The following is a 115343-nucleotide window of genomic DNA, read 5'->3' on the forward strand; positions in this document are numbered from 1 at the left end:
TTGGATAGCCTCAATAATCGGCTGATGAAATTGATTATTTGAGCGAAAAGTAAGGTTGTTTAAGATTTTAGAAAGAGACTTCCGATAATGCCCTTGGTAAGAAGAATGCATTTTTGTATATATTTTTCCTTTGTACTCCCGGTTATTTTTTGTCATGTCCTTAATAATATCTCGAATCATATCAGAGCTAACGATAGGGAATATAGTATCTTGAATGACCCCTTCCGGGTGATCTACGGTTGCTTTTAATAAATTGACAATATGTTTATTTTTCCCTTGGACTTTTTCTAATTCTTCTATTGCTTCCTTTCGGGTTGTATTTTTGGCCTTATTTCCGAATTTAAGCGTAATTTCATCCAATAAATCTGCTAAATAATCAATGACTTCCTCATGACGATGCGAAAATAAAAGGGTAAGAAGGGTATAGCGAATGGGTGCAGGGTGTGCACGCAATTCCGTTACAGTTTCTGTACTTGCACGGAGTCGATATTTCTTTACTAATTTCGGTGTCAAATGATGAAATAATCTTGGTGGTATGTGTAGATGCCGAATTGCTAACAATTTTTTAACTTCCATTTCCATGGTGTTTACACTTGGTTTGCTAGGAGAAGATAAAAGTTGACGAAAGGTTAAAATATCTGATTCCTTTTCCTTATGAAACCCTTCTTCAAAACCTTCTGCTAATACCTCATCAGCAAAAGACTCCAGAAGCGCATCTAATCGTGAATAAGTCTTAGGAGACAGCTGCTGATAAGTCGATTCATATAAGTTCCTTTCAAAAGTATCAATGGCTGAATCAATCATTCGCTTTAAACTTCCATTTGAAGGAGGTTCGACTTTCCACTTGCGAAACAGACTGTATGCCTGACCTTTTAAATAGTCAGTCTCGTGTGTAAAATGAACTTGTTCGTTTAACCAATCTGTCAAAAGACCATTGTCCTTTGCCGTAAGTTCTCTAAAACTGAAGAATTCCCTAATTTGCTTTCGATGGTAAGTAAAATTTCTTTCCTCTGCTCCCCAACGATATTCCTCAAAAAGATCCGCAGACAATTCCAATTGATGCGCTATATATTCAACTACGATCTTAGGAATATCTTGTTTCTTGGATGGGAATCTAGCCTCTTGTTGAAAGTACTTTAATAATACTGCAAATCCTAAACGACTTGCTCCTGATTTATTTCCAATCAGTTTCTTTTCAATAGGTAGTACGGCAAAATGTTCTAGAAGCTCGTCTTCATTCCAATTTCGTTTCATAAATTCTCTTCCCCTAATCTAAAGTAATTACTAATTTGAGTGTAATCTATTGATTAGAGGATGAAAACAATACTTTGCGGTCTAGAGCAGCTACCCTGTCACTAAGCCTTAAAGGAGTAATCGAAAAATAGCGTGAATTTGATTTCATATATCTGTATAAAATATGGTATCCCATAAAAATCACGACTATTTCCTCATATTGAAAATAAAGGAAAGACACCTTTCAACACAGAAATTTATAGGTATCAAAATGGAAGGTGGTAATGGCTCATGAAACAGAAAATGAAAATAATTCTAAGCATTCTGTTGATCTTTGTTCTGGCTTTTGTCCCTTACATTCATGAAAATGGACCTCCTGTTCAAGCAACTGAAGAAGGGGGAACGCTCGTTCAGCAGCTGAACGAACTTTTAAATAATGATCCGAACTTGAAAGGTGCATTGGCAGGTGTCAGTGTACGCTCCGCTTCTACAGGCGACATAATCTACGAGCATATTGGCGATATCCGGTTAAGACCCGCCTCCAACATGAAGCTTTTTACAGCAGCCGCAGCCTTATCAACACTTGGACCCGACTATAAATTCACAACCGAATTGCTGACTGATGGAAAAATAAAAGGGAAAATCCTGCTCGGAAATCTTTATTTAAAGGGAAAGGGAGACCCAACCCTATTGAAATCGGACTTTGACAAAATGGCGAAGGAAATGCAACAATCCGGTGTTAAAATGATCCTTGGTGATTTGATTGGGGATGATACATGGTATGATGATGTCCGCTACTCGACAGATGTATCATGGAGCGATGAAACCGAATATTACGGCGCACAGGTATCCGCGTTAACGGCATCTCCCAATCAAGACTATGATGCCGGAACCGTGATTGTCGATGTAAATCCCGGTGTTCACGATGGCGACCAACCATTGGTTTCATTAACACCGCAAACCGATTATGTACAGATTGTAAACCTTGCAAAAACTGTTCCCGCTGACGGAAAAAAAGAGATCAAAATCGAACGGGAACACGGCTCCAATACGATTACCATTGAAGGAACAATCCCGCTTCAAGCAAGCAGATCGAGAGAATGGGTAGCGGTGTGGGAGCCGAGCGGTTACGCGTTGGACTTATTTAAACAGTCGCTATTAAACCATGGCATCCGAATTTCAGGAAAAGTAAAAATGGGAGCCGCCCCTGAATCGCCGCAGCTGCTGGCAACGCATCAATCAATGCCTCTATCTGAACTGCTTATTCCTTTTATGAAATTAAGCAACAATGGGCATGCTGAAACGCTTGTAAAGGAAATGGGGAAGATTGTAAAGGGTGAAGGCAGCTGGGACAAAGGGCTCGAAGTGATTGAAGCGGAGCTGCCGAAATACGGGGTCAATACCGAAACATTAGTCTTAAGGGACGGATCAGGAATATCGCACGTTAATTTGACTCCGGCTAATGAGCTTTCCAGCCTGCTGTATTCCGTGCAGGGACAAGAATGGTTTTCAGTTTTTCTGAACTCATTGCCCGTTGCCGGTGCGTCGGACAGAATGGCAGGCGGAACATTGCGAAGCCGCATGAAATCGCCACCCCTTCAAGGAAACGTAAAAGCAAAAACAGGCACGATTTCCACGGTTAGCTCTCTATCGGGGTATGTTAAGACGAAAAGCGGAGAAGCGTTAATTTTTTCGATTGTTTTAAATAATTTGCTCGACGATTCAAAAGGAAAAGAAATCGAAGATAAGATTGCTGCAATACTGGCCAATCAATAACTGTGTTCGATTGAAAAGAAAAGGCCAATAATATAAAGGGTCTGCCGGCAACTAAGTGCGACAGACCCAATCAGGTTAAGGTTTCACTAAAATCTTTACTTGATTTTTTTCTCTCATCAGGGCGTTAAAGCCTTTGTCAACAATTTCATCAAGTGTGATCCGTTCAGTAACAAGGTTTTCGGCTGCAAAATAGCCCTGTTTCATCAATTCCATAACTGCCGGGAAGATGTCACGATATGCAATGATAAATCCGATAGTGAAATGATTAACAATGCAACTGTGAAAGGAAGAAGATAATGAGGAATTACAGATATTTATTGGACAAACAATTTCAAGCTAAATCTGTGGCGGATGACTTGCGGATCCAATTAAGAATGAACCGGATGGACGACGATGCAAAGGTAACAGCTGTAGAAAACAGAAATGAAGTTCTCGTTCAGGTTCAGGAAGGCGATAACTCCCTGGAAGAAGTAGTCGGCAGCTTCATGGATAGCTACAATCCAGACGTGATTCTTGAATAATTGCAAGGGGAGGCTTATTTGTCTCCCTTATCTTAAATACAGTTCCAGTGGCCAATCTTATTAATTTATCTATCCTGCAACTTCAATTAAAATAGATAAGAGAATGAATACTGCGAGGAGAATACTTTTTTATGAAATTGGTTTCCTGGAATGTGAATGGCTTAAGAGCCTGTGCTGGAAAAGGATTTTTGGACTATTTTAAAGAGGTGAATGCGGATATATTCTGCGTTCAGGAAACGAAACTGCAGGAAGGTCAAATCAATCTGGATTTAGAAGGGTATCGTCAATATTGGAATTATGCCACGAAAAAAGGGTATTCAGGCACTGCAATATTTTCAAAGGTGGAGCCGCTATCTGTACAATATGGGATTGGCCATGTTCTGGATGACGAGGGCAGAGCCATCACATTGGAGTTTGAAGACTTCTATTTAGTGAATGTTTATACACCGAATTCCCAGCGCGATCTGGCCAGAATTGAGAGGAGACTCGATTGGGAAGACCATATTCGCCAATACTTGATCGAGTTGGATACAATCAAGCCGGTCGTACTCTGCGGCGACTTAAATGTGGCCCACAACGAGATTGATTTGAAAAATCCGAAGTCAAACAAAGGCAATTCCGGATTTACGGATGAAGAACGTGGTAAAATGACCGATTTGCTCAATAGCGGCTTTATCGACACATTCCGTTCCTTATACCCGGACAAGGAAGGTGCCTATACATGGTGGTCGTATATGAACAAAGTACGGGAACGCAATATCGGCTGGCGCATTGACTATTTCATCGTTTCTGAGAGATTGGCAGATTCGATTGAGGACTCAGAAATCCATTGTAATGTAATGGGCAGCGATCATTGTCCGGTAGTATTGAAGCTGGCTTAACGATAAAGAAAAGAGCAAACAAGGAGAACTTTCGATTTTCTCTTTTTGATATAATTAAATTATTGTTTTTTAATAATTTTATGTTTTCAGAAAGGGGAAACTAACAGTGGCATGTCGAAGCCTGGGATAAGGTGCTATTGAGCTTAAAAACAAATCTTGAATCAGGCGAAGGTCTTTTGTGCTGTAATGAATGAAAGAGAAATACTTATATAAAAAGCAAGGATAATTTTTTATAATTTTATCCTTGCTTCTTTTTATGAAACGTTTAAATCGCTACCTTAATCAATAATAGTAAGGTCTTGGGTAGTAGTAAGGGTACGGGATGATAAATGGAAAAATGAAGTACGGATACGGGAATCGGCGGCGGCGAAAACGGCGAAATCTTCTCCGGTAACCGCCATAACCGTAATCGTCATACCCGCCAAATTGTCTGTAATCGCCTGTACTTTCATCAACCTCTTCTGGAACTAACATCGTTACGCCTTCATTGTCGGTATCCTCAATAATCCCTTCAACTCTTGAACCGTCGTTTAAATGGCCAATTACATGATACCACTTATACCTTTCACATCTGCTCCTTACATCCCTAAGGTCTTGATCATTTCCATCCCACTCATTTAGTGGATTAGCATTTTCATTATTATTGTTCATTCTAATGCCTCCTCTCGAAAATAGACTATTCACCTATCATTTCAAACGTTACATCATTTCAACACATCAAAAATATAAAAATATGGAACAAGATTTAGTACTACCACTCGGGTAACTTTTCACAAAAAAATCGAGCAAATCTGAACTGGGAAGTTGCCTTATTATCATCTTTTTAAGCTTATGCTTAAATATGATAGCGCCCAAAAAAATAATTACGGTAATTATTTTTAACAAACAACGAGGTTACTGCTCCAACAGTAACAATCGTTATGACTGAAAAGACAAAGCTTCTGGCCCCTAACGCTTTAAAAGCGATTAGGGCAACAAATCCATCAATCAGAAAAATCACAAGTCCAATATTTATAGATGCTGCCTTCGAGATGATATGCGCCAATAAATCAGTACCGCCAGTGCTTGCCTCGAAGCGGAGCATGATCCCGATTCCGACTCCAATTATGATCCCGCCAAAAATTGAACTAATAAAAATGGGCAGGGGAAATTGGCTTTGTAATGGTGCCAGCCAATCAATAAAAAATGAAGAAACCATCAGGCCTTGAAAACTGCTCATAAAATAATTCCTCTCCTTGAACCACGCATACATACAGAGGGGAATGCTTAACAAAATCATCGAGATCCCGGTCTGGGTATTGAAATAATAATGGAGAATCAGGGCAATCCCTACAATCCCTCCATCCAGCAATTGGTGAGGTATTAAAAAACCATTAATTCCAATCCCTATTAACAGGCTGCCAATAAAAATGGCCGCAATTTTATGAATGATAATGATCACCTTGCTTTTCCATTGTTCACCTGGAACAATATATGCAGAATGTATTTTTCAGTGGGACAACCTTGCAGCCAGAAGGGGAAAAGCGTAAAGACTTGTCTACATATAAATATTTAAGTTGTTCCAAAAAAATACTTCCAATGAAAAAAAAGAGAAAAGTGATAGATGTTATTTTGAATAGAGGGGTGTTGACAAAATGGATTTCCTGCTTTAATATTATCTCGAATTCGAGATATTTGATTTTGAAATATATAGAAATCACTTTTGAAACTTTCCGGCGTATTTACGAGTTCCCAATCGTCCGAAGTAGGTAATTGGACAACATATAAATTAATTCCATTAATAAAAGTGAAGGAGAGAACTACGATGACTAAAAATACAGTGGGGATTCACCATATCACAGCAATCGTTGGCGACCCTCAAGAAAATGTTGATTTTTATGCAGGGGTGTTAGGCTTGCGATTGGTTAAAAAGACAATCAATTTTGACGATCCAGGCACCTATCATCTTTATTTTGGAGACGGGGCAGGAAAACCAGGAACAATTATTACGTTTTTTCCTTGGCCAAACGCTTACAAAGGAAAAACAGGAGATGGCCAGGTTGGTGTTACTTCATACTCTGTTCCAGAAGGCGCGACCGCTTTTTGGGAAAAACGGCTTGAAAAGTTCGAAATTCCTTTTAAGAAGTCAGAACGCTTTGGTGAGCATTATTTACAATTTAATGATCCTCATGGACTGCATTTGGAAATTGTTGAAAGAAAAGAAGGCCAGGCCAATGCGTGGAGTTTTGGCGGGATAAATTCTGACGTTGCGATTAAAGGATTTGCTGGAGCAACACTTTTATCTGCCCGGCCTGAGAAAACAGCTGAACTTCTGGAAAAACGGATGGGTCTTGAACAGGTTAAAAAAGAAGGTGACTTTGTCCGTTTTCGCTCCTTAGGCGAAATTGGCAACGTAATCGATCTGAAACTGTCCTCCACCGGCAACGGAGCAACGGGTGTCGGCACGGTTCATCATATTGCCTGGCGGGCACATGACGACGAGGATCAATTGGATTGGAAAAAACATATTGAAGCTGGCGGATACCAGGTAACACCGGTACAGCCACGAAATTATTTTAATGCAATTTATTTCAGGGAACATGGCGAAATCTTATTTGAAATTGCCACTGATCCACCGGGATTCGCCCTCGATGAGCCAAAAGAGAAAATGGGCGAAAAATTAATGCTTCCCGAATGGTATGAACCGCAAAGAGATAAGATTGAACGCGTTTTGCTACCAGTCAAAGTACGGGAATTAGACTGAATGGATATTGAAAAACCAGGCACCTAATGATAGGTGCCTTTTTGGTCTTATATCACATTCTCACTAATAAAAATCTAAAAGACTACCCTTTGAAAAAAATACGAATATTGAAAAAATATATTAAATGAAATATATTGGTTTTATGAAAAAATACAACCAGGCTGGGTTGAAGAAAAATTCGCCAAGCCTTGGTGAAGTATTAAAACACATACCTGAGGTGATACCTTGCGCCCGATCTTATTAGGAGTTTTTGCGGCATTCTTTTTTTCGGTTACATTTGTTCTCAACAGGTCAATGGAATTGGCTGGCGGAAGCTGGATATGGAGTGCAGCACTGCGGTTTATCTTTATGGTTCCACTTCTTTTATTAATCGTCCTGGCTAGACGAAACCTTTTACCGCTCTTAAAAGTAATGAAGGAACAGCCGCGAACGTGGCTGCTGTGGAGTTTTGTCGGATTCGGATTATTTTATGCACCAATATGCTTTGCTGCTGCCTATTCACCCGGCTGGCTAATCGCAGGGACCTGGCAAATCACGATCATATCAGGGTCATTATTGGCACCGTTATTTATTGAAACGATTCAAACGGAGAATGGTCCGATCAAGATCAGAGGGAAAGTTCCCTATAGAGGCCTTATCATGTCAGTGGTCATTCTGGTGGGAATCGCTCTTATGCAATTTGAACACACAAGCCATATCTCTTTGGGCGCATTATTGTTAGGGATCATCCCGGTTATGATTGCTTCATTTGCATATCCATTGGGGAACCGCAAAATGATGGAAATAAGCAAGGGGCGTTTAGACGCTTATCAACGGGCGTTAGGGATGACTTTAGCCAGCTTGCCTTTCTGGTTCTTGCTTTCTTTTTACGGTGTATTTACCGTCGGCCTCCCAGGAAGTGATCAAGTGCTGCAAGCCGTTTTGGTTGCTATTTGCTCCGGCGTCATCGCGACGGCTCTTTTCTTCAAAGCAACAGATTTGGTGAGGGGAGACATGCAAAAATTAGCTACGGTCGAAGCCACCCAGTCAATGGAGGTTCTCTTTGCATTAGCATTGGAGCTAATCTTTTTATCAATTAACTTTCCATCACTTTTATCATGGACAGGAATTTGTTTAGTCATCCTTGGAATGATTCTGCACAGTTATGTATCTCACAAAAGTACAGGAAACCGTAAGCAGGCAGTTAGCATTTAAATACTTTCAAAAAACTGATTCCAGTTACGGGACCAGTTTTTTTTTGCAAACGCAAAATAAGAAAATCTCATTTAAGTATGAAAAAACCGGTTAAATTTTAATCATATTTTTTAATCATATTATAGAAGGAATCGAATAAGATATGGGGATAGTTGTCCACAGGTGCAGCATAATCATCAGTCCAAATAGATGTCAGGAATGATTCAAATGAAAAAATTCATTCGAAAAAGTGGACTAGTACTTGCCGGGGGCGCAATTCAAGGATTGGGAATGGGAGTGTTCCTTTTTCCCCATGCTATCCCTTCCGGGGGAGCAGGGGGGATCGCCGTGTTGTTAAATTATTTGTTCACAATGAACATCGGGTTTTCTCTTTGGCTTACAAATTTCTCGGCACTGGTACTTGCGATCAAATATCTGGGTAATCGATGCGCCTTATGGACGATGGCCGGGATCAGCATCACATCCTTTTCCATTTACTTTTTTCAGCATAGTTTTCAAATCCCCAACCGGACCCTGGTAGTTGACCTCTTACTGGGATCGATTTTATTAGGGACCGGAGCAGGGCTTTTACTGCGTCAAGGTGTCTCCAACGGTGGAGTCGGCGTTATCGCCCTGATTATCTCGAATGCGCGGAATACCCTTCCCGGAAGACCTTTATTTCTGATGAATTGCAGTATTTTTATCCTTACAGCTGTGATTATTGATTGGAAAATTATTGTACTGGCCTTGGTTAGCCAATGGATTTCAACAAAAATGGTCGATTTGGTATGCGGGATTGATTTTTACCAAGCCTATACCTTCAGCTGGCGGAAAAAATAAGCGGGCCATTAAACGTACTTATAGCGAACAGGGGTATCCTTCTTTTTATGTCCGTCTTTTCCTTCGACATGTATCATCGTTAAGGCAAGCAGCCCCACGATAAATGTAAGGATAGCAATAGATAAAAACATTCCGGTTTTGGACCATTCCATCAAGCGGGTGAAAACAGGCGGGCCAATCGCCACACCGAGGAACCGGACAGATCCGTATAAGGAAGTGACAAAACCTCTGCGTTCCTTTCCGACTGCTCCCGTAATAATGCTGTTAACACACGGAAGGATCAAACCTGTACCAACGCTGCTTACCACTAACACTGCCAGAAACGGCACAAGTTTTTCAAAAAAAATGAGAGACGCATAAGATATCGTCATTAGCCCAAACCCTAACACCACCAGTTTTTTCATCTTCTCCAGATTTTTCCCGATTTTACTGCCAGTTATATATGACGTTGTAACCATAACCAGCAGTGGTATCGCCAGAATCATACCTTTCACAACACCATCTATTTTGTATTGGCTTTCCAATAAATCGGACAAGTAAAAGAGAATCCCGAACAGAGTAAACAGCACGGTTCCTCCAGCCAGATAGGTAGTGAATAGCCATCTTCCTTCAAACTTGAATACGGTTAAAAGACCTCTCACGTATTTTCCCAAAGGAGGGGGTGCTTGCCTGTTTCTTTTCTCTTTGATAAAAATCCATGTTAATAAAATAGAAAAAAAGCATATCGCCGGGAACGCAAAAAATACAGCGTACCAAACAATTAGCCCAAGCAGCGATCCAAGAATAGGAGATAATACCTTTCCCAATCCGTTGGACGCCTCAACGATCCCGAGCACACGGCTTTGTTCTCCTCCTTTAAATAAATCGCCGGTTAATGCCATCGCAAGTGGAGCAGTCCCGGCAGCACCGATTCCCTGCAAGATCCTGCCGAATAAGATCCAGATATATGGAGCCGGAAAAGAAGCAGCTGCAAAACCTGCGAGCAAACCGCCAAGCCCATACAAGATTAAGGCAGGAATAATGATAGCCTTGCGTGAAATCCGGTCAGATAGATAGCCGAGAATCGGAATGGAAATCGCTGCAGCAGAAGAAAAAACAGTTATTGTTAAACTTGTCTGCAATTGAGAAAGGTTCAAAGCGGATTTCATTGCGGGGAAAACCGGGATTAACATCGAGTTTCCCAATGTCATAATCAGCGGTATCGAACCGATTGCCGTAATGGTCATGCCGTTGTTTTTAGCCACTTCGATCTTCACGTCCTTCAGTGTTGTAGTACATTAATTGGAACATTATTTAATGTGCAAAGGAGGGGGAACAAGCCATCCTTTATCTTTTATTATTGTTAATAGTTTTGTCGCATACTCTGCTTTTTGTGTATGGAACTCGCCGTACATTTCGCCTATATCTTCGCGAATGGAGATTCCCATAATATAGCTGCATAGAATCTGCCCGGCCATGATTTCTTTTTGGACAAGAGCAGCGACCTCCGGATCGTTAAACCTTGCTCCAGCCGGGATGTCCTGCACTTCTACATTTGGTCGGTCCGGCGGTGCGGGAGGGAGGCGAATGCCCGTTTCTTTTAGAACAGCTTCAACCTGCTGCGCCTCTTGTGTAAGGCAATTTTCTTGCAAATCCTCTAAAAAGACCTTTAAATCATGATCTCCTGTGTGATTTATTAATACTTGCAATGTTACTAATGTTCCTTTTGTTCCATACAGATGTGACCAAAGATTAAAGACTTCACCAGAATGTAAAGGCTCCTCTTGCGGATTGCCACTTAATATGCCCATGTTATTTACCCCCTTTTATTTATCGTCCTTTAGTTTACCTACATAACAACAATTTATGTCCGTTGATTTTATTATTAGACAGGAACCTGCTTTTCATTTGCCTATAGGCCAAAAAAGACATAAAGGTATTTCCGAAAAGAGAAAGGAGTGGATCATTCGCATGAAAACAAAGAGCTTATTTCTATTTTTAAGCTTTTTTTAATGACGGGAATGCTTCTTTTCGGCTTCAGCAAAGACGAAGATGCAAATGAGGGGAAGGAAAAAGCTCAGATAGGGGATACAGAAAGATCGGTTATCAGAAAAACGGTCCACTCAAATCAATTGCCGATTTAAAGAACAAGACCGTTAGTTTGAACGGCTCCAGTTTACATTACTTACTTGTTAAGGCCTTAGAAAAAGCTGGACTGAGCCTTTTTTTCAGTTACCCTTTACGCCATACAGAATGCAGGCGACACCAATAAAAATCCATATAAATTTCCCAAAAGAAATATTATGAGCTATCCCGAAAAGACCGATTGTCGTTGTAACGATTAAGACGATTGGTCCGATCAAAGCAAGCGAACTGTTAATAATAAGTGCTTTTTCTATTTCATTAAATTTCAGCATTAAAAAAGCCGCAAATATTTCAATACTGCCTGAAAACAATCTTAAAAGAGCCATTCCCATGACGGCCTTTTCGAATAGATTAATCATTTGTGTCCTCCCGATGGTTTATTTCAACACATTATATGCAGGATATGAAAACGAAAGGACAGGTTATTTAAAAATTTGTTATCATAAAAAAGCTGCCGATGACAAATGACAAATCGGCAGCTTTTTTATTCGATTATGATTTTAAAACGACTTTGGTGCCCAAATGATCAATAAACAATTTGCAGACTCCGAAATTAAATGAATTTTCAGTTAAACAAATGATTATATATTCAAATGTTTATTTGAATATAGCTTTGACAATTCCGTAAACGTGTCATAAACTAAATATATATTCAAACATTCATTTGAATGAGGTGGGAATAAATGAGCGAAAAGACATTGGATCCAACCCTTAATGATACTTGCGAAACGTTTTGCTTTGACGAAGATAAAGTAAATCGTGTCAAGGAACGAGTGGACGAGGTAAGGGGTGTAGAATTACTTTTTAAAGCATTATCCGACTCAACGAGAATTAAAATTGCTTATGCTTTAACAATAGAAAAAGAATTATGCGTTTGTGATGTCGCGAATATTATCGGCTCGACAACAGCAACCGCTTCGCACCATTTACGGTTATTGCGAAAAATGGGCCTGGCGGGCTATCGGAAAGAAGGAAAGCTGGTTTTTTATTCGTTAGCCGATGAACATATACATCAGCTCGTTTCAATTGCTTTAATCCATTCAAAAGAAGGTGCAGCAGATGGAGAAATCGTTGGAGGATCATAAACACACTTATCGTTTACAAGGCCTTTCATGCACCAATTGTGCAGCGAAATTCGAGAAAAATATTCGTGATATCCAGTCTGTAAACGACGTTCAACTAAACTTTGGGGCTTCAAAAGTGACGGTCTACGGACATGTCACCGTGGACCAGCTCGAAGAAGCCGGCGCGTTTGACGGGATTAAAGTACTGCCTGAACGTCAGAGAGCCGAACAGGAAAAAGTACCTTTTTGGAAGAATGCTGAAAATAGAAATACATTCATTTCTCTCTTTTTCCTTATCTTTGGTAATGTTTCAATGTATTCAATAGGAGAAGCCCATCCTGCTACAATCTCCATTTTTCTTTTATCGATATTAATTGGAGGCTACAATTTATTTAAAGTCGGATTAAAAAATCTAGTAAAGCTCCAGTTTGATATGAAAACGTTAATGACAATTGCAATTATTGGAGCTGCCCTAATTGGGGAATGGGGTGAGGGAGCAGTTGTTGTTTTCCTGTTTGCCTTAAGTGAAGCATTGGAAAGTTACTCAATGAATAAAGCCCGCCAATCGATTCGCTCTTTAATGGATGTAGCCCCGAAAAAGGCGTTGGTCAAACGAGGAAATCAGGAAATGGAATTGAACGTAGAGGATATTCAAGTCAGTGATATTCTAATCGTCAAGCCGGGCCAAAAATTAGCTATGGACGGCGAAGTGGTTGACGGCCAATCTTCGATTAACCAGGCAGCCATAACAGGCGAATCTATTCCGGTCTTAAAAACAGCCGGAGATGAAGTATATGCGGGTACCTTGAATGAAGAAGGATCGTTACAGGTAAAAGTAACAAAAAGAGTCGACGATACGACCATTGCAAAGATCATTCACCTGGTCGAAGAAGCCCAGGCTGAACGTGCACCAACGCAGGCGTTTGTTGATAAATTCGCGAAATACTACACCCCGGCCATTATGGCCATCGCATTATTTATCGCCATGGTTCCTCCATTATTCATGGCAGGGGATTGGTCTGATTGGGTATACCGTGGTTTGGCCGTTCTCGTCGTCGGTTGTCCATGTGCTCTCGTCATTTCTACTCCAGTTGCGATCGTCACAGCGATCGGAAATGCCGCAAAAAAAGGCGTATTGATCAAAGGCGGCATTCACCTCGAAGAAGCAGGACGATTAAAAGTCATTGCTTTTGATAAAACCGGAACGTTGACAAAGGGAAGACCGGAAGTAACCGATATCGAAGTGTTAAATGACATGAATGAAAACGAAATATTAGGGATTTCCACGGCGATTGAAAAGTTCTCCCAGCATCCATTGGCATCTGCCATTCTTCGCAAAGCTGAAGAAGAAGGTGTTTTTCCGGATGGCTATCCAGCGGAAAATTTTCAATCCATTACTGGTAGAGGCGCAAAAGCGACCGTTAAGGAGTGCACGTATTATATAGGCAGCCCGAAATTATTTGAAGAGATGATGAACTTGACTGCTTCCGTTGAAGAGGAAATAATCAGGCTGCAAAAACAAGGGAAAACAGTGATGCTCATCGGTACAAAGGAAGAAGTAATCGCATTGATTGCTGTCGCTGATCAAGTAAGGAGCAGCAGCGCAAATGTGATTCGAAAATTACACGAAATAGGCATTCAAAAGACGGTCATGTTAACAGGGGATAACGAAGCCACCGGACAGGCAATCGGCAACCAGGCAGGCTTAACTGAAGTCAACGCTGAATTGTTGCCGCAGGACAAACTTGAAGTTGTTCAATCATTAAGAGAGAAATATGGTAAGGTTGCTATGGTTGGAGATGGAATAAATGATGCTCCCGCCTTAGCATCGGCAACTGTCGGAATCGCGATGGGCGGTGCCGGAACAGACACAGCTTTGGAAACGGCCGATATAGCGCTAATGGCAGATGATCTCACTAAATTGCCTTATACGATTCAACTCAGCCGAAAAGCGCTTGGGATTATTAAGCAAAATATAACATTCGCTTTAGGTTTAAAAGTGTTAGCCTTACTGTTCATCATACCAGGCTGGTTAACACTATGGATGGCAATCTTTGCCGACATGGGGGCCACTTTAATTGTGATTGCCAACTCATTGCGGCTTTTAAGAGTAAAATAAAACCCGGTAGGAGGACATTTGATTTCAGCCTGAATAAAGCCGTTTGATGATATCCTTCTAAATTTGAAATCGAATTTTTACATTGTTTATAAAAATTTTCTTAACAGAACGATAATTTTTTGGTATAATATTTAATGTTTTTTAACATAAGTAAGTTCGTTATATATTATACTAGTCGAGAAAAAACGTAAGGTGGTGTTTAAAATGGAAAATCACTCATATCGAGTTTTACTTTATTACAAATATGTTCCGATTGAAGCTCCGGAACAATTTACTATAGATCATTTGAAATTTTGTAAAGAGATTGGTTTAAAAGGACGTATTTTAGTTGCTAAAGAGGGTATTAACGGGACTGTTTCCGGAACGATTGAGCAGACCGAAACATATATGAAAGCGATGAAGCAGGATCCGCGTTTTGCAGATATGGTTTTCAAAATAGATGATGAAAGCGGTCATGCTTTTAAAAAGATGCATGTTCGCCATCGCGAGGAACTTGTGCACCTCGGGTTGGAAGATGACGTTAATCCTGCGGAATTAACAGGTACCTACCTCAGTCCAAAGGAATTTTATGAGCAAATGCAATCTGATGATACCGTTGTAATCGATGCCCGCAATGATTATGAATATGATCTGGGACATTTCAGAGGCGCAATCAGACCGGATATTAAAGCATTCCGGGAGCTGCCGGAGTGGATCCGCCAAAACAAAGAAGCCTTTGCAGGAAAAAAAATCTTAACTTATTGTACCGGCGGGATCCGCTGTGAAAAATTCTCCGGATGGTTATTGAAAGAAGGCTTTGAAGATGTTTCACAGCTTCACGGCGGCATTGTAACCTACGGAAAAGACCCTGAAGTGCGTGGACAACTCTGGGATGGGCAGTGTTATGTATTTGATGAAAGGATTAGTGTCCCGGTTAACCGCGTTGAGCATGTCGTTGTCGGAAGGGACTATTTTACAAACGAACCTTGCGAACGTTACGTCAATTGTGCTAATCCGGAATGCAATAAACAAATCATCTGTTCAGAAGAGAATGAACACTTTTATATGCGTGGCTGCAGCCATGAATGCCGGGTTCATCCGCGAAATCTTTATGTTAAAGAACATAATCTGACAGAAGAAGAAGTAAACTTGAGATTAGCTAAAATTAATGAAAAAAATAGCGTGACACTAGGATAAAAGAGTTTTCTTTTTTATCCTTTTTAACATTAAAAGGATATTTTGGCGATAATAGGGCTTCAATGAGAGATTGGGGAAGATATAAATGAATTGGGGACTGAAGTTAATTTTATTGGCGACGACATGTAAACTGACACAAAAAAACCGCAGATTTGCGGTTTTTTTGTGGAAACGGCTAAATTCTTTTCATAAGGAAAAATGCACGATTATTTAGATTGCAGAACATCATGGTCTACATATCTTTCTCCATTCAGTTCACTAATAATATTAATTGCCACCTTGGCGCCGTCACCAGCAGTAATAATGGTGTGTACGCTTACTCCGGCAGCTGTTCCGGCGGCCCACACTCCTTCAATATTTGTCTTTCCGTCCCGGTCAGCATCCAGAACTGTTTTAATTCTTGGCTCTGTTCCCGGTTTTGTATGAACGCCGATTTTCTCTGCAAGGTCGAGCGCGAGGCCAGTTGCGAGAATTACATGCCTGGCTGTATATGTAGCATTTTCAGTTTGCACTTCAAATCCTTCTTCAGTTTTCTGCAAATTTACTGCCGATCCATTCACGATTTCAGCACCAAATTTTTGCACTTGTTTTTTGCCAATCTCGATCAAGTCCGGACCGGATATTTCCTCTGCTCCATAGTGGTTTTCAAGCCATGCCCGTTTTGTCATCCCTTTATCGTTGTCAATCACCAACGTTTTCTTGCCTGCTTTCGCCGAAAAAATAGCTGCGCTCGCTCCAGCCGGTCCTGCTCCAATAATAGCGATGTCAAACATTTTCTCCACATCCTTTATAAACTGTTTTATTCAAAAACATCGTAAATAAAATGAAATTTTATGTCAATTAATTTGGACCAAGATAAAAATCATAGTTGACTGGATTGACATTCCACCAGCCTCATCCTTTGACTGGGAAAACTCTAAACTTTTGTTGGAATCACTTTACATTCATAGGTGTTTTTTGTTGCAGTTTTGGATAATTCCGCCTGCAATGAAAAATAATAACTCAGTAAGCACATATAAGGAGGGGCTTAAAAAATGGAAAATCAACAAGAACCAATGCATGAAAATATGCATATCGGGGATGTTCCCCAGCAGCTGAATCATGGGGGTCATGAAGTACTTGATGTACACGAAGTTTTATCAGGGACCGTTGACGCTCTTAACACCTATCTGCTGCTTCGCCAATTTGTAAAAGATCCGGAGCTGGTCGATATTATTGACCGCCAATATCGTTTTATGCAGGAAGAATACAACATCACACTGGATTGCTTTAAAACAGGAAGAAACCCTTTCAAACCGACACAAAGCTATAAAATGGAACCGGATAATGATTTTGTATATGGGCTAAAATCCACAGAACCAGTTAAACCGATACAAAACGTTTCGGAATTTAACGAACAAAGCGTTTCAAGCATTTTACTGGGAGCGGTAAAATCGCTGGCGACAGTAAAAACGATGGCCGCATTGGAGTCAACCAATCCGGTCGTTCGCAGAGTGCTCGCCGACTCAATTCCAAACTGTATCGAGATGGCTTATGAAATTTCAATTTACCAGAACAAGCGTCACTACTACCAGGTACCACAATTTGCGCCGCAAGACATGCAAGCAATGTTGAATGCGTACGAACCTGGGCAGGGACAGCCACCAACACAGAACAATAATGTTTCTCATTAGAAAAAAAGAGTGACAGATTATCCCCTGCAGGTAGAAGCAAAAAGAGGACATATTTCGGTATCCTCAAGACATCTATCTGGGAGGGGATTTTTTATATGACCATAAAGACCACTGCGGTAAACAAAAGGACCAAATCATTAAGCCTTTGTATACAGATATGCTATTTTAGACCTCTTGCAGGATTCACCGATTTAAAAGAGAAAAAATACTATTATCCTATTTTCGAAGAAAGGGAATTTCATGACAAAACAATTATGGAAACATGCACTGAAAAATAAATTACTTTCTCTTCCTTACCGTACGAAGCTTGTTCTCGTTTTTTCGCTATTAATCTTATTAACTGCCATTTTTCTGGGAAGTATAACGTACTACCATTTTGCCGGGTCGAGCCAGAAAGAGGCCAAGGAATATCAAATCCAATTGGCAGAGCAAATTAATCGAAATATCGATCGATATTTAAAAGAAATGCAGATTATTTCATTATCGCCTCTTTATGACCAGGAAGTATTAAACATTCTAAATAATCATCTCACGCCAAGTGTAAATACTTCTTTCCCTCCAGCGAATGAAAGGATTGAAATGTGGCGGTATATTTCCAGCCTGATTCATATGAGAAACGAAATCAAAGGGATACATATAATGGGCAATGATGGAACAATATTTAGCAATTTGGATTCAAATACCGTTATGTTGAAAGTATTTGATACAAGCAATGATTGGGTAAAGCAAATCAAGAAAGCAGACGGGGAAAGAGTGATTCTTCCTCTTCACCATCCAAACTATTATTTGGATAAAAACTTGGCGGTTTTTTCAGTAGCAAGGCTTATTAGAGAACCGTCTACAAATAAGCCGCTCGGAATGATTAAAATAGATTTAAAACAGGAATTAATCGAAGAGATTATCAGCAATACAAATACAAAAAGTAATATCTTAATATTAGACAATCATAACCAGCTTATTTATCCAAATAAGGAAGATAAAATGATTGCTCGACCCTTTCTCTCAAAAATCGAAGAGATTAAAATGGATAACTATTCAAAGATCCCAATAGACGGAATAGACTATATGATGGTTTACAATGATTCCGACTACTCGGGAATAAAAGTGATCATGCTTACACCCCGCACTGAAATTTTAAGTGAGGTTAATCAGCTGCGGATATTATTATGCCTGGCAGTTTTATGTGGTATTGCTATTTCCTTTATTTTAGGTTTTGTGTTATCCAAGCCTTTAGTGCGATCGATCCATACACTGCAAAAAGCAATGGCAGAAGTGGAAAAAGGAAATCTTTCAAAACGGGTAGAAAGTTTTTCAGACGATGAAATAGGCCAGCTTGGCAAAGGCTTCAACCATATGGTAGATGAAATTGACCGGCTTGTATCAGAAGTTTACAGGACTAGTCTGCGAGAGAAGGAAGCCGAAATCAGGGCACTTCAAAGCCAGATGAATCCACACTTCCTCTATAACACTTTGGAGTCTATTAATATGCTTGCCATTACAAACGGAAATTTAGATGTTTCCGATATGGTAACTTCTCTTGGAAAACTCTTACGATATACGATTGATAATTCGGCGAAAATCGTGACGTTGCAGGAAGAGTTGTCTTTTATTCATTCTTATATAACCATTCAACAAGTAAGAATGGGGGAGAGCCTCCGGTACAGAGAAGATGTCGATCCTATGTTACGTAATGTGTTAATCCCAAAACTAATGCTACAGCCTCTGATTGAGAATTCCATTGTCCATGGAATAGCAGGAGAAGAAGCCGGTTTGATTCATCTTAAAGCACGAGCCTGTAATGAAGAACTGCAAATTTGTGTTTCAGATAACGGAAAAGGTGTTAATGGCCACATACTTAAAAAGTTAAAGGAATCTTTGCAAAACACCATCGCAACAAAATGGGAAAAACATAATGGCATAGCTTTGCCGAACGTAAATGAACGGATTAAAATTTTATATGGAAAACAGTATGGAATTAATATTCACAGTGAACTGAAAAATGGTTTTAGTGTAAATATGACTTTGCCTATTCAACGAAAGGAGAATGATGGAGTTGAAAGAAGTGTTAATAGTCGAAGATGAGACAATTATTAGACAGGGACTGAAGGTTCTTCTCGAAAAAGTATTTGGTGGTTTTCAAGTAGCAGAAGCAAAGAGCGGGGAAGAAGGTTTATCTCTTATCCGCCAGCGGTTGCCCCATTTAATTATTACCGATATACGAATGGGAGGACTGGACGGGTTCTCATTTATTTCAAAGGTGAGACAAGTGACAGAAGACATTCCGATTATCATTTTAAGCGGTCACAGCGACTTTGAATATGCTAGAACAGCAATACGGTATGGGGTTACAGACTACTTGTTAAAGCCCGTGAATCGAACTGAACTGTCAGAAACCATTTCGAAGCTTTTCAATACGAGGGAAATTGAACATTATGATACATCTAAACAATTTCAAAAAGTCCTTCACTACATAGATGATCATTTGAGCAAGGAGATGACATTAAAGCATATTGCAGAGTATGTGGATCTCCATCCTCAGTATATCGGTCAGTTATTTAGAACCGAACTCAACCAAACCTTTACAGAATATGTGACTGAGGAAAGGTTAAAACGCGCAAAAAAACTATTAAAGGAAACCCAATTAAAGGTATATGAGGTTGCCCAATTATCCGGTTATAAAAGCCCGAAACACTTTATGACTATGTTTAAACAAGAAGTGGGCATGACTCCCGTACAGTACCGCAAATTTTCTTAATCGCTAAAAATCTATGATTAACGAACTTTTTCTTCCTTTCAGAGGATATTTTAGATGGCGATAATTCCTTAAAATGAAACCAAAGGGAGGTCATAAAAAGTGAAAAAATTGGGAATCTTTTTTTTAAGTATTTTTTTGATAGCGTTTACATCAGCCTGCAACAAAAGTGAAGAATCGAATGCAAAAAACGGTGTTCCGAAAGACGAAAATGTGGAATTAACATTTATGATGTGGGGAAATGAAGCGCATCAAGAAGTATATAACGGATTAATCAAAAAATTTAATGAAAAACACCCAAACATAAAAGTGAAAATGGAGAGTGTGCCATTTCCAGATTACCAGCAAAAAATTACAGTCTTAGCTGCCGGAAGAGAGCTGCCTGATGTTGGCTGGGTCGCAGAACGCATGGTACCACAATTTATGGATAATGATATTTTAGAAGACGTCTCATCCTTTAAAAAGGACCAGGAATACAACATAGATGATTTCTTCCCAACTACGTTGGAATTGTTTGAGAAAGATGATCATTTATATGGAATACCATTTTCAACTCCGCCAATGGTTCTTTTTTATAACAAAGATTTGTTTGTAAATGCAGGCGAAAAAACTCCTAATGAACATGTTGAAGCAGGAACGTGGACATGGGAACAGTTTGAGAAATCAGCGAAAGCAATCTCTTCTGATGGAGTATACGGTGCAAACCTGTTCCGCGACTGGAATACATGGATTGCCCTTTTATCGCATACATGGAGCTATGGTGGAGACTTGTTCAATAAAGACCAAACAAAATTTACATGGAATAGCCCTGAGGGAGTTGAGTCACTAAAAATGCTCGACCGGATGATGTTTACTGATAAATCTCATCCGAAAGCTGGTGAGCAGGTTAGCTTTGAATCAGGAAAAATAGGTATGTTCTTTGACGTATACAGCTATGTTTCCCGCGCCCGTGAAGTAAAAGACTTTACATTTGATATTGCACCGCTTCCGGAAGGACCGGAAGGCAGATTTCCGATGTTAGGCCAGGCGGGTTATTCAGTCTTCAAAGGATCAAAGCATCCAGAAGAAGCGAAAGAGCTTCTTAAATTCTTTACAAGTGAGGAAGGCATTAAAGCTACTTCGACCTTTTTTGTCCCGCCGCGTGAGTCCGTCCTTGCTTCTGATGAATTCATCAACCAACCAAATAATCCACCAAAGGAAAGCATTCAAAAAGCCGTTTTAGATGAAATGGATAACGCACGACTGCAAGCCGGCCACACGAATTGGCAAAAGATAGATAGTGCCATTCAATTTGGGTTTGATGAATTGTTTGGAGAGCTAAAAGAGCCGGAAGAGATACTCAAAGGGATGGAAGAAAAAATTAATCCTTTGATGGAGTAATAGATGGGTGCGGTTAAACCTTACAGGGCTTAACCGCTTCCCTTTTAATGAGGGGTGAACTTATGTATTCTTCTTTGCAAAATCTATTGTATGAGAAAAAAATCTCATTGATCGCAAGTCTTCCGGAGAATAATCCGATACTCGCCAGAGCAGCCATTCAAGCAGGGGCTGATGCGATAAAAATGCATGTAAATGTTCAGCATCAGGCTTCGGGAAACAGCTTTGATGCAACTGAAGTCTATCAAGATCAATTTCGCGAAATTAGAGGTGGTTTTTCCGGCCCGATTGGGATTGTTCCTGGTGGTGCCTGTGAAGCGATTACTGCAAGTGAAATGGAGCAGTTAACCGAATTAGGATTCAATTATTTTTCAATTTATGCGCATCACATGCCAACATGGATGCTGAATTTAAACAATTTCGAAAAAACGTTTGCTATATCGTGCGATTATTCTCCAGATGGCATAGGGGAAGTAACACATCTTGGAGTAACGGCACTTGAAGCTTCCATAATACCGGGCAGTGAATATGGAAGTCCACTGACCTTCCGGGATATTCTCGCTTATAATTCGCTGGTTCAACATACGGATATCCCTGTCCTTGTCCCTTCCCAACGAAAGCTTGCACCGTCAGATATCCTGTCATTATACAAAGCAGGGGTAAAGGCTGTTATGTTAGGAGCAATCGTGGTTGGGAAAACAGAAGAAAGTATAAAAAGTGCCGTTTCTTCTTTTAGGGATGCGATTGATTCGCTGTAAAGGAGGTGGGAGAGTTGGAAATGAATATAGAAATAAAAGAAAACTTGCCAGCAAAAAAAGAAATAAAAAAACGTCGGAAATTCGTCGGAAGTGAAGCGTTTTACGGTTATTTATTTGTCAGTCCGATGGTGTTTGGCTTCGTGTTGGTCATGTTATTTCCTTTAGTTTATTCGATATATATGAGTTTCACAGATTGGCAGCTGCTTGGAGATCCTAATTTTATAGGAACAGAAAATTACCGACGTTTGGCAAATGACCCGGATTTTTTAGTCGTTTTGAAGAATACCCTTATTTTTTCAGCAGGTCTTGTGCCCATCAACATTGTTCTTGCTCTTTGTTTAGCTATGTTGTTACAACGCAATTTACCGGGAATGGGTATATTCCGGACCGCGATTTTTATCCCTGTTATGACATCGATTGTCGTCTGGTCGATCATTTGGAAGTATATGTTTGGAACCGATGAAGGGTTCATCAACCAAATCCTTCGTGTATTCGGAGTGGAAGGGCCAGCATGGTTGTATGATCCCGACCTTGCCATGGGAGCTGTCATATTTGTCAGTGCAGTGAAAAATGTAGGTTTAAATATGGTTTTATTCCTGGCTGCATTGATGCAAGTAGACAAAAATCTATATGAAGCATCTTATTTGGATGGTGCCAATAAGTGGCGGCAATTTTGGCATGTAACACTCCCAATGATTACCCCAACTGTCTTTTTAACCTTGATATTAACGGTAATTGGATCAATGAAGGTATTCGGCCAAATCTATGTAATGACCAATGGGGGACCGGGTAATCACACAAAAGTACTTGTTTACTATATATGGGAAAACGCCTTTAAATTGTTTGACTTTGGGTACGCATCTGCAATAGCCATCGTGCTATTTGCGATTATTTTATTGTTTACTCTGATCCAATGGTGGGCCAGAAGAAGGTGGGTTTTTCATGAACAATAAAAAGACAAACGGAATTTTCGCGCGTATTTCATTTTATGGCGTATTAACGATCATCTCACTGATTATGATCGTACCATTTTTGTGGATGATTAATACATCATTTAAGGACTCCACTAAAATATTCTCGTTTCAGTTTATTCCGAATCCATTTCGTTGGGAAAACTATTTAGAAGTATTAAAATCAACACCATTTCACCTTTTTTATTTTAATAGTTTTTATATTGCAGTCTTAGTGACGATTGGAACAATATTTTTAGGTTCGCTTGCAGGGTATGCATTTGCAAAACTTAAATTTCGTGGAAGCTCTATTTTATTTCTTTGCTTGCTTAGTACGATGATGATTCCTGTTGAAGTTATCACTATTCCGCTTTTCTTATTCATGAGAGACTTGGGGCTTATAAACACACATGTTCCTTTAATTACAATTCCTATTTTAGGACCGGCGGGGGTTTTCGGGGTGTTTGTCATGAGACAATTCTTCCTGTTGGTGCCAAAAGAGCTTGAAGAAGCAGCAAAATTGGACGGCTGTTCTTATTTCCGGATTTATTGGAATATCATGCTTCCGTTAGCCAGGCCAGCGATTGCAACATTAACGATTTTTACATTCTTAACTAGCTGGAACGAATTCTATGAACCGCTTATTTATATTAACACAAAGGAACTGATGACTTTGCCACTGGCTCTGGCCTTATTTACCGATGAGGTTGGAACAAGGTGGGAATTATTAATGAGTGCATCTGTGATGGCAACCGTTCCGTTATTAATCATCTTCTTCTTTGCCCAGAAGCAGTTTATTGAAGGTGTAACGATGACTGGAGGGAAGTGATTGTTGGTAAAAGAGAGTTGAAAAAGTGTGCTTCAAATATATAAAAGGGTGTGTTTTTTTGAATAAAGTACTAGAATACGATGTCGTAGTAGCAGGCGGCGGTCCGGCAGGCATTAATGCGGCCATTGCTTCAGGAAGAGCAGGTGCATCGACGCTTCTGACAGAACGTTATGGGTTTTTAGGAGGCATGTCGACTATTGCACTTGTCTATCCATGGATGACCTTTCATACTCAGTCTGGTAAACAGGTCATTAAAGGGATTGCCCAGGAGATCGTTGATCGGTTAATGGCATGTGGAGGTTCCCCGGGCCATTTGCGCGATACAGTAGGGTTTACCCATACAGTTACTCCCTATCATCCTGAAAAATACAAGCTTTTAGCTCTAGAAATGCTGGAAGAAGCAGGAGTTGACGTACTCGTTCATAGTTTCGCAGATAAAGTAGAAGTGCAAGGCAGCAAGATCACATCTATTCATTTAACTACAAAGTCGGGGCCCATTCCCGTTTCTGCTAAACAATACGTTGATACTACAGGGGACGCGGATATTGCTTATTTGTCAGGCGCACCTTGTTTAAAAGGGAGAGAAAGCGATAACAAAACCCAACCGATGACGATGAAATTTCGGATGCGGGGTGTCGATCTCGCCAAAGTGAAGGAAGCAATGAAGGCCAATCCGGAAAACTTTTATAAGAAAACGCCCATTGCTGAATTAGATGTACTTCCGTTAACAGGGGTACAAGGCTTCTACAAAGAATGGAACGCATCCGGGGTACCGATCAACCGGGACCAAGTATTATTTTTTGCCGGGCCGGAAGAAGACGAGGTGTTAGTGAATTGTACCCGTGTTCAGGGGCTGGATGGAACAGATGTGTTTGATTTATCAAAGGGTGAAAAAGAAGGCAGAAAACAAGTATTAATGATGGCGGAGTTTTTACAAAATAAAATACCCGGTTTTGAAAAAGCATCAATTTCAGCAGTAGGATCGCAAATTGGCATCCGCGAGACCCGAAGAATTGAAGGGTTATACACTCTTACACTTGAGGATGCGATTACAGGAAAAAAATATAGAGATACGATTGCGCTTAGCGGTTATCCAATTGATATTCATGATCCGACCGGGAAGGGCGTCCAGGCAAATGACATAGAAGGGGATGGAAGCTATGGAATTCCATTCAGGTGTTTAGTACCGAAAATCATTGACAATTTATTAGTGGGAGGTAGATGCATTTCTACGACACATGAAGCTCTTGCAACGACAAGACTTTCTCCCAGCTGTATGGCAACCGGGCAAGCAGCTGGAACTGCAGCAGCTCTTTCGATTATTGACAATGTATCTCCACGGGATCTGGATATTACAAGGCTTCGGAATTATTTAATAGAGAACGGAGTGGTTCTATAATATGGTACAAATTTAACTCAGAGCAATATATGTTTTGCAGTTGTCAAAAGATTAAGGAAATATCGAGGAGGTAAATATATGAAATACTGCAAGGGGATTTTATCGATAGCATTAGCAGTTCTTTTAATATTTAGTTCTTTAGGGAAAATAGAGGCAACGCAAATAAAAAAACCATTAGCTACTGTTGTATTAGTTCCGTTAGATGATCGGCCAGCTAATACTTATTTTCCCCGGCAAGTTGGGAAATCTGCTGGAATAGAGGTTGTCATCCCGCCAAAAGAAATGATTGGATCTTTCACATCACCAGGCAATGGCCAACGGATCGGTCAGTGGTTGTTAGAACATGGAAAGGAAGCGGATGGATTTGTTATTTCCACCAGTATGCTAGCATATGGCGGATTAGTCGCTTCCCGGACCGGCACAAAATCACTCGAAGATGCGACAGCAGATATCCAGGTAATCAAAAAATTAAAGGAAATGTATCCTGAAAAGCCGGTCTATGTGTTCGATACCATTCAAAGACTAGCCGTTACGGCAATCAGTGAAGAGTACTTAAAGTATTATTCGCAAATTAGCGAGTGGGCTATATTATACGATAAAGTTGTTAATTTAGGAATGCCAGGCAAAGAAAGACTCGATGAATTGGAGTCGATTATTCCACCTTCAGTCCTGCAAGACTATAAAAAGGCCAGAGAAAGAAATCACTTTATTAACAAGTTGATGATCGACTGGGCAGACCAGGATTACATTGACTATTTAATATTGTCACAAGATGATGCGGCTCCGTATGGACTTCATCGAGCTGAAAGAGAAAGTCTCCTCGAAAAAGTAAAAGAAGTAAATGCACAAGAAAAAGTTGCTGTTTTTCCCGGTGCTGATGAAGTAGGAGTTGTTTTAGTCTCTCGCTTTGTTAATCAGTTATTCCACAATTCTCCTTCCTTCTATATCGAATATGGTGGTATTGACGGAAAAGATTGGATTGCACCATTTGAAGATACGACATTCGACTATAATGTAAGGAAACATATTACTGCTGCTGGAGCTACGATTACCCAAGATGAACAAAATGCTGATATCCATTTAATTCTGAATACTCCTTCACCAAATAATGCTTTTAGAGATCAGGACATTGACAAAATGGTTAGTAGAATCCAGACATTAATAACAAGCGGAAAACAAGTGGCGATTGGAGATGTACTCATTGTTAATAAGGCAGACGAAGCTTTCGTAAATAGGCTTGCGGAAAAAGTTGACCTTACAAAGCTGCTTTCCTATAGTGGATGGAATACTGCTGGAAATGCCCTTGGAATTACTGTAGGTCATGCTGCTGCACGTTACTCCTTTGTTGAACAAAAGTCCGGATTTGGAGTGCCTGTATACGACCGGGCAGCAACAGCACATTATGAATTCTTGCTGCACAGATTTGCAAAGGATCAAGGCTATAAAAACGTTGTTCATCCTGCGGCAAGAGAATTTATCAAGCAAATCGGTGCCAGTGAGTGGGATCTTGGAAACAAATATGAACCAGTGAACAACTTTGTGATTGAGCAGTTAACTGCTGAAACAGAAAAATGGTATCAACATTTTGATGGAAAAAGAGTATACATCGGTTCAAGGGGAAACAAAGATTTCTATAAAAAAATTACCTCATTGGCAGATGTACACGTAAAACTCCCTTGGCCAAGAATATTTGAAGCAGAGCTAGAACCTGAGATCGAATTAGATTAAGTACAGGGGCGCGTATTTCAAGCTTGTATTTAGTTTGAAATTTCTTCAGGTGTCAAGACAATGATAAGGAAGAGGTCAATTCCAGCCTCTTCTTTTTTTAATGCTTAGCGTCAGGTGATATTTGTGTCTTATCAATAAAAAACGGCCCATAAGTCAATAATGAAAATTACCAGGTTAAAAATAAAGCAGTTGACGCCCAAGTTTCCTTAGGTGTAAAATGTTTCCCATAGGAAACTTTCCTTTCCTTAAAGCATACATTTAATTCATAAGAAGCCGTCGCGCAACTCAAATGAGACTTCATATGAAAAAACCTTAAACAGCTTCAAAAAAAAATTTCAAGACATCAAAGTGAGGGAGAGAAGAGATGATGGCTGAAAATGTGTTATTGGCATTTGGTCTGACTTTAATGGCTGGGCTGGCAACAGGAATCGGAAGTGTTCTCGCCTTTTTCACATCGACTACAAATACGAAATTTTTATCATTGGCACTCGGTTTTTCTGCAGGGGTAATGATTTATGTATCGATGATTGAGATTTTTGTGAAAGCAAAGGACGCACTTGTCGGCTCTTTAGGAGTTGAGCTGGGAAATTGGACGACGGTTGCCGGTTTCTTTGGCGGAATTCTGTTAATTGCGATGATTGACAAGTTTATTCCCAAACAAGGAAACCCGCACGAGCTTAAGAAAGTCGAGGATATGAATAAACAAGAAAAGACTGTAAACGGCGATCCACAGTTATTAAAGATGGGAACATTTACAGCCCTTGCCATTGCGATCCATAACTTCCCGGAAGGAATTGCTACGTTTACTTCGGCCTTGCAAAATCCTGGACTTGGGATTGCGATTGCCATCGCGATCGCGATTCATAATATTCCTGAAGGAATTGCTGTATCTGTCCCGGTTTACTTTGCAACAGGAGATAAGAAAAAAGCATTTAAGCTTTCATTCTTGTCTGGATTGTCAGAGCCAGTCGGAGCGATTGTCGCTTACTTCATCTTAATGCCGTTTCTGAATGATATCATGTTCGGGGTTATCTTCGCCGCTGTTGCTGGAATAATGGTTTTTATATCCGTTGATGAACTATTGCCAGCCGCCAAAAAATACGATGAGGCACACTTATCCATCTATGGGATGGTCGGCGGGATGGCGGTCATGGCAATCAGCTTGCTGTTGTTTATTTAAAAATAAGGAAAAAGCGTACATCCAAATAGTGGAGTACGCTTTTTTTCTATTGCTCACTTCCAAAAACCGTTTCAAAATTATTCGCCAAAATTAGTAAGAACTGTCGAGAACTTTTTTTCGATATCATTTACTGTATTTTTCATTCATATCGAAGTTTGAAAGCTTTTTCATCTGCAATGTGGAAAGGGTTCACATAAAAGCATTTTCTGTTGTTTGTCTCTTAAAAGAAAAGAGCGTTTCAAATTAATTTTGACAAATTTTTCTGTTTACTTATGTTAAATTGGTTAAAGATTCAGAAAAATGTACAAGAAAGTTTATCCTGCATGTTGTGCCGTCCGCACCTTCTTCTTCGCCCAAAAGAAAATACACCAGCCTTTCAAACTCATTGAGTTATACATCTTACATATTGGTTAAACAAATGCTTGCATCATTTTACAGGTTGTATAATGAAATGCTTTATTACCATCTGTAAAATAAAAATAAGATGCAGAATTTTCTGATAAAATCCAAAACCAGGAAGGAGGAATTCAATTTTACCGTGTAATTCAAGCTTAGAGGTGATTTCAATGATTAGGGGGCGAAACGATGTCAGATAACGTTAAAATCGGATTGATTCAGGCATCTCACGAAGTAGATGGAAACGAACCGGTGGAGGTTCATAAGGAAAAGGCGATTGAAAAACATCTTAAGCTGGTTAAAGAAGCTGCCAGAAAAGGGGCCCAAATCATTTGCTTGCAGGAGATTTTTTATGGACCGTATTTCTGTTCCGAGCAAAATACGAAATGGTATGATTCAGCCGAAGAAATCCCGAATGGACCGACGACGAGCTTGTTCAGGGAACTGGCCAGGCAACTCGGTGTCGTGATTATCCTGCCGATCTATGAAAGGGAAGGGATTGCTACTTACTATAACGCAGCTGCCGTGATCGATGCTGATGGGTCTTACCTTGGGAAATATCGAAAACAGCATATTCCTCATGTAGGGGTTGGAAATGACGGATACGGGTTTTGGGAAAAGTTTTATTTTAAACCTGGAAACCTCGGCTATCCTGTATTCGATACTGCATTTGCCAAGGTTGGAGTATATATTTGCTATGATCGCCACTTCCCGGAGGGTGCAAGATTGCTAGGTTTAAATGGAGCCGAAATCGTCTTTAACCCTTCTGCTACGGTGGCCGGCCTGTCCGAATATTTATGGAAGCTGGAGCAGCCGGCACATGCGGTGGCAAACGGCTACTACCTGGGTGCAATCAACCGTGTTGGCTATGAATCACCATGGAAGATGGGCGAATTTTATGGACAGTCCTATTTAGTTGACCCAAGAGGGAATTTTGTCGCGATCGCAAGCCGGGACAAGGATGAAGTGATTATCGGTGAAATGAATAAGAAACTGATTCGTGAAGTTCGCGACACATGGCAGTTTTATCGGGATCGCCGCCCTGAGACATACGGAGAAATGACAGCTTTACTCCCTTGAGAAAAGGGAACTTGAAAACCGCTGGGGTCAGCTGACTGGCCCCTTTGGAATTTATTCGTGATTGGAAAGATTGAGAAAAGGAGGGCTTCTCATTGGCTACTGCAAAAAAGCAGCGTATATCCTGGACCGATCTTGAACAGAACTTCCAAGAAGTTGAACCAGGCCTGACCCATCAGGAAGCGATTGAAGAGTCGAATCGATGCCTGTATTGTTATGACGCTCCCTGCATAAAGGCTTGCCCGACCGGGATTGATATTCCTGCGTTTATTAAAAAAATCAGCTCCGGAAATTTACTGGGTTCCGCTAAAACGATCATGCTTTCTAATCCAATTGGCGCAAGCTGCGCCCGGGTTTGTCCCACCGAAGAGCTTTGTGAAGGGGCATGCGTTTTAAATGATTCAACAAAGCCGATCATGATCGGAAGCCTGCAACGATACGCAACAGATTGGGCGATTCAAAATGAACAAACCCTTTTTCAGCCAGGAAAAGCAAATGGCAGGACGGTCGCCGTGGTTGGAGGAGGTCCAGCAGGATTATCTGCTGCCAGGGAGCTTGCCAGATTGGGCTATGACGTAACGATCTTCGAAGCAGCAGAAAAAGCGGGAGGTTTAAATACGTTTGGAATCGTTTCGTTCCGTCTGCCACAGTCGATTTCCTTCTGGGAAGTTGAACAAGTTCAAAAACTAAATGTAAAAATTCGAACGAATACGATGGTCGGCAGGGATGTTTCAGCGGATTATTTAACTGAAAATTTCGACTTTATTATCCTCGCTGCCGGAATGGCGAATGTTCCAAACCTCAACATTGAAGGTGAAAACGCAGATGGAGTATTCGATGCAATCGAGTTCGTAAAGGCGACGAAAAGCGGCCAGTTATCAAAGGACTTTATCGGAAAGCGTGCAGTTGTGATCGGTGCCGGAAATACAGCAATCGATGCGGCCACATGCTCGGTCCGGCTCGGGGCTGAAAACGTAAAAATCCTCTATCGGAGAACCGAAGAGGAGATGTCGGCTTATGATTTTGAATATGAATTTGCCAAGCAGGATGGCGTCGAGTTTCGCTGGTTAACCGCACCAAAAAGAATCATCGCCGATGAGAATGGGAAGGTAACCGGAATCGAGTGCATCAAAATGAAGCTTGGTGAGCCTGAGCCAGACGGACGCCGGAGACCGGTTCCGGTCAGCGGCTCCGAATATATCATTCCGGCTGATGCGGTTATTAAAGCAATTGGCCAATCAAGACATTTGCAGTTGATCGAATCGTTCGGCCTTCGCCATGAAAACGGCGTCGTCCAAGTCAATCAAGAAACCTTTCAAACTTCAAATCCTAAAATATTTGCTTGCGGTGACATCGTTTTTGGCAAAGGAAAAGGAGAAGCAATGGTCGTAACGGCTGCCCAGCAAGGAAAAGAAACAGCCTACTCCATTCACATGCAGCTTATGGCTGTCGAAACGGCTTAGGTACATTCAGTTACGAACATTTCTCTAATCGATCCAAAATGCCTCATTTCTCAAAGTAAATCATCTGGAAACATAGTAAAAAGAATCTTTTATTCCACGAAAAAGGGAGAGAAAGAGATGGCAGATTTAAGTATTAATCTTGCTGGAATTCGGTCACCCAATCCATTCTGGCTTGCCTCAGCCCCTCCAACCAATTCCGGCTATCAGGTTCAAAGAGCCTTTGAAGCAGGCTGGGGCGGGGCAGTATGGAAAACATTGGGCGATCCGATATTAAATGTTACATCACGGTTCGCTGCTGTCAGTTTTAATGGGCAAAAGGTAGCCGGGTTTAACAACATTGAACTAATCACGGATCGGCCGTTGGATGTGAATTTAAAAGAAATTTATGAGACTAAAAAACGGTTTCCCAATCATGCAGTTGTGGCATCGTTAATGGTTGAGCCGAAGCAGGAAAAATGGCATGAAATTGTCAAGCGTGTCGAGGATGTCGGCGTTGATGGACTGGAATTAAACTTCGGCTGTCCACATGGGATGGCAGAGCGCGGGATGGGCTCTGCTTCCGGGCAGGTGCCGGAACTGGTTGAGAAGCAGACATATTGGGTTAAAGAAGCGGCTAAAACCCCGGTTATCGTGAAATTGACGCCGAATATTACGGACATCACCGTGACTGCAGAGGCAGCAGTCAACGGGGGAGCAGATGCAGTCAGTATGATCAACACGATCAATAGCCTGGCTGGTGTTGATCTTGACTCCTGGAATACGATACCGCATGTCGCCGGAAAAGGGGCCCATGGCGGATATTGCGGCCCTGCTGTTAAGCCAATTGCATTAAGCATGGTGGCCGAATGTGCCCGCAATCCAAGAATCAATGTCCCGATTTCAGGAATCGGCGGAATCTCGAACTGGCAAAATGCCGTTGAATTTATGCTCATGGGTGCAACAGGGGTGCAGATTTGTACGGCAGCAATGCACCACGGATTTCGGATTATTGAAGATATGGTCGAAGGACTGGATCACTACTTAAATGAGAAAGGAATTTCCTCTGTATCAGAGCTTGTTGGAAAAACTGTACCAAGATATTCGGACTGGGGAAATCTGGACCTTAATTACAATATTGTGGCGCGGATAAACACAGAGGTTTGCATCAATTGCAATAAGTGCCATATTGCCTGTGAAGATACATCCCATCAATGCATTGACATGTTAACGGATACGAGCGGTAAAAGCTATTTAAAAGTACGGGAAGAAGATTGTGTCGGGTGCAACTTATGCTCGATTGTCTGTCCGGTTGATGGCGCGATTGACATGATCGAGGTTCCTTATGAACAGCCGCCAATGACTTGGAATGAGCGTCAGGCAGCCCTTAGTCTGGCTCAAAGTGTGAAGCAATTGTAGAAAACTTGTCAGGGAGGAAATCGAAAATGAAAAAAATCATCAAAAACGGCAGCATCGTGACAGCATCAGATACATTTCAGGCGGAAATTTTAATCGAGGATGGAAAAATTTCGACGATCGGTTCAAGCATATCCTCTCCCGAAGCTGAAATCATTGATGCGAACGGTTGTTTTGTCATTCCAGGCGGAATCGATCCGCATACCCACCTTGATATGCCATTTGGCGGTACGGTGACAAAAGACGATTTTGAGACGGGGACAATCGCAGCTGCTTTTGGCGGAACGACTACCATAATTGATTTTTGCTTGACGAACAAAGGGGAACCGTTAAGAAATGCAATCCAAACGTGGCACGCGAAGTCAAAAGAGAAAGCTGTTATTGATTATGGTTTCCACCTAATGATCGGTGAAATCAATGAACATGTCCTGGGTGAGCTTCCGCAGGTGATAGAAGAAGAGGGAATTACATCATTTAAAGTATTTATGGCATACAAAAATGTGTTCCAGGCCGATGACGAAACACTGTTCCGAACTCTCCTTGCAGCTAAAGAACTCGGTGCACTCGTGATGGTTCATGCCGAGAATGGTGATGTCATCGATTATTTAACCAAAAAGGCAATCGCCGAAGGAAACACGGACCCAATCTATCATGCCTTAACACGCCCCCCTGAAGTGGAGGGAGAGGCAACAGGGCGCGCTGTGCAGCTCGCAGGACTCGCCAATTCGCAGTTATATGTCGTTCATGTTTCATGTGCGGAAGCGGTCGAAAAAATCGCCGAAGCCCGCAGTAAAGGCTTTGATATTTGGGGAGAAACCTGCCCGCAATATTTGGTCCTCGATCAAAGCTATTTAGAAAAGCCAAATTTTGAAGGGGCCAAATATGTATGGTCACCTCCGTTAAGGGAGAAATGGAACCAGGACGTCCTCTGGAATGCGCTAAAAAATGGACAGCTGCAAACGCTCGGATCGGATCAATGTTCATTCGACTTTAAAGGGCAAAAGGACCTGGGAAGAAATGATTTTACAAAAATACCGAATGGTGGCCCGATTATTGAAGACAGAATCTCAATTTTATTCTCTGAGGGCGTTAAGAAGGGGCGCATTACTTTAAATCAATTTGTTGATATTACATCGACTCGAATTGCCAAGCTATTCGGGTTATTCCCGAAAAAAGGGACGATTGCCGTTGGAACTGATGCTGATATTGTCATTTTCGATCCAAATGTGGAACGGACGATTTCTGCGGAAACCCACCATATGGCCGTGGACTATAATGCGTTTGAAGGCATGAAGGTTTACGGGGAACCAGTTTCGGTGCTATCAAAAGGCGAATTCGTCATCCGAAACAAACAATTTGTCGGCAAGCCCGGATCCGGCATCTATTTGAAAAGGGATAAATATTCGTTGAACAATGCACTCTATCGACCTGAAATGCAATCGATTTAACACACCAACCTTCATTGGAGTACTCCTGCATTCATTTGTTGAAGACAAACAAGCCACTTTTATCTCCTGGTCGATATCCATCAACGTTATTCGGTTTATGAAATATAGTCTGGATTCTCTGTTAATTTCAACCGAAAAAGGAGAGATGATATGAAAAAAAGCCACTTGAAATCACCGGATTTGTTTCCTATTCAGCAAAAAGACCGGAACATCACTTCATTAGGTTTTTCTTTTATGTGGGTGGGGATGGTTGTCGTGCTGGCGACGTTTGCGATTGGCGGTTCCGGCGTGATGACATTGCCTTTGCCGTTGGTGATCATTGCCACTGTTATTGGCTGCCTCGCAATCGGCTTATTTATTTCTTTAATCGCCGATATTGGGATTGAGCACGGATTGTCATTTCCGGTTTATATGAGAGCACCGTTTGGGACAATCGGCACCCATATCCCTTCCGTCACGCGCGGCATTACGGCTTCAATGTGGTTTGGGATAAACACTTACTTCGGTGCGACAGCGATGAATGGCATATTGGATATTTTAATTGGTTTTGACAACTGGTTTATTTGTTATCTCATTTTTGCGATTGTCCAATTGATCAATACGGCTCTCGGTATTAAGTCAATCGAGCGCTTTGCCGATTTAGCAGCACCGATGATCATCTTAATCTCGGTTTGGATGTACGTATCATTATCTGATACTGCTGCTTCCCAAGGACGGGACGTTTGGAGCTGGGCGGAAAATCCTGTTACCGGCAGTGATGCTTTTACAGCTTTTTTAGTCGTCATTTTCAGCAATATGGGCTTTTGGGCAACGCTGAGTGCCGATATTCCATCCATTTCCCGCTTTATCAAGGCACCAGTCAATGAAAAGAACTGGTTTAAAAGGAATAAAGGATCGTTAATCGGAAATCTCGTTGCGATGCCATTGACACAAACCTTTATGATCATTATTGGTGCGATTTCATATATCGCAGTATTAAACTACGATCCGGTTGCGGCTCTTCAAGAGGCAGCAGGCGGTTTTATCCTTGCTGTTTTGCTGTTAATGATCGTTCTGGCCCAATGGTCGACCAATACGGCAGCCAATGTCGTTCCCGCTGCTACCATTTTCTCAAACGTCGGCGGACCGAAGTTTCCATTCTGGGCTGGCGTTATCACGGCGGGAATTGTCGGCTCAATCGTACAGCCATGGAATTTATTTGCGATCATTATTCCCTTTCTTTTATTCGTCGGCGGGATATTGTCAGCCATTGTTGGTATTCTGTTTGCTGACTATTATTTGCTCCGCAAGCGGCGGGTAAATGTTCCAGAGTTATTTGAAAGCCAGGGCCAGTATAAATATATGGGCGGGATAAACTTGGCCGGATTCATTGCCTGGATCATTGGCGCTGTTGCTTCCTATTTCGTACCAAGCTATGGGTTTTTGGCCGGATTTTTAGTTGGTGGCGCCATCTACTATATACTCGCAAAATTCTGGTGGTTCAAAAAATATAAACAGGCCGAGATTGAAGATCCAAGCGATGAAAAATATCTGGGAATTTCAGTCGGACGGGATTGGATTATCGAAGAGGAAGAATTCGTGCCGGTGTTGCATGAGATTCCGACAAATGTCACGCTGGATTAGTCATTTTTTAAAAGCCAAACCACGGAGGGGGATTTATGTCTGAACATCAACAATTTCTCGATGAAAGAGACAAAATCGATTTTCTCATTCACAAGGGCTATCGGATCAACAGCGTACTTGAAAACCTGGATGGGGCTTTGGTTGATTTCATCCATCCAGAAGAACATAAGTGTGAGACCCTGCTTATTGGAACAGCAAATGCGCGAAAGTACTTTTCAAGCCTTCTCATTCAACAACAAAAAGCAGCCGATTAAGTAATCAAGTTGTTTACTAATATGTTTCAAAAAGGAGAGAGAAAATTGTGGAATTCTTTTTGAAAGCAAAGGACAATGCCTTCCCGTGCGAAGTGACAATCGATGAAGACAACGGACGCTATACAATAAGGAAATCAGACTCAAGCGGGGAAGTGTTCAATTCTGCAGAGGAATTAGCAGCATGGATTCTCAACAATTGGGGCTCAGACGATTTTACGGACAAAGAACAATTTGAGTCGATGTTAAAAGAAATCCAAAGATACCTCCCGCTCATTCATTAACCAATTATAAGAGAAGGATTGGATCAACCCTCCAATCCTTTTTATCGGTGATATTGAAAGAAATTCCGATAATGGGGGCGCTGTCCGATGAAAGAACATTTCCAACTGAAGGTTGAGGATATTTTAAGTCGAAAACACTTCGAAAAGGCGATTGTAATAGCCGGACAAGAGGGAATTCATCGAATTGTTAAATGGGTGCATGTTGTCGAAGTAACCAATATTCGCAATCTCTTAAATGGGCATGAACTTATTTTATCAACCGGAATAGCCTGGCAAGAGGACGAAAACCTGTTTATTTCCATGCTCAAGCAGCTATTGGAAAACAATGCCGCCGGTTTATGCGTCGAGATCGGAACCTATATCACAGAATTACCAAGGGAAGTCATCGATATTGCCAACCAGCATCAATTTCCTATTATTATTTTTCAACAAGAGGTTCCTTTTGTTGAAATCACCCATGACATCCATTCGGTTCTAATTAATCAACAATATCGGATGATATCCGATTTGGAGAACTATTCACAAAGCTTGAATAAACGGTTGCTTACGATGGAAACGTATGAAGATATTCTGCAAATTATATTTTCAGCTTTAGATGTCCAAATCATTTTTCGCCTGAAGGATCAGGAATATGAATTCGTTCCCAATATCAGCAGCCAGGAGCAAAGCTCGATCATTCGCTCACTTCATGAAGCGGATACACTGCCTTCTGATCATTTTGCATTTGCCCCGATTTATTTGTTTGGCCAGGAATATGCTGAATTATATATCTATTCAAGAGAGCTTCCGATCAGTGAATTCGATTTGTTAATTTTAGATCGAACATCAACCGCGTTAGCCCAACATTTATTAAGGGACCTCTATGTGGAAGAAAAGAAGCGGGCGGAAGAATTTGAATGGCTTAATGGATGGCTTGAAGGTGAACATCCAATCGAAAGCATTACTGAATACTTGATCGAACACGGTATTAAAGCAAAGACAAATGATGCAGTAGTTTTAATCACAAAGCTTATGAAAGTAAAGGAAACGAGTCAGGATATTACTTATTTAAAGCTTTTGTTCCGCTCTGTTTTTGAACAGTATGGCTGTGCTGTATTTTCAGTCGAAAAAAGAAATGAAGTCATCTTCATCCTATTGAATAACAGGACAAAAGGGAATTTGAAAGAACGCATTACAAACGCTATTAACTCGATTAAAGATTGTGAGTTTATGAGAAAACAAAATTCGGGAAAAATTTTTATTGCGGCCGGCAAGTTTATTAATAACTTATGCGATCTGCATAAGAGCTATTACACGGCTAAAGAAACGTTCAACATCCAGCACAGGATGACGATGGGCGAAATTCACCATTTTTACGAAGATTTACATCTGTATCGTCTCATTGCTTTGATGAGTAAACATATTGATTTACAAGAGCTTGTCATGGAATATTTGCAGCCGGTTATCGAATATGACGAAAAATATAATGGAAAACTTCTCGAAACCTTAAAAACCTATTTAGAATGCAATGGTTCAAAGCAAGAAACGTCGAAACAGCTCTTCATCGTGCGGCAAACCTTATACCATCGTCTCCAGAAGCTTGAAAACCTTCTCGGGGAAGATTTTATGGACCATGAAAAACGGGTAGCCATCGAGTTTATGCTTCTTGTAAAAGATTATTTAACCCCTTCAGAGCCAAACCAGGATCTCAAGTTGATTGATTCGTCATCTGTTCACACATAAGTTTTACTGTGCAAAATGTGGAAGAAATTCTGTCACAGTTCTTACAAAATGTCTAATGAATGCGTTTTACAGTTTCGCGATAATGGATATAAGGAGTATTTCTTTGCGCACAAGAAGAGGGACGTGCCGTTCATTAAAATAAAAAGGAGGTCAAAAGATGAGCATCACAACAAATGATACATCTGTGCTCAAAAACTATATTAATGGGGAGTGGATACATGCAACGAGCAAGCAAGCGCTCGAGGTGCCGAACCCGGCTACAAACGAGCTATTGACAAAAGTTCCGCTCTCCACAAAGGAAGATGTAAATCTTGCCGTTTCCGCAGCAAAGAACGCATTCACTTCATGGAAAAACGTACCTGTGCCGAAAAGAGCAAGAATTCTATTTAAATATCATTATCTATTAACCGAAAACCATGAAGAACTGGCCAGGTTGATTGTCGAGGAGAATGGCAAGGCATATAAGGAAGCACATGGAGAAGTGCAACGCGGGATCGAGTGTGTCGAATTTGCGGCAGGAGCACCTACACTAGTAATGGGAGAAACAATATCAGGTATTGCGGAAGACATGGATTCAGAAATGTTTCGTTATCCGCTGGGTGTAGTAGCAGGGATTACTCCGTTTAACTTTCCGATGATGGTGCCGCTCTGGATGTTTCCGTTAGCGATTGCCTGTGGGAATACGTTTGTGTTGAAGCCTTCTGAACGAACACCGATTCTCGCCAACAAGCTTGCAGAGTTGTTTACGGAAGCGGGAGCTCCTCCGGGTGTTTTAAATGTTGTTCATGGAGCCCATGATGTTGTCAATGGATTGCTCGATCATGAGGATGTTGCCGCTATCTCTTTCGTTGGCTCACAACCGGTTGCCAAATATGTATATGAACGGGCAGCCGCTGAAGGAAAGCGGGTCCAGGCTCTTTCAGGGGCGAAAAATCACCATATCGTCATGCCGGATGCGAATATGGATAAGGCAGTCCAGCATATCATCAGCTCGACGTTCGGAAGTGCCGGACAGCGGTGTATGGCGTGCAGCGCGGTGATCGTAGTCGGCGATAATGATCGTTTTATAGATGCCTTAAAAAAACAAGCCGACGAATTAATCGTCGGAAATGGCATGGATGATGAGGTTTTACTTACTCCGGTGATCCGGAAACAGCATCGGGATAAAGTGCTTGGCTATATTGAAAAGGGAATAGCTGAGGGCGCCGAGCTTATCCGCGATGGACGCAAGGAAATGAATGTTTTTGCTAAAGGAAATTTTTTAGGACCGACTATTTTCGATCATGTCCGGCCGGAAATGACAATCGCAAAGGATGAAATTTTCGCGCCAGTACTAAGTATTCTCCGCGCCGATGATTTGAATCAAGGTTTGGAATACATCAGAAAATCAAGATACGGCAACGGCGCAACCATTTATACAAACAATGCAAAAGCAATCCGAAAGTTTCGCGAACAAGCTGATGCTGGCATGCTCGGCATTAATGTTGGAGTTCCGGCAACGATGGCCTTTTTTCCATTCTCCGGCTGGAAAGATTCGTTCTATGGAGATCTCCATGTAAATGGAAAGGACGGTTTAAACTTCTATACGCGCAAAAAAATGATCACATCCCGATTTGATTTTTAAAGCAGAGAGAAAGGAGCATATGCATGGTTCAAACGAGTCAATCCCAGGATCAATTATTGGAGCACGACGAAAAATACGTTTGGCATTCGATGAAGCCTTACAATCCCAAGGCCACAATCGTCGCTGCTAAAGCTGAAGGGTCATGGATCACCGATGCAGAGGGAAAGCGCTATTTAGATGCAATGGCAGGCTTATGGTGTGTAAATGTTGGCTACGGAAGAACAGAGCTTGCTGACGCGGCTTATGAACAGCTGAAGGAAATGGCTTATTTTCCGCTTACAAACAGCCATGTTCCAGCTATTAAACTGGCAGAAAAGTTAAATGAAATTCTCGAAGATGAGTACGTTATTTTTTTCTCAAACAGCGGCTCTGAGGCAAACGAAACCGCTTTTAAAATCGCCCGTCAATATCATCAGCAGAACGGGGACCATAACCGCTATAAAATTATTTCCCGCTACCGCGGCTACCACGGCAACTCAATGGGAGCTCTAGCTGCAACAGGCCAGGCACAACGAAAATACAAATACGAGCCGCTCTCCCCAGGCTTTATCCATGTATCTCCACCGGATTCATACCGGGATAATTGCAACGTTTCTGATGCTCATGAACTGGCTTCTGTAAAGGAGATTGACCGGGTGATGACGTGGGAGCTGAGCGAAACAATTGCTGCGATGATTATGGAGCCGATTATTACTGGAGGGGGGGTCCTTGTTCCGCACGAAGGTTATATGCAGGCCGCGAAAGAGATTTGTGAAAAACATGGGGCACTTCTGATAGCAGATGAAGTCATTTGCGGTTTTGGCCGGACCGGAAAAGCATTTGGATTTATGAACTATGGGGTAAAACCCGACATCATTACAATGGCAAAAGGAATTACAAGTGCTTATTTACCGCTTTCGGCAACGGCTGTAAGAAAAGAAATCTACGAAGCTTTCAAGAGCGCCGATGAATATAATTTTTTCCGTCACGTCAGTACGTTCGGTGGAAATCCGGCTGCCTGTGCCTTGGCGATCAAAAATCTTGAGATTATGAAAGAGGAAAAATTGTTTGAGCGCTCCCGGGATCTGGGGGAAAAGGTTTTGAATGAATTAACCAATCTGCTGCAAAACCATCCTTATGTCGGCGATGTCCGCGGGAAGGGACTATTGATTGGAATTGAATTAGTGAAAGACAAAGACTCGAAGGAACCGCTGGACAATGCTCTTGTAAATGAAGTCATTGCCGACTGCAAAAATTCCGGTTTATTAATCGGCAAAAACGGCACCACAGTCGCAGGGTACAATAATGTATTAACATTATCACCGCCATTAAACATCGAACAGGAAGACTTGCAGTTTTTAATCAGGACGCTTACGGCCGCCCTTAACAAAATCAGCTAACTATTAAAAACGGGGCTGTCCCAAAAGTGGTATTTCAGCCGAAGCCTTAAAAAAGTAAAACCCAAGAATGCTGTTAAATCAACATTCTTGGGTTTTTAATTTGAGTGCATTTTACTTAATATGGACTTTTTAGACAGCCCCGTTTTTCTTGGCAGTGCAACCGTACTTTGGTCCTATGAAAATTATTTATTTGTTGTTTTCTAAATATAAGTGTTTTATTATATAAGTAAGTTCTTATATTCTTATGAAGGAGGACAGCCATGGGCGACAGATCTTTAGAAGAAAATGCCAGCATCCTCAAGCTTTTAGGTGACAAAACACGCCTATCGATGTTAGGCCTGCTTATGATTGATGAATGCTGTGTTTGTGAGTTTGTTGAGATCTATAAAATGTCACAGCCCGCCATCAGCCAGCATTTACGAAAATTGAAGGATGCCGGCTTAGTAAGAGAAAACAGAAAAGGACAATGGATTTTTTATTCCTTAAATCGTGAAAATGCTTTTTTCCCTTTGGTTCAGGATGTGTTAAAGCACATTCCGAATCAGGAAGAAAAATTCATTTGGTTAGACCAGCAAGGATTGAGAATTTCATGTGATTAATGGAGGATAGCAACCAATGTTACAGATTGTTTTAGCATCCGTCATTTTTTTAGTGACGCTTGTACTTGTCATCTGGCAGCCGAAAAATTTATCGATCGGGTGGTCTGCGTGTGGAGGAGCGATTCTAGCCCTTATCGTTGGAGTCGTTGATTTTCAGGATGTTCTCGATGTAACGAACATTGTTTGGAACGCAACACTTGCCTTTATTGCGATTATCATCATTTCCTTGATTCTTGATGAAATAGGATTTTTTGAATGGTCTGCACTTCATATGGCTAGAGTAGCTAAAGGTGATGGAGTCAAAATGTTTGTCTGTGTATCGATACTGGGAGCGATTGTAGCGGCATTTTTTGCGAACGATGGAGCAGCACTAATATTAACGCCGATCGTTTTAGCAATGGTAAGAGCATTAAATTTCGATGAGAAAATGGTTTTCCCATTTATCATTGCAAGTGGTTTTATAGCTGATACAACGTCTTTACCTTTAGTCGTCAGTAACCTGGTGAATATTGTTTCGGCAGACTTTTTCGGGATTGGTTTTAGTGAATATGCTTCCCGAATGATCGTTCCAAACTTGTTTTCACTAGTAGCCAGCATTGTAGTTTTATTTCTTTATTTTAGAAAAAGCATTCCAAGGCGATATGACTTGAATGATTTGAAAAGACCAGTCGACGCGATTCGCGATAAAAAAATGTTTCGCCTGTCATGGGGAGTATTAGCTGTATTATTGGTTGGCTATTTTGCCAGTGAGTTCTTCAATATACCTGCCTCAATCATTGCCGGCCTTATCGCGATTTTCTTTTTATTTATGGCAAGAAAGAGCCCGGCAGTCAATACGAAGCAAGTCTTAAAAGGCGCTCCATGGGCAATCGTCTTTTTCTCAATCGGAATGTATGTGGTTGTTTATGGTCTCCGTAACGCCGGGCTGACAACCATCCTTGCCGATGTCATTCAAATTGGGGTTGACGAAGGGTTATTTGCCGGTACGATGTTGATGGGCTTCATTGCGGCAATTCTTTCTTCGGTCATGAATAACATGCCTACCGTCATGATTGATGCCCTCGCTATCGCAGATACTACAGCTGCGGGGACAATGAAAGAAGCGCTTATTTATGCAAATGTTATTGGGTCAGATTTAGGTCCTAAGATTACACCTATTGGTTCTCTGGCAACCTTGCTGTGGTTGCATGTTCTATCGCAGAAGGGTGTCAAAATATCTTGGGGCACCTATTTTAAAACGGGAATCGTCTTAACCATTCCGGTATTATTTATCACATTATTAGGCTTGTACCTATGGTTACTCATAATTTAACCAGTTAATAAACTAAGGAAAAGGAGCAGTAAAAACATGTCAAATAAAAAAACCATCTATTTCTTATGTACAGGAAACTCATGCCGAAGCCAAATGGCAGAAGGATGGGCAAAAAAATATCTGGGTGATGAGTGGCGAGTTCTCAGTGCTGGAATCGAAGCACATGGGTTAAATCCAAATGCCGTTAAAGCAATGAAGGAAGTAGATATTGATATTTCCAATCAAACATCAGACATCATTGACAATGAAATTTTAAACAATGCCGACTTTGTTGTAACTTTGTGTGGTGACGCAGCAGATAAGTGCCCGATGACACCTCCACATGTAAAACGCGACCATTGGGGCTTCGACGATCCTGCAAAAGCTGAAGGAACTGATGAAGAGAAGTGGGCAGTTTTTCAGCGTGTACGTGATGAAATTGGAGAACGCATAAAACTATTTGCAGAAACAGGGAAATGATATTAATGCCGGGAGTAATCTCGGCCATTCTTTTCTAGGAGTGTATCTTATGAAAAAACTAGAGGTGTTTGATCCAGCGATGTGCTGCCCGACCGGGGTGTGTGGACCGAGTGTAGATCCTGAATTGACGCGTATTGCTTCTGCACTTTTCCTGATAGAAGGGAAAGGGTTTACTGTAAAAAGGTATAACTTAGCTAGTGAACCAGATGCTTTTATTGATAACGCTAAAGACGTGCTGAAATTTCTCCTAATTGGTGGATCATTAATCAAAGTTTTCATGCTACTGATACAACCGATCCAGTTTTAAGAGGGCGATCATTGGCAGAGAATTACTGGATTCAAACAGTAAAGAATGAATTAGCAAAAAAAGCCGCTGTTATTCCATGGTTAAAGGATAAAAATATAGGATATCAACAAATAAAAAAATCTTATTAATCATTGAGAGGTGGAACAAAATGAACATTACAGATCAGGCTCGTGATCTCTTGAACCAATTGTTTCAAGAACGGGATGCTTCAAATATTCGTATATATTTTGCAGGTTTTGGCTAAGGTAAACCACAGGTGGGGCTGGCTCTGGATGAGCCAGATAAAGATGATAAAGTGGTAACTATTAATGGGATACATGTCGCAATTGATCCTAATATTGAACCCTATACAGAAAGTCTTACTCTCGAAATTAATCAGGAGAAAAATGGACTTGTATTGTTAGGGAATGAAAGTGATTGTTGTTAACAAAACATGCTTAATTGGACATTAGAATACAATATCCAATGACTAACAACCAATAATGAACAAGCTGATGAATCCTGCCAAAAATATAGGCAGGATTTTTTATATAATGAAAATGTTCTAAAAACTACCAACAAACCAGTTTTTTATGAAATAATAATTTTAATAAAAACGATTTGTTTGATAAAGATAGGTGATAAAATGAATGTGCTCTATGTGATGATTGGTGGTTTTTTCGGTGCTATTTGCAGGTATGCATTGGGAGAGTGGTTAGCTGCAGACAGGTTCCCAATAGGCACTTTAACAATTAATCTGTTAGGATGTTTATTCCTTGGCTGGTTTTTAACGTCCGTAAGTGAAAGAAAAACTGTCAAACCCGAAACAGTTTTGTTTATCGGCACTGGATTCACTGGCTCCTTTACTACTTTTTCAGCGTTCTCACTCGAAACAATTAACTTATTGAAAAATGGCAATGAATTCTTCGCCATTTTATATATTCTTGCGAGTATGATCTTAGGTGTATTTCTTACTTTCATTGGCTACAAATTAGCAAATGTTAAAGGTGAAGCAGGATGATTTGGTTAATTGGATTGGGTGGCTCTTTTGGCGCTGCTGCCAGATACATATTAGGTACGATTATAAATAAACGGACACAAAGATTATTTCCTTTTCCAACGGGAACCTGGCTTATTAACATCACAGGTTCATTTCTGCTGGGTTTCATTGCTAATCTGCATATTGGTAATCAAATAGAGGAGTGGGGATGGTTTCTATTTGGTGTCGGCTTCTGTGGTGCTTTCACGACATTTTCAACTTTTGGATATGAGGTGATCACACTGTGGCAATCCAAACAACTTAAATTGGCATTGATATATGTGTTAAGCTCGATAATTTTAAGCGGCGTTGCTGCAGCAATAGGACTTTATCTATAATATTCAATGACAACCAGCTGGGGGAGAATTAAAAAAATGTATTCCATTATGTTATTCATACTTGCCGGTATTGCAGAAATTGGCGGGGGTTATCTGATCTGGTTATGGTTGCGGGAAGGAAAGCCATTTTACCTGGGCATTTTTGGAGGATTATCTTTAGCCTTATACGGGGTTATTGCAACATTTCAGTCGTTTCCTTCCTTTGGCCGAGTCTATGCGGCATACGGGGGAGTTTTTATCGTTCTATCAATTTTATGGGGATGGGGAATAGATAAAAAAACTCCTGATACATATGACTGGATTGGTGCTATTATTTGTTTAACAGGTGTTTCCATTATGCTGTGGGGACCAAGACAGTCATAAATATAAGAGGTGAGATGAAATGGTGATTCAATCGAACATGTCTCCAAAGTCTATTGTTCTGGTTTGGGAATCGACAAAAGAAGTATTTAATAAATATAATATCCAACTAACTGATAAGACCTTGGAGTCTTTCGTCAATGAGGAAGTTCTTACTTTGCTTCTTGCTGAATTAAATGAAAAAGTTGGCAGTTCCAGTGCAACTTGTATAGAAGGTGGCTGACAATTACCATCCATTAGGGAGTAGGTTACTCCTTAGGATCAAAAGATTAAAAAGGTAATCACTTTTTCATTTAAAAATCCCCCCTTGCACAAAATCGGAGGGGGGATTTTTTAAATTGTTAACTGCAACAAGATTGTTTCGTTTCAACTGTGATTTCACAGCAGTCTTTGTTCTCTTCGAGTGAATCCTCTTGAGAATCTTTGACCTCCTGGATCGTAATTGAACAACAGTCACTCTTGGAAACACCAGCTTTGATTTTTAAAGATTTGAACATCTCAATTCCTCCATAAATTTTTTTATATCAACCTAATAGGTTAATAACCTAGATGAAGTAGAACAATGTACCTGAAAGTGTAGACATTGTGAAAACGGATAGCAAGAAAGCAACAACAAGACGTTTATGGAAAATCGAATTGAGTAAAGCAACCTCCGGCAAGCTTGCGCCGGTGGAGCTAATCATGATGGCCATCACAGGACCTAATGCCATTCCTTTTACAATCATGATTTGGGCGATTGGAATTATCGTTGAAAGCCTGATATACAACGGGATACCGATGATCGCCGCTACAGGAATTAACCACCATTGGTCGCCGCCAAAGTAAGTTGTAATGAAATCTGTAGGAATTGCTCCATGAATGATTGAACCAATGAAAGCTCCGATAATAAGATAAGGATAAACGGTCTTCATTAGGCTTAATGTTTCATCCCAAGCTTTTTTTAGATTAAATTTACTGCTCTGTTCTTTTCCACCTGAGATAATCACATTTTTAACGGCATTTTCAAAACCAAAAGCTTCAAGAGTGAAACCTATTACGATGGAAAAGATCGTGGTAATGACGGTATAGATGATCGCTACTTTCCATCCGAGCAGGGCACCCATCAAAGTTAATATCGTCGGGTCAAGAACCGGTGACGCAAACAAGAAAATCATCACAAAACCGAATCTCAGTTTCTTCTGGAGCATGCCGACAACAACAGGGATCGTCGAACATGAACAAAACGGAGTAATAAATGCTAAAACGATAGCAACGAAAGCACCGACAATTTTATTGGAATTCAATAGATACTTTTCGATTTTTTCATACGGGATCAATCTCTGAAGAATACTGACTGCAAAAGAGATAATAAAAAACAAGACCGTCAATTCAAGAGCAATCGACAAAAAGCTAAAAATTATATCTTTCCACATAATAGCCCTCCTTAATTACTTGCAAAATGCAATTATATATGTAAAAGTTAATCCTCCTTATTTCGGAGGACAACAATAGTTTTCCGATTTCCTCATCGCCTCGTCCAACAGTGTCATCGACCGGATGACAGACTCACGTTCATACTCGCTCAAATGAGATAAAATTTGATTAAGATAATTATTCATCTCTTGATTAATGTTTTCTTCAATTCTCTTGCCTTCAGGAGTAAGCGACAAAATGTTCACCCGGTTATCGAGAGGGTGAGGGGTCTTTTTCACTAATCCCTGCGCAACAAGTGCCTTGACCTGGCGGCTGAAAGTTGTAATATCCAAGCCAAGTTCACCGGCGACATCCTGCATCGAAGGCTCGTTTTGTCTTGATATTTCATAAATAATATGGCTCTGAACCAGGCTCACATCTTCTCCGCAGCAGCTCTCACAGCATCGTTCATTGAGAAAGCCAAACCTTCTGACCACCATTTGAAACACGCTTCTTAAGTTGTTACTTTCCATTGCATTCACCTCTATTTCAGTTATAAATTATTTATTTGCATTTTGCAACTATTTTATTTTCAAAATGCAAATAATTTTATACAATATAGAAAAATGCCAGAAAGAAAGGGTGATTCAGTGTGAAAAAGGATATCGAGACAAGATTGGCATCGAAAGAGGATTTACATTCGATTTTGCATATATACAACCAAGGAATTGAAGACCGGGTTGCTACATTAGAAGAGGATCAGAAGAGCTTGGATTATATGGAAGATTGGTTTAGCCAGCATAACGAGCGTTTTGCCGTTGTAGTAGCCGTGCAAAATAATGAAGTCGTCGGTTGGGCATCGTTGAATCGTTATTCGAATCGATGCGCGTATAACGGAGTCACCGATTTGTCCATTTACATAAAAAGAGAGTATCGCGGCAGGGGAATCGGCTCAATTCTTTTATCCAATATCGAACGAATTGCCGCCCAGAACAACTTTAATAAAATCGTTTTATTTACCTTCCCTTTTAACAAGTTGGGACAGGGCCTTTACTATAAAAATGGTTATCGGGAAGTCGGTGTGTTTAAGAATCAGGGAATGCTGGATGGCCGTTATGTTGACGTAATGATTATGGAAAAGATTATCAATAATAATTGCTGATCTGGCTTGTGGAATCGTTCGGATGATATACTGGAAGTACCAAGATAATCGGAGTGATGAACGTGAAACAGATGGATTTTTCTGATTTAAATAGATCAATCGATGAAAAGAAAAGTGATGTTGAACGTAATTTGCTCCGGACAACTAGTTCGGAGCGAAAAATCCGCACCCGTCCCCGTGATGAGGAAGAAGCCAAAATTCTTGATAAACTATGCATCCAGCGGTGGAAAAAAGCAGAATCTGAAGGGAAGATTAAATATATAAGTGATCGGGTGTGGTATTATGAATTCGATTGAAGAAGCCAGGGCGAAAATCAAGTCACTTACTTCAAGAAATAAATTTGAGAAAATGATCGAGGTAGCTGCCATTCTGACAAAGCTGTTAGAGAAAAACCGCATCCGACCGGTGATTGTATTTTCGGATTGCAAATGAATCGCCGGGCCAGGCGGTTTTTGTGATGGGCATCCTGTAAGGCGAACGATACCAATCACTCACAGAAAGGGACATACTATTATTGTGACCCTCGCTCTGCTACATAAAAAACACCAAACGGGGAGGTTTTAACATTGTCAGGAAAAATAGAGTCCCGATTCGCGGACGCTTATATTGAACGGTGTGATAAGGAATCAGAACAGGTGATTGCTGCAGAAACACCAGCATTTTTAGAGCGGCCGATTGCATACCTTGAAAAACACAAAAATGAATTTATTTATCTCGAGTCTGATTGGTTCGACAAAATCGGAATCGATGCTGTTTCATTGGAAGTTGATGATGTTTTCGGAACATATGATACCATGGTTGGTTTAAAGCTCAAAAAAGCAGCGGAAGCCAGAATAAAGGCATACCTTAATCAAGAATTAAACGGGGAAGAGCCAAAGTATGATTTAATGTTCGATCATGCAGAAGGCTTGTGGAACTTAAATTTTACTTTGAACTATGTGAACGACTTTAACGAAGAGTTGTCAATCGGAGAAGCGTATAACCTGATTTATCTTTTTTTGTTTAAACTGGTTGAGGCGGCGGATCACGAATGCTCCGCAGAATTGAAATAAATCAAAAATAACCGCTCCTCTACTGGAGGAACGGTAACCGGATTAAATTAGCTGTTGTTTTATCAAATAGCTGATCACAGTGGCAGCTGCCTCTTCAAGTGAGTAAAGACTCGTATTAATGGCCAGTTCCGGTGTTTCAGGTATTTCATAAGGGGAGTCAATTCCGGTGAAATCACGGATCTCCCCTTTGCGGGCTTTCTTGTACAAGCCTTTTGGATCCCGTTCTTCACAAACTTCAAGCGGACAGTCCACATAAATTTCGATGAACTCACCTATTTTAAAAAGGTTACGGACTGCGTGCCGGTCTTCACGGAAAGGGGAGATAAAGGTAGTGAGGACGATCTGCCCGCTGTCGACGAATAGCTTCGCGACTTCTCCAACTCTCCTAATATTTTCAACCCGGTCTTCTTTGCTGAATCCAAGCCCTTTGTTTAGACCATGACGAACATTGTCACCATCTAAAACATAACTGTTTGCCCCTAATTCAAACAGTTTTCGGTCCACTTCATTTGCGAGCGTCGATTTTCCCGAACCGGATAAACCGGTAAACCACAATACGAAACTGCGATGTCCATTCCTTTGTTGCCTTTCAGCTTTGCTGACCGCCAAAGGATGCCATACTATATTACTTGCCATCGTTTGCCACCATCCCTGATCGGAATAGTGAATGCTGCTGCATTCCTTCGATCAGTATTTTGGCGACTTCCGGGCGGCTGAATTCCTTTGGTGGCATCTCCCCATTTTGCAGCATGGCCCTTACTTTTGTACCGGATAGTGACACATGATGTTCTTTGCCATGCGGACACGTCCTCGATGATGCCATGTTTTCACACTTTCGGCAGTAGTAGCTATTTTCAAAAAATAGCGTTTGAATGCCAATTTCTTCTTGAGAAAAGGCACTGAAAATTTTCTGGGCATCATAGCTGCCGTAGTAATTGCCGACTCCGGCATGATCACGCCCGACAATAAAGTGCGTGCAGCCATAATTTTTTCGGACAAGCGCGTGGAATATGGCTTCGCGAGGCCCTGCATAGCGCATTGCCGCCGGGAAAACCGATAAAAGGACGCGGTCTGTAGGATAGTAATTTTCTAAAAGAATTTTGTAGCTTCGCATTCTCACATCGCTCGGAATATCGTCTGCCTTTGTTTCGCCGACAAGCGGGTTAAGAAATAAACCATCAACGATTTCAAGTGCACATTTTTGCAGATACTCGTGGGCGCGGTGAACCGGATTTCGCGTTTGAAAGCCGACAATTGTTTTCCAGCCGCGCTTTTCAAACATGGCTCTTGTCTCTGCCGGCTCTAAGTAATAGCCAGTAAAATCATCTTTTTTCGGCCGCTTTACAAGTGTTACAGGTCCGCCCAAATAAACTTCAGGTCGGTCAAATAATTTTTTTACGCCGGGATGGTCCAGGTCGACTGTCTTGAAAACTTGCTTCGCTTCTTCTATTTTGTCCGGCAAAAACAAATCTTTTACCGTCATCACACCGTACACGATTCCGTCTTTCACAAGATTAATCGTTTCACCGTAATGGATAATTTTCGCTATCTCATTTGAAACAGGGAGGGAAATTGGAATACTCCATGGCAGCCCGCTGCTGAGGCGCATTTCTCTGACAACGGAACGATAATCATTTTCCCCCATAAAACCTTCTAACGGGCTGTAGGCGCCAATCGCAATCAGTTCAAGATCACTTAATGAGATATTATCCAGTTCTACATTTAAATTTCCGTCATTGACTGGAAGTACCTCATCAACTCGATTTATCAACACTCCGCCATGTGGCTGGATCATGATATGTTCCTCCTAACACCGTCTACTGTTGCAGGTTTCTTATAAAAAACTTGTTTTTCCTTGTTCCTTGGTTTAATAAGGCTCATAAAGCCGGCAGTAGCTACAAACACACATAGAACCACTGTAATCGAATAAAGGTCAAAATCCATAAACAGCTTTACCAGGTTATACGAAATGACAAGGGAAAAGAAAGGTGACATAAACCACACTTTCAACAACCTGTTAATCACGTCTTTTTGCCATATTTTCCATCCTTTGCTGGACATTCCGATTCCGAGAATGCTGCAGGTGGTGATCTGTGTCTGCGGTACTGGAATTCCAAACAGTGACGCGATGATGACGAGAGTTGCCCCGAGGCCGGAAACCGCACTTCCCTGTAAAAGACTCAATTCAGTAATTTTTTTTCCGTTTGTTTCAATCACTCTGCCACCAAGTAATAACGCGCCCAGAGCAACAAATAAACCACCCATGAGGATCCCGCCATTCACATTGAGAAGTCCTGCAGCAACAAGCGGCCCTATAGAATTGGCGACATTGTTCATCCCGGCTGAAAAAGCCTCCAAAAAGCCTGTCGCAATGACAAGCAGGGCAAGGACTTTAGCCCAGCGCTTTTCTTTAAGGAAAGTAAGCCTGTGCTCTATTTGCATGATGAGCTTATCAGCAAAATAGGCAAGGAAAAAGGCAAGGATGGGAATGAAAATCCAGTACATGACAATAGTGAGTAGCGATCCGAGATACACCTTTTTAAACGCAATGCCAACGCCGACAATCGCTCCTACCGTAACCTCGCTCGTTGATAAAGGGATGGCAGCCAGATTGGCTATAAAGAGGGATATCGTCGCCGAGGCAAGAATAATCAACGAGATATTGACACTGATCACATCCTGGGGAATAATCTTCGAACCGAGCGTTTTCACAACTTCTCCGCCCCCAAGTGAAGCTCCAAGCATTACTCCAATCGCACATATCAGCAATGCAATCCGCCTCGTTTTAACAGCGCCGGAACCATAAGCAATTCCCATCGAAGCGGCTGCACCGCTTGCCCCGATGTTCATCGCAAAGAAAAAACCGACTGCACAAGCAAGCACAATAACGATCAAAGTTGTACATCTCCCATCATGACTGATGCAGTCCGCATTCAGTTTTGTCGCTGTTTGCCCATCTTCCAGCCCGGGAATCTGCAGATCCTTCGACAGGCACAGTGCAAGGTGCACAGCCAATACTCGGATAATGCTGATCATGCAAAGGGTTATATGGAAGTTGATTTAACTGGATATAGTCCCAAATATCATTCCATGTCCAGTGAATGAGCGGGCAAATTTTGATGCTTTTAAATTTATCGTCTTTATTAATGAATTGAATGTTTCTCCTCGTTAATGACTGTTCCCTGCGCAAGCCAGAAATCCAGGCATCGGCCTTGGACAGCTCCGCAGCAAGAGGTTCAATCTTTCGCAGCTGGCAGCAAAGATTCGGGTTCCTCTTCCAAAGTTGTTCTCCATACTGATCAGCTTGTTCTTGAACGGTTAAACCAGGTTTAACGAATTTGATCGAAAAATCTTTGTATCTATTTCTGATGGTGTCTGCAAGTTCATATGTTTCTTTAAAATGTAAATCCGTGTCCAAAAAAATCACTTTTGCTTCCTTGTTTACTTTCGATAATAAATCTAAAAGCACCATACCTTCCGCTCCAAAGCTGCAGGCATATACGATCCTGTTGCCATATTCCCGGCAGGCCCATTTTAGAACATCCATTGAATCACGCAACTGTCCCAGTATCTGCTGTAAATTTACTTCATTCCATGTTTCATATGTTAATGTATTTCCCATCCATTTCCCCTCGCTTTCAGAAAAGTTTTGGGTAAGGGACATTCACGTCCAAACACCCGGTTAACCTGAAAAATTAGGTTAATACCTAAAGCAGATTATTCATTTTTTCAGGGAAATGTTCGCTGAAACAGCGCCTATTTATTGAGTTTCCCGCAGAATCCGGGGGATAAGGTACCTTTTTCCAATAGGCGAATATACTTATAAGGGTTATGAAGTTTTCTATGTTAATGTTTCGACCAATTTTGAGTTAAAGCAGGAGAGGGCTTATGAAAATTAACATTTATCAAGGGCATCAGCACGTTTTGGAACCTTCCGATATCAATATTGTCATTGATGTGATTCGTGCATTCACAGTTGCCCATTACGCTTTTCGGGGAGGCGTAAAAGAAATTTTACTTATAAAGGAAGTAAGTGAGGCTGTCAGCTTAAAGGAAAAATACCCGCACTATCTATTGGCAGGCGAGGTTGGCGGACTGCCGATTGAAGGATTTGATCTAGATAACTCCCCCAGGAATGTATCGGTACACGACATCTTTGGCAAAACAATCGTGCAAAAAACAACAAATGGCGTAAAAGCAACACTGAATGCTCTGGAGGCAAATGAAGTCTTTGTTACCGGGTTTAGCAACGCAAGGACAACGGCGGAACACGTAAAAAAAATAGCAGCGCAAAATGATGATGTGGTCATCAATATTATTGCGTCTCATCCGGATGGAGATGACGATTTAGCTTGTGCGCAATATATGAAATCAATCATCGAAGGGGTATATTCAATGAATTCTGAGGAAGTCGTAAAAAGAATTGTAAACTGCCGGGCAGCTGAAAAATTTTTTGATGAATCAAAACCTGAGTTTCACCGGGATGACATTTTCTATTGTATAAAAGAACTGCCTGAGAACTTTGTCATGAAGGTTGACATTGGAAGGGGAATACCAAGAATTTTGAAGGTGACACTATGAGTTATGCAGGATTAAGTCTGCCTGAAAGGCAAAATAAACCGAGAAGCAGTGGACTGACGATTTTGATAGATAACGGCGTACCATTTCGTTTTTTGGAGGAAACGATAAAAGATGCCGGCCAATTTATCGATTTTGTGAAGTTTGGCTGGGGTACATCGATCGTGAGTAAGAATATATCGAAAAAAATTGCCTGCTTACAGGAAAATCATGTGGAATTTTTTTTCGGTGGAACTTTGTTTGAAAAGTTTTTAAGCCAGAAAAAAATGGATGATTACTATCTTTACTTAAAAAAGTTTGGTTGTAACTATGTTGAAATTTCCAATGGGACAATCGCGATAGCCAACAAAGAGAAGGCAAAATTTATTACCGATTTTGCGTCAGAATTTTTCGTGTTCAGCGAGGTTGGAAGTAAAGACAGTGAATTGTCCGGATCCATTGAGTCTGTTGATTGGATTGAATTTATACTGGAAGACCTTGAGGCAGGGGCCAACAAAGTGATTACGGAAGCCCGTGAAAGCGGAACAAGCGGCCTTTGCCAGGGAGATGGGGAAATAAGGTTTGATATTATTGATGACATTTATAGTTCCGGCATCGATATCAATCAAATCATTTTTGAAGCGCCGAACAAAAAAATGCAAACTGCTTTTATCAAACTGGCCGGGCCAAGTGTCAATTTGGCCAACATACCTTTATGTGATGCTATTCCGTTGGAAACTCTCAGGCTGGGATTACGTTCCGATACGTTTTATTTATTTGACAGGGAGGAGCAGGAGTGAGAGCTTCCAACAAAGTATTCCATCTCGCCATTCCATGCAAAGACCTGGATGAGACAGTGGAATTTTACAAAAAGCTTGGCTGTAAACTGGCAAGAAGATATGATGACAGGGCAACCTTCAACTTTTTTGGCGATCAGCTCGTCTGCCACTTAAACCCTGAAGGTATTGATTTACAGCCTAAAATATATCCGCGCCACTTTGGGATTACATTTATGGAAAGACAAGAATTCGAGCAAACGCTCAAATACGCTTATGAAAAAAAACTGCCTTTTTTTCATAAGCCCTCGCGCCGTTTTGCGGGAAAGCAGGAGGAGCATGAAACATTCTTTTTAATTGACCCGGCCAATAATTTGCTTGAGTTTAAATACTATTATGATATAAATATGGTTTATTAAGTTACGTGAGAGCGGCCGTTTGGTGCTCTCTTTTTTTGTGAGGATGCGTTTAGCAATTATAATTGTACATTGAGCGCAATCACTATTTTTAGCAAATGGGCAGCTTCCTTTCAACCGCAAAAATTCTTATTCGTCAAAAAATTTAAAATTTTCTAATAAAGTTTAAAACAATACTAAAGCACTAGATAAATTTGTCGATATTAGTAATATAAAGACTAATATAAGTAAAAGGAATCACGTAAATTATTGTAATTTTCGAAGAATATTTACCGCGTTTAAAGCCCGTCCCTCATATTTCCAGTTTTCTACTTTGTTTTTCCGGCTGTTCTCTTTAAAGTTGATTTTCACAGTCAGTATATAGGTTCACTGCAAAACAAGATAAAAATTGGGGATGGGTAGTGGCTGCAGGAACCTATATGGAGGATTTTAACGCAGGTGCAAATTCTATTTTACACGTATTAATGGTTACGTTAGGTTTCTCGCTCGTACTGGGCGCAGTCATTGTCTGGTTGATGACCGGGCGCAAAAACATGATCCAGGGATACCTGGATTATTTTTTTTCTGCATTTTTACGTAAAAGTCGCTAGTGCCCTAAAAGCTATATTTGTGAAGCCAAGCAATTATAGATATGTACTTCCGGTCTTATGGTAAAATGGTAGAAGTTGCTTACAGAAACCAGAAGGAGTATCCCTCGATGAATCAAACATTTAATAACAAGGAAAAAATGAAGCAAATATTAATCCTGTTGATTCCCATCCTCATCACCCAGCTTGGGATGTTTTCAATGGTGTTTTTTAATACGGTAATGTCAGGCAAATATAATCCGGCAGATTTGGCCGGAGTGGCGATCGGTTCATCGATCTGGAATCCGATCTTTACCGGGTTAAGCGGTATTTTGCTTGCAGTTTCCCCGATTGCCGCCCAGCGATTCGGTGAAAAGAAGAGCAGGGAAATTACGTCTGTTGTGACTCACGGTATTTATTTGGCTGTTTTCATTGCGCTGTTCGTTATCATCGTTGGTTTTTTTGCACTCAATCCGCTTTTGGAGAACATGGACCTCGATGCAAGCGTAGCACAAACTGCTCATGATTTTTTGGTTGCCTTAAGTTTTGGAATGATTCCTTTATTTATTTTTAATGTGTTAAGGGCCTTTATTTATTCACTCGGGAAAACGCGGATCGTTATGATCATTACGATCTCTTCATTGCCTATTAATTTCTTCCTGAATTACGTATTGATTTTCGGCAAGTTCGGTTTCCCGGAGCTGGGAGGGGCGGGAGCGGGATATTCAACCGCAATCACCTATTGGATTTTATCGGGCGTAACGGCATGGATCATTGCCCGGCAAGAGCCATTTGCCACATATAACGTTTTTAAGAATATGAATCATTTTTCACTTTCTGAGTGCAAAGAAATTTTAAAAATCGGTGTACCAATGGGGCTTTCAACCTTTTTTGAAACAAGCATGTTTGCCGTTGTCACGATCTTGTTAAGCAGATTTGATATTACAACAATTGCCTCTTACCAATCCGCCCTGAATATCGTATCCTTCCTTTATATGATTCCGATCAGTATTTCGATCGCTTTAACAGTGTTAGTCGGATTTGAAGTAGGGGCAAGGCGATATCAAGATGCAAAAATCTATAGCTGGATGGGTATCGCCTTATCCGTATTGATTGCACTTTTCACAGGATTACTGGTAATCATATTCCGCTTTGAGGTAGCCGGAATTTATTCGAATGAGGCTGCTGTCATTGCGCTAACAGCCCATTTCTTGATCTATGCTTTATTCTTCCAAATTTCCGATGCGATCCAGGCAACCGCACAGGCGGCTTTAAGAGGATATAAGGATGTCAATATCTCATTTATCATGACACTTATTGCTTACTGGCTCATCTGTTTGCCGGTTGGTTATATTTTAGCCCACCATACCAAATTGGGGGCGACTGGATACTGGATCGGCCTAACGACAGGATTACTGGCTGCGGGAATTTGTTTGTCGATGAGGCTCATCTACATTCAAAAACGAAAATATCATACAGCAGGGGCCTGACCCCAAATGGTTAAATAATAGGTATATCATGGTAGCTTAATAACAAAAAGCTGCCTGGAATTTCGGCAGCCGACTGCGTATAAATGGGTTTGAATAAACAGTGTTTTGTTACGGGATAATAAATTGGGGTTTTTAAATTTATTTATCGTATGATTCCATTATGCTTCCTTGTAAATTAGTTATGATTGGATTGTTTTCTCAACAGGGTAGGAAGAACCTATTTCACTGAGAAATATTTCTTAATGTCCTGGTAAGTGTCTACACCTCTTACTCTTTCATACATCTTTATTACACCATATCTGTTTTTCTAAAGGAGGTGTGGGACTAGTTTTCACACATTATATTTACCTCGCTATATGCTTACCAATCTTCAGCTAACCCCACCATCCACTATTCTTATTAGTGTCATATTAAAGAGCTTTAACCCTTTAAACTTATCGCTCAAATAAATATTAGATTATATTTTAATATATCCTGCACTAACCAGTGAAAAAAGATATAATTTGTAATCCATGTCGCCCAAGACACATTTTGATGGATCTATTCCTTTAAAAACCATAAATTCGAACATAATTTTTTCACATGGTCCGTATGTTGAAATGAATGGACTCAAGTATTTACCATCTTCACTTTGAAAAATAATATATAATAACGTCCCTTGACTAGCAGCATGATTTCGTTCTTCAGGATTTGAATGGTCTATTTTAGTAGTTAGTGTGCCATAAGATTCTTTGAATTCATTATGGGTGATTTTCTCCTCTTTATTATATAAATTTTCAAGAACAGATTGGTCATCAATTAAATAACATTTAGTTAAGAATGACGGATTAAAGAAAGGGTCTTGGTGTAACTCAGAAAATAAGTCACTGTCCATTTCTTTAGCTTTATATTTTGTTTTTAGGATTCTATCGATTTCATCCAAACTAAATTTACTAATGTTTAATTGCTTGAATTTTTCATGGGCTTCTAATGCATTAAAATTATCAAAAGAAAGTGTCACTATAACATCCCATCTTTCATTTTTTAATAAATGTTCTTAATTATATTTATAACAGTTACGTTAACCAAAATCACTTTAGTTACAATTAATCGGAAATGACATCCATTCTGGATGTCATTTCTAATTAAAAATCTGAACGATAATAACATATGTGTTCTTTTAATGCCAGAAAAATAGCTAACCATTTAAATTTTATTTTTTTTATTTTGTAACTAAATACAACAAAATATTTATTTTTAGTAAGAGTAAAAAGAGTGACCCCCAGATCTATTCCACTTATGGAAATGAGGAAGAAATTTTGGATAGGTTCCGTGCGGTCCATCAAAAACAGGTGTTCTGCCACCGCCTGCTGATTGAGCTACTTTCTTAGCCAAAGTGCCATTTTTAGACCATACGTTATTACTGCTGAAGGTTGATCCATTAAGCCTAGCCACTGCAGTGCTAAAAGAAATCGGGTCACCAATGTAAACGCCTTTAGAAGTGTTTAGATAGGCGGCGTAATGGTCATAGTTTTTGTTTTTTAATTTGGATGCTATCTCGGAAGCAAGAGTATAAGTTACTCCTCCAATGACTATCGCAAGCCCAATTGAAATCAGGTGAGCTAATAATGCCTCTCCAATCACAACACCTATTGGTACCAAGAATGCAAAAGAAGCTTCTAATTCATTTGTATTTACATGGTATTCTTCACCCGTCTTAGCATCAACAAACTTCGCAACAATTCCTTCTTCAGTTGCATTTTCTATTAATACTTTATATTCCTTTACTCGCTCATTTCCATTATCATCAGTTTCAATTGATGATAATGTAAATTCATTTGTATCGTGATCAAGGGTTAGTGAAACATCTGCATCTGTAATGTTTAAATTCTCATCCGTTGTAGAAGAAGTTCCTTCTTCTTGAACAATATCCTCAACCGTAGTATCTTGAGGGATATCGTATACTGCCTCATCAAATGAAAGATCTGCCTCTACTGTTAACTCTTCTTGAGTATTCTGGACTTCTATTTCACCTTCATTCCCGACCGCTTCTTGAATTAGTTCTTCGGTCACAGCAGCTTCATTTTCTTCTGCAAAGATTCTGTTGTTTGGTACAAAACCAATTATCATTATCATAACAAGAAGCACAGCTAAATATTTTCTAAATAAACGAGGTTTCATCAGTTTCACTCCCTAAAATATGATAATTTAACAAACCCATTTCCATATAATTTTTTATCGCCAATGTTAATTGAATATTTTTTTAAAACCCTATTTACCTGCTTGGAAAGATCTTTTTCTTCCAAATCCAAATTGAACTTTTTTTCATTTTGCAGAATAATTGAGACAAGGCCAGTCATGTATGCGGCTGCTAAAGATGTTCCACTATACTCCTGGTATTTACCATCTTTTGAAGTAGTAAGAATTGCAGCACCTGGTAGTGAATAATCTATTTTCCCTTTAGCAGAATAGCTTGGTATGATTTTATAATTTGAATTCACTGCGGTTACTGAAATAACATCTTTATATCGTGCAGGAAAGTTGACATTTAGTCCATAATTATTACCTGCAGCTGCAACCACAATAATTCCGGAATTAACAGCCTTTTTTATTATTTTATGAAGTTCAGGATTATTCGAAGACATGCCAAAACTTATATTAATAACTTGGACTTTATTCTCAATGGACCACTCTATCCCTGTTATTAATGACTCAATGCTACCTTTTCCATTGTCATTTAATATTTTTACTGAATAGATCTCCACATTTGGTGCCACTCCGACTATTCCAAAATCGTTATTTTCTGCTGCAATTACTCCAGCAATTGCTGTGCCATGCCCAAATTTATCCTCGATAGGTTGATTTGGATTTATTGCATTAAACTCTTTAACCACTTTTCCTTGTAAATCTTCATGTTCTTTTAAAATTCCACTATCAAGAATAGCAACCTTAATTTTGGTAGATTTTGTTTTTTCCTTTCTTTGATATTTCTCTAACCCTAAGCTTTTTAGTCCCCACGGGATGATTTGATTTGTTGTACTATTTAATAGTTGTATATCACTAGCTTTTTTATTTGAATTATCAATTAACCTAGTGGTATTCTGCTTATCATTTTGATCCCAAAAATCATTAAAAAAAACAGTTAAAACTAGTAGAATACCTATTACTATAACAAAAATAGTAATAAACCAATTTCTTCTAAAATTAATCTCCTCATTTCCAATTATTTTAAAAGAATCTTCAATTAATTTTTAAGTTTATTCCCCCTTTTTATTCATTAATTTGTGAAATAATAACTGGATGAACATTATTTCACAAATATATATATATTTATTATAAATAGAAAAAATAGGGAGTACATTAAATTTTTGTCGACTTATTTCGACAGTTAATATGAGAGCTAGTATTAGTTAGTTTTTTCCAAACCACCGATATAAGGCTTGAGCGTATTCATCCAACACCATGATGTAATATCCGGGTGTAAGCTGCCTAATTTAATGGCAGTGTTTTTTTATGTTTAGGAAAAAATTGTGGCGGGAACATATGGGGAACTCATGCGATAATGGAGAAAGTCAAAATATTTCCTGGCGGTTTGACGGCTTGCAAATTGAAGAAGAATATTAAGGTGCCTTTAACTTAATCGAAAACAGCAATTTCGAATTGATGCAGATAACAAGGGAGTGCCAGATGGCTGGTATTTGCCTGGTACCCTGACTTCTTCTGATGGGGTCGATTCAACAACTGCTTATGCAGGCGGCAAATCGATAAAATTAACGGGACAGCGCGAAGTCGATAAATTTGTCCGCCAGGAATTGAAGGTCAGTGGAACAACCGGACAAGAAATTACCGTATCCGGGTTTTCAAAAGTTGATTCTCCGACAGCTATTGCGGGTCCTTATCAGATGAATGTAGCCATTAATCACACTGATGGTACCATTCAATGGGTAAATGGTGATTTTGACAGAAGCAAATCCCATGATTTGCAGCATGCTTCCCTCAGATTTGCGGCGACAAAAGACTTTAACTCATTGACAGTCTATTACCAATCCAAAGACCAAACCAGGACTGCCTGGTTCGATTCTGTCAAAGCTCAAGTGGGTTCCATACGTACAAAGTCTGCTTACGATTCACTCGGGAATTATGTGATCAACAGTACCGACCCGAATGGAAATAATGTATAGAAGACTTATGATCCGATTGGAAATGTTACGGGAGAAACGGTTGGCGGCGATACCCGCCAATATGAATACAATGCCTTTAAATCAAACTGTTACACGATTCGAAGGGGAGGATGGCAAAGTTTCCAGGGTCGTCACAACAAAAGGGGAATACGAAGCAGACCTGGTCATCCTTTGTGTCGGCTTCCGCCCGAATACCGGCCTTTTAAAAGGACAAGTGGACATGCTCGAAAATGGTGCGATCAAGGTGAATGAGTATATGCAAACAAGCAAAAAGCATGTATATGCTGCTGGTGACAGCTGTGCGGTTATGTACAACCCAACAAAACAGCATGCCTATATTCCACTGGCTACTAATGCCGTCCGCATGGGTACACTGGTTGCCAAGAATCTCGTAAAACCAACAATCAAATACATGGGAACCCAAGGAACATCGGGACTTCACATTTATGATTATAATATGGCTTCAACCGGGATTACAGAATCAGCAGCTAAAAGTTTGCACATGAATGTGAAAAGTATCACAATCACAGACAATAACCGGCCGGAATTTATGCCAACATATGAGCCTGTCACTTTAAAAGTGGTCTATGAAGAAGAAACAAACCGCATTGTTGGTGCCCAAGTAATCTCAAAAGCGGATATGACCCAAGCAATCAACACGATTTCTGTTTGCATTCAAAACGAAATGACGATTGAGGACCTGGGCTTTGTCGATTTCTTCTTCCAACCGCATTTCAATAAACCAATGAACATATTGAATCAAGCCGGTCTGCAGGCACTGGCCCAGTAACGTACTGAATAAATACAAAGAGCATGCTGAGTTGTTTTGAGCATGCTCTTGTTTTTTAATTAATTGAAACAGGCTGCCATGATCTTTGGCAGCCTGTTCGGTCCAAGTGCTTCAAGTTAAATGGCCGACCTGCAGCTGGCCGCCATAGAAATGGTTTTTCTTTAAATAAACGTAAAGAGCAATAAAGAAAACCGCACTGAATGCCCTGAGGAAACCGGATAGCCACATTGCTATGTCCATCGTTGTAGTTTCAAGCATATACACACCAAATTGTGGGGCAACGAAGCCAACAATAGCCAGTAAAATATTATAATTGGATATGCAGCTGCTGCGGTTGTGATCTTCAGTTACTTCAAGCAGCTGATTAAACAGCAGCAACACTGTCCCTGATACAAACAAGCCGGAAAATGTATTGATGACAATCAAGTAAAACATATTGGTCGATAAAATCGTCAATATCGGAGCAGACGCCATTCCTAATGAAACAAGAACGAGCATTTTCGCATTGCTGTGCTTATCAGCCATTTTGCCCCACCATTTAAAGCTGACAACCTGGCTGACCTGATTGGCCACAGCGATTAAACTAATCCAAAACGCTGTCGCTCCTGCGTGTTTTATATTATAAATACTAAACAATGACCAGGACATCTGCCAGGCAAAGTTAAAAAACAGCCCGCAAATCAGAAAGTAGAGGAATGGTTTATGTTTAAAAACATTCAGGCCCATGTTCATTGACTTGCTGTTGGTTTTCTTTTCAACCGGAGGCTCCACATGCCTGTTTAAATAATAAATTTCAAGCAAGCCGACAAGGAAGGCAAACAAAAATAGAATTTGATAAGGAACCGGATTGCTTTTATCAAACTGTTGCAACAGCACACCCATTAAAAAAGTGGCGACCATCCCAACAATTGTAATGATCTTATTTCGTTCGCTAAAAAACCCATTTCTTCGCTTCTCGGGAATAATATCCCCAATAAAGGCCTGCCAGCTTAAATTGGCAAAAGAACCCGGCAGATTCATCATCCCAACCAAAAGCACGAACACCCAGCTTCTGTATTCAGATGGAATATAGATGACAAAGAACATCGCCAATAAAAACAGGCGGGTAAACAGAAACGAATAAGCGGTGAATTTCTTTTTTTCTCCGAGCCGCCCTAAAATAACAGACCCGATCAGCATCGCAAACATGCCGATAAACTGAGGGAGCGAACTTATTAATCCCACCTGGTAATTGGTGGAGCCTAAAACACTTATCGCAAACAATGGAAAATAGTTATTGCTAATGTTCAAAACAATCGATGTGCCAATTCCATTTCGAATACTTAATTTTTCGTTATTATCGTTCACACTTTTAATAAGTGCCATTATTGGTTTCATCTTCTTTCATTTATTAAAAATAAACTGTGGCTGACTGACATGAAATTCCTTAGTAATCATAATCCTCTGTTAATGTTTTGGCAATAGGGAATTTTGTTATTTTTTAACGAAATCATGACGCTTCCCCAAGAAAAAAATGGCATATAAAAAAAGCGATCAAAAATGAGATGAAGGAGATATTTGCTATAATGAATTCATGGTGGATCAAACTCCCTGGTGAACCAAAAAATGATGTTGATTTTTAAAAGGAGGAATTAAATAAATGCGGTTGGAAGAAAAGAAAATAGTAAGTCTTGTCCATCACGATTTCGAAGACCTTGAGCTATGGTATCCCATTCTCAGATTGCAGGAAGAAGGGGCCGTTGTACATTTGGCAGGAGAGAACGCAAAAGAAAAGTATATTGGAAAATACGGAGTACCTGCAACATCCGATTTTTCTTACGCAGATATTAAAGCCGAAGAATACGATGCAATCCTTGTCCCGGGTGGCTGGGCTCCGGATAAAATCCGTCGTTTCCCGGAAGTGCTATCACTAATTCAACAAATGGACGAAAATAAAAAGCCGATCGGACAAATCTGCCACGCTGGCTGGGTCTTGATTTCAGCGAAAATTTTGCACGGTAAAAAAGTAACAAGTACGCCCGGGATAAAAGATGATATGGAGAACGCGGGAGCAACATGGTTTGATGAGCCGGTAATCGTGGATGGCCACCTTGTTTCAAGCCGGCGCCCGCCAGATCTTCCGGATTACTTGCGCGAATTTATCAAAGTGTTGGAACAACAAGGTTAAAAAGAATAGATAAGCAACTCGATTCGATTTCTTCAAAAAAACTGCCGTTAAGTTTTTTATATCGCATTTTTATGTTTTTGCCCCAGTGCGTAGGAGGGAATTAATTCGTATTCTTTTAGGAAAGACTAATGATTGTTTATACTAATTCAAGTGAGGGGGGAATACGCCATGGAAAACATTGAAGTGGGCGAAGTGTTTACCATCAGTGATGAGAATGACGAGGAGCAGGAGGTTGAAGTGCTGGGATCCATGCATATTGAAGGTACAGAGTATGTGGCAGTAAGCTTTGTAGAAGACCTCGAGCAAGAAGGCGACATTGATGTTTTCTTTATGAAGGTGGATGACGAGGGTGATTTCTCAGCGATAGAAACCGATGAAGAGTTCGAGAAAGTTTCTGCGGCGTTTGCAGAAGTGATGGAAGTGGATGACTGAATGTATATAAAGTGAGCGCTCAAAATTGACAGGCAGGGGGGATGTTAGTTTCCACCCCTGTTTTTTGTTTCATCCGTCGTAACTGAATCGTACCAATTAAGCTTAAGTAAACATAAATGGCCTGATTTATTCATATGAATGGACAAGGTGTAAAAAAGGCATCAGACGATTGGAGACGGAGAAAACAATGGTGTTGTCGAAGGGAAATAATCGATCATTAGGCTCAATATTCTTTCGGCAAGTGCTTACTTATGGTTATTTAACATGCGGTGGGATTATTCAAGGACTGGGGATGGCGCTTTTCTTATTTCCAAATTCAATTCCTTCCGGCGGCGCAGCGGGACTTGCTGTTCTTTTAAATTTTTTTCTGGAAATTTCATTGGGATTGGCCCTTTGGTTTTCAAATTTGATTGCTCTTTCATTAGCCGTTAAATATTTCGGCTGCGAATGGACATTTCGGACAATGTATTCGGTATCTATTACATCGTTTACCGTGAATTGGGTAACCGCATTTTGGTATTTGCCTGATTTAAATATAGGATTGGACATCCTTTTAGGTGCGATATTGTATGGGATCGGCGTTGGCATTTTAATCAGGTACGGTTCATCAAGCGGAGGGATGGTCGTTATCGCCTTGATCATTGCCATGCAAAAAAACTGGTCTCCAGGGAAAGCAATGTTTTGGGTAAACCTATCGATATTTATTTTAACTGCGCTGGTAATTGATTTAAAAATCGTATTATTTGCGATTATTTGTCAATTCCTATCAGCCAAAATCATTGATTTCGTGGATAACTACAAAATTGAATTCACCCTTTTTCAAGAGCCGGGTTGGCGAAGAAAATAGTTGATAGCTAATATATAGGAGTTGCTAGCATTAAGATAACATAGGAAATGGAGGATTATTGAAAGCAATCCTGTCATGTGCAAATATTTGGCCTAAGTTATTGTTTATAAAAAATTTTTTCTCCATAAATGGGTTAATACTAACGATATACATTTATATGGAGGAAAAACATTCAATGCGGAGAAAATGGGTTATCGTGACAGTTATTTTAATAGGCATTATCCTTATTTCCATCGTTTCTTTCAGATATATCGATTTTGAATACTCTTATATGCCTGACAGGAATCAAGTACTTTCGACTGAAAACAGGCAAAGCCTGGGTTCCTATGATATATGGGGAACAGTCGTGTCTAAACAAGAAGCAGCTGAATTAAAAAAACAATATCAAGAAAACAGCCTTTCTGCTGAAAATGGTGCAGTGGAAATAAATGATTCCTTATTACAGCTTGGCAGGGAAACGTTTTATAAGGAAACCTTTGGGAATGAAGTGTTTCTTACAGACATTATGGGTGTAATAGATGGCCCTTTAACGATAGCGAATATGGCAAAAGCGATTGTCGCCCTGAAAGGACAAGGGACGACCAATTTGCGGGTTAAGCTCGCAGAATCTGCTGTTATCGGGGATAAAACCTTTAAAAAAGGGGAACTGATAGATACCGGCATAGATGTTGCAAGGGGAAGTTATACTCCAATGGGTATGCCTGTTTCTGTCTCTGACGGCAGAATCAGGGTGGGAATCAGTTGTGCGGCGTGCCACGCAACGGTTGATCCCACTAACAAGCAGGTTTTGGAAGGTGTCACCAATCCGGATTTAAACACAGGGCTCATTATGGCCCTTGCGCGCAATACAGCGTCTTATTTTACTCATTCAGAAATTGCCTCGCTTAAAAATTTTTTAAATGAAAAATCAGCTTCGATCATAAACAGCAAAGGAGAAAAAGAATTGCTGCCGGATCCAGATCTATTGGAGAACTCGGTAGACAGAACACTATTAAAATGGCCGCGCGGTAATTTTGACTCTTCGATTGATATGAAAAGCAATCCAACCCAGATCCCCGATGCGTTTACACTGGGAGATCATCCATTCAGCTGGAGCGGAGCCGTCATGGCCGGTCCGTTTAAGGGCTTGAGTTCATTCAGCAATAATGTTCATGCGCAAAATTCAGATAGTCTTGCGCAGACACCATCAAGCCAAGCTCTTTTTGATATGGACCCGGAGGTTTATCTTGGAACCATTCTCCAAAATGCCGCTGCTGAAAAATTTCGGTTTGACCCGAAAAAAGGGGAAAAGCCATCAAGTTTTTTCGGGAAAGTGGATCCAACACCCGGAGTTCCCGGCATAAACGAAATGGTTAAACCGCCTTCTTTTCCAAAAATCACACTGGTCGCGCCTGATGGCCTGCATGTCAGCTCGCCGGATCACAAAGTAAATGAGCAAAATAACAGCGTAGCGGCATGGCAGAATACACTTGAACCGCCACAGCGAACGAAAAAAACAAACAAAGATTTGGCGGAACAAGGTAGGAACGTTTTTGTCAACGCAGGCTGCATTTCCTGCCATGCAGGGAGCTATTTGACCAACAATAAGGTCGTATCGTCACAAGTACTCGGCACCGAGCCGACAAGAGCAGCAGCATTTAAGAAAACAGAAAAATTGTTTGGCGAAAGTGAGATATATGCTCCCAATACACCGGTACCCGTTCCCGACAATGCAACAGTATTGAAGGTACCAACAAAGCAATTGGATCCGGAGCAAATCAGACTTGCCTGGGCGAAAGATGGATCGCCCGGCGGCTATAAAGTTCCAAGCCTGATCGGGTTATATTGGGGGGCGCCTTATTTGCACGATGGCGGTGTGGCAGTTGGGAAATCGATGAAAAACGCTGGTGTTGCAAATACGATTTTAAAAGGTAAACCGGCAGATCCGGAAAACAGCTTGCTGGCATTGATTGATCGCGATTTACGGGACGAGGTGATTAAAAATAATCAATCATCACAAGATTTACAAGACGTCAGAGTCACTGGAAAAGGGCATGAATTTTGGGTTGATGCCGGAAGCGGCTTTTCCGCGGCCGACCAAAAGGCCTTAATCGAATACTTAATGTCGTTGAAAATGCCCTGAAATTAATACCACAAGTAAAACCCGGCACATTGCCGGGTTTTTCATCCAGTTTACAGCGTTCCCATCAAGATGCTGCAAGCAGTCCTAAAAGGTGCTTAGCGGTTCATTTAACATCATTCTTTTTTCCCTCCATTGTGCATATCTCTAGCTGTAACGGTGAATTTCATTGACTAAATCTTTCTTGCATCTCCTTTTTATTATCTTCAGATAATTTTATTTTTTTAAAATTTAAAAACTAGTCTATAACAAATACTGAAAAAGGACAAGTGGAAAGTATTGAACAGCATGAAGAAAGGAAGGAGGAAAGTCCATAATTCACACAGATTGATTGTAGTTCTGAAAATTAACAAAAGAAAGATTAGAGGAAACTTTGTATTTATCCTTGAATCACCGTTATATTAATAAACCTTGCACGCGGGCACATTAAGCTTGATCACACCAAACACCTGAAGAGGTGAAAGCTGCATGTCCGATTTTTGCCCTGTTGTATGGCCGGAAGAACCAGTTCCCGATAGCCTTAAAAATTGCCAAGAATGCGGTCTTTACAAGCATGGATCACGCATGGTTTGGGGAGAAGGCAACCCGGAGGCGCTGATCATGGTTATTCCTGATAACCCAGGAGCAAGTGAAGATCGTGAAGGGAATTCGTTTATATGTGGAACTCGACAAACGTTACAACAAGCTGCCGTTTCAGTCGGATTGAAAATGGAGGAAAACATGATAAACAGCAAACTCAAAGTAATTGTATTTGATTTAGATGGCACGCTATATGAAGACACTCACCATTTTGATTATTATGCTGAGAAGCTCCGAAGTAAACTGCCATCCGAACTTAGAAATTCTTTTTGGGAAGACTATCAATTATCAGTCCAGGGGAACCATACCCTAAAGATTGGGACGGTGTATGATATTGAACGGGATCTAGTCCTGATACAAGAGCACAATATTGTAAAAGCAGGTTACAGATGGGATGGCCATCCATTATCTGATGCAGAGATCATGAATTTATATCCTAAGCCCATTACGCTGGATTTAGTGCACATGATCAGTATTGGCGATTTATGGTGGGTCCCTTCTGCAATTGCACGTCATTATGGGCTGGGTGGTGAAGCTTCCCAGGAAGCCTTCCTCGAAATTAGAAGATATATGATGGATCCTGAATTTGTGATGACAAGAGTACCCGGTTTTAGAGAAGCACTTTGGAACTTAAAAGAGAGTGGTTACAAGTCAGTGTTATTAACTAACAGTCCCAAGAAGGATAGTGAAGTTATCCTTTCAAAGCTAGGTCTGGAAAACGTCTTTGACAAGAAAGTTTTTGAGGGGCAAAAACCAACACGAACCGTGGAACGCTTTAATGAAATAAAAGATCATTTTCAAGCTGAATTTCATGAAGTATTAAGCATCGGGGATAACTGGATCAATGAAATTCTTCCGGCGAAGGAGCTCGGATGTTCAACAATCTTAATTGATCCGCATGGAATAAGCAAAAAAGGCTATGCAGACAAAGTCGTGAAAAATATTTCTGAATTAATTCCTGTGTTGCGTGAACTTAAAGCAGCACCTAGCAATTCTTATCGCTAAAACGAAAAAAACATATAAGAAAATCTAACAGGTTTAATGCAAGCGTTAGTTCAACTTTGTATGAAGCTTACCTTTGCAGGTCCAGATGGAATTATCATATTGAGTGTTTTTGCTATTGCCATGCTGGTATCGGTTATTTTTCAGGACGCGGCGAAAAGGATTTACATCATAGTTTGTCAAATTATTATTTAGCCGGCAGAAACCTCGGTTTTATCGCCCTATTTTTTACTCTTTATGCCACTCAATACAGCGGGAATACCATCGTGGGTTATGCTCCGACTGCTTATCGAACCGGCTTTTCCTGGCTTCAGTCGATCTCCTTTACGACTGTGATTATTGGGATCTACTTATTATTTGCACCGAGGCTGTACGTCATATCAAAACGCCAGAATTTCGTGACGCCAACCGATTGGCTGCAGTTTCGCTTTAAATCAAAAGCTGTCACTTTGCTAAGTATTTTCATTATGCTGTGGGGGCTGGGGAACTACTTGCTCGAACAGCTTGTCGCAATTGGTCAGGCTGTTTCAGGAATGACAGGTGGAACAATTCCATACGAAATTGCCGTCATCGCCTTTGTGCTGGTCATGCTCATTTATGAGTGGATGGGTGGGATGAAGGCGGTCGCATTTACAGATGTATTGCAGGGAGTTATCCTCATGATCGGGATTTTCGTATTTCTTGCGGGAGCGCTCTATCTTGTCGGCGGGAATTTTTCTGAGGTTACCAGGTTTGTCGCCGAGACAGAGCCGGCCAAAATTGCCGTGCCGTCAATGGATGTGTCGATCAATTGGTTCAGCATGCTCCTTCTCGTCGGGCTGGGCGCTTCTATTTACCCGCATGCCGTCCAGCGGATCTACTCGGCGGAAAGTGAAAAGACTCTGAAAAACTCTTTTGCAAGAATGGCATGGATGCCTCCGATCACAACAGGGCTTGTATTTGTGGTCGGCATCATTGGTCTCATGCTTTACCCCGGCCTCGGGGAAAACGGCTCAGAACAGCTGGTAGGGTTAATGGCGAATGAAATTGCCGCGATCAATCCTTTCTTTTACTGGATGATGATTATATTCTTCGGGGGAATTGTTGCCGCTATCATTTCAACAGCTGACTCAGTTTTGTTGAGCTTTTCATCCATGCTTTCCAATGACGTTTATGGCAAGTTTATCAGTCCCCGCGCATCTGAACATAAGAAGGTAATGGTCGGGAAGGTTGGTGGAATTATTGCAGTCATAATATTGTTATGGATTGCCTGGAACCCTGTATGACATTTTCGTCCTTAAGTTTGAATTGCTTGTGCAAGTTTTCCCTGCCTTTGTTCTTGGGCTGTATTGGAAGCGATTATCAGGAAGAGCCGTTTTTTGGGGAATGCTGTTTGGGGCGATTCTTGCCGGATTACTAACCTTGACAGGCTATAAAACGGTCTGGGGTATCCACGGCGGTGTCCTCGGGTTGGGATTAAATTTTTTTGTCTGTGTCGTTGGTTCACTACTTCTTCCTGCAACTGCGAAAGATTCGCTTAAAGAAGAGGAAATCGCTACTTTAGAAATGAGGGCTTAAAGAAGCAGCCAAATTTTGAATAAGAGATGATCTGATATGAATCTGTTATTAAAAGTTAAGTTTGTTGATGTGGGGGAGCCATGGCGCATGCTGATCTGGCTCCTTGCCGCGCAGATTATGGTTGCTTTTATTGGGCGAAGCCTTGGTCCACTGGGCGTATTAATAGGCATGGACCTTTCGCTTACGAACCCTCAAATTGGTTTGCTCCCGGCTGCCTTATTTTTTGGACAATCGCTTGCTTCCATTCCTGCCGGTTTTGCTGCTGACCGGTTCGGGTCACGAAAACTGCTCTTGTTAATTTCTATTTGTACCTCAACAAGTTTTTTGGCAATAACCATTACCTCGCAGTTTTCATTAGTTTTACTGCTCGTCGTCGTGGGGGGGCTTGGTTATGGGGCGATGCACCCAGTCACTACCCGCGGAATTACTTACTGGTTTTCGTTAAAACAACGCGGACTGCCATGGGAATCAAACAAACAGGAGTAACCGGAGGGGCTGCACTTGCAAGCCTGTTGTTGCTGCCGCTGGCTGTCATTTTTCTATCGTTCTATCCGGTTTATTACTGGTGGTTTCCGAGATAAGCGGTTCGACTGGAAGAGTTGCTTGGGGAATAATCAGCGATAAATTCTATAACGGAAAAAGGATTATTATTTTACTGATGATTGGAATTATTACCGCTATTTGTAGTGTAACGGTAGCGATTTTGCCCGAAACCATTTCATTCTGGGCGCTAGCACCGATCATCTCTATTTTTGGGTTCGCGATTTCTGGATTCAATGGGATCTGGATGAACTTGGCGTCTGAACTTGTCCCAAAAGAACAGGCAGGAATATCAAGTGGTTTCAGCATCCTCTTTGGATCGGCAGGTGTCATTGTGATGCCTCCATTATTCGGACTATTGGTGGACGAAACTGGGAATTACGCGATCGGGTGGTTTTTCATTGCTGCCTTAATGATTGTCGTTCTTTTAATTCTGATGATCATACATCAACAGGAAAAACGTAAGTTCAAATATGCGGGAAGCAAACTATAAAAGAAGAGGGGACAAACCAAGTGAGATTTAATCCAAATGAACTTTCCACGAAAGATATGTATAAGCTATTGACCGGATCGGTTGTGCCACGGCCAATCGCATGGGTATCGACCATTTCTGAAGAAGGGATACATAATCTCGCACCTTTCAGCTTTTTCACCGTCGCTTCGCGCAAACCGCCGATGCTGTGTATATCGATCGGACCAGGTGTTGGGGAAAGGGAGGGAACCGAAAAAGATACTTTGGTCAACATTCGTTCAATCAAGGAATTCGTCGTCAATGTCGTGCCGGCACAGCTCGCCAACCAAATGCATACAAGTTCAGAAAATCTTCCAAGTCATGTGGATGAATTCACTGCGGCCAAACTCACTCCTATAAAAAGTGAGTCAATTCGGCCAATGCGAGTAAAAGAATCTCCTATCAATATTGAATGTACACTAGAACAGATCATTCAGCTTGGCAGCGACCATCTGATCATTGGAAGAGTGGTAGAATACCATATTGATGACGAGTATTACCTTGGAAACTATAAAGTCAACCTTGAAAAGCTTAAGCCGCTTGGCCGGTTAGCCGGAAATTACAGCGAATGTAGCGAGTTTTTTCAATTGCCGAGATAACTATCAAAAGTGAATTTTATTGGATAACGGTCATCTACATTACTCTGGATGGATGTTTTCTGTTGTTGAGATAAAAACACTCATGGCATATTGGATTGTCGTTTGAGCAGCTATCTTAAGTTACAAAGGATCATTGAACAGGTTTTTTAAAAGAAATGTAGAATTGATATAGTAGAATTTATGATAAAGGGGACCTGAAATGAACAGACTAAATATCATCACACTTGGCGTCAAAGATATCGTTAAGTCTCATGAGTTTTATAAAAAACTTGGCTTTGAAACATCAATAAGGGGAGAAGAATCAAGCCCTGACATTATCTTTTTTAAAAATGAAGGGTCAAGAATTGCTCTCTATCCTTTAGATGAGTTAGCCAAAGATGTTAATAAAGACAATCCTCCTGCGATAGCTCCTGGTTTTTCAGGGATCACATTAGCTTATAATGCAAAATATCGTGAAGAAGTGGATGACATTTTGAAGAAGGCAGAATTAGCTGGCGCGGAAATAAAAAAAGAACCGACAAGAACAGACTGGGGAGGGTATGGCGGATATTTCACTGACCTTGATGGCTACTATTGGGAAGTTGCATACGGAGAGTTTTGGCAATTTGACGATTCGAATATGTTGGTGATTGAAGATCAGTAATAGTTTACATGTTATACCAAATCAGTTTGTTTACATTTGAATTAGAAAGGTTAATCTCCCATCCATTCCTGTCATATTAGTAAAGACCCGCTTTGTTATATGCAGAGCGGGTCTTTACTAATATGACAGGGAAGTGACATTGCTTTAAAGATATAGAAGAACTATGTTTTTTAACCTTTCCAAAACCGAATGCGTTTTCAAAACAAAATATTAGCTCTTAGCGAATCAAAGGGTAATAATAGAAGATGTACTTATTGAGGAAACAGGTGAATTATATGTCACAGCATGACTTTACGTCTGGAAGCATATATAAGCAGCTGATTGTTTTTTCGACACCAATTATGCTTACAAATATACTGCAGGTGTCCTATCAATTTATTGACAGCCTTTGGGTTGGGAATCTTCTCGGGGCAAACGCACTTGGCGCAATCTCCGTGTCCGCGACGGTTATTTTTACCGTCTTATGCTGCCATCACGTTCCTGCTTGCACGTGAAAGCATCAGGCTTTTCATTCAGGAAGAAGGGGCCCTGGAGTTTGGGACCTTATATTTGAAAGTGGTCGCCTTTTTCTACCCGTTTCTAGGCATTAATTTTATCCTGAACGGCGTGGTCCGGGGAAAAAGGCATTGCGCTCGGGATGGGAACAAGCTTTGTCATCAGCAGCATTATTGCATTTCTGTATTATAGATTTGGGAAATGGGACAGGCAGGTAATTTTTGAAAAGAGTGAATAAAGGCTGGCAGGGCTGATACAACACGGTTCATAAAGCCTGCTTTTCAAAATGATGGTCTTTGGGTATCTTATAGGTATATCTTAATGGGAGGGAAACCAACAACCCATACCTTCTTCTGGGAGAGGGCAATAAAAAAGCAAGGATGATAAACATGGGAAGAAAATTAGCCGTAATTGATATTGGTTCTAATACAATCAGACTGACTATTTACAATTATAAAGCGGAAAGTATTTTGAAGGAAATTGAGAATATTAAGGTTTCAGCCCGGCTACAAAACTACCTGAACAATGAGCAAATATTAACCTATGAAGGTCTTAATATCTTGTTGGACTCTTTAAGCGTGTTTAAAGAAATTGTCTCTTTACATAAAGTCACATCAATCAAAGTGGTTGCCACTGCCGCAATAAGAAAGGCGAAAAATCAGCTGGAAATAAAACAATTGATAAATGAAAAAATCGGGTTTCCCATCGAAGTTTTACCAGGAGAATCCGAAGCGTATTACGGATTCCTTGGTGTCATTAACGCTACTTATCTGAAAGATGGAATAACGATTGACATTGGCGGGGGCAGCACGGAAATTACCCTATTCTCAAATCGAAAAATGATGCAATCCCATAGCTTTCCTTTTGGGGTAATCAACTTAAAACAACAATTTATCAAAGAGAAAATTCCTTCTATTGAAGAAATATCCGAACTGTCTTCATTTTTAAAAACTAACTTTCAGGAAATTGATTGGCTAAAAAATTGCCGGCTGCCAATTATCGGTATTGGCGGCAGCGCGAGAAATTTAGCGAAAATGGATCAGGCAATCAAAAACTATCCAATTGATTCCATCCATCAATATGAGATTAATTTACAAGATATTTTGACGGTACAAGAAGAATTATCTTCTTTAACCTATGAAGAAATCCAACATGTCGAAGGGCTTTCTAAAGAACGTTCAGACATTATCATTCCTGCTATTGAAGTATTTCTGTCGATATATCGGATCGTAAATGCACCATTTTTTCAATTCAGCCGAAAAGGAATCAGGGACGGACTTTTATATGAAAAGCTAATGAATGATGGGAGCGAGGACGCAAGTCAGCAGCCGCTTCAGAAAAGCCTTTATCAAATGGCAATTGAATATGATTTGGATATGGATAAAAGGTCTCAGGCAGCTAAAACCGCTGAGATGATTTTCAACTCCATCAGTAAAAACGAACTGGTTGAATTGACTGGGAATGATTTAAATGATTTAAGAAATGCCAGCTCTATTTATAAATTAGGAGAATTTTTCGAAAGAGATTCAGCGAGTGCACATACATTTTATCTGTTATCGAACCGCAATATTGATGGACTTTCCCATCGGGACCGGATTAAACTGGCTTTATTGGCTTCCTATCATTCAAAAAAGTCTTTTAAAGAGAATATTAATCCGTTTAGAGAATGGTTTACTAATGAAGATAAACAGAAAATAAAGATCCTTGGAGCAATATTAAAATTTTCATTCATTTTAAGCAGTACAAAAAGAGAAATTGTTCAGGATATACGATTTATAGAAGGAAAAGATAATATTAATATGGAGCTTTTATGCAATAAGAGCTGGCAAGTGGAACAACAGGCAGCGGGAAAACAGGTCAAGCATTTAGAACATGCCCTGGGGAAAAATATAAGCTTGCATTTTAAATTTCCAAGTTAGCTTTTGACGTGAAGGGTAAAAGAAATTCGTGTGAAAATATCCCCATTCGTAAAGGGAGAGATCAATATGCAACAGAACATTGACTTGAATCAACCTGCATTTTTTAATAACAGGGAACTTAGCTGGCTGGCATTTAATAACCGAGTCCTGGAAGAAGCAATGGACGAACGGAATCCATTACTTGAACGGCTCAAATTCCTGGCCATCTTCAGTTCAAATCTTGACGAGTTTTTTATGGTTCGGGTTGCCGGTCTCAAGGATCAGATAAAAGCAGGGTTTATGAAGCCTGAGAATAAAGCGGGATTAACACCGAAAGAACAAATAACTGAAATTACAAAACTTACCCATGAAATGGTGTGTAGGCAATACAGCACTTATAAACATCTACTGTCGTTGATGGAAAACGAAGATGTTTCCTTTCTTTCAATAAGGGAACTTCAGCAAGATGCATTAATTTACCTGGAACAGCATTTTGACGAGGTTATTTTTCCTGTATTAACACCGATGGCAATTGATGCTTATCGGCCTTTTCCTTTGTTGTCCAATAAAAGCATGAATCTTGCAGTTGTTCTATCCGAAAAGGATGAAGTATCAACTGACACGAAAAAATTAGCTATTGTGCAAGTACCAAGAGGGTTCGCACGGTTTGTAGAAGTTCCAAACAAAGCTGAAAATGGCAAAAAACAATTTGTATTAATTGAAGATCTGATAAGCCACTTTGTACATAAACTGTTTCATGGTTTACATGTTGAATCCGTGACACAATTTCGCATTACCAGGAACGCAGATTTAGAAATACACGAGGAGGGCGCAAGAGACCTGTTAGAGGAAATTGAAGAAGAGTTGAAAATGAGAAAATGGGGAGCGACCGTCCGTTTAGAAATAGCAAAAGACTTCTTTGATCCTGAAATATTATCTTATTTATTAGATGAATTGGAAATACACGCAAAAGATACCTATTTGATAAACGGTCCTCTTGACTTAACGTTTTTATTCAGTTTTTACAAACGAATTGCTCCTTTAAAGGTACATCTCATTTTTGAAACGTATATTCCCCAGCCTGCGCAGGATCTTATCCAGGTTATAAACGGCGAGCAGCAACATATTTTTGATATTGCTGCATCTAAAGATATCCTGCTGCATCATCCTTATGAATCTTTTGAACCTGTTATAGATTTAGTCAGGTGTGCTGCTGACGATCCCAATGTGCTGGCCATTAAACAAACTCTTTACCGGGTGAGTGAAAATTCCCCGATAATCGAAAATTTAAAAAAGGCGGCTGAAAACGGGAAGCAAGTGCTTGTTCTTGTTGAGCTTAAAGCGCGGTTTGATGAGGAGCATAATGTACATTGGGCAAAGGAGCTTGAGAAGTCAGGCTGCCATGTTATTTACGGGAAGACGTTTTTGAAGACGCATAGCAAAATCACGCTCATTGTCCGTAAAATGAATGAAACTATTCAACGGTTTGTCCATCTGGGAACTGGAAATTATAATGAAGAAACGGCAAAGGTTTACACTGATTTAGGATTGATTACGTCAAATCCTGAATTCGCGGTAGATGCAACAAATTTCTTTAATTATTTAAGCGGTTTTATGGAAAAGCCGGACTTTCAGCATTTTTATGTGTCCCCTATGGATATTCGTAAACATTTTATTCGATTGGTTGACCAGGAAATAGAGTATCATCAGCAATTTGGGAATGGCAGGATCATTGCGAAAATGAATTCAGTAACAGACAAAAAAATAATTCTGAAGCTGTATGAAGCTTCACGGGCTGGAGTCAAGATCGATCTCATTGTGCGGGGAATTTGCTGCCTTCGTCCGAAGATCAAAGGGGTTAGTGACAATATCCGGGTCATCAGTATTGTTGGCCGTTATTTAGAGCACAGCAGAATATTCTATTTTCATCACAATGGCCGAGAAAAAATGATCCTTTCCTCCGCTGATTTAATGACGCGCAACATGGAAAAACGTGTTGAAATTGCATTTCCTATTATCAACGATGAGCTGAAGGCTCGGCTGAAAAAAATACTAACTATTCAACTAAGTGATAATGTTAAAGCTCGCGAACAAGACCAATATGGAAATTATTCTTATGTAACAAGAAATGCTGATGACCAGGAGATCGACAGCCAAATGATCTTTCTGGGTATGGCATACCAGGTAACTGATGATGAAGCATAAAGGGTTAAATAGGACACGCTTTCTGTAACTTTACGTTAATCATTTTTTCTGAAGTTAACATGTTTTTGGATGAAATGGTTATATTAATAGAGAAAAAAGCGCAAGCGCCTTCGGAACAAGCAAAAAACGCGCTTGTTCCTGCGAAAATCATTTTTCCTTAGTGCTCAGGACCCGGCAAACATAGGACGAGTGCTGCAGGAGCCGCTACAAGAAACTATGACTTCGAGATTCCAGGCGCTGGAGCTGGACATGGAGGGTTCTATCGATGTTTAAAGGTGTATCACTGTGGGCCGGAGTAATTTCGGGAGGAATGGCACAATTAAGGGACACGCAAGCCATGACTTCGGGCAATATGAATAAAAAAGAGTATGCCATCAATACTTCAAAAAATCTTACCGGCAGTTTTGGTATTATGGCGGGCATTGAATACGGAGCTATTCTCGGTTCAGCAATCATGCCTGGACCGGGAACGATAATAGGAACTATTATCGGAAGTATAATCGGAAATTCGATTGGTAATTATGCAGGATACCAGGCTGGCAATATTATTTTTAATAATCAGCTGCTTATTAACAACCGCTTGATGCATAATCAAACCCCACAATTACATGATCAAGATGCTTCCCCGGATCTGAACTGAAAAATTGGCTTTTGCAGGGCGGTTGCAAAAGCCTTTTTCATGAGAAAAGCGCAATCGCCTTGTACAGCCCCGACAAGCACTGGCCGACAATATGTCTTGTAAAATGAAAAAAAGAGGAACCAATTCATTCCTCTTAGTTTTGGATAGGCGGTTTCCCAATCATGGAATTAAAAGCCTTGTCGCTTAAAACGTTTTGTACATTGCCAGTTGCTTGATGGTTTTTATTTTTTTGTGCCGCTTTTTTATGCGTCTTTTTTCCAACAGGTGCTTTGCGCGCAGCTTCATCCCCGAATTGATTTATTGTATGATCCATCAGCTCTTCGCTTATCTCCATAGCATGGGGAGTTTTTTCCTTCGTCAGTTTCATATCATCGAATACCTGATTGTATTTTGACTTGGTGGTATCTTTAACATTTTTCATCATGTCTGAAAAATCTGGCAGAGCCATTTGCTCTTTTTCAACTTTTGCATCCGCAACAATGGTCCCTAGTTCTTTTCTGGCGCCGAGAGTTAACATTTTAACTTGATCGCCAACCGACAGTAGCGCAGCAGCCCCTTTTACCAGTGCCTTTCTGGTACCTCTCCTTGCTTCGGGTGATAATGACAGTATTATGGCAGCCGCAGTGAGGGCAATGCCAAGTGGATTATTCAATGAAAATAAGCGCTTAAACATGTCAAGACCTCCTCTTGTTCTTCATTGTAGCTTTTCCAAAAAAACTGCAAAATATCCATCAAGGAATATTTTTTTGTATAAAACATGTATAGGCTGGCAAATTAGGCTCAAAATAGTATGGAAAAAGAGATAAATGTCATAAGAGAAGGAGTTGCTAAGTACTGAAATGGAACCAAGTTTTAAGAAAAGGTCGTACCACGCAATTGCTGGCAGATTAAGAGCAGAACTGTATGGTTTAAAGAATGATCGTAATGTTGCCCTTCAATTTCAACAAGTTTTCTCCTCCATTGATGGCATTCTCCATTTGGAAGCCAGTACGGTGACCGGTAAAATTCTTATACAGTATAATGAAAATCTTTTGTCTATTGGTCAATTGTGCTTCTACATCTCGCAATTTGAACAAATGATTTTCCAACATTACAGCATAGAGAATGAGGGAGAGTGTGATGTCCATCATTCCGCCATTACACAACAATCTGCTTTGTCTGAAGTTGCTACAACTTATGAATTTCCTGCCGGGACGGGAAGCTTACCGCATAGAACCGTTACCTCCTTTTTCCAAATGGTTCCGGAAAATCACAGAGCGCGGGCACCAGCAGACAGTGTTCCATTGCCACTGGCCTTATCAGTTTCAGGACTGGGAATTCTCGGCATAAAACAATTGTTTTTCGGACGATCGATGTTGGCCAGGCATCCTGTGCCGTTTTATCTGGCTGCGATTTTGTCAGTTAGCACAGGTTATCCATTTATAAAAAGAAGACTGCAAAAAATATGGAAAGAACGAAAATTCAATGTTGATTTGTTGTTGAGCGCCAGTGCATTGGCCCTTGCCTTGATACGTGAAAATCTAATTGTGCTCGCAGGTTTAAGCTTGATCCAATACTTGAACTGGAAACGTATGCAGTCAGCTGAAAATGGCTTGATGGATCAGGAATATGTTTCTGAGGAAATAGAGGCGTACAGCCGAAAAGCAGGAAGGCTGGGTTTTTTGGGAGCGGCAGCAACTTTGGCGGTTACCCGTAATCCGATAGCTGCCTTTGCCGTATTGCTTGCTGCTAATCCGCGGCCAATTACCCTATCTGCGGAATATGCATGGAAACAGGCTGAACAAACGGCCATAGAAAGTAAAGCGGCCATTCCTGATAATGGTTCAGTATATCAATTGAGCCAAACAAATACGGTCGTTTTTGAAGATGCCTCACTTATGACCGTTAATGGGAACATTCGCAAAGAATGTGTTCCACTTTTGAGGCTTCTAAATGGCGGAAAAGCTTCGTTTATAAACAATGAATTAAAGATTGACCCGTACAAGCTTGGGCAAAGCTTAAAAGAATATGGAGTTCAACTCATTTCTCATCATGACCTGGACATCAAACGGCGTGAAGACGTACTTGTTGTCATTAATGGTCATGTTACAGGCAGGAACAAGGTAATATCCTTCTATCCATTCTGTACGTTTGAGCAGTTAACCAATGTGGCAAAATCGATGCAAAATGGCAAAGATTTAAAACGGCTAGTCAAACAAAATTTTATGGTAACCAGACTTTGGAATATGGCAGGAACTGTTATTGCCATGCCGCTATTGATCAGTGCACCTCTCATTAATCTTATCGGAGATGCCTTGTCATTGACGTTTATGTCGAGGGTCAAAAATTGGACAGAGCAAAGGTTTACTTCTTCTTATAGGACTGATCTGAAAGATGTAAGTCCGAATACCATTCCTTGGCACTCCAAGAAAGAAGAAGAGGTATTAACATATTTCAAGACAGACGTACATCATGGACTTAGTGCCGAGCAAGTTGATCAAGCTGTTCATATGTACGGAAAAAACCAGCTGCAGTCAAAAAATCGATCTCATTGGATGAAAACGTATCTCGGCCAGTTTAAAGAATTTACGACGCAAATTTTGGCGGCTACCGCAATTCTCAGTGCATTTACCGGACATTTATTTGACGGATTAATTATGGGTTCGATTCTGTTGATAAATGCAGGGATAGGGGCAATCCAGGAAAGAAAGGCAGACCGGGCGGTCGAAACAATGAGTCAATTTGTCCCGCCAAACTGCCGGGTCGTCCGTGAAGGCTTTGTTAAAGAAATTGCGGCCGTTGATTTGGTCCCTGGTGATGTAGTAGAGCTGGAAGCAGGGGACCGGGTACCTGCTGATCTCCGTATTGTCCAAGCATGGAATATGGAAGTAAACGAATCAGCATTAACAGGGGAATCATTGCCTGTCGAAAAGAAAGACCAAGTGTTAAATGGCGACGTGCCTATTACAGATCGTGCCAATATGCTTTATATGGGTACGCACATTACCCGGGGGAAATGCAGGGCAGTTGTGGTTCACACAGGAAAAAATACGGAAATGGGACATTTGTTGGCTCTCTTAACTGAGGATGAAGACCATACTACCCCACTTCAAAAGCAAGTTACATCTATTAGCAAAAAGTTCATGAAGGGCGCTCTCGCTGTCGGTGTACTTGTTTTTGCAACAGGTTTATTAAGGGGAGTGCCGTTAACAGAAATGGTGACAACCTCTGTTGCGTTAACAGCTTCTGCGATTCCGGAAGGGCTCCCGATAACGATCACTTTTGCGCTTACGGCAGGAATTTTCCGGATGGCCAAGAATAAAGCGCTGGTGCGTAAGCTGTCCGCTCTTGAATCATTAGGAAGAGCGACGGTTATTTGTTCTGATAAAACCGGCACCTTAACGAAAAACGAGATGACGGTTAAACGAATTGTAACAGCAGACCATGAATACGAGGTAACCGGGGACGGTTATAATCCAGCCGGCAAAATCACCCTAATGGGGCTGTCTGATACTGAAAAAGGGATGTCTGAGACAGCTTTAAAGGATGTAGACCAGCTTTTAAGAATTGGATTGCTTTGTAATAATTCACAGCTCCTTGAGAACGGGGGGCGCTGGAATGTGAAAGGTGATCCCACAGAAGGCGCCCTTCTTTCTGTCGCTGCTAAACGGGAGCTCACGCATGCCAACCATAGCCATTGGAAACGGATAGAAGAGATTCCATTTGACTCAGGCAGCGGAAAGATGAGTGTCGTTTGTCATGAACAAGATAAACAAGAACAATGTTATCTCATGTCAAAGGGGTCCGTTGAAAAGCTTTTGAAAAATTGCACACACTATCGGAAAAACGGAAAGACATATCAATTAACTGAAAAGGCACGCAAAAAGATCATTGAACAAAATGACACTTTAGCCCGGCAGGCTTTGCGTGTATTAGGTTTTGCATACCGCAAATTGGACAACCACGAAAACAGGCACATCGCGGATGGGCTAGATCATGGGCTTATTTACGCAGGCATGGTCGGTATGATGGATCCTCCTAAGCCTGAAGTTGAAAAAAGCATTCGTGAAGCTGTCGAATTGGGGATCAGGCCGGTTATGATAACAGGCGATCACCCTCTTACCGCTCTGGCTGTTGCGCAACAAATTGGAATTTATGAGGAGAACAAAAAAGTGGTAACCGGACGGGAACTGGATCATTTATCAGATCAAGAACTGACAGATTTGATCGATGATATTGCCATTTATGCAAGAGTAACACCCGAGCATAAGCTTCGCATCGTAACGGTCCTCCAGCAAAAAGGACATATCGTTGCGATGACCGGGGATGGGGTGAATGATTCCCCTGCCATAAAAAAGGCAGATATCGGGATTGCCATGGGGCAAACAGGAACCCAGGTAACAAAAGAAACTGCGGATATAGTTTTGAAGGAAGATCACTTTGGATCGATAGTTGATGGCGTGAAAGAGGGCAGAACAATTATCGGCAACATCAGAAAAGCCATCGGATGCTTGCTCAGCGGAAACCTTGCCGAAATACTTGTGACTTCCATGGCTGTAATGGCAGGACTGCCGCTTCCAGTAGTGCCAGTTCAAATTTTATTGATGAACATGCTGACAGACGCTCTGCCTGCAATGATTCTCGCAGTAAATCCGGGCAATAAAACAAAGGAAACAAAGCGCCAGGAAATTATGGATGGAGTGTTATACAAACAAGTAGTTGCGCGAGGCGCGCTCCTCGGGCTGGGATCACTTGGCGTCTTCATTTGGAGCTTGAAGGCAGGAATGACATTGGCTGCAGCTCAAACTGTTGCGTTCGCAACGTTGGTGGCAGGGCAGCTGATCCAGACGTTCTCATGGAGGCAATCCGAATCTGACGAATCAATAAAAGATTGGACAAGAGACCGCTTCCTGGTGAAAGCCCTTGGAATCTCGTGGTTATCTCTTCTGGCCGTTATTTATGTACCTTCATTAGCAGGAATCTTTAAAACAGTTTCCCTGCCTCTCTGGAACTGGGCCCCTATTCTTTTAGTGGCAACAGCTTCGGCCCGGTTGGTTAAGCCAGTTTCAAAATTTTGGACAAGACCGGCGTTTCCTGCAGGCCATCAGGCAGCAGCTTAGGTATCTGAGACACTGATGACAAAAAAGTAAATAGTACCACTAGAAGGAGGTCTAACTGTGTTTGAAAAAAATATGCAGCGCATTGTAGTAGGTTCAGCACTTGCGATCGCAACTACGGCTTTATTGCCTGTAGTAAAAAATACTCTTCGTCCTATTGTGCTTGATCTTACAAGGCAAATGAAATACTTAATTGTCTCGGCAAAAGAGGGAATCGAAGATATGGCGGCTGAGGTTAAATTTGAGCGGATCAAGAAGAGCCTTGATAAAGAATTATTTATCGATGGCGAAGTTTATGAGGTCGAACATCAAAATAAATAAAGGACAGATCTAGATCTAGAACTGAGGAGGGGTACCGTGCAAAATAAACAAGAAGACGATGTGATAACCCATCTAAAACAGGCGCTATCGCATTTAGATGAGGCTTTGCATATCACAATCCGTACACTTCGCGAAGATCCAGCCTCGAAAAATGATATGGGTTCACTTTGGGAAGAGTTTCTTGGCACATGTTTTAGGCATATCAAAATGGTCGGAAAAGAAAGTAAAATAAATTTGTTGAATTTGGTTTCATTTGCAAGATTGAAACGATATTAATAAATTCGGTTCACTTGCGGTGCTGTCCAAAAGGTAAACCTCTTGCCTTTTTGGGGCAGTCTTTTTTTATCACGTTTAGTTACCAATTGAGGAACGAACAGCGGACATGACATTTGTTTACAAAAGTATAAGTGAAAAAATGACAAATCTTCAAAAATGAATTCCTCATGTGCAATTGTAAGTAACTAACTCGTTTTTATTATGTGAAAGACCTTCTATAATATAGATAAATCGAGTAGTAGGAGGTGCGGACAATGTATGTAGCAGGACAAAAGGAAATGCAGCAAATGGATCAGTATACGATGGAGAAGATTGGACTCCCCGGCGTTGTATTGATGGAGAATGCCGGTGCGAAAGTTGTGGAGGAAATCCTTGCAAGTTCTCCTTGTCAAAATCCGAAGGTGGTCGTACTTGCCGGGGGAGGAAATAATGGCGGCGACGGTTTTGTGATTGCCCGCAGGCTGTTTGATTTAGGCTGGGAACCCCAGCTTTGCTTGCTTGTGGAACCTGATCGTATAAAAGGTGACGCGAAATGCCATTTGAATGTATACCTCAACCGGGGCTTACCGGTACTCCATTTTCACGAAAATAATCTGGGAAAACTAAGGGATGAGCTGAATCGGGCAGATATCATTATAGATGCAATGTTAGGAACAGGAGTACACGGAGCTGTTCGAGAACCATTTAACCACGTGATTTCGATGGTAAATGAGTTTGCAGGCAGGAAATTGGTGATTGCTGTCGATATTCCATCAGGTGTTGAAAGTGACGATGGGAAAGTAGAAGGAGTAGCCGTCAAAGCAACAAAGACCATCACTTTTGTTTTTCCGAAAAAGGGTTTTTTCTTAAATGATGGTCCAAAATACGTTGGAGAGTGGAAGGTAGTTGACATTTCCGTGCCTCCGTCAATTGCAGAGGAGCTTGGCTTGTCTCTGCATCGGCTGGTTACGGAATCCCTTGTAAAAGATTCGATACCAGTACGGCCGAAGTATGGACATAAAGGAACTTTTGGGCACGCCCTTGTCGTGGGAGGGTCTCGCCAGTTTGTGGGGGCTCCCATTTTCACAGCGAAGGCCGCCTTACATAGTGGCGCTGGATTAGTAACTCTGGCTATTCCCGAAAGCATTTATCCAATGGCGGCTGCTTTGCATCCTGAATCTTTATTTTTACCGCTTCCTGAAAAAGATGGCCATTTTTCTGATAGCGCTTTGGAAGAAGTTTCATCCCGGCTCCATCAATTTGACAGTGTGGCGGTTGGGCCCGGAATAAGCAGGTTTCCTGCTGGTGAAGAATGGATGAAATCTTTTATTACCTCTCTTACCGGTCAGCCAATAGTAGTAGATGCGGATGCCCTTTATTTGCTTCGCAATGGGTTAAAGGCAATGCGCGAATATAAAGGGCCGGTCATTTTTACTCCGCATCCCGGCGAAATGGCGATCCTATTGAATAAGTCGGTAAAAGAAGTGGAAGAAAATCGAATTGAAATTGCCCGGAGCTTTGCCGAAGAGTACCAGGTTTTTTTGTTATTGAAGGGACATCGCTCGATCATTGCTGCTCCGGATGGAGAAGTTTTCATCAACCCCCATGGTCATGATGCGCTTGGAAAAGGTGGGAGCGGTGACGTATTAACCGGCCTTATCGTCTCTTTTCTTGCCCAGGGAGCACCACCTATAAATGCACTTGTTTCAGCAAGTTATTTACACGCAAGGGCTGGAGAAGAAAAAGCCAGAATATTATCCCACTACGGGGTGATGCCGCTAGATATTATTGAGGGGGTTAAGGATCTGCTAAACCAACTATTCATACGATAATTGACACTTGGGGTATCCCTCAAGCTCTACTGGCAGGGAGACCTTCGTCACTAGTTGAATGTGTTCTTGTTTTGTGGATAGAGGTCAGGTTAGACGTTTCTGCGATTCCAGTACAGAGTTCCTCACAATTATAATTCTTTAAAAAGGAGGATTCGAACTAATGGCTAAAATTAAATTAAATCAATTAAAAAAAGAACTGAAAGTACTAGATCAAAAAGAACTAATTGATTTGATTGTAGATATTTTTAAAGTTAGTAATGATGTACAGCATTATCTATCGAATAAGTTTATCGGCGAGGAAGCAATTACCGATTTGTATGAAAAAACGAAAAAGAAAGTGGAAGATGAATTTTTTCCCGATCGTGGTTTTAGAAAACTGCGTTTAAAATTCCTATTCATAAAAATAACGGATTACCAGGCTGTCAAGAAACCTTTGGCAGCCATTTTGATTTCATTCAGGTTTCTATTAAGATTGCATCGTTTAGGGAAACTGATGTGGTAATATGTCCTGGCTGCCAAATTAAATATTTTTAAAATCACAACAACCCTAAAGATGTGGAAGCTGTCATCTTTAATATGATAAGTTCAGTGTCAAAAAAACAAAATGACATAAATCTTCCCCTGTCAATCTTATTGACATATAAAAGAAGTTTAAATTAGTATTATATTATATGAACGTTGGTTATAAAAACATAATTATTGATATCTGAATATCCAGTTGATTTTTTGAATTGAAAAGGGAACTAAAGGCATCCCCGTCTACCAAACTACAAAACGGATAGGAGAGATGAAAAAATGAAAATAAGAGCCCCAAGAAGTGAATTAATCGAAGTCGCAAAAGGGCAGCGTCCCGCTGATCTTTTTATTAAAGGCGGAACAGTGATCAATGTTTATTCTGGAGAGTTTCTTAAACATAATGTAGCTGTTTACAAGGATTGTATTGCTTATGTAGGTGAAAGTGAAGCATCAATAGGGGAAGCTACCAAAATGATCGATGCGAATGGATTTTATATCTCGCCAGGATTTATTGAAGCCCATGCCCATCCATGGGTTGTGTACAATCCGCTAAGTGTAACGAGTAAAGTACTGCCCCTCGGTACGACTACGACCGTGAATGACAATTTATTCTTTTATTTGCATATGAGCGCAAAGGGATTTAAGGAATTGTTGACTGATTTAAAGCAACTTCCTGGAAATTTCCTATGGCTTGTCAGACTGGTTTCCCAGGCAGACTATCCTGGAGAAAGAGACTGGTATAATCAAAAAGATATCCAGGATCTCCTGCAGCTTGATGAAGTTGTCGGAACGGCCGAAGTAACACGCTGGCCGTTGTTGTACAATGCCGATCCTTTTTTACTAGAAACAATCGATTTCGTAAAGGAAATAGGAAAAATTTCCGATGGGCATACAGCCGGCTGCTCCTTTGAAAAATTAAACGCAGTAGTAGCATCCGGTGTAAGTGCCTGTCATGAAGCAATCACCGCAAGAGAAGCTTTTGACAGGTTAAGATTAGGAATGTGGACGACACTTCGCAATAGTTCGCTTCGTCCTGATTTACCCGAAATTATAAAGCTCATTACAGAAGGAAATGTAAACACGAACAGAATTATTATGACAACGGATGGACCTCACCCGGGCTTCATTGAAGAGGAAGGATTTGTTGATGGACTTGTAAGACAGGCTGTGGAGCTTGGAGTGCCTGTGATGACGGCACTGCAAATGGTTACAATCAACCCGGCAACCTATCTCCGGCTTGATGATTATATCGGAGGCATTGCTCCTGGCAGACGGGCTGATATCATTCTTTTACCTGATCTTGTTCAATTCCGTCCGAGTCTCGTCATTGCCAGCGGTGAAATAGTCGGAAAAAACGGAAAATTAACTGCTGAACTTCCAGATATCAAGTGGGATAAATATGTCGTCAGAGAACCATTCTCGTTTTCAAAAACGGTGCTGGAATCGCAAGATCTTTACCGATTTCCACAATCGTCACCTAAGGATCCAGTTCCTGTTGTGTATTTTCGCAGTAATGTGATCACCCAAAGGAATGACACAGAACTTCCATCATTAAATGGATACGCCGATCTCTCAGGGCATGATGGTCTGCTGTACGCTGCATTAATACATAGGGATGGCGATTGGGTGTCAAAAGCCATATTGGAGAGGTTTGCAATAAATCTGGATGGGATGGCATCCACCTACAATACAACGACGGAATTGCTTGTAGTCGGCAGAAACCCTGACGCGATGGCAATAGCTGCTGTTAGAGTACATGAAATGGGTGGAGGGATTGTTATCGTGGATGGTGAAAAAGTGGTGCTGGAAATCCCGTTGCCACTGACAGGAATGATGACCACAGATCCTTCATTTGATATCGCAGTGGAATATCACAATAAATTGTTAGCGGCTGTCCAGGAACGAGGCTTTCCATTCCATGACATCCTTTATACTCTATTGTTTTTGACATGTGATTTTCTACCGGGCTTGCGTCTAGTCCCAAAAGGACTGTATGAAGTGAAGACAGATGAACTATTACTTCCTTCTAATCCCTTAATGAATCTTGTTGTGAAATAAAATGTATTTAGTTCACAGCCTCCTGGATCATAAAGACATACATCCGGGCCAGGTAGGTGATTTATAACTATTTATTTCGAAATTTCCATAGGGAAATAGCAAAAAGGGTACCTCATCTTTCAAAGACGACGTACCCTTTTTGCATTTATAACCAATATTAAATTCAAACGGGTTCAAGACAGGAGCGACCGGTTACGGAATAACGCCATACCCCATTCATCATTTCCTTTTTTACTTGTCCACTTACTTCCAAATAATCCAAGTGACCGATCACTTCTGACATGACAAGCGAAAATTCCTGTATATACTTTTCCCCGTAGTAAGCTTGGGCAATTTCGCTTGCTGATGATAAGCCATTCTGTATTAAAGCAGCAAATTTCCCTGCTTTTTTCTGAATCCCATTTAGCCTTTTTCTGATTAGCTGTTGTGGCGATTCGATGAGTGATCCATGACCGGAAAAGACAAGTTCCAAGTCTAAGCGGGAGATTTTCTCCAGAGAGTGTATATGTTCTTTCAGAGTCATTAATCTATTGCCCGATTGATCAGGTTCAACCAACGCGTTACTTGATATATGTTTAATCAGTAAATCGCCGGAGAAAAGCCACTTACGGTCCGCATCATATAAAGCAATTTGATCAGGAGAATGTCCTGGTACGTTAATAATCTCGAAATTTGACAGTTCGTTTCCCGATATTTCAAAAATATCGCATGTCAGTACATTGTTTTTATTTTTAATAATGGCTTTTTCGAGATATGCCGCATATTTGTCACCAACTTCAGCACATCCCATTTCCCTATAAAGATTTTTGAAGAATTTTGCTCGCATAGTAAGGAAGGCATGATCTCTTTTTAAGCGCGGGATCGAAGCAGAGTGGGCATAAACCGGAATAGGATTTTTTGAGACAATCCGGTTCACCAAACCAACATGGTCAATATGGTGGTGAGTCAGGATAATTTTACATATGTCCTGGAGGGTAAAGCCGTTGTTCCGCAAAGTATTCTCTAACGCTTCCCAACAATCACCGTTATTAAGTCCAGCATCAATCAGTATAAGAGAGTCATGCTGTTTTAACAAAAAGAAGTTAACACTTCTTAAAGGACTATAATCGGAAACCACAATGGGAAAGACGTCGGTCTCCACGGCTTTTAAATCTGACATTCTCGATTTCTCCTTTCTTATATATTACTTTTTAACACGATAGTTTATTTAAGATAACATAAATTAATTTCCGAGTACTGTCAAATTTTTCAGGATAATACGTCGACTCCAATGCTTCTACAGACACAAGAAACCAGCAAATATATTGTGTATTTTTGACGTTCGTAAAAATAAATAAAATAATTAGAAAATTAAAGAGAATAATAGCAATTCAAAGAATTTGTAATATTTCCTTAAGAAAATAAGAAAATTTGATGGTTTGAAAAATTGAGAAGATTTTGTATATTATGTATCAAGGACGAAAGAAATACTTTCGTAATATAAATCCCGGAGGTAATAAATATGACAACTGCACTTGAAACAAAAACGCTCACAGTAGTGAAAAAGGATGGAGTAGCGGAGGTCCATATCCATGTAAATAAGACAAATGCCTATGATCTTGATTATTACAAAGAATTTAATTCCGCCATTGACGATATTCGTTTTGACAATGACATTAAAGTTGTCGTGCTCATGAGCGATATGCCGAAATTTTTTTCAGCTGGTGCCAATATTAATTTCCTTAAAGCAGCAGAGCCGCGATTTAAAACCCAATTTTGCCTATTCTGTAATGAAACACTGGACAAAATTGCCCGCTCGCCGCAAATCTGGATTGCTTGCCTCGAAGGTCATACAGTTGGCGGCGGTTTAGAAATGGCGTTGGCATGCGACCTCCGTTTTATGGGTGACCAGGCTGGAAAAATCGGCCTTCCAGAAATCACGCTTGGCGTTTTGGCCGGAACAGGCGGAACACAACGGTTGGCGCGCCAGGTCGGACACTCCAAGGCGTTGGATCTGAATTTGACTGGTGAAACGCTGATTCCGCAGGAAGCTTTAGAAATCAAATTAGTTGACCGTGTATTCCCTCAGGACGAAACAAGAGCGAAAACTTTGGAGTATGCGCAAAAAATTGCAAGCAGTGCTACATACGCTGCTTCAAATATCAAGCTATCCATCATGAACGGGAAAGAAATGCCTTTAAATGTGGCGATTCGCTACGAAGGCGAGCTTCAAAATCTACTATTCCGTTCCCAGGATGCACAAGAGGGGTTAAGTGCCTTCATTGAAAAACGTGAGGCTAATTGGATTGGCAAGTAAAAATATGATTATGGCGATATCGGGGCATCGATATCGCCATTTTCAACCATAAGATCAGAGCATTAGCGTGAGATTAGCGTAAAAACACCACTCTTACAGATATGTAAAAGCCAAAGTACAAACAGGGGAGAGACCATGAGATCAAATACAATAGAATTATTGGTAAACTGGGGGGATACGGATAAAGCTGGAATCGTTTATTATCCAAACTATTTCAAGTGGTTTGACATTGCAGGCCACCAGTTTTTCCGCAGCTGTAATTTGTCACCGCAATCACTTGAGGACGAACGGAATATTATTCTTCCATTAATAGATGTTGGATGTACTTTTGAAAAACCTGTATTGTACGATGACATCATTACCATCCATACATCTGTTATTGAGGTTAATAATAAAACGATCAAGTTATCGCACCAGGTGTTTAAAGGGGATTTACGATCAGGATATGGTTATGAACTGCGAGGCTGGGTATACCAGTCACCGGAAGGAATGAAGGCGGTAACGATACCGGAAGATGTAAGGGAGATCCTAATCCATAATATTCATACAGCCGATATGGGGAAAAGATCAAGGTTTAATGCATAACTGTCCACTATCCTCTATAATTAGTGTATCATTTTCTAAATGACAAAATATTAAACGCTTATTGGATGGTGAAAACAGTGAAACCAAGATCCTTAATGTTTACTCTATACGGAGAGTATATTCAATATTATGGAGGAGAAATTTGGGTTGGAAGTTTGATTCAATTAATGAACCGGTTTGGTGTATCTGAATCCTCCGTTCGCGGGGCTATACTGCGCATGGTCCAGAATAATTTATTGCAAGTAAGGAAGATAGGTAATAAGAGCTATTATTCTATTACCGAACAAGGCGGCAGGAGAGTAGAAGATGGAGTTAAAAGGGTCTACGCAGCTCCTAGCCAAAAATGGGATGGTTATTGGCGAATTTTGACGTATTCTTTTCCAGAAGAAAAACGGGAATTGCGCAACGAAATCCGAAAAGAGCTGAATTGGACAGGATTTGGGATGCTTTCGAACAGTACTTGGGTAAGCCCTAATCCTTTAGAAGAACAAGTGTTGGAAATGATAAGGACATATAAAATCGAGGATAATACGATGCTGTTCAGGGCATCCAATGTTGTTTCTCATGACAATCAAAGTGTGATTGACAAGGGATGGGATTTACAGCGTATTTCTGCTGAATATGACAAATTTATAGGTAGATATTTACCGAAATTTGATGAATTAAGAGAAAAGGCTTTAAACAATTCGTTAACAGATGAAGAATGCTTTATAGAACGAACTCAAATCGTCCATGAATATCGTAAATTTCTGTTTGAAGACCCAGGTTTCCCAAGAGATTTACTGCCTAATAACTGGTCAGGAACGAAAGCACGTGAGTTATTTTGGAACATTCATCAATTGATTTCAATACCAGCGATCCGGTTCTTTGAATCGATCTATGAGTCCGCCCCAGATAAAGAAGTACAGCCAAAACGCAAACAGGCAATCAATCCATTCGAACAGGTTTATGTTTAAGAGAAACGTAATCCCGGCAGCCCTTCTATGCATAATTACATTTGCTAGTTAAGGGCTGCTTGCCTGCACAAGCGGTTCAATTTTTTAGGTAAAAATAAAATTTCACAGCCTTAGAATTCAGAATTATCCAAATTAAGGAGTTATGATGAGAAAAGTTGAATTGAAAGTAAGCGGTCATTTGGCAGTGATTACGATCAACCGTCCGGAACAATTGAATTGTTTTGATTATGAAACGCTTGAACAGCTGGACCACATTGTTGAAAAGGTAAAAATGGATAAAGAAATCCGCGCTGTGATTTTTACGGGGGCAGGTGAAAGGGCTTTCAGTGCCGGGGCGGATCTAAAGGAAAGGCGGAACCTTTCGGAAAAAGAGGTGCGTCGCAATGTCGATAAAATCCGCAATGTGTTTACGATGATTCAAGAGCTGCCACAGCCAACGATTGCCGCAATCAATGGATATGCGCTTGGCGGCGGCTTCGAGCTGGCGTTGGTCTGTGATTTCCGTTACGCGGTAGAGGACGCCACTATGGGATTGACTGAAGTGAGCTGGGCAATCATTCCCGGTGCAGGCGGAACACAGCATCTGAGCCGATTAATCGGAACATCGAGAGCAAAAGAGTTAATTCTTACTGCAAGGAAAATAGGAGCCACAGAGGCTTACAGCATGGGAATTCTGAATAAAGTAGTAAAAGGGGAAGAGCTGATGGACCATGCAATCCAACTGGCAGAAGAAATCATGAAAAATGGACCGTTAGCCGTGATCCAAGCCAAATACGCAATTGATCATGGTGCCAATGTCGATTTGCACTCAGGACTGGCAATTGAATCAAAGGCGTATGAACTCATCATCCCAACAAGTGACCGCATTGAGGCATTGGAAGCATTCAAAGAAAAGCGTCCTCCGCGGTTTAAAGGGAAATAATCAGAACCTTGAATGCTTTATTTAATAAATAAACAGGAAATAGGTGATTTGAATTAAGACTTTACAAGATTTGTTGAAGACCAATGATGCACAGGAAGGCCTTGATTCCTTTATTGAAAAACGAAAGCCTGTCTGGCAGCATTCTTAGGGAGGATCTTATGAACATCGAGAAAATAGATTTCAATGGGTATCGGATCGGAATCCCGGTTCCTTTTCCCATGAAATATGTATATTGTTATCTTTTTGAACATTTGGACCATTATATCCTGATTGATGCAGGCTTCAACTATAAGGATGCAAGATCAGCATGGGAACAAGTACTGCAACAGTTAAACATCGATCCCAAACAAATTAAAACGATTTACTTAACCCATTTTCATCCTGACCATTCAGGACTTGCAGGCTGGATGCAACAACTAACTGGTGCCGAGGTATTTATGCATGAGATCGACCTTAAAATGATGAACCGAGTATGGGGCAAAGACAGCATTCAGACGAAGCATATCGAAGAAATGAATCTGAATCATGGGGTCCCTGTACTATTAAGTACGGAAGTATCAACTCATATGAATTTATTGGAGAAACATGTACATCCTTTGCCAGAGGTAAAACCAGTGGATGGAGATGTCGAGTTCGCTGGAACAACATGGAAGATTATTCATACACCGGGGCATAGCAATGGTCACATTTGTTTTTTCCAGGAAGATGAAAAGATATTAATCTCAGGAGACCATATTCTCGATAAAATCACTCCCAATATAAGTTTGTGGCCAGGGGCAAGCCAGACCCCTTTACACGATTATATCAGCTCACTCCATAAGGTGCGGGAGCTTCATGTCAATAAGGCTCTGCCTGCACATGGAAAGATCATTGATAACGTAAATGAGCGAATCAAACAGTTGATTTACCATCATGAACAGCGCCTGGCTGAGATGGAGAGGCTGGCAACGAGCAGGACAGCCTATCAAGTAGCAGACGATATTTTTGCCCACAAACAATTAAGTCCACATCAATGGCGATTTGCAATCGCTGAGACAATTGCCCATTTAGAGTACCTTTCTCATGAACAGAGAATAAAAAGAGAAAACTCTTATCCAATTGTATATGAAAAAATAAATAGTTAGATAGCAACGACGCCACATGAACTGGCGTCGTTTATTTTTTAATAACGAACGATAAAAAAACGTAATAAAAATATTGACAGATAATTTAGTTTATTTTATATTACTAAATATAGACGATAATTTAAAAAACGTATTGAAGAGGTGGCGGAATGAATCAAGCAGAAGTTTTAATGGATAAAGTTCATAAAGGTTTTATGGTAGAAAGATTGGAAGATATGAACGAGGAGTATAAAAAAGCATTGGTCCAAACATTGGTGATTGTCGGTGATACAGAGCTGTTAAGCGTCCCACCTTTATTGACTGTTTACAATGAAGCGCCAAACCTGAACTACAAGATTACGGCTTTAGCCGTTATGCAGGATGAGATCGGGCATGCGCACATAGCCTATCGTTTGTTGGAAGACTTAGGCCAGGACATTGATGAGCTATTATACAACCGGCCGGCCAACCGTTGGAAAAATCCATATGCTTTTGATTTTAAACTTGATAATTGGATTGAGCTTGGCGTGTTTAATGGACTGTTTGACCGGGCCGGATACACACTTCTCGGCGACGCATATGAGAGTACCTCTTATGGCCCTTGGAAACGGGCACTGGTGAAAGTGGATAAAGAGGAATTGTTCCACTTGCGGAACGGAGAAATCATCATGAAAGCGGGGATGAAGGATCCCGATACTGCAAAACAGGTACAAGAGGCTGTTGATTGGATGTTCTTAATGGGGTTGGAGTTTTTTGGAGTGGCAGACAATTTAAAAAGCCGTTCAGCCCAGCTTGATTATAAGCTAAAAGGAAAAACAAATGATGAGCTTCGCCAAAAGTGGCTTTCCACTGCCGTTCCGTTCTGCGAGTCGATCGGTGTAAAAGTACCTGCACACCTTGACGAACAAAGCGGCAAATATGTCATAGACGTCCCATTCCCATGCAAATTTGACGTTGAGAATAAAAAATGGCTTATCGACCAGCCAGACACATGGGAAGGCGTGATTGAACGTTTTAAAAAGAGGGGACCACAAAATTCTGAATTCGTCCGCCGCATCCAAAAGGGAGCGCATGAGTTTGAGGCAATGAGAGCAGAGGAGGTAAGTTAAAACATGTTGGAACTTACGATTGATCCAGCTACAGAAAAATATTGGAATGCATTAAAGGAAGTATCCGACCCTGAGTTTCCAATATCAATCGTGGATATGGGCTTGATTTATGGTATCAGTAAAGTTGAAAACAAGCTTGAAATCACCATGACCTATACTTCAACAGGCTGCGCATGTATGGAATGGATTGAAAGCGATATCAAAAACCGTCTGCTTAAAGAAGAGGAAATTGAAGACGTGAATATTCAAGTCGTTTGGAGCCCGCCCTGGACAGTAAAGAATTTAAGTGAGGAAGGAAAGAAAAAATTGAAGCACTGGGGGGTCAGCTCGTGATACCAAAAGAGCAGGAAAAATCAGAATACCTTCTTTTTACACGTATCAAAAGAGGCGATGACTTAATTCAAGTTGGTTCATTCAAAGCGGCAAGCGATCAACTTGCGAAAGCATATGCAAAATATATTTACGATGAAGAGGATTGGGTTGAAATGCATATAGTGCCTAGATCGGCCCTTATCACAGTCCGCCTTCCTGAAGCGTTATTTTCTCAGAAAGCGGTGATATAAATGGTGGAAAACAAAAACAGTTCATTGATCGACCTGGCGGAAACAATAGCCGACAATAAATTCATCCTTGGGGATCGTTTGGTCGAGGTCGGGATCAGCGGCCCTAATTTGGAAGCAACGCTCTCATCAATTGCGATGGCACAGGCAGAACTGGGGCATGCAAGACTCATATACCGATGGGCCGGTGAGTTAAAAGGGCTGAATGACAGCAAGGTGGATATAAAGCACCAGACAGGCAAAGCTTTTAGGAGCTTAATAGAAATAGATAACTGGATTTCGTTAATCGCAGGACTTTATACAGCCAATGTTGCCGCAAGTCTAGTCATGAATGCGATCGTCGAGGCAGATCACCCAGAAATCAATCCGCCTTTTAGCAAAATGTTAAAAGAACAATCGGAACATGTAAACTATTCAAGAAGCTGGTGCGAACAACTATTTAGTGAACAGGGTTCCATTCCCTCAAGATTTGGAAGGCAGCTGGAGAAATCCGCGCACGAAGCTGAGCAATGGGTAAGAAAAATTGAAAATGACAACTTGTTAGTTTCCGAGAAAATCATCTCCGTGAATTTCAATCTGGCTGATCAGTTCAGTCAATACATGAAAAGCTTATTCTGGGATGGAGTTGTAACCAATGCCTGAGGAATCTAAATCGGTTCATTGTTCCTTTTGCTCCTCCCAAAACGTTGCAAAGATTTCATCTTTCGGAACCGCTCAGTTAGTCCGGCAGTATTACTGCAAAAACTGCAACTCTGTTTTTGAATATATACGCTGGCAAGAACAAGAGGAAAAGGTGAATGGATAAAAAAAGAGAGGTGCCGAAGATTTTATGGTGGAAATTAGGAGGGTTGGCGTTGTTGGTGCCGGAACGATGGGAGCGGGAATCGCCCAGTTAATTGTCCAGAATGGATATTCAGCCATTATATTCGATATTGATGAAAAAACAGTAGAACAAGCGAAATCGTCCATTTTCTCGAGGCTGGACAGATTAGTGAAAAAAAAGAAGGCGGGCCAAGAGGAAATAGAACAGGCAAAGAGAAACTTAAAAACAACAACTTATTTACAACAGTTAAAGGATTGTCAACTCGTTATTGAGGCCGTGCCCGAGAATATAGACATCAAGCGTTTCATTTTCCAACAGCTGGAGGAGATCTGTACCGAAGAAGCGATCCTGGCAACCAACACCTCTTCCATCTCCATTACCCAGATTTCCGGCATGGTTCTAAACCCTGAGCGAGTGGCAGGTTTCCACTTCTTCAATCCGGCACCCGTCATGCCATTGGTGGAAGTGATAAAGGGGTTGAAAACTTCGCCGGAAACGGTGGAGTCAATCGTTGCATTTGCTAAAGAGCTTAAGAAAACACCTGTCGTCTGTAAAGACACACCTGGATTCATTGTCAACAGAGTTGCAAGGCCATTTTACAATGAAGCGATCAGAATCATGAATGACCAGGTAGCAACCATCGAGCAGATCGACCGCATCATGAAACACGCAGGGAATTTTAAAATGGGGCCATTCGAGTTGCAGGATTTAATCGGGATCGATGTAAACTTTGCAACGACGAATTCGATCCACGACAGCTTCTACGGCGAAAGCAGATTCCGTCCTCATTATTATCAGGAACGCATGGTTCAATCCGGAAGTTTGGGCAGGAAGACGGGGGGAGGTTACTTTAGTTATGACGGCAACTAAACGAATTCATATTACGGGTGAAAATCAGCTCGCTAAAGAACTGTATCATGCTTTTCAATCCAACGGCAACATCAGCGTTTCCCTTAACGACTTTTCTGGTCTGCCCCAAGCTAACATAGCCATTGAAACAGAAAATCTTGATCTCGATCAAAAGAAACAAAACCTGAAGGAAATAGAATCAAGCGTATCTTCCTCGACACTCATTTTAACGACTACCTTAAGAATTACAGCGACAGAGGCGGCATCATGGCTATCCAATCCCGAAAGAGTCATCGGCTTTGGCACCTTTGCAGGGTTCAGGGAAGGAAGATTAATAGAAGTTGCACCTCCCCTGCAGGCGGACACCGATTATCTTAATCTAGCTAAATCGGTTTTTATGGAGATTGGCCAGGAAACAGAAGTTGTCGAAGATGAAGTAGGGCTTGTGTTCCCCCGCATTTTATCGCTGATTATCAACGAAGCGGCATTCGCACTGGTTGAGGGAACAGCGTCTGTAAACGATATCGATGTAGCGATGAAAAAAGGGACCAATTATCCGAAGGGCCCACTGGAATGGGCCGACGACATCGGACTTGAGGATGTCTACGCTGTCTTGACCGGGTTGCATCATCAATTCGGTGAAGAGAGATACCGGCCAGCACCACTTATCCGCAAACTGCTCCATGCAAATTGGGTCGGTGGCGACAAAGAAAAGGGCTTCTACCACTATCAAAATCATAAGACGAAGGAGTATGCACTATGAGGGAAGCAGTCATCATAGATGCCGTCAGGACTCCAATCGGTAAACTGAACGGCTCCTTGACCAGCATACGCCCGGACGATTTGGCAGGGCATGTGATAAAAGAACTGGTTGCAAGAATTGGGATCGATCCTGAGCTGATTGAGGATGTTTATTTCGGATGTGCCAATCAGGCGGGAGAAGATAATCGCAACGTTGCAAGGATGGGTTTGCTGCTGGCGGGGCTTCCTGAAACAGTGCCAGGCGTAACAGTCAATCGTTTATGCGGGTCGGGACTCGAGGCTGTCAATCAAGCCGTTTCTGCTATTAAGGCAGGATATGGCGACGTTTTTGTTGCCGGGGGAACCGAAAGCATGACGCGTGCCCCATATGTCATGATGAAGCCCCATTTATCCAATGCCCGTTCAAACCAAACACTCCACGATACAACCATTGGATGGCGGTTGGTCAATCCGGCGTTGGCTGAACGGTATCCACCTGTCAGTCTTGGTGAAACAGCTGAAAATGTTGCTGAAAAGTACCATATAAGCAGAGAGGAACAGGATGAATTTGCCTTGTCCAGCCACGTAAAAGCAACAGTGGCAATAGAGAGGAATCGATTCGAAGATGAAATTGTCCCTGTTTCCGTCCCTCAAAAAAAAGGCGAACCCATCATGTTCACAACGGATGAACATGTCCGGCTGTCTGCCACATTGGAAGCGTTGTCAACACTGTCCCCTGCTTTTAAAAAGGGCGGTACAGTGACAGCCGGGAATTCTTCAGGCATTAATGATGGAGCAAGCGCACTTCTCATTATGGAGAAGACACAGGCAGAGAGTCTTGGGTTAAAACCACTGGCACGTGTCATCACATCGGCAGTTGCAGGCGTTGATCCTGCTTTCATGGGTGTTGGACCAATTCCGGCAACAAGGAAAGCTTTGGCACGGGCTGGATTGTCTGTCGAAGATCTTGACTTGATCGAGTTGAATGAAGCATTTGCCGCCCAAGCACTCGCATGTATAAAGGAACTTGGCCTGAAAATGGAAACAGTGAATGTTAACGGAGGTGCCATCGCCCTTGGCCACCCACTTGGGTGCAGTGGCGCCAGGATATTAACCACACTCGTCCATGAAATGCAAAAGCGTGATTGCCGCTTTGGACTGGCGTCCATGTGTATCGGAGTTGGGCAGGGTATTTCAACAATTATTGAGAAAATTTAAGGAGGCAGATCATGATAACCACAACGTCACTGAAAGTTAAGTACCAGTTGTTAATAAATGGTGAATATACGGACAGCAGCAATGAACAATTTTTCGAAACTCATAACCCAGCTACCGGTGAAGTATTGGCAAGAGTTGCAAAAGCAACAAAAGAGGATGTTGACCGCGCAGTCGAGGCGGCAAGAACGGCTTTTGACAAGGGGAAATGGCCAAAACTAACCCCTGCAAGACGAGCAAGGGTCCTTAATAAAATTGCTGAGATCATGAAGGAACGATTCAATGAGCTTGTCGAAGCAGAAGTATTAAATAGCGGAAAAACAGTGGCTGCCGCAAAAGGTCAGATCACACAGGCAATTGAAGACTTTGAATTTTATGCAGGTGCTATTACAACCTTTGGAGGGCGCACAAATCCGGTTCCAAATGGGTTCTTCAATTACACTTTGAAGGAACCTGTTGGTGTATGTGCGCAAATTATCCCATGGAACTATCCGTTAATGATGGCCGCCTGGAAGGTTGCACCTGCGTTAGCAGCAGGATGTACGGTGATTTTAAAACCAGCCAGCTATACGCCAATCACGGCCTATATGCTGGCAGATATTTGTCATGAAGCGGGAGTCCCTGCCGGTGTCCTCAACATTGTGACTGGCAGTGGATCTGAAATAGGCCCCTGTTTAACAGAACATCCTGGTGTTGATAAAGTGGCATTTACAGGTGAAACAGAAACTGGAAAAGACATCATGTCACGGGCATCTGAAACACTTAAACGTGTTACGCTTGAACTGGGTGGCAAATCACCAAGTATTGTTTTTGATGATTGCGACCTTGATGCAGCAGTTGATGGTTCAATCTATGGTATTTTCTATAATACTGGCCAATCTTGCGAAGCACGGTCCAGGTTATTCGTCCATGAAAATATTTACGATGAATTTGTTAAAAAGTTTATTGATAAGGCCAAGAAGCTTAAGGTCGGCGATCCTTTCAACAAAGAAACCCATATGGGAGCACTGATCTCGAGGAGTCATGAAGAGACTGTCGATGGTTATGTTAAGCTTGCCGTCGAAGAAGGCGGAGAAATTCTCTATGGCGGGAGACGGCCTGATGGTCCAGAGTTTGAAAAGGGTCATTGGTATATGCCGACGATCATTGGCAACGTTGCAAACAATATGAGGATTTCCCAAGAGGAAGTATTTGGTCCAGTTGTTGTTATCATGAAATTCAGTGATGAGGCAGAGGTATTGAAACTGGCCAATGACTCGATCTTTGGTTTAGGTTCTGCCGTATGGACGAAGGACAATGGAAAAGCACACCGGGTTGCAGCGGGAATCCGTGCAGGGATTGTGATGGTCAATAGCCCAATTTCCGCTTTCCCTGGCACACCATTTGGCGGCTACAAGCAATCGGGATTTGGAAGAGAGCTTTGTATCGAAACACTAGATTTATACATGGAAACCAAGAGTGTAGTTTCTTATGTTGGCGTGAAACCTTTAAATTTATTTGGGATTTAAATTTACTCAATTTTCACTATATTCACCTTAAAAATATTATAAAAATAGAAGGGATGTATTTAAATGACAACTACTCAATTAGCAACCAAAACATTAACTGTGAAAAAGGATAATGGCATCGCTGAAGTGCATATGCACGTGAAAAAGACAAATGCCTATGATCTTGATTATTACAAGGAATTAAATGCGGCAATTGATGATATCCGTTTTGACAATGATATTAAAGTAGTTGTGTTGATGAGTGATATGCCTAAATTTTTTTCGGCTGGCGCTAATATTAATTTCCTTAAAGCAGCAGAGCCGCGTTTTAAAACCCAATTTTGCCTATTCTGTAATGAGACACTGGACAAAATTGCCCGCTCTCCACAAATCTGGATTGCCTGCCTCGAAGGTCATACAGTTGGCGGCGGATTAGAAATGGCATTGGCATGCGACCTCCGTTTTATGGGTGACCAGGCTGGGAAAATCGGCCTTCCAGAAATCTCGCTTGGTGTTTTGGCAGGCACTGGCGGAACACAACGATTGGCACGCCAGGTTGGACATTCCAAAGCATTGGATCTGAATTTGACTGGAGAAACACTCACTCCTCAAGAAGCGCTCGAAATCAGACTGGTTGATCGTGTCTTCCCTCAAGAACAAACAAGAGCAAAGACTTTGGAATATGCACAGAAAATAGCCGGCAGCGCAACATATGCGGCTTCAAATATCAAGCTGTCCATCATGAACGGTAAAGAAATGCCTTTGAATGTAGCAATCCGGTATGAGGGAGAACTGCAAAACCTCCTATTCCGTTCCCAGGATGCTCAGGAAGGTTTAAGCGCTTTCATTGAAAAACGTGAAGCGAATTGGAACGGAATATAAAATGAATACTTTTTATCAGCCCTTGAATTGACAAAAAACGAGTGAGTCAGCCAGATACCCAGCTCGAAAGGCACCGGGCATCTGTGTGCAGGAAGTGATTGTAATATAAATGAATAATCGGGGCAGCCGGTTTAATATAAACCGGCCGTCCATTAATTCCGTGGGGGGGGCATATAATGATCGAATCTGTTTATCGTTATAAGGGTCTGAAAAAGCAATACAATTCTGCCATTCGATTCATCGAAGAAAATATTCGCAATGGACTGGGGAGCAAAATTGCCATATACAGTGAAGATGAACAAGTCACTTATCATGAGCTCCTTAACCTTGTAAACCGTTTTGGAAACGTTCTCAAAAAGATTGGCGTAGAACGTGAAAACCGTGTGCTGCTGCTGACATATGATTCCCCCGAATTTGCGGCTGCGTTCTTTGGGGCTATTAAGATTGGTGCCCTGCCTGTTCCAGTCAACACGATGATGACTCCAGATGACTATGAATATTTTTTAAACAATAGCAGGGCAAAAGTCCTTGTCGTTCATGAAGACTTTTGGAAAAAAATCCAGCACTACAAAAACCGGTTCGTATTCCTCAAACAAGTAATTGTGATTAGCGGACATCCTTATTCCTTTTCCGATGCAATTGACTTCCATGAATTTATCCATGATGCTTCGCCAGAGCTGAATGTGGAAAGCACCTGTGCGGAAGATCCTGCATTCTGGCTATACAGCTCAGGCAGCACTGGAGAGCCAAAAGGAGTCATCCACCTTCAAAGAAGCATGGAGTCAGCATTTAACAATTATGCCAGGAAAGTCTTGAATATCAACGAAAATGATCGTACCTTCTCTGCATCAAAGCTTTTCTTTGCCTACGGGCTTGGAAACGGTTTGTATTTTCCGTTGGGAGCAGGAGGATCAACTATTTTATTAAAAGACAGGCCCACTCCTGAAAAGGTATTTGAAACTATTGTTAACCATAAACCGACCATCTTCTTTGGTGTACCAACACTCTATGGCTCAATGATTAATTATGTGGAGAGTACAGGAACCATTCCCGACCTTTCATCGGTTAGGATTTGTGTATCAGCAGGGGAAGCACTTCCTGCATCTTTTATGAAGAAATGGAAAGAACTGTTCAATCTCGATATATTGGATGGCATAGGCTTGACTGAAGCTCTGCACATTTTTATTTCCAACAACATTGGCGAAATTAAGGCGGGCAGTACAGGAAAAATTGTACCTGGATATAAGGCTAAAATCGTAAATGAAGAATTTCGTGAGGTTTCTCCAAACGAAATTGGAGATTTAGTCATTAGCGGAGAAAGCATCTGTTCTGGCTACTGGTGCAATCTTGAGGAAAACCGGCGCAAGTTTTATGGAGAATGGATGTACACAGGAGATAAATATTATAAGGATGAAGAAGGGCATTTTTGGTATTGCGGCCGTTCTGACGATATGTTGAAGGTTGGTGGGATTTGGGTATCTCCAATTGAAATTGAAACCACTCTTTTTCAGCATGAGCACGTACTTGAGGTAGCCGTCATCGGTGTCAAAAATGAAAATAATCTTATCTATCCAAAAGCTTTCATCGTGTTGCGGCAAGGCATTGAACCGACTGAAGATTTAAAACAAGAACTAAAACTGTATGTAAAACAGACTTTAGCTCCGTATAAATATCCTAGAGAAATTGAATTTATCGAGGAACTGCCAAAAACAGCAACCGGCAAAGTTCAACGATTCAGGTTAAGAACTTCATAGGAATAAAAACAAGATCGTATCCTCAAATAGTCAGATCCACCATCTGGCTATTTTTTGTTAAACCATTTTGCTACATAGGAGGATAAGCAAAGTGACGAGGTTCAACAAGGCTATCATCCAGAAAAACATGGAGGAAGGCCTATTGGCTGCTGGTTCATCTATTCATATTTTAATAACATAATTTATACGAGAGAACAAAAAACATAATGTTTATGAAAATTGATTCTAGTATACTTTCACCTTCTTCCATATAATTCATTATAAACCGGTTACTATTTTACAAAAATCTGCTGGTATTTTATGAAAATTATTATTATGTTTTCTGATTGAAAGGTAAAATTAAGTATTGAATATTAACAAGATTGCAATTAAAATAATATTTAAAATATTCTCTAAACAAAAGAGAATTTTGAAAGCGTTAACAAATAACAAGGGGGGTATTTTGAACATGGTTAGAAGAAGTTGGTTGATTTTGAGTGTATTGGTCATATTGCTTTCAGCCTGCAGCTCGGGTGCCATTAGCACGACCACTTCAGCCGGCAGTAAGAAGGAAAATAATGAGACCATCAAAATTGGTGCTTTATTGCCTTCTACTGGTGTGTATGCTTCGCTAGGCGAAAATGTTTTAAATGGCATGAATCTTTATTTCGAAGAACAAAACTGGGAAGTTGCCGGCAAGAAAATTGAAATCATCCATGAAGATTCAGAGGCAGATCCTCAGGTATCGCCGCGGAAACTCAGGAAATTTATTGAGCAAGACAAAATCGATATATTAACTGGTCCGATCAGTACGGCAGTAGCTTATGCGATTCGGGATGAGGTTGACAAAAATAAACTTCCTTTTCTTGTTTCTCATGCTGGAGGGAATGATTTAACCAGGGGCAAGCGAAGTGATTATATTTGGAGATCGTCGTTCAGTTCATGGCAGATTGGCTATTCCATGGGCGAATGGGCTTATAAAAATGTAGGCAAGAGAATCTATCTTACAGCCGCAGACTACGCTTTTGGCCACGAAGTTGTCGAGGCATTCAAGGAATCGTATACAAAGGCAGGAGGGCAAATCATTGATGAAGTTTATCCGCCACTTGGAAACAATGATTACTCGTCTTATCTTGGAAAAATGAACAGGGATGACTTTGATGGGATATATGCCTTTTTTGCTGGAAGCGATGCGGTCCGCTTTGTACAGCAGTACGAACAATATGGCTTAAAAGGTAAAATACCTCTAATTGGTTCCGGATGGCTGGTAGCTGAAGATGTCCGTCCGCAGCAGGCCCTGTCTGCTGATGGAATCAAATCCTCTATCTTCTGGGATTACAGTTTGGATACAGAGGAGAATAAAAAATTTATTCAAGCATATGAGCAAAAATACAACCAACGCCCAAGTATTGAATCGGCTGAGGGATATGATGCGGCGATGATTATAGCCAAAGCAATTGAATCATTGGATGGGGACGTTTCAGATCCCGATAAACTTCTCGAGGCCATTTCGTCCATCGAACTGAACAGTCCAAGAGGACCTATTAAATTTGATAAAGAAACCCACAACATCATCCAAAATCTTTACATTGTTGAGACAGAAGCTGTAGACGGAGCGACAGAAAACAAAGTCATTGATACAATCCCGCAGGTCGCTGATCCAGGTAAATAATACATTCAGTTTCCTGTAAAGAGGGGGGTTCCGATTTGCCTCTTTCCAGGAAACTATCATAAACAAAAGGTGGGTTACAATGGGGACTTTGTTTCTACAAATCATGAATGCTTTAAGCTATGGTTTTCTCCTTTTTATCATCACATGTGGAATTAGCATTGTATTCGGGATCCTTGGAGTCTTGAATTTGGCTCATGGCTCACTGTATTTACTAGGTTCGTACATTGGATACTCGATGATTATCAAGTCAGGGTTACCGTTTTGGGTTGCCGTATTGGCCGTACCTGTCATCATCGCGTTAATAGGTTTATTGATAGAATTCATTTTGCTCAGGCCAACATATAAACTCGGTCATCTTTCTCAAGTATTGCTAACCTTTGGTCTCGCTTATATTTTTCACGATATTTTTTCCATAGTATGGGGGAAGAACATTCTCTCGGTAACCCCTCCGGAAGCATTAAGTCATTCTGTTGAGATAATCGGATATTCTATCCCGGTTTACCGACTCGCTCTAATTGTGATTGGTTGCTTGATCGCGATCCTGTTATGGTATATACAGGAAAAAACCAGATGGGGGGCTGTCATTAGGGCAGGCTTATCAGATAAAGAAATGGCTGGCGGATTAGGAGTTAATATTCATCTAGTGTTTACAGGGGTATTTTTCTTTGGCAGTTTACTGGCAGGTTTAGGAGGTGTTCTTGGATCTCCCGTACTCGGAATCTATCCCGGAATGGAGTTTCAAATTTTAATCTTATCCCTGGTTGTTCTAGTGGTTGGGGGCTTGGGATCCGTGGCTGGAACTGTTTATGCAAGTGTGTTAGTGGGCTTCGTCGAAACTTTCAGCCGCTTTTTGATTCCGGAACTAAGTTTAATCATTACATTCGCTTTAATGGCCTTGGTGTTAGTCATTCGGCCTCAAGGTCTAATCGGAAGGAGGGTTTAAATGAATAAAGCTGCAGTTCGAGGATTGCTGTTGTTTTTGCTTATGGCGCTTGTCCCATTCTTTTTATCTCTTTATTATGTCAATATTTTAATAGAAATTTTCATATTTGCAGTGTTTGCCATCAGCCTGAATATACTCGTTGGGCAAACAGGATTGATCTCATTGGGACATGCAGCATTTTTTGGTGCGGGGGCATATGCCTCGGGTCTGGCAGCAACTCATCTTAGTTCTAACGTCTTCCTCACAACTGGGATCGGCATGTTGATCGCTTTACTGCTCGCTTTTGTGATTGGATTCATCTCTACAAAAGCACATGGCTTTTACTTCTTAATGCTGACGCTCGCCTGTTCACAAATGTTTTACTCGATTGTTTACCAGTGGACAGATCTGACAGGCGGCTCAAATGGATTGTCGGGCATCCCTGCTCCAGCTCTTTTTAATACAATGGAACTGTCCAATCAAGTGTTTATTTATTATTTTATCTTGGTTATATTTGCCATCCTGTTATTTATCGTCAGCAGGCTATTAAAATCTCCGCTGGGATATGTATTCATTGGCATAAAGGAAAACGAAGAGCGTATGAAATCAATGGGGTATAACACCGCATTTTATAAAAACTTGAGTTTTTTGATTGCCGGGACATTAGGCGGCCTGGCAGGGAGTTTATATGTGATTTTTAACGGCTTTATCTCTCCGGCGGATGTTTACTGGACGATGTCAGGTTCAGTTCTCATTATGGTGCTGATCGGCGGGGCAGGCACCTTATGGGGGCCGGTAATTGGTGCTGCGTTTATCGTTGCCTTGGAAACCCTGATCAGCTCATACACAGAAAATTGGATGATGATTATTGGAACAGCCTTTATCCTGTTTGTCATTTTTGCCCCAAATGGAATTGCAGGAATTGTTACTAGCATACAAAGAAGCTCATTGAAAACGAAAAAAATGAACCCGGAAGAATCTATCTTAAAACCAGTCAGACAGCAAACAAAAATGGATGGATAGGTGGCTGCAAATGGAAAACGAAATCATACTTTCCCTTAAAGGTATTTCAAAACATTTCGGTGGACTTAAGGTAATAGAAGACATTTCTTTGGAAATATCCGTCGGGGAACGGATTGGGCTGATTGGACCGAACGGCGCGGGAAAAACGACATTGTTCAATATGATTGCTGGTGATTTGCTGCCTTCAGGCGGAACAATTTCTTATCTGGGCAGAAATATAAATAGTCATCCAAATTATAAGAGAACGGACGATGGGATTGTCCGTACCTTTCAAAAAAATAATTTAATGATGGGGTTAACGGTTCAGGAAAATTTGCTGCTTGTCTTGCAGCGGATGAACAAAAAGCATAATGAATGGTGGAAACGGTCAAGCAGGAACAATTATGCTTCTTTGTATGAATCGGCTGATAGCATTCTTGATGAATGGTGTCTGCATGAGTACAGCGATCGTGTGGTGAAAGACCTGTCCTATGGAGTACAGCGGCAAATTGAAATGATCCTGGCGATTGCTGGAAAACCAAAATTGTTATTATTGGATGAACCAACTGCCGGAATGTCGCAGGTGGAAACGAACCAGATTATCGAATTAATAAATAAATTGGCCAAAGACGTTACGATCATCATGATTGAACATGATATCGAGGTTTTATTCGGCAACACTGACCGGGTGATCGTACTTCATTCAGGCCGGCTTATTGCTGATGGCAGCCCTGAGGATGTAAGGGAGAATCCTCAAGTAAAGGAAATTTACATGGGGAAGGAAGGAACCGTATATGCTTAAATTACAAAAAGTTAATAGTTATTATGGTTCGAGCCATGTACTCCATGGAGTGAATCTCGAGGTTGCAAAAGGAAAGGTGGTCACCCTCCTCGGCAGGAATGGGATGGGCAAAACGACAACTATCCATTCTATTATGGGCTTTGTACAGAAAAAACAGGGAGAAATCTTCCTTGAAGGTGAAAATATTGTTCAGCTGCAAAGTCACGAGATTGCCAGAAAAGGGGTTGGAATCGTCCCGCAAGGAAGACGGATCTTTCCCAACTTGACGGTGACTGAAAATTTAGCTGTATTTGCAGATCGTGGAAAAGGAGACTGGGATTTGGAACGTATTTTTGACATTTTCCCCCGCTTAAAGGAAAGGGAAAAATCATATGCCGGAACCTTAAGCGGTGGCGAACAATCGATGCTCTCGATCAGCAGGGCCCTGATGCGGAATCCTAAAATACTCCTTCTCGATGAGCCGACTGAAGGACTTTCTCCTCTAATGGTGGAGGAGGTTATGAAGGTTCTCTTGAAATTAAAGGAAGCAGGTATGTCAATGCTTATGGTAGAGCAAAACATTTCAACAGCTTTGAGTATCGCCGATGACGTGTATATTTTAAATAAGGGCAAGATCGTTTATCATGACAAGCCCGAGGATCTCAAGCAAAATATGAATATTGCCTATCAGCATCTGGCCTTGAGCAGCTAGTATTCATCGACTGTTTAGCATCACCGAATTGACAAGGAAAGAATGGTCTTACGTGCCAGCGCGCCATGTATAAGAAAGAGGGGATCTCCCTTGAGGAGAATCCCTTCATAATTTTACTTGTTACTTACCCTCCAAAAAACAGATCAATTACATTTGAAGCAGTGCTTGAATTCTTGTTATAGAATTTGGAATATCCACAGTTCTTGCAAAAAACTACAGATAGATCTAACACCAAAGCCTTCCCGTTTGTGTTAAAAATTTGTGTTATAGGAAAATCAAATTATTTATTTTGAATCTGTTGACTAAAAAAATAATCTCTTATAAAATTTATTCTTAATAAACGGATAATTTAGACAATTCTTAATAACTCAGACTACCATGTTTTATTTTTTAAATAAAACATACCGACCGTTTAGTAGTTAAGCATTTTACAGCCGATGTTTAAAACAGTATGGTAAGGCGACTATACGAATTAAATTTTAGGAGGTTAGGAATGTGACTGTTCAATTATCGGAAAAACAAAAAGAACTCAAAGAGAAGTTTATTCAAGAGAGAGGGTACTGGGCTGAGTTTTGGGACAATGTGCTAAAATTAAATCCGCAATATTTTGAGGCTTATATTAATTTTTCCGCGGTCCCATGGAAAAAAGGCACTCTAGAGCCAAAAGTAAAGGAATTAATATATATTGCAATTGATGCGGCAACAACGCACTTGTACAATCCGGGGACACAGGTTCATATGCAAAATGCAATAAGATACGGCGCTACACAAGAAGAAATCATGGAAGTTTTTGAGTTAACGAGTGTCCTTGGTATTCACACCTGTACGGTGGGTGTACCTATACTTGTTGAAGAATTAAGAAATATCGGTGTTGAAATCGATTCAGATTTAACACAAAAACAAGCTGAATTAAAAGAACAATTTATTAGAGAAAGAGGATACTGGTCTGAGATATGGGACAATTTACTTTCATTAGATCCTGATTTTTTTGAAGCCTATCTTAATCTATCTGCGGTTCCGTGGAAAAATGGACCCCTTGAACCAAAAATTAAAGAATTAATTTATATAGCGATAGATGCAGCAACAACGCATTTGTATGAACCTGGTATACGAATCCATATAAGAAATGCATTAAAATACGGTGCAACTAAGGAAGAAATCATGGAAGTTTTCCAATTAATTAGTGTTCTAGGAATTCATACATTTACGGAAAGTGTGCCATTATTAGTCAATGAATTAAAGAATAAAACAGGACCTATTAAATCATAAATATTCTTAAAAAGGCGAATGGTAAAATCATTTTGCCTTTTGTTTGTACTGTATAAAAATTAAATATTTTGAAAATACCAAAAAATAATTGACTACATACCAACCAGTAGGTATAATTTAAAAAAACATACCGACTGGTTAGTAAATTTGATGGGTGGGATGTATGTGCAGACCAAAATTGTAACGAGATATAGTGAGTCGGATGCTTTAGGCCATATCAGTAATGTGAGTTATCTCATTTATTTTGAACAGGCGCGTGTGGATTTTATTTTAGGTACAAGAATAATTGGCGATATAAAAGATTGGCCTTTTGTTTTGGCTTCAACACATTGTGATTATAAAAAACAGCTTCACGTAAATCAAAATATTGTGGTAAAGACTTTTGTGAAGCGGATTGGGTTACGCAGTTTCACCCTTGGACACCAAATTTTCATTGAGGACACTGGAGAGTTAGCTGCAGAGGGTGAAGGTGTAATAGTCCACTTTGATTTTGTCTTACAAAAAAGCACTCCTCTAACAGATGAGATGATTAAGCGGTTAAAACAATCTGTAGTAATAGAGGAGGAAACACAAACCAGGCAGGAGATAATAAGCTAAGAAATTTTTAAAAAGGAGACTAACATGTCAGAACTAGAAACAGCTATCACACGAAGAAAAGGCGAAGACACGAGAGAAGAAATTTTGGAAATCTCTTTAAGGCTTTTTGTTAGTAAAGGATTTAATTCCACATCAATGCAAGACATAGCTGATGCAGCTGGGATTACAAAAGGCGGATTGTATTATTATGTAAAAAGTAAAGATGATATTCTTTTTTCATTGCACGATCGGTTTATTAATGAGGGGTTATGCCGTCTTGAGATCGTTGACAAACAAACGATGGGAACGAAAGAAAAACTGATTAAATTATTAAACACCCATTTAGAAATCATTTACCAGTATAAAGATGATATTACTTTATTTTTTAAGGAATTTGATCAGCTATCTCCGGATAAATTCAAAATTGTACAAAAAAAACGAGACGAATACTATGATATTTTTTTCAGGACCGTTGAAAAAGGGAAAAATGAGGGAGCTTTTAATGTAGGAGATAGTAAAATTGTTGTCCTTTATATGTTAGGAGCCAGTAATTTTATGTATCAATGGTATAACCCATATGGCAGGATGACGATTGATCAGCTTTCAAATATTTATATCGATTTTGTTCTTAACGGGCTTTGTAAATAGTTTGGCCTAATTATATGAAATAAATTGCAAGTCAGGGAGAGGTTGATATTGAAACTTGACAAACAAGTAATGCTGTCTTTCTATCAAACAATGTTGAAAATTCGTATGTTTGAAGAACGAGTTTCAAAATTGTTTGCTGACGGATATATTCCAGGCTTTTTACACCTGTATGTTGGTCAGGAAGCTGTTGCTACAGGGGTATGTTCAAACCTGACAAAAGATGATTACATAACAAGTACTCATCGCGGACATGGCCACTGTATTGCGAAGGGCGCTGACATGAATCGAATGATGGCTGAACTCTTTGGTAAGGAAACAGGATATTGCAGAGGCAAGGGAGGCTCAATGCACGTAGTCGATGTTGAGTTAGGTATTCTCGGAGCGAATGGGATTGTGGGCGCAGGCTTACCGATAGCCGTTGGGGCTGGGCTAACTGCCAAGAATAAGGGAAAAGGGCAGGTTGTCGTCTCGTTCTTCGGTGAGGGTGCAACAGGGATTGGTTATTTTCACGAAGCGTTGAATATGGCCGCGATTCTAAAATTACCAATCATATTTGTGTGTGAGAGCAACAAATACGCTGAATTTACACCTCGACAAAAACATTTACCTGTTGAAACAGTTGCTGAAAGAGGAGCTGCCTATGGTATAAAGAGCTGCACTGTTGATGGAAACGACGTGACAAAGGTATATGAGAGTTTAAACGATGTTGTAAAACAAGTGCGCGAGGGCTCCGGTCCATTTTTAGTTGAATGTAATACAAACCGCTGGAGCGGCCACTATGAAGGAGATCCCCAGCGATACCGTCCTGAAGGTGAAGCTGAAGAATGGCGAAAAAATGACCCGATTACAAATTTAAAGTCAAGATTAATTGATGAGTATGGCGTTACAGAAAATGAACTTTTCCTAATTTACGACACTGTACAAAATCAATTGGATAAAGCCGAGGATTTTTCTAAAAACAGCAGGTTACCAGTTGCAGAATCAACACTAGAAGATGTTTATGCTTAAGGAGGTGGAATGATGGCGGTAATAAGGTATAACCAAGCGGTAAATTCAGCTCTTCACGAAGAGATGGAAAGAGATAATACAATATTCATAGCAGGTGAAGATGTTGCCGAATCTGGAGGTTCCTTCGGTGTAACAAGAGGATTGGTGCAAAAATTTGGAGCATCAAGGGTGATAGATACTCCAATAAGTGAAGGTGCTATTGTAGGGTTAGCCGTTGGAGCCTCAGCTACCGGACTAAGGCCTGTCGTTGAAATTATGTTTATGGATTTTTTGGCCGTGTGCTTTGACCAAATAATCAATCAGGCTGCAAAGATGCGCTATATGTCGGGTGGCAATATGACATTGCCGCTCGTTGTGAGAACACAAAGTGGTGCAGGATTCAATGCAGGTCCACAACATTCTCAAAGCTTGGAAGCACTTCTAATGCATATTCCGGGGATTAAAGTGGTAATGCCTTCAAATCCATACGATGCGAAAGGCTTACTTAAAACTGCAATACGTGACGACAACCCTGTGATTTTTATAGAAAATAAGATGCTCTATGGTATGAAAGGCGAAGTCCCGGAAGATGAATATACAATCCCATTTGGGAATGCCAATATTATTAACGAGGGGAACGACGTAACGATTGTATCCATTGGCCAAATGGTAAACAAAGTCATTGAAGTTGCAAAAAAATTAAAAGAAGAAGGAATCTCCGCTGAAATCATCGACCCTAGAACAATTACACCACTTGATAAAGATACTATTCTACAATCCGTTGCAAAAACAGGCCGACTAGTAATTGTCCATGAAGCCGTAAAGATAGGCGGTTTTGGAGCAGAAATTGCAGCAATGGTTCAAGAAGAAGCATTTGATTACTTAGACGCACCTATCCAAAGAGTAGCTGCCCCTTTTACACCTGTACCTTTTAGTAAACCACTCGAAAATTATTACATGCCTAGCGAAGACCGGATAATCGAAGCTGTTAAAAATATTTGCAAAGGCAGACAGTTTTCATTCACATAAAACAGGGAGGGGAAGGTTTGATTCAATTGCCTAAAAAATCTTTTATCGCTTCACCAAGGGCCAGGGCAAAATCCAAGAAACTAAGTATAGATTTAAATGAAGTAACTGGAAGCGGACCATCCGGAAGAATTATAGAAGAGGACGTCATCTTTTTCTATAATAATACGGATAGTGAAGGTCTGTCTCCGACAGTAGAAAACCGTAAAATAACCCCGCTTGCAAAAAAGATCGCTATTGTAGAAAACTTAGATTTAAATGCTATGCAGGGTAGCGTCATTAATGGAAAAATTACTAGCAAAGTCATACGAGATGCCCTGAACAGGAAAAATAGTACACAATATAAAGTCACTGATACGTTCCCATTGGAAGTAAATAAGAAGCCTTTAACCGGTATTAGAAGAACAATTGCTAATCGAATGAGTGCGAGTAAGAGAGATATTCCACATGTCACGTTAACCGTAAAAACGGAAGCCACACAACTGGTTAAGTATCGAAGTGAAATCAATGAACAACTAAATGGCCGGGTTAAGGTGAGTTTCACTGATTTACTCGTTAAAATAGCGGCCGAGTGTCTGCGGCAAAATCCACTGATTAATATATCTCTCATTGATAACGAAATTATTTATCACAATGATATTAATGTAGGGATTGCAGTTGCATTAGATGAAGGACTGGTCGTTCCAGTAGTAAAAAGCCCGGATAAAATGTCTATTGAGGACATTGCCTTGGATCGCAGAGACATCGTCTCTAAAGCAAGAAATGGAAAATTGAAGCCAAGTCATCTTCAAAACGGAAGATTCACCATTAGCAATCTGGGCATGTATGAGGTAGACGCATTTACTCCTATTATCAATCCACCTGAAACCGCCATTCTTGGTGTAGGGCGGATAATAGACGATGTGATTGTAGAAAATGGAACTCTTCGATTTGGAAAAACATTGGTTCTGTCGCTTTCGTTTGATCATCGGGTTATTGACGGAGCCCCAGCAGCTTCATTTCTGGAAAAGGTGAAACGCTTAATTGAAGACCCAGTAAAGATTGAAAATACTGTTTAATTAGGGGAAGTGCAAAATGAAGAAGGAAATCATTGTCCCGAAGGCAGGATTAACCATGACAGAAGCCACCATCGCAACTTGGGCAGTTTCTGAAGGGGAGCATGTAAAAAAAGATCAGGTCATAGCTGATATTATGACTGAAAAGATTACCGTTGAAGTAGTTTCACCTGATGATGGAAGAATTGAATCGATTCTTAAGAAGGAAGGGGAAACTGTACAGGTTGGGGAATCGTTAGCCACTCTCGTTACAAACGCTAATAGCGGAGGAGAAAAACCAGAGCATCCTCAACCAGCCATTCAAGGTAACGAAAAAACTAATGCAGGACAAAATGAAACCGCTTACCAATCATTTGATGTAGTAGTGATAGGCGGAGGCCCAGGTGGTTATGTAGCAGCAATTCGGGCAGCACAGCTAGGCGGCAAGGTTGCTTTAATCGAACAAAAAGAGTTAGGCGGAGTGTGTTTAAACTCTGGTTGTATACCCACAAAGACGTTATTAAAGGGATCTGAATTAACAAAACTACATAAAAAAGCAGCAGATTTCGGAGTTTTTTTCAGTACCCCTAGTATTGATTTCCCAAAATTAATAGAAAAAAAGGATGCTATAGTGAGCCAGCTCCAAACTGGAGTTTTACAGCTTCTCCAAAAGAATAAGGTACAAATAATTAATGCTACAGGAACGGTAGTTTCCCCCCAAAAAGTAGATGTACAAAAAAGAAATGGAGAAAGCGAGCTGCTCCACGCTAAGCACATCATTCTAGCTACTGGCTCTAAACCTGTTCTGCCTAGCATCCCTGGACTTAATGAGTCAAGACCGATGACAAGTGAAGAGGCATTATTTCACACTAAATTACCCGCAAGCATAGCAATAATTGGAGCTGGAGCAATAGGATGTGAGTTTGCAGGGATTTATGCGCCTCTTGGTGTAAAAGTAACCTTAATTGAAAGTGCAAATGAGATACTCCCAGGAATTGATGAGGATATCGCAAATTTCTTGAAAAGGTCACTGATAAAAGATGAAGTAAACATCATTACGTCTGCCAGAATAAAAGAAGTTTCAAACGATGGAAAACAAAAAACATTGTATATAGAACATAGCAATGATTATCACAAAGTACAGGTTGAGCAAATATTAGTAGCAGCGGGCAGGATGCCGAATTTAGATGTTATCAAAAGTATCGGTTTAAAAACCGAAAACGGCAGAGTGTGGGTGGATGAAAATCTTAAAACCAGTGTATCTTCCATCTTTGCCGTAGGCGATCTAACAGGAATTGAAAATTTAGCACATGTCGCCTCTGCCCAGGGAATCATCGCAGCAGAAAACTGCCTCGGCCAAAATCGAAAGATGGACTATCAGTTTGTGCCTAAGTGTATTTATACATCGCCTGAAATCGCATCTGTTGGATTA

General features: G+C 40.8%; 116 protein-coding genes and 6 pseudogenes (1 of these 122 running past the window's edge). 100 read left to right on the plus strand and 22 right to left on the minus strand.

The window, feature by feature from the left end; translation table 11 throughout:
- The coding region (locus CU633_RS03670) for a DUF4158 domain-containing protein (protein ID WP_142383390.1) at positions 1-1254 on the minus strand (1254 nt) is incomplete at its 3' end.
- A gap of 270 nt (positions 1255-1524) precedes the next feature.
- Here CU633_RS03670 and dacB point away from each other — a divergent pair.
- A complete protein-coding gene (gene dacB / locus CU633_RS03675) occupies positions 1525-3009 on the plus strand; it encodes a D-alanyl-D-alanine carboxypeptidase/D-alanyl-D-alanine endopeptidase (RefSeq protein ID WP_101658384.1) in 1485 nt (494 codons plus the stop codon).
- A gap of 75 nt (positions 3010-3084) precedes the next feature.
- Here the strand turns inward: dacB and CU633_RS03680 are convergent.
- A pseudogene (locus tag CU633_RS03680) lies at positions 3085-3261 on the minus strand (butanediol dehydrogenase); the annotation flags it as partial.
- A gap of 44 nt (positions 3262-3305) precedes the next feature.
- Between CU633_RS03680 and CU633_RS03685 the strand changes: the two are divergent.
- Positions 3306-3530: a hypothetical protein gene (locus CU633_RS03685; protein ID WP_101658385.1), complete on the plus strand. Its 225-nt coding sequence runs from the start codon at positions 3306-3308 to the stop codon at positions 3528-3530.
- Positions 3531-3661: 131 nt separating this feature from the next.
- Positions 3662-4411, plus strand: coding sequence for an exodeoxyribonuclease III (locus tag CU633_RS03690; protein ID WP_101658386.1), 750 nt, complete (start codon positions 3662-3664; stop codon positions 4409-4411).
- A 282-nt stretch (positions 4412-4693) separates the two neighbouring features.
- Here the strand turns inward: CU633_RS03690 and CU633_RS03695 are convergent, their stop codons facing one another.
- Positions 4694-5062: a hypothetical protein gene (locus CU633_RS03695; protein ID WP_101658387.1), complete on the minus strand. Its 369-nt coding sequence runs from the start codon at positions 5060-5062 to the stop codon at positions 4694-4696.
- A 184-nt stretch (positions 5063-5246) separates the two neighbouring features.
- Positions 5247-5852, minus strand: coding sequence for a YitT family protein (locus tag CU633_RS03700; protein ID WP_101658388.1), 606 nt, complete (start codon positions 5850-5852; stop codon positions 5247-5249).
- A gap of 363 nt (positions 5853-6215) precedes the next feature.
- Between CU633_RS03700 and CU633_RS03705 the strand changes: the two genes are divergently transcribed.
- The 3 genes from CU633_RS03705 to CU633_RS03715 all read left to right on the plus strand — a co-directional run bounded on the left by CU633_RS03705 (position 6216) and on the right by CU633_RS03715 (position 9167).
- The gene (locus CU633_RS03705; RefSeq protein ID WP_101658389.1) at positions 6216-7154 is read left to right on the plus strand and encodes a ring-cleaving dioxygenase; all 939 of its coding nucleotides are present in this window, start codon (positions 6216-6218) and stop codon (positions 7152-7154) included.
- 225 nt (positions 7155-7379) lie between these two features.
- On the plus strand, positions 7380-8348 hold the full coding sequence (locus CU633_RS03710; RefSeq protein ID WP_101658390.1) for a DMT family transporter: 969 nt from the start codon (positions 7380-7382) through the stop codon (positions 8346-8348).
- A gap of 207 nt (positions 8349-8555) precedes the next feature.
- Positions 8556-9167, plus strand: a complete 612-nt coding sequence (locus tag CU633_RS03715) for a YitT family protein (protein WP_101658391.1) — start codon at positions 8556-8558, stop codon at positions 9165-9167.
- An 8-nt stretch (positions 9168-9175) separates the two neighbouring features.
- Here CU633_RS03715 and CU633_RS03720 read toward each other — a convergent pair whose 3' ends face one another.
- Positions 9176-10417 carry an MFS transporter gene (locus tag CU633_RS03720; protein ID WP_101658486.1) on the minus strand — a complete coding sequence of 414 codons (1242 nt, stop codon included), beginning with the start codon at positions 10415-10417 and terminating at the stop codon, positions 9176-9178.
- Positions 10418-10456: 39 nt separating this feature from the next.
- The gene (locus CU633_RS03725; RefSeq protein WP_101658392.1) at positions 10457-10957 is read right to left on the minus strand and encodes a DUF3231 family protein; all 501 of its coding nucleotides are present in this window, start codon (positions 10955-10957) and stop codon (positions 10457-10459) included.
- Between the two features lie 147 nt (positions 10958-11104).
- Between CU633_RS03725 and CU633_RS03730 the strand changes: the two genes are divergently transcribed.
- A complete protein-coding gene (locus CU633_RS03730; RefSeq protein ID WP_101658393.1) occupies positions 11105-11290 on the plus strand; it encodes a hypothetical protein in 186 nt (61 codons plus the stop codon).
- A gap of 84 nt (positions 11291-11374) precedes the next feature.
- Here CU633_RS03730 and CU633_RS03740 read toward each other — a convergent pair whose 3' ends face one another.
- On the minus strand, positions 11375-11650 hold the full coding sequence (locus tag CU633_RS03740; RefSeq protein WP_101658394.1) for a YqhV family protein: 276 nt from the start codon (positions 11648-11650) through the stop codon (positions 11375-11377).
- 324 nt (positions 11651-11974) lie between these two features.
- Between CU633_RS03740 and CU633_RS03745 the strand changes: the two genes are divergently transcribed.
- The 3 genes from CU633_RS03745 to trhO all read left to right on the plus strand — a co-directional run bounded on the left by CU633_RS03745 (position 11975) and on the right by trhO (position 15650).
- Positions 11975-12376, plus strand: a complete 402-nt coding sequence (locus tag CU633_RS03745) for an ArsR/SmtB family transcription factor (RefSeq protein WP_101658395.1) — start codon at positions 11975-11977, stop codon at positions 12374-12376.
- Entirely contained in the window at positions 12351-14474 is a 2124-nt protein-coding gene (locus CU633_RS03750) for a heavy metal translocating P-type ATPase (protein ID WP_101658396.1), read from the plus strand. Before CU633_RS03745 ends, CU633_RS03750 begins: the two co-directional genes overlap by 26 nt.
- A 204-nt stretch (positions 14475-14678) precedes the next feature.
- Positions 14679-15650: an oxygen-dependent tRNA uridine(34) hydroxylase TrhO gene (gene trhO / locus CU633_RS03755; protein ID WP_101658397.1), complete on the plus strand. Its 972-nt coding sequence runs from the start codon at positions 14679-14681 to the stop codon at positions 15648-15650.
- Between the two features lie 206 nt (positions 15651-15856).
- On the opposite strand, the gene CU633_RS03760 is transcribed toward trhO, so the two are convergent.
- Positions 15857-16423 carry an FAD-dependent oxidoreductase gene (locus tag CU633_RS03760; protein WP_101658398.1) on the minus strand — a complete coding sequence of 189 codons (567 nt, stop codon included), beginning with the start codon at positions 16421-16423 and terminating at the stop codon, positions 15857-15859.
- A gap of 261 nt (positions 16424-16684) precedes the next feature.
- Here CU633_RS03760 and CU633_RS03765 point away from each other — a divergent pair, with 261 nt between their 5' ends.
- The 29 genes and pseudogenes from CU633_RS03765 to CU633_RS03905 all read left to right on the plus strand — a co-directional run bounded on the left by CU633_RS03765 (position 16685) and on the right by CU633_RS03905 (position 45571).
- Complete coding sequence (locus tag CU633_RS03765; protein WP_101658399.1) at positions 16685-17323, plus strand: spore coat protein; 639 nt, start codon at positions 16685-16687, stop codon at positions 17321-17323.
- A gap of 240 nt (positions 17324-17563) precedes the next feature.
- Positions 17564-19405 carry a sensor histidine kinase gene (locus CU633_RS03775; RefSeq protein ID WP_101658401.1) on the plus strand — a complete coding sequence of 614 codons (1842 nt, stop codon included), beginning with the start codon at positions 17564-17566 and terminating at the stop codon, positions 19403-19405.
- On the plus strand, positions 19386-20078 hold the full coding sequence (locus CU633_RS03780) for a response regulator transcription factor (RefSeq protein WP_257958481.1): 693 nt from the start codon (positions 19386-19388) through the stop codon (positions 20076-20078). The genes CU633_RS03775 and CU633_RS03780 overlap by 20 nt, the downstream gene beginning before the upstream one ends.
- Positions 20079-20177: 99 nt before the next feature.
- A complete protein-coding gene (locus CU633_RS03785; protein WP_101658403.1) occupies positions 20178-21455 on the plus strand; it encodes an ABC transporter substrate-binding protein in 1278 nt (425 codons plus the stop codon).
- A 62-nt stretch (positions 21456-21517) separates the two neighbouring features.
- On the plus strand, positions 21518-22210 hold the full coding sequence (locus CU633_RS03790) for a hypothetical protein (RefSeq protein ID WP_101658404.1): 693 nt from the start codon (positions 21518-21520) through the stop codon (positions 22208-22210).
- 20 nt (positions 22211-22230) lie between these two features.
- On the plus strand, positions 22231-23163 hold the full coding sequence (locus tag CU633_RS03795) for a carbohydrate ABC transporter permease (protein WP_101658487.1): 933 nt from the start codon (positions 22231-22233) through the stop codon (positions 23161-23163).
- Entirely contained in the window at positions 23153-23989 is an 837-nt protein-coding gene (locus CU633_RS03800) for a carbohydrate ABC transporter permease (protein WP_101658405.1), read from the plus strand. Before CU633_RS03795 ends, CU633_RS03800 begins: the two co-directional genes overlap by 11 nt.
- Before the next feature lie 58 nt (positions 23990-24047).
- Entirely contained in the window at positions 24048-25388 is a 1341-nt protein-coding gene (locus CU633_RS03805) for an FAD-dependent oxidoreductase (RefSeq protein WP_101658406.1), read from the plus strand.
- Positions 25389-25466: 78 nt separating this feature from the next.
- Positions 25467-27116, plus strand: a complete 1650-nt coding sequence (locus CU633_RS03810) for a DUF4127 family protein (RefSeq protein ID WP_101658407.1) — start codon at positions 25467-25469, stop codon at positions 27114-27116.
- Between the two features lie 367 nt (positions 27117-27483).
- Complete coding sequence (zupT, locus tag CU633_RS03815; RefSeq protein WP_101658488.1) at positions 27484-28296, plus strand: zinc transporter ZupT; 813 nt, start codon at positions 27484-27486, stop codon at positions 28294-28296.
- Between the two features lie 585 nt (positions 28297-28881).
- On the plus strand, positions 28882-29772 hold the full coding sequence (locus tag CU633_RS03820) for a nitrilase-related carbon-nitrogen hydrolase (protein ID WP_101658408.1): 891 nt from the start codon (positions 28882-28884) through the stop codon (positions 29770-29772).
- A gap of 92 nt (positions 29773-29864) precedes the next feature.
- A complete protein-coding gene (locus CU633_RS03825; protein WP_180954845.1) occupies positions 29865-31232 on the plus strand; it encodes an NAD(P)-dependent oxidoreductase in 1368 nt (455 codons plus the stop codon).
- 117 nt (positions 31233-31349) lie between these two features.
- The gene (gene preA / locus CU633_RS03830; protein WP_101658409.1) at positions 31350-32627 is read left to right on the plus strand and encodes an NAD-dependent dihydropyrimidine dehydrogenase subunit PreA; all 1278 of its coding nucleotides are present in this window, start codon (positions 31350-31352) and stop codon (positions 32625-32627) included.
- Positions 32628-32653: 26 nt separating this feature from the next.
- The gene (gene hydA, locus CU633_RS03835; RefSeq protein ID WP_101658410.1) at positions 32654-34072 is read left to right on the plus strand and encodes a dihydropyrimidinase; all 1419 of its coding nucleotides are present in this window, start codon (positions 32654-32656) and stop codon (positions 34070-34072) included.
- 150 nt (positions 34073-34222) lie between these two features.
- Positions 34223-35695, plus strand: a complete 1473-nt coding sequence (locus CU633_RS03840; RefSeq protein ID WP_101658411.1) for an NCS1 family transporter — start codon at positions 34223-34225, stop codon at positions 35693-35695.
- A gap of 35 nt (positions 35696-35730) precedes the next feature.
- Positions 35731-35949 carry a hypothetical protein gene (locus tag CU633_RS03845; protein WP_101658412.1) on the plus strand — a complete coding sequence of 73 codons (219 nt, stop codon included), beginning with the start codon at positions 35731-35733 and terminating at the stop codon, positions 35947-35949.
- A 47-nt stretch (positions 35950-35996) separates the two neighbouring features.
- Complete coding sequence (locus CU633_RS03850; protein WP_101658413.1) at positions 35997-36230, plus strand: hypothetical protein; 234 nt, start codon at positions 35997-35999, stop codon at positions 36228-36230.
- Between the two features lie 87 nt (positions 36231-36317).
- Entirely contained in the window at positions 36318-37952 is a 1635-nt protein-coding gene (locus CU633_RS03855; protein ID WP_101658414.1) for a PucR family transcriptional regulator, read from the plus strand.
- 157 nt (positions 37953-38109) lie between these two features.
- The gene (locus CU633_RS03860; protein ID WP_101658415.1) at positions 38110-39576 is read left to right on the plus strand and encodes a CoA-acylating methylmalonate-semialdehyde dehydrogenase; all 1467 of its coding nucleotides are present in this window, start codon (positions 38110-38112) and stop codon (positions 39574-39576) included.
- Positions 39577-39599: 23 nt separating this feature from the next.
- Positions 39600-40955, plus strand: a complete 1356-nt coding sequence (locus CU633_RS03865; RefSeq protein WP_101658416.1) for an aspartate aminotransferase family protein — start codon at positions 39600-39602, stop codon at positions 40953-40955.
- 260 nt (positions 40956-41215) lie between these two features.
- Entirely contained in the window at positions 41216-41554 is a 339-nt protein-coding gene (locus CU633_RS03870) for an ArsR/SmtB family transcription factor (protein WP_101658417.1), read from the plus strand.
- 16 nt (positions 41555-41570) lie between these two features.
- Positions 41571-42866 (plus strand): arsenic transporter, encoded by a 1296-nt coding sequence (locus CU633_RS03875; RefSeq protein ID WP_101658418.1) that lies wholly within the window; start codon positions 41571-41573, stop codon positions 42864-42866.
- 36 nt (positions 42867-42902) lie between these two features.
- A complete protein-coding gene (gene arsC, locus CU633_RS03880) occupies positions 42903-43325 on the plus strand; it encodes an arsenate reductase (thioredoxin) (protein WP_101658419.1) in 423 nt (140 codons plus the stop codon).
- Positions 43326-43374: 49 nt separating this feature from the next.
- Positions 43375-43596, plus strand: a pseudogene (locus CU633_RS03885) (arsenic metallochaperone ArsD family protein); the annotation flags it as partial.
- Positions 43597-43888: 292 nt separating this feature from the next.
- Positions 43889-44059 (plus strand): hypothetical protein, encoded by a 171-nt coding sequence (locus CU633_RS22695; RefSeq protein ID WP_180954855.1) that lies wholly within the window; start codon positions 43889-43891, stop codon positions 44057-44059.
- Between the two features lie 198 nt (positions 44060-44257).
- Positions 44258-44632, plus strand: coding sequence for a fluoride efflux transporter CrcB (gene crcB, locus CU633_RS03890; RefSeq protein ID WP_101658421.1), 375 nt, complete (start codon positions 44258-44260; stop codon positions 44630-44632).
- The gene (gene crcB / locus CU633_RS03895) at positions 44629-44988 is read left to right on the plus strand and encodes a fluoride efflux transporter CrcB (protein ID WP_101658422.1); all 360 of its coding nucleotides are present in this window, start codon (positions 44629-44631) and stop codon (positions 44986-44988) included. Before crcB (CU633_RS03890) ends, crcB (CU633_RS03895) begins: the two co-directional genes overlap by 4 nt.
- Before the next feature lie 36 nt (positions 44989-45024).
- Complete coding sequence (locus tag CU633_RS03900; RefSeq protein WP_101658423.1) at positions 45025-45351, plus strand: YnfA family protein; 327 nt, start codon at positions 45025-45027, stop codon at positions 45349-45351.
- A 19-nt stretch (positions 45352-45370) separates the two neighbouring features.
- A complete protein-coding gene (locus CU633_RS03905) occupies positions 45371-45571 on the plus strand; it encodes a hypothetical protein (protein WP_101658424.1) in 201 nt (66 codons plus the stop codon).
- Positions 45572-45689: 118 nt separating this feature from the next.
- Here CU633_RS03905 and CU633_RS22700 read toward each other — a convergent pair whose 3' ends face one another.
- The 3 genes from CU633_RS22700 to CU633_RS03915 are packed head-to-tail and all read right to left on the minus strand — an operon-like array spanning position 45690 to position 47273.
- A complete protein-coding gene (locus CU633_RS22700) occupies positions 45690-45845 on the minus strand; it encodes a hypothetical protein (RefSeq protein ID WP_180954846.1) in 156 nt (51 codons plus the stop codon).
- A 48-nt stretch (positions 45846-45893) separates the two neighbouring features.
- Positions 45894-46760 carry a permease gene (locus CU633_RS03910; protein WP_101658425.1) on the minus strand — a complete coding sequence of 289 codons (867 nt, stop codon included), beginning with the start codon at positions 46758-46760 and terminating at the stop codon, positions 45894-45896.
- Between the two features lie 57 nt (positions 46761-46817).
- On the minus strand, positions 46818-47273 hold the full coding sequence (locus tag CU633_RS03915) for a MarR family winged helix-turn-helix transcriptional regulator (protein WP_101658426.1): 456 nt from the start codon (positions 47271-47273) through the stop codon (positions 46818-46820).
- A gap of 119 nt (positions 47274-47392) precedes the next feature.
- Between CU633_RS03915 and CU633_RS03920 the strand changes: the two genes are divergently transcribed.
- The 4 genes from CU633_RS03920 (at position 47393) to CU633_RS03930 (ending at position 48954) form a co-directional block, all read left to right on the plus strand.
- Positions 47393-47902, plus strand: coding sequence for an arsinothricin resistance N-acetyltransferase ArsN1 family A (locus tag CU633_RS03920; protein WP_101658427.1), 510 nt, complete (start codon positions 47393-47395; stop codon positions 47900-47902).
- 56 nt (positions 47903-47958) lie between these two features.
- Positions 47959-48198 carry a hypothetical protein gene (locus CU633_RS03925; protein ID WP_245917425.1) on the plus strand — a complete coding sequence of 80 codons (240 nt, stop codon included), beginning with the start codon at positions 47959-47961 and terminating at the stop codon, positions 48196-48198.
- Positions 48185-48334, plus strand: a complete 150-nt coding sequence (locus CU633_RS22705) for a hypothetical protein (protein WP_180954847.1) — start codon at positions 48185-48187, stop codon at positions 48332-48334. The genes CU633_RS03925 and CU633_RS22705 overlap by 14 nt, the downstream gene beginning before the upstream one ends.
- Positions 48335-48468: 134 nt before the next feature.
- Entirely contained in the window at positions 48469-48954 is a 486-nt protein-coding gene (locus tag CU633_RS03930) for a branched-chain amino acid aminotransferase (RefSeq protein ID WP_101658428.1), read from the plus strand.
- A 42-nt stretch (positions 48955-48996) separates the two neighbouring features.
- Here CU633_RS03930 and cysC read toward each other — a convergent pair whose 3' ends face one another.
- From cysC to CU633_RS03950, 4 genes are read right to left on the minus strand one after another with little or no spacing between them, the layout of a single operon-like run.
- Positions 48997-49590 carry an adenylyl-sulfate kinase gene (gene cysC, locus CU633_RS03935; protein ID WP_101658429.1) on the minus strand — a complete coding sequence of 198 codons (594 nt, stop codon included), beginning with the start codon at positions 49588-49590 and terminating at the stop codon, positions 48997-48999.
- Positions 49580-50749: a sulfate adenylyltransferase gene (gene sat / locus CU633_RS03940; RefSeq protein ID WP_101658430.1), complete on the minus strand. Its 1170-nt coding sequence runs from the start codon at positions 50747-50749 to the stop codon at positions 49580-49582. The genes cysC and sat overlap by 11 nt, the downstream gene beginning before the upstream one ends.
- Complete coding sequence (locus CU633_RS03945) at positions 50746-51849, minus strand: inorganic phosphate transporter (protein ID WP_308314696.1); 1104 nt, start codon at positions 51847-51849, stop codon at positions 50746-50748. The genes sat and CU633_RS03945 overlap by 4 nt, the downstream gene beginning before the upstream one ends.
- Positions 51850-51865: 16 nt before the next feature.
- On the minus strand, positions 51866-52576 hold the full coding sequence (locus CU633_RS03950) for a phosphoadenylyl-sulfate reductase (RefSeq protein WP_101658431.1): 711 nt from the start codon (positions 52574-52576) through the stop codon (positions 51866-51868).
- A gap of 266 nt (positions 52577-52842) precedes the next feature.
- Between CU633_RS03950 and CU633_RS03955 the strand changes: the two genes are divergently transcribed.
- The 5 genes and pseudogenes from CU633_RS03955 (at position 52843) to CU633_RS03975 (ending at position 56759) form a co-directional block, all read left to right on the plus strand.
- On the plus strand, positions 52843-53535 hold the full coding sequence (locus CU633_RS03955; RefSeq protein ID WP_101658432.1) for a 2-phosphosulfolactate phosphatase: 693 nt from the start codon (positions 52843-52845) through the stop codon (positions 53533-53535).
- The gene (locus CU633_RS03960) at positions 53532-54311 is read left to right on the plus strand and encodes a phosphosulfolactate synthase (RefSeq protein ID WP_101658433.1); all 780 of its coding nucleotides are present in this window, start codon (positions 53532-53534) and stop codon (positions 54309-54311) included. The genes CU633_RS03955 and CU633_RS03960 overlap by 4 nt, the downstream gene beginning before the upstream one ends.
- Positions 54308-54706 (plus strand): VOC family protein, encoded by a 399-nt coding sequence (locus CU633_RS03965; RefSeq protein ID WP_101658434.1) that lies wholly within the window; start codon positions 54308-54310, stop codon positions 54704-54706. Before CU633_RS03960 ends, CU633_RS03965 begins: the two co-directional genes overlap by 4 nt.
- 380 nt (positions 54707-55086) lie before the next feature.
- Positions 55087-55293, plus strand: a pseudogene (locus tag CU633_RS03970) (hypothetical protein); the annotation flags it as partial.
- A gap of 107 nt (positions 55294-55400) precedes the next feature.
- The gene (locus CU633_RS03975; RefSeq protein ID WP_101658436.1) at positions 55401-56759 is read left to right on the plus strand and encodes an MATE family efflux transporter; all 1359 of its coding nucleotides are present in this window, start codon (positions 55401-55403) and stop codon (positions 56757-56759) included.
- Between the two features lie 457 nt (positions 56760-57216).
- On the opposite strand, the gene CU633_RS03980 is transcribed toward CU633_RS03975, so the two are convergent.
- The 3 genes from CU633_RS03980 to CU633_RS03990 all read right to left on the minus strand — a co-directional run bounded on the left by CU633_RS03980 (position 57217) and on the right by CU633_RS03990 (position 59983).
- Positions 57217-57759 (minus strand): hypothetical protein, encoded by a 543-nt coding sequence (locus CU633_RS03980; RefSeq protein WP_101658437.1) that lies wholly within the window; start codon positions 57757-57759, stop codon positions 57217-57219.
- 236 nt (positions 57760-57995) lie between these two features.
- Entirely contained in the window at positions 57996-58919 is a 924-nt protein-coding gene (locus tag CU633_RS03985; RefSeq protein ID WP_101658438.1) for an SAR2788 family putative toxin, read from the minus strand.
- 5 nt (positions 58920-58924) lie between these two features.
- Positions 58925-59983: a S8 family peptidase gene (locus tag CU633_RS03990; RefSeq protein ID WP_308314701.1), complete on the minus strand. Its 1059-nt coding sequence runs from the start codon at positions 59981-59983 to the stop codon at positions 58925-58927.
- 435 nt (positions 59984-60418) lie between these two features.
- Between CU633_RS03990 and CU633_RS03995 the strand changes: the two genes are divergently transcribed.
- Entirely contained in the window at positions 60419-60919 is a 501-nt protein-coding gene (locus CU633_RS03995) for a hypothetical protein (protein WP_142383391.1), read from the plus strand.
- A 70-nt stretch (positions 60920-60989) separates the two neighbouring features.
- Positions 60990-61709, plus strand: a pseudogene (locus CU633_RS04000) (FAD-dependent oxidoreductase); the annotation flags it as partial.
- Positions 61710-61820: 111 nt separating this feature from the next.
- Here the strand turns inward: CU633_RS04000 and CU633_RS04005 are convergent.
- Positions 61821-63074, minus strand: coding sequence for an MFS transporter (locus tag CU633_RS04005; RefSeq protein ID WP_180954848.1), 1254 nt, complete (start codon positions 63072-63074; stop codon positions 61821-61823).
- Positions 63075-63348: 274 nt separating this feature from the next.
- On the opposite strand from CU633_RS04005, the gene CU633_RS04010 reads away from it, so the two are divergent.
- The 16 genes and pseudogenes from CU633_RS04010 (at position 63349) to CU633_RS04070 (ending at position 77943) form a co-directional block, all read left to right on the plus strand.
- Positions 63349-63876, plus strand: coding sequence for a type 1 glutamine amidotransferase domain-containing protein (locus CU633_RS04010; RefSeq protein WP_101658442.1), 528 nt, complete (start codon positions 63349-63351; stop codon positions 63874-63876).
- Between the two features lie 168 nt (positions 63877-64044).
- A complete protein-coding gene (locus CU633_RS04015; protein ID WP_101658443.1) occupies positions 64045-64308 on the plus strand; it encodes a DUF1292 domain-containing protein in 264 nt (87 codons plus the stop codon).
- A gap of 187 nt (positions 64309-64495) precedes the next feature.
- Complete coding sequence (locus CU633_RS04020; protein WP_101658444.1) at positions 64496-65155, plus strand: YitT family protein; 660 nt, start codon at positions 64496-64498, stop codon at positions 65153-65155.
- A gap of 175 nt (positions 65156-65330) precedes the next feature.
- A complete protein-coding gene (locus tag CU633_RS04025) occupies positions 65331-67277 on the plus strand; it encodes an electron transport protein (protein ID WP_101658445.1) in 1947 nt (648 codons plus the stop codon).
- A gap of 597 nt (positions 67278-67874) precedes the next feature.
- The gene (locus tag CU633_RS22710; RefSeq protein WP_180954849.1) at positions 67875-68858 is read left to right on the plus strand and encodes an HAD family hydrolase; all 984 of its coding nucleotides are present in this window, start codon (positions 67875-67877) and stop codon (positions 68856-68858) included.
- Between the two features lie 173 nt (positions 68859-69031).
- Entirely contained in the window at positions 69032-70120 is a 1089-nt protein-coding gene (locus tag CU633_RS04035) for a sodium:solute symporter family protein (RefSeq protein ID WP_257958469.1), read from the plus strand.
- Between the two features lie 28 nt (positions 70121-70148).
- Positions 70149-70412, plus strand: coding sequence for a hypothetical protein (locus CU633_RS23220; RefSeq protein ID WP_257958471.1), 264 nt, complete (start codon positions 70149-70151; stop codon positions 70410-70412).
- A 36-nt stretch (positions 70413-70448) separates the two neighbouring features.
- The gene (locus CU633_RS23225; RefSeq protein ID WP_257958472.1) at positions 70449-70898 is read left to right on the plus strand and encodes an MFS transporter; all 450 of its coding nucleotides are present in this window, start codon (positions 70449-70451) and stop codon (positions 70896-70898) included.
- Between the two features lie 79 nt (positions 70899-70977).
- Positions 70978-71445, plus strand: a complete 468-nt coding sequence (locus CU633_RS23230; protein WP_257958473.1) for an MFS transporter — start codon at positions 70978-70980, stop codon at positions 71443-71445.
- Between the two features lie 20 nt (positions 71446-71465).
- The gene (locus CU633_RS04045; RefSeq protein WP_101658446.1) at positions 71466-72062 is read left to right on the plus strand and encodes a flavin reductase family protein; all 597 of its coding nucleotides are present in this window, start codon (positions 71466-71468) and stop codon (positions 72060-72062) included.
- A 199-nt stretch (positions 72063-72261) separates the two neighbouring features.
- The gene (locus tag CU633_RS04050; RefSeq protein ID WP_101658447.1) at positions 72262-72705 is read left to right on the plus strand and encodes a VOC family protein; all 444 of its coding nucleotides are present in this window, start codon (positions 72262-72264) and stop codon (positions 72703-72705) included.
- Between the two features lie 275 nt (positions 72706-72980).
- Positions 72981-73169, plus strand: a pseudogene (locus CU633_RS23235) (MATE family efflux transporter); the annotation flags it as partial.
- Positions 73126-73392 carry an MATE family efflux transporter gene (locus CU633_RS23240; RefSeq protein WP_308314697.1) on the plus strand — a complete coding sequence of 89 codons (267 nt, stop codon included), beginning with the start codon at positions 73126-73128 and terminating at the stop codon, positions 73390-73392. The pseudogene CU633_RS23235 and the gene CU633_RS23240, both read left to right, overlap by 44 nt.
- 197 nt (positions 73393-73589) lie before the next feature.
- Positions 73590-75119: a Ppx/GppA phosphatase family protein gene (locus CU633_RS04060; RefSeq protein WP_257958474.1), complete on the plus strand. Its 1530-nt coding sequence runs from the start codon at positions 73590-73592 to the stop codon at positions 75117-75119.
- A 66-nt stretch (positions 75120-75185) separates the two neighbouring features.
- Positions 75186-77303: an RNA degradosome polyphosphate kinase gene (locus CU633_RS04065; protein WP_101658449.1), complete on the plus strand. Its 2118-nt coding sequence runs from the start codon at positions 75186-75188 to the stop codon at positions 77301-77303.
- 265 nt (positions 77304-77568) lie between these two features.
- Positions 77569-77943, plus strand: coding sequence for a hypothetical protein (locus tag CU633_RS04070; RefSeq protein ID WP_101658450.1), 375 nt, complete (start codon positions 77569-77571; stop codon positions 77941-77943).
- A gap of 133 nt (positions 77944-78076) precedes the next feature.
- On the opposite strand, the gene CU633_RS04075 is transcribed toward CU633_RS04070, so the two are convergent.
- On the minus strand, positions 78077-78616 hold the full coding sequence (locus CU633_RS04075) for a hypothetical protein (protein ID WP_101658451.1): 540 nt from the start codon (positions 78614-78616) through the stop codon (positions 78077-78079).
- Between the two features lie 166 nt (positions 78617-78782).
- On the opposite strand from CU633_RS04075, the gene CU633_RS04080 reads away from it, so the two are divergent.
- The 6 genes from CU633_RS04080 to CU633_RS04105 all read left to right on the plus strand — a co-directional run bounded on the left by CU633_RS04080 (position 78783) and on the right by CU633_RS04105 (position 88021).
- Positions 78783-83042 (plus strand): cation-translocating P-type ATPase, encoded by a 4260-nt coding sequence (locus tag CU633_RS04080; RefSeq protein ID WP_101658452.1) that lies wholly within the window; start codon positions 78783-78785, stop codon positions 83040-83042.
- 57 nt (positions 83043-83099) lie between these two features.
- Complete coding sequence (locus CU633_RS04085) at positions 83100-83360, plus strand: DUF5132 domain-containing protein (RefSeq protein WP_101658453.1); 261 nt, start codon at positions 83100-83102, stop codon at positions 83358-83360.
- A gap of 36 nt (positions 83361-83396) precedes the next feature.
- Positions 83397-83636 (plus strand): hypothetical protein, encoded by a 240-nt coding sequence (locus tag CU633_RS04090; protein WP_101658454.1) that lies wholly within the window; start codon positions 83397-83399, stop codon positions 83634-83636.
- Between the two features lie 254 nt (positions 83637-83890).
- Positions 83891-85447, plus strand: a complete 1557-nt coding sequence (locus CU633_RS04095; RefSeq protein ID WP_101658455.1) for an NAD(P)H-hydrate dehydratase — start codon at positions 83891-83893, stop codon at positions 85445-85447.
- Positions 85448-85607: 160 nt separating this feature from the next.
- Positions 85608-85949 (plus strand): hypothetical protein, encoded by a 342-nt coding sequence (locus CU633_RS22715; protein WP_180954850.1) that lies wholly within the window; start codon positions 85608-85610, stop codon positions 85947-85949.
- A 293-nt stretch (positions 85950-86242) separates the two neighbouring features.
- The gene (locus CU633_RS04105; protein WP_101658456.1) at positions 86243-88021 is read left to right on the plus strand and encodes an adenine deaminase C-terminal domain-containing protein; all 1779 of its coding nucleotides are present in this window, start codon (positions 86243-86245) and stop codon (positions 88019-88021) included.
- Between the two features lie 163 nt (positions 88022-88184).
- Here the strand turns inward: CU633_RS04105 and CU633_RS04110 are convergent, their stop codons facing one another.
- Positions 88185-89180 (minus strand): MBL fold metallo-hydrolase, encoded by a 996-nt coding sequence (locus CU633_RS04110; protein WP_101658457.1) that lies wholly within the window; start codon positions 89178-89180, stop codon positions 88185-88187.
- A gap of 342 nt (positions 89181-89522) precedes the next feature.
- Here CU633_RS04110 and CU633_RS04115 point away from each other — a divergent pair, with 342 nt between their 5' ends.
- The 21 genes from CU633_RS04115 (at position 89523) to CU633_RS04215 (ending at position 108371) form a co-directional block, all read left to right on the plus strand.
- On the plus strand, positions 89523-90317 hold the full coding sequence (locus CU633_RS04115) for an enoyl-CoA hydratase/isomerase family protein (protein WP_101658458.1): 795 nt from the start codon (positions 89523-89525) through the stop codon (positions 90315-90317).
- 135 nt (positions 90318-90452) lie between these two features.
- A complete protein-coding gene (locus tag CU633_RS04120) occupies positions 90453-90902 on the plus strand; it encodes an acyl-CoA thioesterase (RefSeq protein ID WP_101658459.1) in 450 nt (149 codons plus the stop codon).
- A 77-nt stretch (positions 90903-90979) separates the two neighbouring features.
- On the plus strand, positions 90980-91858 hold the full coding sequence (locus tag CU633_RS04125; RefSeq protein WP_101658460.1) for a PaaX family transcriptional regulator: 879 nt from the start codon (positions 90980-90982) through the stop codon (positions 91856-91858).
- Between the two features lie 145 nt (positions 91859-92003).
- Positions 92004-92780 (plus strand): enoyl-CoA hydratase-related protein, encoded by a 777-nt coding sequence (locus CU633_RS04130; protein ID WP_101658461.1) that lies wholly within the window; start codon positions 92004-92006, stop codon positions 92778-92780.
- Positions 92781-92938: 158 nt separating this feature from the next.
- Positions 92939-93904, plus strand: coding sequence for an MBL fold metallo-hydrolase (locus CU633_RS04135; protein ID WP_101658462.1), 966 nt, complete (start codon positions 92939-92941; stop codon positions 93902-93904).
- 149 nt (positions 93905-94053) lie between these two features.
- Positions 94054-94992 (plus strand): Phenylacetic acid catabolic protein, encoded by a 939-nt coding sequence (locus CU633_RS04140; protein WP_101658463.1) that lies wholly within the window; start codon positions 94054-94056, stop codon positions 94990-94992.
- A 3-nt stretch (positions 94993-94995) separates the two neighbouring features.
- On the plus strand, positions 94996-95325 hold the full coding sequence (locus CU633_RS04145) for a metal-sulfur cluster assembly factor (RefSeq protein ID WP_101658464.1): 330 nt from the start codon (positions 94996-94998) through the stop codon (positions 95323-95325).
- On the plus strand, positions 95322-95555 hold the full coding sequence (locus CU633_RS04150; protein ID WP_257958478.1) for a hypothetical protein: 234 nt from the start codon (positions 95322-95324) through the stop codon (positions 95553-95555). Before CU633_RS04145 ends, CU633_RS04150 begins: the two co-directional genes overlap by 4 nt.
- Positions 95556-96194, plus strand: a complete 639-nt coding sequence (locus CU633_RS04155) for a Phenylacetic acid catabolic protein (protein ID WP_101658465.1) — start codon at positions 95556-95558, stop codon at positions 96192-96194. It begins immediately after the preceding gene.
- Positions 96187-96357 (plus strand): PaaD-like zinc ribbon domain-containing protein, encoded by a 171-nt coding sequence (locus tag CU633_RS23735; RefSeq protein ID WP_441296849.1) that lies wholly within the window; start codon positions 96187-96189, stop codon positions 96355-96357. The genes CU633_RS04155 and CU633_RS23735 overlap by 8 nt, the downstream gene beginning before the upstream one ends.
- A 24-nt stretch (positions 96358-96381) precedes the next feature.
- A complete protein-coding gene (locus CU633_RS04165) occupies positions 96382-97245 on the plus strand; it encodes a 3-hydroxyacyl-CoA dehydrogenase NAD-binding domain-containing protein (protein ID WP_374703344.1) in 864 nt (287 codons plus the stop codon).
- Positions 97232-97987: a 3-hydroxyacyl-CoA dehydrogenase family protein gene (locus CU633_RS04170; RefSeq protein WP_101658466.1), complete on the plus strand. Its 756-nt coding sequence runs from the start codon at positions 97232-97234 to the stop codon at positions 97985-97987. Before CU633_RS04165 ends, CU633_RS04170 begins: the two co-directional genes overlap by 14 nt.
- The gene (locus CU633_RS04175; RefSeq protein WP_101658467.1) at positions 97984-99183 is read left to right on the plus strand and encodes a thiolase family protein; all 1200 of its coding nucleotides are present in this window, start codon (positions 97984-97986) and stop codon (positions 99181-99183) included. The genes CU633_RS04170 and CU633_RS04175 overlap by 4 nt, the downstream gene beginning before the upstream one ends.
- Before the next feature lie 11 nt (positions 99184-99194).
- Positions 99195-100688, plus strand: a complete 1494-nt coding sequence (locus CU633_RS04180; RefSeq protein ID WP_101658468.1) for an aldehyde dehydrogenase family protein — start codon at positions 99195-99197, stop codon at positions 100686-100688.
- Between the two features lie 63 nt (positions 100689-100751).
- A complete protein-coding gene (locus CU633_RS04185) occupies positions 100752-101549 on the plus strand; it encodes an enoyl-CoA hydratase/isomerase family protein (RefSeq protein ID WP_101658469.1) in 798 nt (265 codons plus the stop codon).
- 176 nt (positions 101550-101725) lie between these two features.
- Positions 101726-103303 carry a benzoate-CoA ligase family protein gene (locus CU633_RS04190; RefSeq protein ID WP_101658470.1) on the plus strand — a complete coding sequence of 526 codons (1578 nt, stop codon included), beginning with the start codon at positions 101726-101728 and terminating at the stop codon, positions 103301-103303.
- Between the two features lie 448 nt (positions 103304-103751).
- Positions 103752-104954, plus strand: coding sequence for an ABC transporter substrate-binding protein (locus tag CU633_RS04195; protein WP_180954851.1), 1203 nt, complete (start codon positions 103752-103754; stop codon positions 104952-104954).
- A 79-nt stretch (positions 104955-105033) separates the two neighbouring features.
- Positions 105034-105897 carry a branched-chain amino acid ABC transporter permease gene (locus CU633_RS04200; RefSeq protein ID WP_101658472.1) on the plus strand — a complete coding sequence of 288 codons (864 nt, stop codon included), beginning with the start codon at positions 105034-105036 and terminating at the stop codon, positions 105895-105897.
- On the plus strand, positions 105898-106899 hold the full coding sequence (locus tag CU633_RS04205; protein ID WP_101658473.1) for a branched-chain amino acid ABC transporter permease: 1002 nt from the start codon (positions 105898-105900) through the stop codon (positions 106897-106899). It begins immediately after the preceding gene.
- Between the two features lie 10 nt (positions 106900-106909).
- Positions 106910-107680 carry an ABC transporter ATP-binding protein gene (locus CU633_RS04210; protein WP_101658474.1) on the plus strand — a complete coding sequence of 257 codons (771 nt, stop codon included), beginning with the start codon at positions 106910-106912 and terminating at the stop codon, positions 107678-107680.
- Positions 107673-108371, plus strand: coding sequence for an ABC transporter ATP-binding protein (locus CU633_RS04215; protein ID WP_101658475.1), 699 nt, complete (start codon positions 107673-107675; stop codon positions 108369-108371). The genes CU633_RS04210 and CU633_RS04215 overlap by 8 nt, the downstream gene beginning before the upstream one ends.
- A 124-nt stretch (positions 108372-108495) precedes the next feature.
- Here the strand turns inward: CU633_RS04215 and CU633_RS23245 are convergent.
- A pseudogene (locus CU633_RS23245) lies at positions 108496-108588 on the minus strand (zinc ribbon domain-containing protein); the annotation flags it as partial.
- Positions 108589-108866: 278 nt separating this feature from the next.
- On the opposite strand from CU633_RS23245, the gene CU633_RS04225 reads away from it, so the two are divergent.
- The 7 genes from CU633_RS04225 to lpdA form a co-directional block, all read left to right on the plus strand.
- A complete protein-coding gene (locus CU633_RS04225) occupies positions 108867-109640 on the plus strand; it encodes a carboxymuconolactone decarboxylase family protein (protein ID WP_101658477.1) in 774 nt (257 codons plus the stop codon).
- 165 nt (positions 109641-109805) lie between these two features.
- On the plus strand, positions 109806-110237 hold the full coding sequence (locus CU633_RS04230; protein WP_180954852.1) for an acyl-CoA thioesterase: 432 nt from the start codon (positions 109806-109808) through the stop codon (positions 110235-110237).
- A 24-nt stretch (positions 110238-110261) separates the two neighbouring features.
- The gene (locus CU633_RS04235) at positions 110262-110864 is read left to right on the plus strand and encodes a TetR/AcrR family transcriptional regulator (protein ID WP_101658479.1); all 603 of its coding nucleotides are present in this window, start codon (positions 110262-110264) and stop codon (positions 110862-110864) included.
- A gap of 69 nt (positions 110865-110933) precedes the next feature.
- Positions 110934-111872, plus strand: a complete 939-nt coding sequence (locus tag CU633_RS04240) for a thiamine pyrophosphate-dependent dehydrogenase E1 component subunit alpha (RefSeq protein ID WP_101658493.1) — start codon at positions 110934-110936, stop codon at positions 111870-111872.
- A 9-nt stretch (positions 111873-111881) separates the two neighbouring features.
- Complete coding sequence (locus CU633_RS04245) at positions 111882-112880, plus strand: alpha-ketoacid dehydrogenase subunit beta (RefSeq protein WP_219620943.1); 999 nt, start codon at positions 111882-111884, stop codon at positions 112878-112880.
- Positions 112881-112897: 17 nt separating this feature from the next.
- Positions 112898-113935 (plus strand): dihydrolipoamide acetyltransferase family protein, encoded by a 1038-nt coding sequence (locus CU633_RS04250; protein WP_180954853.1) that lies wholly within the window; start codon positions 112898-112900, stop codon positions 113933-113935.
- A gap of 16 nt (positions 113936-113951) precedes the next feature.
- Positions 113952-115343: the 5' portion of a dihydrolipoyl dehydrogenase gene (gene lpdA / locus CU633_RS04255; protein WP_101658482.1), read on the plus strand. The gene runs 315 nt beyond the window's last position; only the first 1392 of its 1707 coding nucleotides appear in the window; the start codon lies at positions 113952-113954; its stop codon lies beyond the right edge, outside the window.

Source organism: Bacillus sp. V3-13, from assembly GCF_002860165.1.
Classification (GTDB): Bacteria; Bacillota; Bacilli; order Bacillales; family Cytobacillaceae; genus Bacillus_BJ.

Coding starts and splice junctions, on each gene's coding strand:
- CU633_RS03840 (WP_101658411.1), top strand. CDS start 34,223: ATGAAAAAAAGCCACTTGAAATCACCGGATTTGTTTCCTATTCAGCAA.
- CU633_RS04165 (WP_374703344.1), top strand. CDS start 96,382: ATGGTGGAAATTAGGAGGGTTGGCGTTGTTGGTGCCGGAACGATGGGA.
- CU633_RS04095 (WP_101658455.1), top strand. CDS start 83,891: ATGTATGTAGCAGGACAAAAGGAAATGCAGCAAATGGATCAGTATACG.
- CU633_RS04080 (WP_101658452.1), top strand. CDS start 78,783: ATGGAACCAAGTTTTAAGAAAAGGTCGTACCACGCAATTGCTGGCAGA.
- CU633_RS03695 (WP_101658387.1), bottom strand. CDS start 5,062: ATGAACAATAATAATGAAAATGCTAATCCACTAAATGAGTGGGATGGA.
- CU633_RS03795 (WP_101658487.1), top strand. CDS start 22,231: ATGAATATAGAAATAAAAGAAAACTTGCCAGCAAAAAAAGAAATAAAA.
- CU633_RS04105 (WP_101658456.1), top strand. CDS start 86,243: ATGAAAATAAGAGCCCCAAGAAGTGAATTAATCGAAGTCGCAAAAGGG.
- CU633_RS04130 (WP_101658461.1), top strand. CDS start 92,004: ATGAGAAAAGTTGAATTGAAAGTAAGCGGTCATTTGGCAGTGATTACG.
- CU633_RS04185 (WP_101658469.1), top strand. CDS start 100,752: ATGACAACTACTCAATTAGCAACCAAAACATTAACTGTGAAAAAGGAT.
- CU633_RS03725 (WP_101658392.1), bottom strand. CDS start 10,957: ATGGGCATATTAAGTGGCAATCCGCAAGAGGAGCCTTTACATTCTGGT.
- CU633_RS04235 (WP_101658479.1), top strand. CDS start 110,262: ATGTCAGAACTAGAAACAGCTATCACACGAAGAAAAGGCGAAGACACG.
- CU633_RS03915 (WP_101658426.1), bottom strand. CDS start 47,273: ATGGAAAGTAACAACTTAAGAAGCGTGTTTCAAATGGTGGTCAGAAGG.
- arsC (WP_101658419.1), top strand. CDS start 42,903: ATGTCAAATAAAAAAACCATCTATTTCTTATGTACAGGAAACTCATGC.
- CU633_RS04135 (WP_101658462.1), top strand. CDS start 92,939: ATGAACATCGAGAAAATAGATTTCAATGGGTATCGGATCGGAATCCCG.
- CU633_RS03860 (WP_101658415.1), top strand. CDS start 38,110: ATGAGCATCACAACAAATGATACATCTGTGCTCAAAAACTATATTAAT.
- crcB (WP_101658421.1), top strand. CDS start 44,258: ATGAATGTGCTCTATGTGATGATTGGTGGTTTTTTCGGTGCTATTTGC.
- hydA (WP_101658410.1), top strand. CDS start 32,654: ATGAAAAAAATCATCAAAAACGGCAGCATCGTGACAGCATCAGATACA.
- CU633_RS03740 (WP_101658394.1), bottom strand. CDS start 11,650: ATGATTAATCTATTCGAAAAGGCCGTCATGGGAATGGCTCTTTTAAGA.
- CU633_RS04015 (WP_101658443.1), top strand. CDS start 64,045: ATGGAAAACATTGAAGTGGGCGAAGTGTTTACCATCAGTGATGAGAAT.
- CU633_RS03820 (WP_101658408.1), top strand. CDS start 28,882: ATGTCAGATAACGTTAAAATCGGATTGATTCAGGCATCTCACGAAGTA.
- CU633_RS04195 (WP_180954851.1), top strand. CDS start 103,752: ATGGTTAGAAGAAGTTGGTTGATTTTGAGTGTATTGGTCATATTGCTT.
- CU633_RS03985 (WP_101658438.1), bottom strand. CDS start 58,919: ATGAAACCTCGTTTATTTAGAAAATATTTAGCTGTGCTTCTTGTTATG.
- CU633_RS04215 (WP_101658475.1), top strand. CDS start 107,673: ATGCTTAAATTACAAAAAGTTAATAGTTATTATGGTTCGAGCCATGTA.
- CU633_RS04005 (WP_180954848.1), bottom strand. CDS start 63,074: ATGGCACTTATTAAAAGTGTGAACGATAATAACGAAAAATTAAGTATT.
- CU633_RS04120 (WP_101658459.1), top strand. CDS start 90,453: ATGAGATCAAATACAATAGAATTATTGGTAAACTGGGGGGATACGGAT.
- CU633_RS03750 (WP_101658396.1), top strand. CDS start 12,351: ATGGAGAAATCGTTGGAGGATCATAAACACACTTATCGTTTACAAGGC.
- CU633_RS03715 (WP_101658391.1), top strand. CDS start 8,556: ATGAAAAAATTCATTCGAAAAAGTGGACTAGTACTTGCCGGGGGCGCA.
- preA (WP_101658409.1), top strand. CDS start 31,350: ATGGCAGATTTAAGTATTAATCTTGCTGGAATTCGGTCACCCAATCCA.
- CU633_RS04010 (WP_101658442.1), top strand. CDS start 63,349: ATGCGGTTGGAAGAAAAGAAAATAGTAAGTCTTGTCCATCACGATTTC.
- CU633_RS03705 (WP_101658389.1), top strand. CDS start 6,216: ATGACTAAAAATACAGTGGGGATTCACCATATCACAGCAATCGTTGGC.
- CU633_RS04140 (WP_101658463.1), top strand. CDS start 94,054: ATGAATCAAGCAGAAGTTTTAATGGATAAAGTTCATAAAGGTTTTATG.
- CU633_RS04075 (WP_101658451.1), bottom strand. CDS start 78,616: ATGTTTAAGCGCTTATTTTCATTGAATAATCCACTTGGCATTGCCCTC.
- CU633_RS03870 (WP_101658417.1), top strand. CDS start 41,216: ATGGGCGACAGATCTTTAGAAGAAAATGCCAGCATCCTCAAGCTTTTA.
- CU633_RS04175 (WP_101658467.1), top strand. CDS start 97,984: ATGAGGGAAGCAGTCATCATAGATGCCGTCAGGACTCCAATCGGTAAA.
- CU633_RS03690 (WP_101658386.1), top strand. CDS start 3,662: ATGAAATTGGTTTCCTGGAATGTGAATGGCTTAAGAGCCTGTGCTGGA.
- CU633_RS04245 (WP_219620943.1), top strand. CDS start 111,882: ATGATGGCGGTAATAAGGTATAACCAAGCGGTAAATTCAGCTCTTCAC.
- CU633_RS03925 (WP_245917425.1), top strand. CDS start 47,959: ATGAACGTGAAACAGATGGATTTTTCTGATTTAAATAGATCAATCGAT.
- trhO (WP_101658397.1), top strand. CDS start 14,679: ATGGAAAATCACTCATATCGAGTTTTACTTTATTACAAATATGTTCCG.
- CU633_RS22700 (WP_180954846.1), bottom strand. CDS start 45,845: ATGTTCAAATCTTTAAAAATCAAAGCTGGTGTTTCCAAGAGTGACTGT.
- CU633_RS03975 (WP_101658436.1), top strand. CDS start 55,401: ATGAATCAAACATTTAATAACAAGGAAAAAATGAAGCAAATATTAATC.
- zupT (WP_101658488.1), top strand. CDS start 27,484: ATGGCTGAAAATGTGTTATTGGCATTTGGTCTGACTTTAATGGCTGGG.
- CU633_RS03905 (WP_101658424.1), top strand. CDS start 45,371: ATGGTGATTCAATCGAACATGTCTCCAAAGTCTATTGTTCTGGTTTGG.
- CU633_RS04115 (WP_101658458.1), top strand. CDS start 89,523: ATGACAACTGCACTTGAAACAAAAACGCTCACAGTAGTGAAAAAGGAT.
- CU633_RS04050 (WP_101658447.1), top strand. CDS start 72,262: ATGAACAGACTAAATATCATCACACTTGGCGTCAAAGATATCGTTAAG.
- CU633_RS22705 (WP_180954847.1), top strand. CDS start 48,185: ATGAATTCGATTGAAGAAGCCAGGGCGAAAATCAAGTCACTTACTTCA.
- CU633_RS04190 (WP_101658470.1), top strand. CDS start 101,726: ATGATCGAATCTGTTTATCGTTATAAGGGTCTGAAAAAGCAATACAAT.
- CU633_RS03790 (WP_101658404.1), top strand. CDS start 21,518: ATGTATTCTTCTTTGCAAAATCTATTGTATGAGAAAAAAATCTCATTG.
- CU633_RS04025 (WP_101658445.1), top strand. CDS start 65,331: ATGCGGAGAAAATGGGTTATCGTGACAGTTATTTTAATAGGCATTATC.
- CU633_RS03910 (WP_101658425.1), bottom strand. CDS start 46,760: ATGTGGAAAGATATAATTTTTAGCTTTTTGTCGATTGCTCTTGAATTG.
- CU633_RS03760 (WP_101658398.1), bottom strand. CDS start 16,423: ATGTTTGACATCGCTATTATTGGAGCAGGACCGGCTGGAGCGAGCGCA.
- CU633_RS04110 (WP_101658457.1), bottom strand. CDS start 89,180: ATGTCAGATTTAAAAGCCGTGGAGACCGACGTCTTTCCCATTGTGGTT.
- dacB (WP_101658384.1), top strand. CDS start 1,525: ATGAAACAGAAAATGAAAATAATTCTAAGCATTCTGTTGATCTTTGTT.
- CU633_RS04060 (WP_257958474.1), top strand. CDS start 73,590: ATGGGAAGAAAATTAGCCGTAATTGATATTGGTTCTAATACAATCAGA.
- sat (WP_101658430.1), bottom strand. CDS start 50,749: ATGATCCAGCCACATGGCGGAGTGTTGATAAATCGAGTTGATGAGGTA.
- CU633_RS03950 (WP_101658431.1), bottom strand. CDS start 52,576: ATGGGAAATACATTAACATATGAAACATGGAATGAAGTAAATTTACAG.
- CU633_RS04065 (WP_101658449.1), top strand. CDS start 75,186: ATGCAACAGAACATTGACTTGAATCAACCTGCATTTTTTAATAACAGG.
- CU633_RS03955 (WP_101658432.1), top strand. CDS start 52,843: ATGAAAATTAACATTTATCAAGGGCATCAGCACGTTTTGGAACCTTCC.
- CU633_RS03875 (WP_101658418.1), top strand. CDS start 41,571: ATGTTACAGATTGTTTTAGCATCCGTCATTTTTTTAGTGACGCTTGTA.
- CU633_RS03775 (WP_101658401.1), top strand. CDS start 17,564: ATGACAAAACAATTATGGAAACATGCACTGAAAAATAAATTACTTTCT.
- CU633_RS04240 (WP_101658493.1), top strand. CDS start 110,934: ATGCTGTCTTTCTATCAAACAATGTTGAAAATTCGTATGTTTGAAGAA.
- crcB (WP_101658422.1), top strand. CDS start 44,629: ATGATTTGGTTAATTGGATTGGGTGGCTCTTTTGGCGCTGCTGCCAGA.
- CU633_RS03855 (WP_101658414.1), top strand. CDS start 36,318: ATGAAAGAACATTTCCAACTGAAGGTTGAGGATATTTTAAGTCGAAAA.
- CU633_RS23735 (WP_441296849.1), top strand. CDS start 96,187: ATGCCTGAGGAATCTAAATCGGTTCATTGTTCCTTTTGCTCCTCCCAA.
- CU633_RS04145 (WP_101658464.1), top strand. CDS start 94,996: ATGTTGGAACTTACGATTGATCCAGCTACAGAAAAATATTGGAATGCA.
- CU633_RS03960 (WP_101658433.1), top strand. CDS start 53,532: ATGAGTTATGCAGGATTAAGTCTGCCTGAAAGGCAAAATAAACCGAGA.
- CU633_RS03865 (WP_101658416.1), top strand. CDS start 39,600: ATGGTTCAAACGAGTCAATCCCAGGATCAATTATTGGAGCACGACGAA.
- CU633_RS03810 (WP_101658407.1), top strand. CDS start 25,467: ATGAAATACTGCAAGGGGATTTTATCGATAGCATTAGCAGTTCTTTTA.
- CU633_RS04070 (WP_101658450.1), top strand. CDS start 77,569: ATGTTTAAAGGTGTATCACTGTGGGCCGGAGTAATTTCGGGAGGAATG.
- CU633_RS04170 (WP_101658466.1), top strand. CDS start 97,232: ATGACGGCAACTAAACGAATTCATATTACGGGTGAAAATCAGCTCGCT.
- CU633_RS22710 (WP_180954849.1), top strand. CDS start 67,875: ATGGTTATTCCTGATAACCCAGGAGCAAGTGAAGATCGTGAAGGGAAT.
- CU633_RS03800 (WP_101658405.1), top strand. CDS start 23,153: ATGAACAATAAAAAGACAAACGGAATTTTCGCGCGTATTTCATTTTAT.
- CU633_RS04210 (WP_101658474.1), top strand. CDS start 106,910: ATGGAAAACGAAATCATACTTTCCCTTAAAGGTATTTCAAAACATTTC.
- CU633_RS03900 (WP_101658423.1), top strand. CDS start 45,025: ATGTATTCCATTATGTTATTCATACTTGCCGGTATTGCAGAAATTGGC.
- CU633_RS04205 (WP_101658473.1), top strand. CDS start 105,898: ATGAATAAAGCTGCAGTTCGAGGATTGCTGTTGTTTTTGCTTATGGCG.
- CU633_RS03745 (WP_101658395.1), top strand. CDS start 11,975: ATGAGCGAAAAGACATTGGATCCAACCCTTAATGATACTTGCGAAACG.
- CU633_RS22715 (WP_180954850.1), top strand. CDS start 85,608: ATGGCTAAAATTAAATTAAATCAATTAAAAAAAGAACTGAAAGTACTA.
- CU633_RS04200 (WP_101658472.1), top strand. CDS start 105,034: ATGGGGACTTTGTTTCTACAAATCATGAATGCTTTAAGCTATGGTTTT.
- CU633_RS04180 (WP_101658468.1), top strand. CDS start 99,195: ATGATAACCACAACGTCACTGAAAGTTAAGTACCAGTTGTTAATAAAT.
- CU633_RS03765 (WP_101658399.1), top strand. CDS start 16,685: ATGGAAAATCAACAAGAACCAATGCATGAAAATATGCATATCGGGGAT.
- CU633_RS23225 (WP_257958472.1), top strand. CDS start 70,449: ATGAATCTGTTATTAAAAGTTAAGTTTGTTGATGTGGGGGAGCCATGG.
- CU633_RS03685 (WP_101658385.1), top strand. CDS start 3,306: ATGAGGAATTACAGATATTTATTGGACAAACAATTTCAAGCTAAATCT.
- CU633_RS04020 (WP_101658444.1), top strand. CDS start 64,496: ATGGTGTTGTCGAAGGGAAATAATCGATCATTAGGCTCAATATTCTTT.
- CU633_RS04155 (WP_101658465.1), top strand. CDS start 95,556: ATGGTGGAAAACAAAAACAGTTCATTGATCGACCTGGCGGAAACAATA.
- cysC (WP_101658429.1), bottom strand. CDS start 49,590: ATGGCAAGTAATATAGTATGGCATCCTTTGGCGGTCAGCAAAGCTGAA.
- CU633_RS03845 (WP_101658412.1), top strand. CDS start 35,731: ATGTCTGAACATCAACAATTTCTCGATGAAAGAGACAAAATCGATTTT.